Source organism: Bhargavaea cecembensis, from assembly GCF_001619585.1.
Classification (GTDB): domain Bacteria; phylum Bacillota; class Bacilli; order Bacillales_A; family Planococcaceae; genus Bhargavaea; species Bhargavaea cecembensis_A.
The window spans coordinates 805,674-921,016 of record NZ_LQNT01000009.1; the positions used below are offsets into that span (position 1 = coordinate 805,674).

General features: G+C 54.0%; 105 protein-coding genes, 2 pseudogenes and 1 riboswitch (2 of these 108 cut by a window edge). Of the genes and pseudogenes, 21 read left to right on the forward strand and 86 right to left on the reverse strand.

Annotated elements, in window-relative coordinates:
• From AV656_RS07550 to AV656_RS07560, 3 genes are all read left to right on the forward strand, one after another.
• Positions 1–830, forward strand: the 3' portion of a protein-coding gene (locus AV656_RS07550) for an iron-hydroxamate ABC transporter substrate-binding protein (RefSeq protein ID WP_063180471.1). 100 nt of this gene lie to the left of the window's left edge; only the last 830 of its 930 coding nucleotides appear in the window; its start codon lies beyond the left edge, outside the window; its stop codon occupies positions 828–830.
• 81 nt (positions 831–911) lie between these two features.
• Positions 912–1,910, forward strand: a complete 999-nt coding sequence (locus AV656_RS07555) for a FecCD family ABC transporter permease (RefSeq protein ID WP_063180472.1) — start codon at positions 912–914, stop codon at positions 1,908–1,910.
• Positions 1,903–2,907 carry a FecCD family ABC transporter permease gene (locus AV656_RS07560; RefSeq protein ID WP_063180473.1) on the forward strand — a complete coding sequence of 335 codons (1,005 nt, stop codon included), beginning with the start codon at positions 1,903–1,905 and terminating at the stop codon, positions 2,905–2,907. Before AV656_RS07555 ends, AV656_RS07560 begins: the two co-directional genes overlap by 8 nt.
• A gap of 58 nt (positions 2,908–2,965) precedes the next feature.
• Here AV656_RS07560 and AV656_RS07565 read toward each other — a convergent pair whose 3' ends face one another.
• Together AV656_RS07565 and AV656_RS07570 are read right to left on the reverse strand one after the other, a co-directional pair.
• Positions 2,966–3,229 (reverse strand): YciI family protein, encoded by a 264-nt coding sequence (locus tag AV656_RS07565; protein WP_063180475.1) that lies wholly within the window; start codon positions 3,227–3,229, stop codon positions 2,966–2,968.
• 75 nt (positions 3,230–3,304) lie between these two features.
• A complete protein-coding gene (locus tag AV656_RS07570) occupies positions 3,305–4,495 on the reverse strand; it encodes an NAD(P)-dependent malic enzyme (RefSeq protein ID WP_063180477.1) in 1,191 nt (396 codons plus the stop codon).
• A gap of 276 nt (positions 4,496–4,771) precedes the next feature.
• On the opposite strand from AV656_RS07570, the gene AV656_RS07575 reads away from it, so the two are divergent.
• Positions 4,772–5,254 (forward strand): immunity protein YezG family protein, encoded by a 483-nt coding sequence (locus tag AV656_RS07575; protein ID WP_063180479.1) that lies wholly within the window; start codon positions 4,772–4,774, stop codon positions 5,252–5,254.
• Positions 5,255–5,305: 51 nt separating this feature from the next.
• On the opposite strand, the gene AV656_RS07580 is transcribed toward AV656_RS07575, so the two are convergent.
• From AV656_RS07580 to AV656_RS07615, 7 genes are all read right to left on the reverse strand, one after another.
• Positions 5,306–6,220 carry a nucleoside hydrolase gene (locus AV656_RS07580; RefSeq protein ID WP_063180481.1) on the reverse strand — a complete coding sequence of 305 codons (915 nt, stop codon included), beginning with the start codon at positions 6,218–6,220 and terminating at the stop codon, positions 5,306–5,308.
• Positions 6,221–6,308: 88 nt separating this feature from the next.
• Positions 6,309–7,031 (reverse strand): endonuclease V, encoded by a 723-nt coding sequence (locus AV656_RS07585; protein WP_063180483.1) that lies wholly within the window; start codon positions 7,029–7,031, stop codon positions 6,309–6,311.
• Positions 7,032–7,062: 31 nt separating this feature from the next.
• Positions 7,063–7,527, reverse strand: a complete 465-nt coding sequence (locus tag AV656_RS07590) for a toxin-antitoxin system YwqK family antitoxin (RefSeq protein ID WP_063180485.1) — start codon at positions 7,525–7,527, stop codon at positions 7,063–7,065.
• Between the two features lies 1 nt (position 7,528).
• Positions 7,529–8,032, reverse strand: coding sequence for a toxin-antitoxin system YwqK family antitoxin (locus AV656_RS07595; protein ID WP_063180487.1), 504 nt, complete (start codon positions 8,030–8,032; stop codon positions 7,529–7,531).
• Between the two features lie 275 nt (positions 8,033–8,307).
• Positions 8,308–8,508, reverse strand: coding sequence for a hypothetical protein (locus tag AV656_RS07605; RefSeq protein WP_063180491.1), 201 nt, complete (start codon positions 8,506–8,508; stop codon positions 8,308–8,310).
• 151 nt (positions 8,509–8,659) lie between these two features.
• Entirely contained in the window at positions 8,660–10,270 is a 1,611-nt protein-coding gene (locus tag AV656_RS07610; RefSeq protein WP_063180493.1) for a long-chain-fatty-acid--CoA ligase, read from the reverse strand.
• A gap of 279 nt (positions 10,271–10,549) precedes the next feature.
• Positions 10,550–10,936 carry a DUF5362 family protein gene (locus tag AV656_RS07615; protein WP_063180495.1) on the reverse strand — a complete coding sequence of 129 codons (387 nt, stop codon included), beginning with the start codon at positions 10,934–10,936 and terminating at the stop codon, positions 10,550–10,552.
• A 119-nt stretch (positions 10,937–11,055) separates the two neighbouring features.
• On the opposite strand from AV656_RS07615, the gene AV656_RS07620 reads away from it, so the two are divergent.
• A complete protein-coding gene (locus AV656_RS07620) occupies positions 11,056–12,411 on the forward strand; it encodes an amidase (RefSeq protein ID WP_231877271.1) in 1,356 nt (451 codons plus the stop codon).
• A 75-nt stretch (positions 12,412–12,486) separates the two neighbouring features.
• Here AV656_RS07620 and AV656_RS07625 read toward each other — a convergent pair whose 3' ends face one another.
• The 11 genes from AV656_RS07625 to AV656_RS07675 all read right to left on the reverse strand — a co-directional run bounded on the left by AV656_RS07625 (position 12,487) and on the right by AV656_RS07675 (position 21,923).
• Positions 12,487–13,011, reverse strand: a complete 525-nt coding sequence (locus tag AV656_RS07625; protein ID WP_063181310.1) for a divergent PAP2 family protein — start codon at positions 13,009–13,011, stop codon at positions 12,487–12,489.
• A gap of 241 nt (positions 13,012–13,252) precedes the next feature.
• Positions 13,253–14,452, reverse strand: a complete 1,200-nt coding sequence (locus AV656_RS07630; protein WP_063180504.1) for a M20 family metallopeptidase — start codon at positions 14,450–14,452, stop codon at positions 13,253–13,255.
• 236 nt (positions 14,453–14,688) lie between these two features.
• Complete coding sequence (locus AV656_RS07635; RefSeq protein WP_063180506.1) at positions 14,689–15,096, reverse strand: PH domain-containing protein; 408 nt, start codon at positions 15,094–15,096, stop codon at positions 14,689–14,691.
• Complete coding sequence (locus AV656_RS07640; RefSeq protein ID WP_063180508.1) at positions 15,093–15,725, reverse strand: HAD family hydrolase; 633 nt, start codon at positions 15,723–15,725, stop codon at positions 15,093–15,095. Before AV656_RS07640 ends, AV656_RS07635 begins: the two co-directional genes overlap by 4 nt.
• A gap of 5 nt (positions 15,726–15,730) precedes the next feature.
• On the reverse strand, positions 15,731–17,074 hold the full coding sequence (locus AV656_RS07645; RefSeq protein WP_063180510.1) for an MATE family efflux transporter: 1,344 nt from the start codon (positions 17,072–17,074) through the stop codon (positions 15,731–15,733).
• A 121-nt stretch (positions 17,075–17,195) separates the two neighbouring features.
• On the reverse strand, positions 17,196–17,732 hold the full coding sequence (locus AV656_RS07650; RefSeq protein WP_063180511.1) for a hypothetical protein: 537 nt from the start codon (positions 17,730–17,732) through the stop codon (positions 17,196–17,198).
• 163 nt (positions 17,733–17,895) lie between these two features.
• Positions 17,896–19,143 (reverse strand): M20 metallopeptidase family protein, encoded by a 1,248-nt coding sequence (locus AV656_RS07655; protein WP_063180513.1) that lies wholly within the window; start codon positions 19,141–19,143, stop codon positions 17,896–17,898.
• Between the two features lie 18 nt (positions 19,144–19,161).
• Positions 19,162–19,944 (reverse strand): putative hydro-lyase, encoded by a 783-nt coding sequence (locus AV656_RS07660; protein ID WP_063180514.1) that lies wholly within the window; start codon positions 19,942–19,944, stop codon positions 19,162–19,164.
• On the reverse strand, positions 19,941–20,150 hold the full coding sequence (locus AV656_RS07665) for a hypothetical protein (RefSeq protein WP_063180515.1): 210 nt from the start codon (positions 20,148–20,150) through the stop codon (positions 19,941–19,943). The genes AV656_RS07660 and AV656_RS07665 overlap by 4 nt, the downstream gene beginning before the upstream one ends.
• The gene (locus tag AV656_RS07670) at positions 20,147–20,626 is read right to left on the reverse strand and encodes a GNAT family N-acetyltransferase (protein ID WP_063180516.1); all 480 of its coding nucleotides are present in this window, start codon (positions 20,624–20,626) and stop codon (positions 20,147–20,149) included. The genes AV656_RS07665 and AV656_RS07670 overlap by 4 nt, the downstream gene beginning before the upstream one ends.
• On the reverse strand, positions 20,616–21,923 hold the full coding sequence (locus tag AV656_RS07675; RefSeq protein ID WP_063180517.1) for a Zn-dependent hydrolase: 1,308 nt from the start codon (positions 21,921–21,923) through the stop codon (positions 20,616–20,618). The genes AV656_RS07670 and AV656_RS07675 overlap by 11 nt, the downstream gene beginning before the upstream one ends.
• Positions 21,924–22,036: 113 nt before the next feature.
• Here AV656_RS07675 and AV656_RS07680 point away from each other — a divergent pair, with 113 nt between their 5' ends.
• Together AV656_RS07680 and AV656_RS07685 are read left to right on the forward strand one after the other, a co-directional pair.
• The gene (locus AV656_RS07680) at positions 22,037–22,948 is read left to right on the forward strand and encodes a ketopantoate reductase family protein (protein ID WP_063180518.1); all 912 of its coding nucleotides are present in this window, start codon (positions 22,037–22,039) and stop codon (positions 22,946–22,948) included.
• A gap of 1 nt (position 22,949) precedes the next feature.
• Positions 22,950–23,390 (forward strand): NUDIX hydrolase, encoded by a 441-nt coding sequence (locus AV656_RS07685; protein WP_063180520.1) that lies wholly within the window; start codon positions 22,950–22,952, stop codon positions 23,388–23,390.
• A 44-nt stretch (positions 23,391–23,434) separates the two neighbouring features.
• Here the strand turns inward: AV656_RS07685 and AV656_RS07690 are convergent, their stop codons facing one another.
• The gene (locus AV656_RS07690) at positions 23,435–24,109 is read right to left on the reverse strand and encodes a hypothetical protein (RefSeq protein ID WP_063180522.1); all 675 of its coding nucleotides are present in this window, start codon (positions 24,107–24,109) and stop codon (positions 23,435–23,437) included.
• A gap of 265 nt (positions 24,110–24,374) precedes the next feature.
• On the opposite strand from AV656_RS07690, the gene AV656_RS07695 reads away from it, so the two are divergent.
• Positions 24,375–25,355 carry a thermonuclease family protein gene (locus AV656_RS07695; RefSeq protein WP_082818651.1) on the forward strand — a complete coding sequence of 327 codons (981 nt, stop codon included), beginning with the start codon at positions 24,375–24,377 and terminating at the stop codon, positions 25,353–25,355.
• A gap of 145 nt (positions 25,356–25,500) precedes the next feature.
• Here the strand turns inward: AV656_RS07695 and AV656_RS07700 are convergent, their stop codons facing one another.
• Entirely contained in the window at positions 25,501–26,862 is a 1,362-nt protein-coding gene (locus AV656_RS07700) for a YecA family protein (RefSeq protein WP_063180524.1), read from the reverse strand.
• A 129-nt stretch (positions 26,863–26,991) separates the two neighbouring features.
• On the opposite strand from AV656_RS07700, the gene AV656_RS16325 reads away from it, so the two are divergent.
• Entirely contained in the window at positions 26,992–27,156 is a 165-nt protein-coding gene (locus AV656_RS16325; protein ID WP_156484816.1) for a hypothetical protein, read from the forward strand.
• A gap of 221 nt (positions 27,157–27,377) precedes the next feature.
• Here the strand turns inward: AV656_RS16325 and AV656_RS07705 are convergent, their stop codons facing one another.
• The 15 genes from AV656_RS07705 to AV656_RS16330 form a co-directional block, all read right to left on the reverse strand.
• Complete coding sequence (locus AV656_RS07705; protein ID WP_063180526.1) at positions 27,378–28,670, reverse strand: nucleotide sugar dehydrogenase; 1,293 nt, start codon at positions 28,668–28,670, stop codon at positions 27,378–27,380.
• Between the two features lie 15 nt (positions 28,671–28,685).
• Positions 28,686–30,305 (reverse strand): polysaccharide deacetylase family protein, encoded by a 1,620-nt coding sequence (locus AV656_RS07710; protein ID WP_063180528.1) that lies wholly within the window; start codon positions 30,303–30,305, stop codon positions 28,686–28,688.
• Positions 30,292–32,148, reverse strand: a complete 1,857-nt coding sequence (locus tag AV656_RS07715) for a glycosyltransferase family 2 protein (protein WP_063180530.1) — start codon at positions 32,146–32,148, stop codon at positions 30,292–30,294. The genes AV656_RS07710 and AV656_RS07715 overlap by 14 nt, the downstream gene beginning before the upstream one ends.
• 30 nt (positions 32,149–32,178) lie before the next feature.
• Entirely contained in the window at positions 32,179–33,594 is a 1,416-nt protein-coding gene (locus AV656_RS07720; RefSeq protein ID WP_231877249.1) for a polysaccharide deacetylase family protein, read from the reverse strand.
• Between the two features lie 61 nt (positions 33,595–33,655).
• The gene (locus AV656_RS07725) at positions 33,656–34,393 is read right to left on the reverse strand and encodes a polysaccharide deacetylase family protein (protein ID WP_197462220.1); all 738 of its coding nucleotides are present in this window, start codon (positions 34,391–34,393) and stop codon (positions 33,656–33,658) included.
• A gap of 317 nt (positions 34,394–34,710) precedes the next feature.
• Entirely contained in the window at positions 34,711–37,896 is a 3,186-nt protein-coding gene (locus tag AV656_RS07730) for a hypothetical protein (protein ID WP_063180536.1), read from the reverse strand.
• The gene (locus tag AV656_RS07735) at positions 37,893–39,314 is read right to left on the reverse strand and encodes a glycosyltransferase family 2 protein (RefSeq protein WP_063180538.1); all 1,422 of its coding nucleotides are present in this window, start codon (positions 39,312–39,314) and stop codon (positions 37,893–37,895) included. Before AV656_RS07735 ends, AV656_RS07730 begins: the two co-directional genes overlap by 4 nt.
• 54 nt (positions 39,315–39,368) lie before the next feature.
• The gene (locus AV656_RS07740) at positions 39,369–40,346 is read right to left on the reverse strand and encodes a HEAT repeat domain-containing protein (RefSeq protein WP_063180540.1); all 978 of its coding nucleotides are present in this window, start codon (positions 40,344–40,346) and stop codon (positions 39,369–39,371) included.
• On the reverse strand, positions 40,343–41,167 hold the full coding sequence (locus AV656_RS07745) for a response regulator transcription factor (RefSeq protein ID WP_063180543.1): 825 nt from the start codon (positions 41,165–41,167) through the stop codon (positions 40,343–40,345). The genes AV656_RS07740 and AV656_RS07745 overlap by 4 nt, the downstream gene beginning before the upstream one ends.
• 240 nt (positions 41,168–41,407) lie before the next feature.
• Positions 41,408–42,352 (reverse strand): diguanylate cyclase, encoded by a 945-nt coding sequence (locus AV656_RS07750; protein ID WP_063180544.1) that lies wholly within the window; start codon positions 42,350–42,352, stop codon positions 41,408–41,410.
• 50 nt (positions 42,353–42,402) lie between these two features.
• Positions 42,403–43,254, reverse strand: a complete 852-nt coding sequence (locus AV656_RS07755; RefSeq protein WP_063180546.1) for an alpha/beta fold hydrolase — start codon at positions 43,252–43,254, stop codon at positions 42,403–42,405.
• A 232-nt stretch (positions 43,255–43,486) separates the two neighbouring features.
• Entirely contained in the window at positions 43,487–44,677 is a 1,191-nt protein-coding gene (locus AV656_RS07760) for a M20 metallopeptidase family protein (protein ID WP_063180547.1), read from the reverse strand.
• A 274-nt stretch (positions 44,678–44,951) separates the two neighbouring features.
• On the reverse strand, positions 44,952–45,497 hold the full coding sequence (locus AV656_RS07765) for a competence protein ComK (RefSeq protein ID WP_063180548.1): 546 nt from the start codon (positions 45,495–45,497) through the stop codon (positions 44,952–44,954).
• 435 nt (positions 45,498–45,932) lie between these two features.
• A complete protein-coding gene (locus tag AV656_RS07770; protein ID WP_063180549.1) occupies positions 45,933–47,336 on the reverse strand; it encodes a hypothetical protein in 1,404 nt (467 codons plus the stop codon).
• Positions 47,337–47,829: 493 nt separating this feature from the next.
• On the reverse strand, positions 47,830–48,333 hold the full coding sequence (locus tag AV656_RS16330; protein WP_156484817.1) for a hypothetical protein: 504 nt from the start codon (positions 48,331–48,333) through the stop codon (positions 47,830–47,832).
• Between the two features lie 603 nt (positions 48,334–48,936).
• Here AV656_RS16330 and AV656_RS07780 point away from each other — a divergent pair.
• From AV656_RS07780 to AV656_RS07790, 3 genes are read left to right on the forward strand one after another with little or no spacing between them, the layout of a single operon-like run.
• Positions 48,937–49,953 carry a TRAP transporter substrate-binding protein gene (locus tag AV656_RS07780; protein ID WP_063180551.1) on the forward strand — a complete coding sequence of 339 codons (1,017 nt, stop codon included), beginning with the start codon at positions 48,937–48,939 and terminating at the stop codon, positions 49,951–49,953.
• Positions 49,954–49,988: 35 nt separating this feature from the next.
• Positions 49,989–50,477 (forward strand): TRAP transporter small permease, encoded by a 489-nt coding sequence (locus AV656_RS07785; RefSeq protein ID WP_063180552.1) that lies wholly within the window; start codon positions 49,989–49,991, stop codon positions 50,475–50,477.
• Positions 50,474–51,751: a TRAP transporter large permease gene (locus AV656_RS07790; RefSeq protein WP_063180553.1), complete on the forward strand. Its 1,278-nt coding sequence runs from the start codon at positions 50,474–50,476 to the stop codon at positions 51,749–51,751. Before AV656_RS07785 ends, AV656_RS07790 begins: the two co-directional genes overlap by 4 nt.
• 84 nt (positions 51,752–51,835) lie before the next feature.
• Here AV656_RS07790 and AV656_RS07795 read toward each other — a convergent pair whose 3' ends face one another.
• The gene (locus tag AV656_RS07795; RefSeq protein ID WP_063180555.1) at positions 51,836–52,195 is read right to left on the reverse strand and encodes a winged helix-turn-helix transcriptional regulator; all 360 of its coding nucleotides are present in this window, start codon (positions 52,193–52,195) and stop codon (positions 51,836–51,838) included.
• Positions 52,196–52,524: 329 nt separating this feature from the next.
• Between AV656_RS07795 and fdhA the strand changes: the two genes are divergently transcribed.
• Together fdhA and AV656_RS07805 are read left to right on the forward strand one after the other, a co-directional pair.
• Positions 52,525–53,742, forward strand: coding sequence for a formaldehyde dehydrogenase, glutathione-independent (fdhA, locus tag AV656_RS07800; RefSeq protein ID WP_063180556.1), 1,218 nt, complete (start codon positions 52,525–52,527; stop codon positions 53,740–53,742).
• A 30-nt stretch (positions 53,743–53,772) separates the two neighbouring features.
• Positions 53,773–54,198 carry a GlcG/HbpS family heme-binding protein gene (locus AV656_RS07805; protein ID WP_063180559.1) on the forward strand — a complete coding sequence of 142 codons (426 nt, stop codon included), beginning with the start codon at positions 53,773–53,775 and terminating at the stop codon, positions 54,196–54,198.
• A 256-nt stretch (positions 54,199–54,454) separates the two neighbouring features.
• On the opposite strand, the gene AV656_RS07810 is transcribed toward AV656_RS07805, so the two are convergent.
• From AV656_RS07810 to AV656_RS07935, 26 genes are all read right to left on the reverse strand, one after another.
• Positions 54,455–56,749: an arylsulfatase gene (locus AV656_RS07810; RefSeq protein WP_231877250.1), complete on the reverse strand. Its 2,295-nt coding sequence runs from the start codon at positions 56,747–56,749 to the stop codon at positions 54,455–54,457.
• A gap of 49 nt (positions 56,750–56,798) precedes the next feature.
• Positions 56,799–58,097 (reverse strand): MFS transporter, encoded by a 1,299-nt coding sequence (locus AV656_RS07815; RefSeq protein ID WP_063180563.1) that lies wholly within the window; start codon positions 58,095–58,097, stop codon positions 56,799–56,801.
• Between the two features lie 164 nt (positions 58,098–58,261).
• The gene (locus AV656_RS07820; RefSeq protein WP_063180565.1) at positions 58,262–58,810 is read right to left on the reverse strand and encodes a hypothetical protein; all 549 of its coding nucleotides are present in this window, start codon (positions 58,808–58,810) and stop codon (positions 58,262–58,264) included.
• A gap of 31 nt (positions 58,811–58,841) precedes the next feature.
• A complete protein-coding gene (gene tcuA, locus AV656_RS07825; protein WP_082818654.1) occupies positions 58,842–60,356 on the reverse strand; it encodes an FAD-dependent tricarballylate dehydrogenase TcuA in 1,515 nt (504 codons plus the stop codon).
• Between the two features lie 17 nt (positions 60,357–60,373).
• Positions 60,374–61,240 carry an alpha/beta fold hydrolase gene (locus tag AV656_RS07830; protein ID WP_063180567.1) on the reverse strand — a complete coding sequence of 289 codons (867 nt, stop codon included), beginning with the start codon at positions 61,238–61,240 and terminating at the stop codon, positions 60,374–60,376.
• Positions 61,241–61,263: 23 nt separating this feature from the next.
• On the reverse strand, positions 61,264–62,220 hold the full coding sequence (locus tag AV656_RS07835; RefSeq protein WP_063180568.1) for a VOC family protein: 957 nt from the start codon (positions 62,218–62,220) through the stop codon (positions 61,264–61,266).
• A 24-nt stretch (positions 62,221–62,244) separates the two neighbouring features.
• Positions 62,245–63,438 carry an acyl-CoA dehydrogenase family protein gene (locus tag AV656_RS07840; protein WP_063180570.1) on the reverse strand — a complete coding sequence of 398 codons (1,194 nt, stop codon included), beginning with the start codon at positions 63,436–63,438 and terminating at the stop codon, positions 62,245–62,247.
• Between the two features lie 659 nt (positions 63,439–64,097).
• Positions 64,098–65,930, reverse strand: coding sequence for a V4R domain-containing protein (locus tag AV656_RS07845; protein ID WP_063180572.1), 1,833 nt, complete (start codon positions 65,928–65,930; stop codon positions 64,098–64,100).
• A 161-nt stretch (positions 65,931–66,091) separates the two neighbouring features.
• Entirely contained in the window at positions 66,092–66,946 is an 855-nt protein-coding gene (locus tag AV656_RS07850) for an aspartate/glutamate racemase family protein (protein ID WP_063180574.1), read from the reverse strand.
• Positions 66,947–66,959: 13 nt separating this feature from the next.
• Positions 66,960–68,336 carry an FAD-dependent oxidoreductase gene (locus tag AV656_RS07855; RefSeq protein WP_063180576.1) on the reverse strand — a complete coding sequence of 459 codons (1,377 nt, stop codon included), beginning with the start codon at positions 68,334–68,336 and terminating at the stop codon, positions 66,960–66,962.
• A 5-nt stretch (positions 68,337–68,341) separates the two neighbouring features.
• Positions 68,342–68,791, reverse strand: coding sequence for a GlcG/HbpS family heme-binding protein (locus AV656_RS07860; RefSeq protein ID WP_008298065.1), 450 nt, complete (start codon positions 68,789–68,791; stop codon positions 68,342–68,344).
• Positions 68,792–68,837: 46 nt separating this feature from the next.
• Complete coding sequence (locus AV656_RS07865) at positions 68,838–69,563, reverse strand: SDR family NAD(P)-dependent oxidoreductase (RefSeq protein ID WP_063180578.1); 726 nt, start codon at positions 69,561–69,563, stop codon at positions 68,838–68,840.
• An 11-nt stretch (positions 69,564–69,574) separates the two neighbouring features.
• Entirely contained in the window at positions 69,575–70,996 is a 1,422-nt protein-coding gene (locus tag AV656_RS07870; RefSeq protein WP_063180580.1) for an FAD-binding protein, read from the reverse strand.
• A complete protein-coding gene (locus AV656_RS07875) occupies positions 70,993–71,889 on the reverse strand; it encodes an isocitrate lyase/PEP mutase family protein (RefSeq protein ID WP_063180581.1) in 897 nt (298 codons plus the stop codon). Before AV656_RS07875 ends, AV656_RS07870 begins: the two co-directional genes overlap by 4 nt.
• 15 nt (positions 71,890–71,904) lie before the next feature.
• Complete coding sequence (locus tag AV656_RS07880) at positions 71,905–72,702, reverse strand: FAD synthetase family protein (RefSeq protein WP_063180583.1); 798 nt, start codon at positions 72,700–72,702, stop codon at positions 71,905–71,907.
• 35 nt (positions 72,703–72,737) lie between these two features.
• Positions 72,738–73,691 carry a VOC family protein gene (locus AV656_RS07885; RefSeq protein WP_063180585.1) on the reverse strand — a complete coding sequence of 318 codons (954 nt, stop codon included), beginning with the start codon at positions 73,689–73,691 and terminating at the stop codon, positions 72,738–72,740.
• A 311-nt stretch (positions 73,692–74,002) separates the two neighbouring features.
• Positions 74,003–74,794: a 2-keto-4-pentenoate hydratase gene (locus AV656_RS07890; RefSeq protein WP_063180587.1), complete on the reverse strand. Its 792-nt coding sequence runs from the start codon at positions 74,792–74,794 to the stop codon at positions 74,003–74,005.
• Between the two features lie 87 nt (positions 74,795–74,881).
• The gene (locus tag AV656_RS07895; RefSeq protein ID WP_063180589.1) at positions 74,882–75,361 is read right to left on the reverse strand and encodes a flavin reductase family protein; all 480 of its coding nucleotides are present in this window, start codon (positions 75,359–75,361) and stop codon (positions 74,882–74,884) included.
• 24 nt (positions 75,362–75,385) lie between these two features.
• Positions 75,386–76,378 (reverse strand): VOC family protein, encoded by a 993-nt coding sequence (locus AV656_RS07900; RefSeq protein WP_063180591.1) that lies wholly within the window; start codon positions 76,376–76,378, stop codon positions 75,386–75,388.
• Positions 76,379–76,417: 39 nt separating this feature from the next.
• Positions 76,418–77,611: an acyl-CoA dehydrogenase family protein gene (locus AV656_RS07905; protein ID WP_063180596.1), complete on the reverse strand. Its 1,194-nt coding sequence runs from the start codon at positions 77,609–77,611 to the stop codon at positions 76,418–76,420.
• Between the two features lie 23 nt (positions 77,612–77,634).
• Entirely contained in the window at positions 77,635–78,492 is an 858-nt protein-coding gene (locus AV656_RS07910; RefSeq protein WP_063180598.1) for an alpha/beta fold hydrolase, read from the reverse strand.
• A 44-nt stretch (positions 78,493–78,536) separates the two neighbouring features.
• Positions 78,537–79,484 carry a fumarylacetoacetate hydrolase family protein gene (locus AV656_RS07915; RefSeq protein ID WP_063180600.1) on the reverse strand — a complete coding sequence of 316 codons (948 nt, stop codon included), beginning with the start codon at positions 79,482–79,484 and terminating at the stop codon, positions 78,537–78,539.
• 231 nt (positions 79,485–79,715) lie between these two features.
• On the reverse strand, positions 79,716–80,189 hold the full coding sequence (locus AV656_RS07920; protein ID WP_063180602.1) for a flavin reductase family protein: 474 nt from the start codon (positions 80,187–80,189) through the stop codon (positions 79,716–79,718).
• Positions 80,190–80,222: 33 nt separating this feature from the next.
• Positions 80,223–81,224: a VOC family protein gene (locus tag AV656_RS07925; RefSeq protein WP_063180604.1), complete on the reverse strand. Its 1,002-nt coding sequence runs from the start codon at positions 81,222–81,224 to the stop codon at positions 80,223–80,225.
• A 12-nt stretch (positions 81,225–81,236) separates the two neighbouring features.
• Positions 81,237–82,403 carry an acyl-CoA dehydrogenase family protein gene (locus AV656_RS07930; RefSeq protein ID WP_063180606.1) on the reverse strand — a complete coding sequence of 389 codons (1,167 nt, stop codon included), beginning with the start codon at positions 82,401–82,403 and terminating at the stop codon, positions 81,237–81,239.
• 20 nt (positions 82,404–82,423) lie between these two features.
• On the reverse strand, positions 82,424–83,284 hold the full coding sequence (locus AV656_RS07935) for an alpha/beta fold hydrolase (protein ID WP_063180608.1): 861 nt from the start codon (positions 83,282–83,284) through the stop codon (positions 82,424–82,426).
• A gap of 163 nt (positions 83,285–83,447) precedes the next feature.
• Between AV656_RS07935 and AV656_RS07940 the strand changes: the two genes are divergently transcribed.
• Positions 83,448–85,223: a helix-turn-helix domain-containing protein gene (locus AV656_RS07940; protein ID WP_063180610.1), complete on the forward strand. Its 1,776-nt coding sequence runs from the start codon at positions 83,448–83,450 to the stop codon at positions 85,221–85,223.
• Positions 85,224–85,318: 95 nt separating this feature from the next.
• Here AV656_RS07940 and AV656_RS07945 read toward each other — a convergent pair whose 3' ends face one another.
• Together AV656_RS07945 and AV656_RS07950 are read right to left on the reverse strand one after the other, a co-directional pair.
• Positions 85,319–86,515, reverse strand: a complete 1,197-nt coding sequence (locus AV656_RS07945; RefSeq protein ID WP_063180612.1) for an MFS transporter — start codon at positions 86,513–86,515, stop codon at positions 85,319–85,321.
• A 333-nt stretch (positions 86,516–86,848) separates the two neighbouring features.
• The gene (locus AV656_RS07950) at positions 86,849–87,811 is read right to left on the reverse strand and encodes an SMP-30/gluconolactonase/LRE family protein (RefSeq protein WP_063180614.1); all 963 of its coding nucleotides are present in this window, start codon (positions 87,809–87,811) and stop codon (positions 86,849–86,851) included.
• Positions 87,812–88,073: 262 nt separating this feature from the next.
• A riboswitch (TPP riboswitch) is annotated at positions 88,074–88,180 on the forward strand.
• Between the two features lie 95 nt (positions 88,181–88,275).
• On the opposite strand from AV656_RS07950, the gene AV656_RS07955 reads away from it, so the two are divergent.
• Genes AV656_RS07955 through AV656_RS07970 form a run of 4 tightly spaced genes read left to right on the forward strand, consistent with a single transcriptional unit; the run spans position 88,276 to position 91,611 of the window.
• Complete coding sequence (locus AV656_RS07955) at positions 88,276–88,866, forward strand: YkoF family thiamine/hydroxymethylpyrimidine-binding protein (RefSeq protein ID WP_063180616.1); 591 nt, start codon at positions 88,276–88,278, stop codon at positions 88,864–88,866.
• A gap of 1 nt (position 88,867) precedes the next feature.
• A complete protein-coding gene (locus AV656_RS07960; RefSeq protein WP_063180618.1) occupies positions 88,868–89,449 on the forward strand; it encodes an ECF transporter S component in 582 nt (193 codons plus the stop codon).
• A complete protein-coding gene (locus AV656_RS07965) occupies positions 89,442–90,869 on the forward strand; it encodes an ABC transporter ATP-binding protein (RefSeq protein ID WP_063180620.1) in 1,428 nt (475 codons plus the stop codon). The genes AV656_RS07960 and AV656_RS07965 overlap by 8 nt, the downstream gene beginning before the upstream one ends.
• Entirely contained in the window at positions 90,850–91,611 is a 762-nt protein-coding gene (locus tag AV656_RS07970; RefSeq protein ID WP_063180622.1) for an energy-coupling factor transporter transmembrane component T family protein, read from the forward strand. The genes AV656_RS07965 and AV656_RS07970 overlap by 20 nt, the downstream gene beginning before the upstream one ends.
• A 199-nt stretch (positions 91,612–91,810) precedes the next feature.
• Here AV656_RS07970 and AV656_RS07975 read toward each other — a convergent pair whose 3' ends face one another.
• The 13 genes and pseudogenes from AV656_RS07975 to AV656_RS08030 form a co-directional block, all read right to left on the reverse strand.
• A complete protein-coding gene (locus AV656_RS07975; RefSeq protein WP_082818655.1) occupies positions 91,811–94,096 on the reverse strand; it encodes an arylsulfatase in 2,286 nt (761 codons plus the stop codon).
• Between the two features lie 52 nt (positions 94,097–94,148).
• Positions 94,149–94,285, reverse strand: a pseudogene (locus AV656_RS16600) (SUMF1/EgtB/PvdO family nonheme iron enzyme); the annotation flags it as partial.
• A 657-nt stretch (positions 94,286–94,942) separates the two neighbouring features.
• Positions 94,943–95,659 (reverse strand): DUF421 domain-containing protein, encoded by a 717-nt coding sequence (locus tag AV656_RS07980; protein WP_063180624.1) that lies wholly within the window; start codon positions 95,657–95,659, stop codon positions 94,943–94,945.
• Between the two features lie 221 nt (positions 95,660–95,880).
• Positions 95,881–96,495 (reverse strand): PH domain-containing protein, encoded by a 615-nt coding sequence (locus AV656_RS07985; protein WP_063180626.1) that lies wholly within the window; start codon positions 96,493–96,495, stop codon positions 95,881–95,883.
• A gap of 116 nt (positions 96,496–96,611) precedes the next feature.
• Positions 96,612–97,736: an NAD(P)/FAD-dependent oxidoreductase gene (locus AV656_RS07990; RefSeq protein ID WP_063180628.1), complete on the reverse strand. Its 1,125-nt coding sequence runs from the start codon at positions 97,734–97,736 to the stop codon at positions 96,612–96,614.
• Positions 97,737–97,891: 155 nt separating this feature from the next.
• Positions 97,892–99,085, reverse strand: coding sequence for a thiolase family protein (locus AV656_RS07995; RefSeq protein WP_063180629.1), 1,194 nt, complete (start codon positions 99,083–99,085; stop codon positions 97,892–97,894).
• The gene (locus AV656_RS08000) at positions 99,082–100,209 is read right to left on the reverse strand and encodes a muconate cycloisomerase family protein (RefSeq protein WP_063180631.1); all 1,128 of its coding nucleotides are present in this window, start codon (positions 100,207–100,209) and stop codon (positions 99,082–99,084) included. Before AV656_RS08000 ends, AV656_RS07995 begins: the two co-directional genes overlap by 4 nt.
• Before the next feature lie 16 nt (positions 100,210–100,225).
• A complete protein-coding gene (locus AV656_RS08005; protein WP_063180633.1) occupies positions 100,226–100,867 on the reverse strand; it encodes a 3-oxoacid CoA-transferase subunit B in 642 nt (213 codons plus the stop codon).
• Positions 100,864–101,550 (reverse strand): CoA transferase subunit A, encoded by a 687-nt coding sequence (locus AV656_RS08010; protein WP_063180635.1) that lies wholly within the window; start codon positions 101,548–101,550, stop codon positions 100,864–100,866. Before AV656_RS08010 ends, AV656_RS08005 begins: the two co-directional genes overlap by 4 nt.
• A 3-nt stretch (positions 101,551–101,553) precedes the next feature.
• The gene (locus tag AV656_RS08015; protein WP_063180637.1) at positions 101,554–102,285 is read right to left on the reverse strand and encodes a carboxymuconolactone decarboxylase family protein; all 732 of its coding nucleotides are present in this window, start codon (positions 102,283–102,285) and stop codon (positions 101,554–101,556) included.
• Between the two features lie 20 nt (positions 102,286–102,305).
• Positions 102,306–103,988: an SLC13 family permease gene (locus AV656_RS08020; protein ID WP_063180638.1), complete on the reverse strand. Its 1,683-nt coding sequence runs from the start codon at positions 103,986–103,988 to the stop codon at positions 102,306–102,308.
• Between the two features lie 35 nt (positions 103,989–104,023).
• On the reverse strand, positions 104,024–104,857 hold the full coding sequence (locus AV656_RS08025) for an alpha/beta fold hydrolase (RefSeq protein ID WP_063180639.1): 834 nt from the start codon (positions 104,855–104,857) through the stop codon (positions 104,024–104,026).
• Positions 104,858–104,968: 111 nt separating this feature from the next.
• Positions 104,969–105,745 carry a dioxygenase gene (locus AV656_RS08030; protein ID WP_063180640.1) on the reverse strand — a complete coding sequence of 259 codons (777 nt, stop codon included), beginning with the start codon at positions 105,743–105,745 and terminating at the stop codon, positions 104,969–104,971.
• Positions 105,746–105,967: 222 nt separating this feature from the next.
• On the opposite strand from AV656_RS08030, the gene AV656_RS08035 reads away from it, so the two are divergent.
• Positions 105,968–106,762, forward strand: a complete 795-nt coding sequence (locus tag AV656_RS08035; RefSeq protein WP_063180641.1) for an IclR family transcriptional regulator domain-containing protein — start codon at positions 105,968–105,970, stop codon at positions 106,760–106,762.
• Positions 106,763–106,816: 54 nt separating this feature from the next.
• On the opposite strand, the gene AV656_RS08040 is transcribed toward AV656_RS08035, so the two are convergent.
• From AV656_RS08040 to AV656_RS08050, 3 genes and pseudogenes are all read right to left on the reverse strand, one after another.
• Positions 106,817–109,156 carry an arylsulfatase gene (locus tag AV656_RS08040; protein WP_063180643.1) on the reverse strand — a complete coding sequence of 780 codons (2,340 nt, stop codon included), beginning with the start codon at positions 109,154–109,156 and terminating at the stop codon, positions 106,817–106,819.
• Positions 109,157–109,250: 94 nt separating this feature from the next.
• Positions 109,251–110,240: a formylglycine-generating enzyme family protein gene (locus AV656_RS08045; RefSeq protein WP_063180645.1), complete on the reverse strand. Its 990-nt coding sequence runs from the start codon at positions 110,238–110,240 to the stop codon at positions 109,251–109,253.
• Positions 110,241–110,627: 387 nt separating this feature from the next.
• Positions 110,628–111,287, reverse strand: a pseudogene (locus AV656_RS08050) (YczE/YyaS/YitT family protein); the annotation flags it as partial.
• 115 nt (positions 111,288–111,402) lie between these two features.
• Here AV656_RS08050 and AV656_RS08055 point away from each other — a divergent pair.
• Positions 111,403–112,275 carry a LysR family transcriptional regulator gene (locus AV656_RS08055; RefSeq protein ID WP_063180650.1) on the forward strand — a complete coding sequence of 291 codons (873 nt, stop codon included), beginning with the start codon at positions 111,403–111,405 and terminating at the stop codon, positions 112,273–112,275.
• Between the two features lie 139 nt (positions 112,276–112,414).
• Here the strand turns inward: AV656_RS08055 and AV656_RS08060 are convergent, their stop codons facing one another.
• The 4 genes in view from AV656_RS08060 to AV656_RS08075 are tightly spaced (at most 51 nt apart) and all read right to left on the reverse strand, a layout consistent with a single transcriptional unit that may run on beyond the window.
• Positions 112,415–113,317 carry a hydroxymethylglutaryl-CoA lyase gene (locus AV656_RS08060; protein WP_063180652.1) on the reverse strand — a complete coding sequence of 301 codons (903 nt, stop codon included), beginning with the start codon at positions 113,315–113,317 and terminating at the stop codon, positions 112,415–112,417.
• Positions 113,304–113,930 (reverse strand): flavin reductase family protein, encoded by a 627-nt coding sequence (locus AV656_RS08065; protein WP_063180661.1) that lies wholly within the window; start codon positions 113,928–113,930, stop codon positions 113,304–113,306. The genes AV656_RS08060 and AV656_RS08065 overlap by 14 nt, the downstream gene beginning before the upstream one ends.
• Positions 113,920–115,128: an MFS transporter gene (locus AV656_RS08070; protein ID WP_231877251.1), complete on the reverse strand. Its 1,209-nt coding sequence runs from the start codon at positions 115,126–115,128 to the stop codon at positions 113,920–113,922. Before AV656_RS08070 ends, AV656_RS08065 begins: the two co-directional genes overlap by 11 nt.
• Before the next feature lie 51 nt (positions 115,129–115,179).
• A protein-coding gene (locus tag AV656_RS08075) for a sodium:solute symporter family protein (RefSeq protein ID WP_063180665.1) crosses the window boundary here: on the reverse strand, positions 115,180–115,343 show its end. 1,351 nt of this gene lie beyond the right edge of the window; the window shows 164 of its 1,515 coding nt (coding positions 1,352–1,515); the start codon falls outside the window, past its right edge — the gene reads right to left on this strand; the stop codon is at positions 115,180–115,182.

A 115,343-nucleotide genomic window follows, 5' to 3' on the forward strand; every position in this document is an offset into this window, starting at 1 on the left:
AAAAGACTTCCTCTGACACCATCGTCTACGAATCCGAAACGGGTCCGGTCGAAGTCCCGGCCGACCCTCAGCGCGTCGTTGTCCTGTCCTCCTACGCAGGCGATCTGATCAAGCTCGGCGTGCCGATTGTCGGCGTAGACTCCTGGTCGGCAGCCAATCCGAGCTTCGATGAAGCGCTGAAAGACGCTGAAGTTGTCTCCAATGAAGACATCGAGAAAATCATCGAACTGGAGCCCGACCTCATCATCGGCCTGAACAACATCCAGAACGCCGACAAGCTGGAGAAGATCGCACCGACCGTTCTCTTCACCTATGGAAAGAACGACTATCTCCAGCAGCACATCGAAATTGCCAAAGTCGTCAACAAAGAAAAAGAAGCCACTGATTGGGCCGAAGACTTCAAGAAGCGCTCCGAAGAGCTTGGAACACGCATCAAAGAAAAGATCGGTGAAGACGCTACCGTTACCGTCGCAGAGAACTTTGAGAAGCAGCTGTACCTGTTCGGGGACAACTGGGGACGCGGCACCGAAATCCTCTATCAGGCAATGGGCCTGAAGATGCCGGAGAAGGTCGAGGACGTCGCACTTGAGCCCGGCTACTTCGCCATCTCCCAGGAAGTGCTCGGGGACTACACCGGCGATTACCTGGTCTTGAGCCTGACGGAAGAGCAGGACACCTCATTCATGGATACTGCCTGGTTCAAGGAGATCCCGGCTGTGAAAAACGGCAACCTGATCGTGGCTGATGCCCGTTCTGCCTACTTCAATGATGCCCTGACGCTTGATGACCAGCTGGACTTCTTTGAACAGGAATTTCTCGGAAACGAATAACGTAGAAAGGCGGTCCGTCCGGCCGGGTATGGCCCGGTCTGCGGACCGTTTTTCCGATGATTGAGGATAGTGACGATTGATATGAAGACCAAACGACTGATTCCATTTCCGATACAGCTTATGCTCGGCGTCCTGCTTGTGGCCGGTTCATTTGTTGCGGCGCTGACGCTCGGAGCCGCGGATACCGGCATCCGCGATGTCTGGCAGGCGGTGTTTTCAGAGACCGGCGAACATGCCGCCATTCTACGGGAACTGCGCATCCCGCGTGTGATTGCAGCCATCTTCACCGGAGCGGCACTCGGCGTTGCCGGTGCCATCATGCAGGGGGTGACCCGCAACCCGCTCGCGGATCCCGGCCTTCTCGGGCTCACCTCCGGGGCGAATGCCGCACTCGCCCTTTCGCTGGCGCTGATACCGGGCATCCCCTACCTCGGGATCCTTGCGGCCTGCTTTATCGGCGCTGCTGCCGGCATGATCCTCGTATTCGGCATCGGGGCCTCCAGCCGCGGAGGCATGTCCGCGATGCGACTCGTTGTCGCGGGCGCTACGGTATCGGCTTTCCTGCAGGCGGTCGCGGACGGAACGGGAATCGTATTCCAGATCTCCAAGGATGTCTCGCTCTGGACAGCGGGCGGTCTGATGGGCACGACCCCCAAGGCGCTCATCATCGTCCCGTTTATCGCAATCGGACTGATCGGCGCAATTGCCGTCAGCCGCCAGCTGACCATTCTCAGCCTCCAGGAAGACGTGGCGGCCGGTCTTGGCCAGCGCGTCTTCCTGATGAAGGCCATCATGATGGGCATCACCGCCCTTCTCGCAGGCGCTGCGGTCGCCCTCGTCGGCAACCTGGCATTTGTCGGCCTTATCATTCCGCATATCGTGCGGACCTTCAGCGGGTCAGACTATACACGGATCATCCCGATGAGCGCCATTCTCGGCGCCGCGTTCATGATTTTGGCCGACCTTGCGGGCCGGACCCTGAATGCGCCGTTCGAAACGCCTGTCGTTGCAATCACGGCACTGATCGGACTGCCATTCTTCCTCATGATCGTACGGAAGGGAGGGCTCCGTGATGCATGAAGTAAAAAGACGCAATCCGCTCATCCGGACACTTTTGCTTGCAGGACTGTTCCTTGCCGTGCTCATTGTCGCCCTTTCATCCGGAGCATCCGGTGTAGCGGTCGACCGGCTCATTCCCGTCCTATCAGGCAATGGCACATTCAAGGAATCGTTCATCCTGCTTGAAGTGCGGCTTCCAAGGCTGACGGTGCTCGTGCTTGCCGGAGTGGCGCTTGCGGTTTCCGGGTCGATCCTGCAGACGGTCACGAGAAATGACCTGGCGGACCCCGGCATCATCGGAATCCATTCCGGAGCAGGTTTTGCGATCACCGTGTTTTATCTGTTTGCCGGAGGCGGCATTCCATATTACGCCTATGTGCTTCCGCTGGTTGGATTTGCCGGAGCCATTTTGACTGCGGGATTGATTTACCTGTTCTCGACCGAGAAGGGGCGGGGCCTCCGCCCGATGCGCCTCCTTCTGGTCGGAATCGGATTTGCTTCCGCTCTATCCGGCGGAATGATGCTCCTCATCTCCGGCGCCGAGCGGCAGGAGGCCGCCTTTGTCGCGGAGTGGCTGGCAGGAAGCCTCTGGGGCGCCGACTGGCCGTTTGTGCTCGCTCTCCTGCCGTGGGTTATTCTGCTGGTCCCATTCGTCCTGTACCGGTCGAACACACTCAATATCCTGGCGCTCAGTGAACCTTCAGCGATCGGGCTGGGCCTGCGACTGTCCCGAAGCCGGATGATTCTAATTGCGATTGCCGTCGCACTTGCCGCGGCTGCCGTTTCCGTCACCGGCTACATCGCCTTCATTGGTCTGATGGCCCCGCATATCGCACGGGCCATCGCCGGTCCGCGCCACCAGCATTACCTGCCCGCGGCGATGCTGATCGGTGCAGGGCTCCTTGTCGCTTCGGACACGATCGGCCACTCTCTCCCGGCCTTCAGCATCCCCGCGGGTATTATCGCGGCACTCATAGGCGCGCCGTACTTCCTTTATCTGATGAGGAAAAGCGGATAACCTGGGAGCGAAAACAAATAAAAACAGCAGCCGTCCGCCGGCTGCTGTTTTTTCTGACTTACACGAAAGTCCCGATCCATTCTTTGATTTCGATCCCGCGTGCACCTTTTTCGACGTACGGGTCTTGCATGGCGATCTTCTCCGCGGCTTCCAGTGACTCGGCCTGATAGATCACCATGCCGCCGGAACCGTCGGCAAACTTTCCTTTTGCCTTTACATTGCCCTTTTCAATCTGTTCGTCCACGAACGCCAGATGATCCGGACGGTAGGTTTGACTCAGTTCCTCATCCTTCATCGGCAGATAGACCACATAATAAGACATACCGTTTCCCCCATTTCAACTAGTTATCCAATTCATTATATAGCTTTCCTGATAAGGGGGAAATGGGTCAGCGGGTCAGGACTTTACCGGCGCCTTACGGGCGACGCCCGTGCGGACCGCAGCTTCCGCGACCGCTCTCGCTACTGCATCCGCAACCCGTACGTCAAACGGATCCGGGATGATGCGGTCATCGGTAAGGGCAGTCCTACCGATCAGATCCGCAATGGCATTGGCAGCGGCACGCTTCATTTCCTCGTTCACTTCGCTTGCCCTTACACTGAGCGCCCCGCGGAAAATACCGGGGAATGCAAGGATATTATTGACCTGGTTCGGGAAGTCGGAACGTCCGGTGCCAACGATGCGGGCACCCGCAGCTTTCGCCTCATCCGGCATGATTTCCGGGACCGGGTTGGCCATCGCAAAGATGATCGGTTCCTCGGCCATCGAACGGACCATATCCTGGGTGAGCGCTCCTGCCGCGGAAACCCCGATAAAGACATCCGCGCCGATGATGACGTCAGCCAGGCTGCCGCTCCTGCGCTCGGGATTCGTCGCCTGTGCGATAGTTTCCTTCATTGCGTTCATGCGCTCCGGACGGCCTTCGTAGATGGCACCAGCCGTATCGCACATGATGATCTGCTCCACACCGAAACCGATCAGAAGCTTTGCAATCGCCACACCGGCGGCCCCCGCCCCGTTCATGACGACCTTCAGGTCACGGAGCTCGCGGCCCGTCAGCCGGGATGCGTTCAGAAGGCCCGCCGCTACAACGATTGCGGTCCCGTGCTGGTCATCATGGAACACCGGGATGTCCAGTTCTTCTTTAAGACGGTCTTCGATCTCGAAGCATGCAGGTGCCGCGATGTCCTCAAGGTTGATGCCCCCGAACACACCCGCCATCAGCTTGACCGCATTCACAAATTCGTCCGGGTCTTCCGTGTCCAGAACGATAGGGAACGCATCCACTCCGCCAAACCTCTTGAACAGAGCTGCCTTCCCTTCCATTACAGGAATTGAAGCCTCAGCGCCGATATTTCCGAGGCCAAGCACTGCCGTGCCGTTGCTGATCACACCGACCGTGTGGCCCTTGATTGTATAGTCGTAGATTGTATCCGGATCCTGCTCGATTTCCAGGCAGGGACCGGCGACGCCCGGCGAATATACCAGGCTCAGGTCACGCTTCGACTCGATCGGGGACTTCACCGTCACTTCCAATTTTCCTTCCAGCTCCCGATGCAAATCCAGCGCCTCTTCATACTTTTTCACCGGTCTCCACTCCTTTAGCTTGTTACCAAGCAAAAATTTTTAAAAATATACGTTCCATTGTATAGCCAGAATAATTTAGAATCAACTGAATCAGAATAAATTCAGATAAAAGGCCGAAAATCAACGATGAATCGACAATTGATTGATTTTCAGGACATCTGGAAGCTTGCATATTCCTTAGTGTGCGCCCCATCATCAAAAGGATACCAACTCAGCTCCGGATGACGGAGCCTCCCGATTCTGCTAGCATGGAACCAAGACTGGGAGGCGGAGCCCATGGATACAACCAACCTCGAATCCATCACACAGCAGCTGATTGAAACAATCATCGAATCGGTCCCCACGGATTGGGACAAAGTGATGTTTTACGGAGAAAACCGCGGTGATCATGCCGAATACTTCTATTACTTTTTCCGGAAAGACAGCCCGGAATTTCTTCCGGATGCGGAGATGCACTACATCCTAGACATGGACCCGGCCGATTACCACGACCAGACGGATGAGATTAATCTCCTGATTTTAAAGCTTGCCGCCGAGTTCAAATCACTCGGACGGGAGCCGTTCACGACGATGACTCTCATGATCGATGATGCCGGCGGTCTGAGCCTCAATTACGGGTATGATGGATTGCAGTATGAACGCGCAGAAGAATACGAGATGAAGTTCACAAAAAAATATGTGCTGCCGGAATGGAAAGCCCGCGGAGGACGTCCCGAAAAAAGCGCCATGAAAAGGATGTTCGAACTCTTTTTCAAATGACCGAAAAGCCAAAAGCCCGCGATGCCTGATTGGCATCGCGGGCTTTTCCGATTAGCGGACCATACTTTGAATCAGATAGCGGATGAACCGATCTCCCTCGACTCCGAGACAGACGTCCATATTCGGTTCATGGCCAGTCACCCGGTTGAAATCACACACAGTCTGGCCGTCGCACAGTGAACTGTCTGCCTCCACATCGACATAAAGCCGCTCCGTCCGGACAAACGACCGATCGAGCGCCACCCCGACCGCCAGCGGGTCATGCATCGAGCACGCACGGCTGCCGGTCATCTCCTCATAGCGGTTCATGTACTGGACGGTTGCTTCACGGATAAACTCACCTTCCGTGTTCCCGGCCATCTCCCGGACATGCGGCTCATCAAGAAGCGTCTTTTCCGTGACGTCCAGCCCGACGAGCGTGATCGGAAGTCCTGACTGGAAGACGACCTTCGCCGCCTCCGGATCGACAAAGATGTTGAACTCGGCCTTCGGCGTGATGTTCCCCGGTGTATCCACCGCGCCGCCCATGATGATGACTTCCTTCAGCCACTCCTTTAGCCGGGGCTCTTTCCGAACGGCGAGCGCCATGTTCGTGAGCGGGGCGAGCAGGACAAGCGTCAGCTCCCCCTTGTGCTTTTCCGCCTGTTCGATGATGAAGTCCGGGGCAAACCCTTCTGCTGGCATCCCAGGTTCCATGTCTCCGAGCGCACCGCCAATTCCGTCATCCCCATGCACCCTCGCCTCAAAATGCGGTTCACGCAGAAGGGGGCGGTCCGCACCGCGGACGACCGGGATGTCTTCCCGTCCGATCAGCTTAAGGACTTTGAGCGTATTGGCCGTCGCATTGTCCAGTGATGTATTGCCGTTCACTGTCGTCACTCCGACCAGTTCGGATTCCTTGGCAGCAAGCAAAAGCGCGATTGCGTCGTCGATTCCCGTGTCTACGTCCAGCAATAGTTTCTTCATATAATATTCCGCCTTTCTCCATTCCCCTTTTCATTATAGCAATCCGGAAGTGACCCAAACGAATAAACCCGTGACTCCACATACGGAATCACGGGCCTAAACGATGTTCTCCTTCCCAGCTGCGGCGCATCCTGCGCGTCTCAATGTCCGCTTCCCGCACCGGTACGGGCAGTCTGCTTTCGGTCCCGGTAAGTGACAGCACGAGTTCCGTCGAAGAATCCAGGTCAATCCCATTACCCGGCGAAACGAACACCGGTTTTACGCCGGCTGAAGTCCGGACAGCGCGCCCCAACGTCTCACCGCCCACTATGATGTCCGTGTAGCTGCCCTTCTCCCGCTCCGGCACCTCGTACTCCGTCTCTGCTATCTTGAAATAGGTTTTGGCGACACCAACAGCCGGTTTCCCGAGGAAGAACGATGCGTGCGCGGCAATCCCCATCCTGCGGGGATGGAGGATGCCGTTTCCGTCGAACAGGAACAGGTCCGGCACTGTTTCCAGCTTTTCAGCAGCCGCAATGATCAGCGTCAGCTCCCGGAACGTCAGGAACCCGGGGATGTACGGCACGTCTATTTTCCCGACCGCCTCGGCCCGTTCCACCACCTGCATCGTGACTGCATCAAAGACAGCGATATGACAGAAACCGATCTCGGGTTCGCCTTCGCCGGCATAAGCCAGGTCCACACCGGCAACCGCGCGGATGTTTTCACGCAGGAGCGGCCGGCTCACGTCGATCTGTTTGGCCAACTGCTCCTGGATATGGATAAACTCGTCCGGATCCGGCCGGAGGGGATGGATGTCATTTACCTTCACACTTGCCACTTCCTTTGCTCATTCACGGTTCTCATAGTATGTGCGCTGGGACTGCGATCAGCCCGAGCATATCTGGGTCCGGCTCGGTTTGTTTCCCGATGAGGTTGCCGCACGCATCCCATTGTTTATACCGGACAAGGACCCCGTAGACATACTCTCCCTGAAAGACGAGTTGTCCTTCGGGGTCCCATCTCCGGTCTTCCCCATTGATTGCACCATGAAAGATCCGGCAAACCCGTTCCGGTTTCCCATTCCGGTGAAAGTCCACAGAAATCCCATGCGGAAGACCCTGTTCATACTCCCCGTAATAGAGCAGTGTCCCGTCCTCTTCATCCAAATCATAGACCAGACCGGTGATCGGATTGCCTTCCCCGGAGCCTTTAGCCGGAACAAGCAGCCGGTCGCTTGGCGGCTCTTCCATCTCAAGTTCTCCGTAATCAAAGCCCATTTTGACCAGCTCTTCTGCTGAAAGCAGCGCCCCATTCATAACGAACACCTCATTCCTCCGGCCAACCCTTATTTTCAAGGAAATCATAGGACAGCCCGGCCGATTCTTCCGGCCAATGCTGCTTATACATCCGGATTCTTTGGTCGATGATCGCTTTTTCCATGTTACTCGGCTCCATTTTCTCATCGGTCAGCTGTCTCGATTCGTCCCATTCACGGAAACGGGCGGAAATGCCATGAATGTATTCCCCGAGAAAAATCAGGTTGCCCTGTTCATCCCACCTGCGTGACCAGCCATGGCCAGTGCCGTGAAAGATGGTGTCCTTGCTTTTGTAATTCCCGTTTGGATGATAGAAAACGGAGATTCCGTGGGGCAGGCCTTCCAAGTACTCACCATGGTAGAGTAGGCTCTTTCCATCGCCACTCAGCTCGTAGGCCAGGCCGGTAAAAGGTGCATCCCCGTCGGGCCGCAAGACTACATCTTCCATATACTCTTCAACAAGCTCATCATAGGGAACTCCCTGCTGCAGTACTTCTTCAAAAGTTCTTATCATGATTCTTCTCCATAATGCTTCTCATAAAATTCGCGGCTTTGGCCGATCAATGTCAATTGGGCTTCATGCGGCTCTGTTTTCTCCTCAACCAGGTTCCCGGACTCGTCCCATCTTTTATATCTCAACTCATGTCCGTACTCGTATTCTCCCCAGAAAACAAGCCGACCTTCTATGTCCCATTGACGCTGTTCGCCGTGGATCGGCCCGTGAAAATGGGCGTGGATCCGCTTCACTTCTCCGTTTAGGTGGAAGTCCACTGAGATGCCATGAGGAAGTCAGTACGCATACTCTCCGTAGTTCAGGAGCGATCCGTCCTGCTCACTCAGCTCATAAACCAGCCCATTGACCGGAACGAGGTCGTCCCCTTCCTCACCGGTCCGTACAAACAGCTGGCCGCTCGGCTGCTCCATCTCCAGATCTTCGTAGTCATATCCTTTTTCAAGCAGCTCTTCTTTAGTCAGCAGCTCATCGTCCATTCTAAATCACCTCAGGGAAGTTTTCTGTGTGTTAAACGGAACTTTTTCCAATAGTTTACCACAGCCCGTTCCAGAAGAACCTGTGCCGGAAGATTGGGTTGTAGCCGTTCAAAAAAGCAGACCTGCCGATGCAGGTCTGCTGAATTCATCTTTAGTTTACGAAACGTCCGGAAGTGGATGCTCCCTTGTGGGATTCCCAGTAGTCGTTCCGCAGATGGACCTTCTGGATCTTGCCGGAAGCTGTTTTCGGAAGTTCATCGACGAAGGTCACGCTGGTGACGGCCTTGAAGTGTGCGAGCTTAGAGCGTGAGAAGTCGATGACGTCCTGCTCATTCAAGCTTATGCCATCCCGGAGGACGACATAGGCGTGCGGTGTTTCTCCCCATTTCTCGTGAGGGACTGCGATGACAGCAGCTTCCACGATGTCCGGGTGATCATAGAGTACACCTTCCACTTCAATAGAAGAGATGTTTTCTCCCCCGGAGATGATGATGTCCTTTTTCCGGTCGGTGATGTCGATATGTCCGAATTCGTCGATGGTCCCCATGTCCCCGGTATGGAGCCATCCGTCGCGCAGGGCTTCCGCCGTCGCTTCTTCGTTTTTCCAGTAGCCTTTCATGACGCCGTGGCTGCGGACGACGACTTCGCCGACCGACTTGCCGTCATGCGGCACTTCCTCGCCGAAGTCGTTGACGACCCGGACGTCGTTTCCGACCATCGGGTATCCGGCCTTCGCCTTCAGGCGCACTTTCTTTTCATCGGAAAGGTGAGCTTCCGTCGAACGGCTGGAAGAGGTCAGGCTTAGCGGCGATGACTCTGTCATGCCGTACACCTGGATAAACTCCCAGCCGAGCTCGTCCTCGACGCGGCGGATAAAGGCCGGAGGCGGAGCAGATCCCGCAATGACGATGCGGAGGTCGGCTCTTCCGGTCTGCGGTTTCTCGGAATCATAGTACTGCAGCAGCGAGTTGAGGACAGTTGGTGCCATATGCACGGATGTCACTCCGTGGGAATTGATCGCGTCATAGATCGTTTCCGGCCGTGCTTTGCGGAGACAGACATGGGTTGCCCCGTTCGCCGTATAGTAAAACGGTGCCCCCCAGCCATTGACATGGAACATCGGCAGGACGTGCAGATACGTGTCCGTGTCATACACACGGAGATGGTGCATAAGCGATAATGTGTGCAGATAGTTGTTCCGGTGAGTCAGCATGACGCCCTTCGGATTTCCCGTCGTTCCGCTTGTATAAAGCAGGCTTGCGACATCATTCTCGTCTAGCCCTGCCCGGTCAAACGGCTCTTCCGGGAACTGCGCCAGCCACTCGTCATAAGCCGCTTCCTCTGTCCCGCCGTCATGATAGTGAACGATGATCCGTTCGATTGTTTCTAACTTGTCCTTCACCGGTTCGATCAGATGCAGCAGGTCCTGGTCGGCAAACAGCACCTTGGATTCACTATGGTTGAGGATGAACAGATAATCCTCCGGCTTAAGCCGGATGTTAAGCGGCACCATGACGGCCCCTGTCTGATAGATTCCGTAGAACCCTTCCAGCATCTCCAGTGTATTCGGAGCGAGGTAAGCGACACGGTCGCCTTTCTCCACACCGAGTGAGCGGAGTCCGTGGGACAGACGGTTAACCCGCCCGCCCAACTCATGGTAGGTCAGCCTGCGTCCCTCGTCATAGTCGATCACAGCCGTCTTTTCCCCGTACAGACGGACAGCGCGGTCCAGGAATTCAGTCAATATCAGCGGTACATTCATGTCTGCTCACCTCTTGTGGAATAGTGAAGTTTCTGATAAGTAAGATTATATCATCTGTTGTAGATCAAACTTCCTTTAGTTGTCAAGATAGCGTTTTCTTGATTAAGTGACAGCGGGAACTGTATGAATACAGTTTTTCCTTGAAATTCATACTATCCGCCGAAAATTCTACTCTAAAATTAAATATCCGCACTATTTCCCGGGAAATATGTCGGCATGTGCAGTATGAGGCAATAAAAATAGACTTCCCGTAATGGGAAGCCCCTGATGAACCCTACCTTAATAATAGCCATCAAACATGAAGCCGCTGAATATCGCGACACCGAAGAGCACGAGCATGAGGACTGTAATCCCTACACCCACGGCAAACATGATGAATGTGACGAGAAGATATAGGCCGTAGTTATGGAACAGGTCGCTCAGTGCACGGGTATCCCCGCCGTCACGAATCTGCGCCGCAGCCGTACCGGTTTTGTAGATCAGGTACCCCATGAAAAACGTGATGGCTCCCGGGATGGCCCCTACAATAAAGTTGAACAGGCCGAGCACCCCGGTGATCCCGCCGGTGATCATCATGGCAATGCCGGCTACCTTGCCCCATAGCGCTATGCGCTGAAGGCCCTTCTGCGCAACCGCTTCTTCAAATGATTGTGCTTGCATTTCCATTCTCTCCTTCTCCTTTACTCATCTTTATTCTGACTGAAGAAACTGAGCGTGTCACCAGATATTTGCAAAACTTGCGAGGATTCGACTACCCTTTAGGAAAAGGGGGAATTGACTTGAACATGATGGATGCGATCCTCTCAATCCGGGAACGGAAGTCCCCTCCGGCAGAACTGGTCACCGAGACACTCGAAACCATCCGGAAAAAGAATCCTGAACTGAATGCCTTTATCACGGTATGCGAGGAAGAGGCTGTCCGAGAAGCGGAGCAGCTTACAAGTGAGTGGGAGTCGGGTACCCTGCGCGGCCCTCTCCACGGCATTCCAGTGGCGGTGAAGGACCTGGTCTACACAGAGGGGATCCGGACAACGATGGGTTCCGTAATTTATCAGGATTTCATCCCACCTGAAGACGCGACGGTCATCGAGAAACTGAAGGACGCCGGTGCCGTCATCATCGGGAAGACGAATACCCATGAGTTCGCCTACGGGCCGACGGGCGATGTGTCTCATTACGGTCCGGTGCGCAACCCCTATGACCCATCCAGGATTTCCGGTGGGTCGAGCAGCGGTTCGGCAGCTGCGGTGGCGAGTGGCATGGCCTATGCAGGCATTGGGACGGACACCGGCGGATCAGTCCGTATTCCGGCCAGTGCCTGCAACCTTGTCGGGATGAAGCCGACATTTGGACGCATCAGCAAAAACAACATTTTCCCGCTCGCCTATACGCTGGACCATCCGGGGCCCATTACGGCAGGCGTCGAAGAAAACGCAATTCTGCTCAATATTCTCGCAGGCCCGGACCCGGCCGACCGCTATTCCCTTCTGGAGTCCCCGCCTGACTTCACCGCGGAACTCAAGAACAGCATAAAAGGAAAGGTCATCGGACTGCCTGCCCACTATTTCCGGTTGCTCGACCCCGAAGTCCGTACCACGGTGGAACGGGCTGCCCGCAAATTCGAGTCGCTTGGTGCAAAAGTGATTGAAGTCGACATCCCGGTCATGCCTGAAATCAATGACGCACAGATTGTGACCATCCAGTGCGAAGCCGCCGCCATCCACAGGGAGACAATGGACAAGCAGCCAGGCGACTATGCGCCGGAAGTGCTTGCCCGTCTGGAAGCAAGCATCAAGCGGACCGGATGGGAATATGTTCGTGCCCAGCAGGAACGTCCCCGTCTGATTGAAGGATTCAACGAGGTATTTTCAAAGGTCGATGTTCTGCTTACGCCGACGCTTCCGATTCTCCCTACACCAATCGGTGAACGGAAAACCATTGTGGACGGCAATGAAATCGACGTGATTCCGGCCCTTCTCAGCCTCACTTCTCCGACCAATTTCACCGGCAACCCGAGTCTGAGCGTTCCTGCCGGGCTGTCATCAGGCGGCCTTCCTGTCGGGATCCAGCTGATCGGAAACCATGGAGAAGAAGCAAAGTTGTATCGTTTCGGCTATGCGTTCGAGCAGGCCCGACCATAGCGAAGGGTAGGCCATAACGAATATCCAATCAAATTGGGGGCTTCCGGTTTTCCACCGGAAGCCCCCATTCTTTTTTCAGTTGCGCTCGTCCAAGTGGTCGGGATAAATACCCCTTGCGTGTTCCATTTCCCGTTCCTGGTTCTCGATTTTGGCCGAGACCAGGCCGAGGGCACCGCCGAAGATGGCACCGGCCAGAACCTCAAGCGGCTGGTGACCGAGCAATTCCTTCAGCTCATTCTCCCTTTCCTCGTACTTGAGGCTCGGGAATTCACCCGACAGTTTGACGAAGTTGTCTTCAAGGTCATTTACGAGCTTGGCGATTTCGCCTGTATGCCGGCGGATGCCCTGGGCATCATACATGACGATTGTGGCGAGCACAACGGCTACTGCAGTTTCGGTATGGCGGGCGCCCCGGTTTGAAGCCACGTAGGTCGCCAGTGCAGAAACGCCTGCGGAGTGAGAACTCGGCATTCCGCCTGTCGTGAAGAGCGGCCGCCAGTCCCATTTGCCCGTCACCGCCTTATGGGTAAAGATCTTGAGTGCCTGAGCAATTCCGATCGCGCCGAATGCCGTCACGATGCCCCTGTTCATCTTCCTCATCTGTTTCACGGCTGTCGAATCCGCTATCGGCGGCATCCGTTTTTCTGCCATTGGCCGCATGGCCCGGACCGGCATGGCCGGGTTCATTGGGATTACAGAATGTCTGTCCATGATCGCCCTCCTATGTATCATCGTCTTTATCCATACCCAAAGAGCCCGTTAATCATGTCTCAATAAGTGGAACAAAATACCGAAAACAAGAAGGCTTGCTTCCAGACGCGCAAGCCTTCAAGTAAATCGCCTATTCGTTTATGCTTCCATCGCAGTAGGACAGCACGACCGCCGCCATCGACTTTGCACTGATGATCAGGCTTTTCTCATCAATGTTGAACTTTGGATGGTGGTGCGGATAGGCTTCTCCCGACTCCGGTGCGGCTCCGACATAGAAGAAGCACCCCGGCGTCTTTTCGAGATAATAAGCAAAGTCTTCCGAAGGGGGCTGCGGGGGGTTTTCCAGAACCGCCTCCACTTCCGGGATTTGGGCGTCTTCCACCGCCTGCCGGACCTGCTTGGTGACCTCCGGATCGTTATAGAGGACCGGATAGTCGTTTTTGTATTCAAGGTTGCAGGTGACGCCAAATGACCGCTCCAACCCTTCCGTAAACGCACGGACCTGATTTTCAACGGTTTCCCTGGCCTCATTGGACATCGTCCGGACGTCTCCTTCAATCGTTACGGTATCCTTGATGACGTTAAACGTCCCTTTTCCGTCCAGGTTCCCGATGGTGACCGAAGCGACATCAAACGGGCTGATCCGGCGACTCACGATTGTCTGCACATTCATCACGAATGAGCTGGCCGCGACGACTGCATCGTTCGCCAAATGCGGCGAAGACCCGTGCCCGCCTTTGCCCTGTACAACCAATTTGAAATAGGACCGTCCGGTTTGGGTATTCCCGCCCCGGCAGTACACCTTGCCTGTTTCCATATTGGTCATGACATGGATTCCAAGGATGGCATCCACGCCTTCAAGGACACCTGCTTTGATCATGCCGAGGGCACCGCCCGGCGGCATTTCCTCGGCGGGCTGATGAACGACCCGTATCGTTCCCTTCAGCTGATCCTTGAATTCTGCCAGCGTCTCAGCAAGCACAAGCATATAGGCCGTATGGCCATCATGTCCGCAGGCATGCATGACACCCTCGTTTTTTGAGGCAAACGGAAGTCCCGTCTCCTCCTTGATCGGCAGGGCATCAAAATCAGCGCGGATCGCAATGGTTTTCCCGGGCTTCGCACCTTTAATCGTCACCACGATGCCCCGCTCCCCGCCAAAGTTCGTCTCAACATTGTCCACGGGTACATCAGTGTAAAAATCACTTATATACTTGGCCGTTTCATCTTCCTGGAAGGACAGCTCCGGATGTTCGTGCAGATAGCGGCGGATTTCAATAATCCGCTCCTTTTTTTCATCCAGCTTTTTCATCAGTTCATCCAAAAGCATTTGATCGCCTCCGTGCTGTAGGTGTTTTCTTCTTAAGGTGCCGGGCGCTATATTGTCCGGGTTATACCCTAACATCTATCTTCCCCATAAATGTCAGGAAAAAAACGCTGGGCCAGCCATTCCAGACTGATGATCAATTAGTCCAGACCCACTCTGTAAACGATTTGAAATTCCGTTTCCTAAACCATAAATAAAAATAAAGACGCCACCTAAAAGGCGCACGTCTTTCATTCCAGTTATTCTCTGACTTTGATTTCCGGATTCACTTCCCGAAGTGCCTGGATCAGTTCATCCCGGTCTTCCGGTCCTACCGAAACGACGCCATGGGTGCCAAACTGGATCTCCAGCTTTCGGATGGTGAGTGAGGGGGAACTGAACGGGTTCGCCGTCTTGCGGACCGAGGTGATCCGGTCAATCGGAATCGATTTGTAATACGGGCCTGAGGTGATGAACAGGCGCCCATCTTTGATTTCGTAGTAGGTCCGAAACCAGATGGAAAGCAGGAGGAGAGCGATGCCCGAAATGATGATTGCGCCAACCGGGTCCCCATCCGCGATCATCCGGGTGATGCTCCAGACCATCAGGGCGATACTTCCCCAGATCACACCGCCGAGCCACACGTCCCGCCCGGCACGGAATCTCAAAGCTTCTCCACCAGCCCGGGCAGTTCGGCGAGAGCACCGATCCGGTAATCCGGATTCTCCGGCTTTCCGAATCCGTAAGCTGCCCAGATAAATGGCACGCCTGCACCCCTTGCAGCGTCCTCATCGCCCTTCGTATCTCCGACGTAAACGGCGTTCTCCAGGTTATTTCGCTCCATGACCAGCTTAATGTTGCCGCTTTTCGGCAGTCCCGTGCGTCCCGGATTTTCGTAGTCTTTAAAGTAGCTGCCAAGCCCATGGGCTTCGAAAAACGCCTCAATGTAGCCATCCTGGCAGTTGCTGACGATATAAAGCGGATAGGTTTGGGAAAGTTGCTTCAGTACCTCTTCAACCCCCGGGTACAGCACACCGCCTTTTTCAGCTACATAGTCGTTCTCATACACACAACATTCGTCCATCAGTTCTTTCCGCTCGTCCGGATCGAGCTCCGGGAAAAGCCGGTCACCGATTTCGGGAAGCTGCAGCCCCATCAGGCCCGTCAATTCCTCTGCGGTCACCTCGCGCCTCGCGTCATGCCTGTCCTGCACAACTTTTGTCCACGAATCCGCGACTGCCTTGCGTGAATCCCACAGCGTACCGTCCAGGTCGAAAATAATTCCATCCAATGCCATCTCGCTCACTCCTCAGAAATTGCCTTGATTTCTCTCCATTTCCCATACCGGTAGTAAAGAAACGCAAACACACTGCTGATGATGAAGCTCATCCCCATGCCGATCGCAATCCCTTCGCGGCCGAACCAACCGGAAAACAGCCAGACGAGCGGATACCTGAGCACCCAGAACGAAATAATGTTCAGGACCAGGACCTGGAACATGGCACCCGCCGCGCGCACCGTTCCGTTCAGGATGAAGTTGATCCCGAGAAACGGATAAAAGAACGCGATCGTCCTCAGATAATTGGTGCCGAATTCAACCGCCTCCGGCTCCCGGATAAACAGTCTGACTGCCGGTTCGGCAAGCAGGAACAGGACCGCCGCCATCAAGAGCATCGCGCCAAGATTAAATAAGAAACCATACTTCGTGATGCGCCCGACGCGTTCCCATTTGGCCGCTCCGATATTTTGTCCGGCCATCGAGTTCACGGCCGTCCCGAGCGCCTGCGCCGGCAGCATGATCAGGCTGTCAAGCCGCCACGCCGCTCCGTACCCGGCAACGACCGCCGGACCGAACGACGCCACAACACTCATGATCGCCATGACTCCCGCCGAGATGACGCTCATCTGAAGGCCGGCCGGAATGCCGAGCTTCAGGATGTCTTTGACTTCGCGCGACTTGGGCATTGACGGCTTTGTAAACGGCACAAGCCGTTTGCGGAGTATGTAGATGAGCCCCGCCACAAATGACAGCCCCTGCGACAGCACTGTCGCATACGCCGCCCCTTCGATTCCCCACCCAAAGCCCGAAATGAACAGCGGGTCCAGCACCGCGTTCAGCACGACTGCAGCGGCGACGAAATATAGCGGCGTCTTGGAGTCCCCGACCGACCGCAGAACAGTCGTATTGAAGTTATAGCCGAACAAAAACAGGAGCCCAGTGAAGTTGACCTGCAGATAAGCCGTCGCCATCGGAAGCATCACTTCCGGTGTGCCGAGCAGCCGCAGCACCGGTTCGGCGATGAAGATCCCGATGATTCCGAGAGCAACAGACATGATCGACATCAAAACGACAAACGCATTAAGGTAACGCTTCAGGCCCTCCTCGCTTTTTCGGCCCTTTTGCTGGGAGAGGATGGTAAGCGCCGCATTGTTCAGCCCGAGTACGAACGACAGCACCGTGAACAGCACTGTGGACGAGATCGACACCGCACCGAGTGCATCCGCGCCGATCAGGTTCCCCACCCACAAAGTATCAATCAGCTGGTACGACACCTGAAGCAGGTTTGCCAGCAGGATCGGCCAGGCAAAGGCAAACATCTGCCGGGCAAGCGGCCCTTGTGTGAAGTCCTGTTGAGTCGTTGCCATCCCGCAGCCCCCTTTTCTCATGTGGTGATGCTTACCATTATAGCGGAGTCGGAGGAGTGGAGTCAGCGGCCGGACCGAGAGTACACAATGGCCGGTGAAAGTTCATTTTAAACTTGGGAAATTACACTTTCCGGCTGCGCCGGTCCTCCCTGCCGGAGCCCTTTCCGCTTTTCTTCAAAAGCCGGAACAGGGTTTCGATCACCAGCAGCATCACCGCCAGCCCGGCCGCGACCGGAAGCGCAGTCTGTTCCTGCGCACCCACTAGCAGGCCGATTCCGTAAAAGGCGAGCACCCTGGTAAACAGCAGCACCAGTTTTCCCGTCAATGACTTGCCCATCACGGATTTCAGGAACAGTTCGACCAGGCTGTCGATCGTGAACAGGTATACGAGCACGGCGATGACAAAAACACCAACTTTTCCCGGGCTCATCTCCAGATTAAACAGCCAGCCGACCACCTGCACCGAGCCGGCCAGAGCGAACAGGATCCCGCCCATCATCCCCGCGACCGGGAGCGCAAGCAGCACTGAAGTGATGGCGATGATGCCCGCGCCCTTCCCCTGCCCTTCCGGTTCTTGCCTCTCGCTTCCCCGGATAAAGGAGAAGATGGCAAGGGTTGCGATGATCCAGATGCCGAGTGTGGCGAAGATGATATTCATAAGTTCACGTCCAATTCTGATGGGTCTCTAGTGATTTTTACGGAAGAGGGGTGGATGAAGTTTCAATTCAGGCTGAAGGCCTTTCTAATGTGCCGTAGCAAGCTTGTATATACCGTTCTACCCCAAAAAGCCCGCCGCACCAGGCGGCAGGCCTCTTCTTCCTTTATAGCTTATACTCCCCCGGTTCCATCGCCGTCAGCCTGTTCGTCAGTTCAATGAATGTTGCAATCCCGTACAGGAATGCATCCTCATCGACGTCGAAGCGGTTGTTGTGGTTGGCGTAGGCAGTTCGGTCGTCTTCCCCATGGGTTCCGAGGCGGAAAAATACGGATGGGACCTGTTCCGAGAAGAAGGAAAAGTCTTCGCCGCCCATTGCCGGTATGACTTTCTTCAGCGCTTCAGGGCCAAATAGAGAATCCACCGTTTCCTCAAACACCCTCGCCGGCACAGCTGCGTTCTTCACCGAAGGGACGCCGTAATGGTAGGTGAGCGTACAGGTGCCGCCAAGCCCGCCGGCGACGCCTTCCGCGATGGCCCGCATGCGCTCCTCCATCCGGTAGCGTGTTTCCGGCAGCACGGTGCGGACGGTCCCTTCCACCCGGACCGAATCCGGGATGATGTTGTTTTTCGTGCCGCCCTCAATCTTGCCGAAGCTGAGGACGACAGAATCAAGCGGATCAGTCTGTCGGCTGACGATCTGCTGCATGGTGACGAGCGTTTGCGCAGCAATCATAATCGGATCCACCGTTTGATGCGGATAAGCCGCATGACCGCCTTCCCCCTTGAATTCCAGCTCGAAAAAGTCTCCTGCAGCCGTCGCAAATCCGGTCGTGGACAGAGAGAACTCGCCTGTCCGGACACTCGGGTGGACGTGGAGCCCCGCCATGACAACCACTTTCGGATTGTCCAGTGCGCCGTCGCGGACCATCGCTTCCGCGCCCTTCCCGATTTCCTCAGCCGGCTGGAAGACCAGCTTGAGCGTGCCCCGCTGGAGGCCGGTTTCAGAAAACGCCCTGGCAACGCCTAGTAGGATTGCGGTATGCGCATCATGCCCGCAAGTGTGCGCCTTGCCGTCCCGTGTGCTCCGGTACGGCTGATCGATTTCGTCCTGCATCGGCAGGGCGTCCATGTCCGCACGGAGTCCGACGACAGGGCCTGGTTCTGCTCCTTTAAGGACACCGATCACCCCTGTTCCGCCTATACCTTCCCGGACGTCATAGCCCCAAGAACGGAGCTTCCCAGCGACAAATTTTGCCGTTTCCGTTTCTTCGAACGATAGCTCGGGGTGCGCATGAAGATGGCGGCGAGTCGCCACCGCCTCTTCAAACACCCCTCTGACCGTCGCGTACAACTCGGGCCGGCTTTCCTTCAATGCTTCAAAACGTTCGATTCCACCTAAAATCTGTTCCATGTCTACATCTCCTGTCTGTCAAATCACACCAAGCTGTTCACTTTTCAGATCCGTCACGAACATATGGCCCGGCGCATGCGTAATCATGAGCGAGGGTTTTGCATGCATCGCGACGGACTGAGGGGTGACGCCGCACGCCCAGAACACCGGCGTTTCCCCTTCCCGGACTGTGACCGCATCACCAAAGTCCGGGCTGGCAAGATTCCGTATTCCCATTTCCTCCGGATTGCCGATATGTACCGGTGCCCCGTGGACCGATGGGAATCGGCTCGTTACCTGGACGGCACGGACTACGTCGCCCGCCCCCATCGGCCGCATCGACACCACCATTGGGCCCGAGAACTTCCCGGCAGGAACCGTATCCACCGAGGTCCGGTACATCGGGACATTCACGCCTTCCTCATGATGGCGCATCGGGATTCCGTTCCTGATCAGCGCTTCCTCGAATGTAAAGCTGCAGCCGATGAGAAACGCCACCATGTCATTTGTCCAATACTCGTTCAAATCGGTCGGCTCATCCGTCAGTTCCCCATTCCGGTACACCCGGTATTTCGGCAGGTCCGTCCGGAGATCCGCGCCAGGCGCCGCCGCTGCCGGCACCGGTGAACCGATGTCGGTCACGTCGATCAGCGGGCACGACTTCGGATTTCGCTGGCAGAACAGAAGAAATTCGAATGCGTCCTCCTTCGGCAAGATTGCCAGATTCGCCTGCACGAACCCGTCGCTCACCCCCGCGGTCGGCCCCGTATAGGCCCCTCTCCGCACTTGTTCCCGAAACTGTTCCGGTGTCAGATTCCTCATGGGTTCACCCTCTTTCTATTTATTCGATCCATCAAAAGATACACAGCGGTCACGCATAGGGCCGAGATGCCGAGACGTACCCATATGGCCATCTCAAGCGTATTGCCGCCGGGCACATAGGCGGCCGTAAGCAGCAGGCCGTGGATCCATTCAGCCGCAAGAAGCGCGGCGGCCATTCCAACGAAGATCATCAAAAAACGCTTCAACGCCATTCCTCCCCGAGACCCGACTCATACAATTCCCGCTCGAACATCACCATGTCAATCGCCCGGATTCCGTTTTCCCAAATCGGTTCCGGATAGGACAAAAATAAACCCCTTCTGATGCCGTACATGCGGAATCCGCATTTCTGATAGAAGACGAGATTCCCGATGCTAGAGTTGGCCGTGCCGATAATCATTCTTCTGAAGCCCATCTCCGTGTACCGGGATATACCGTCCTCGATTATTGCGCGTCCGATTCCTTTGCCACGTGATACTTCATGAAGAGCGATGTTCTTCAGCTCCACCGTGTCGCGATCGACAGGCACATACAGCGCTGCTCCGAGACTGTCAGCCCCCGACTTCGCCGCGAAGAGCCGGCCGTCATGAAGATATTTCCGGACAGCCGCCTCCCCTTCATCCGCCAGCATCAGCAATGGCAGATAGGCTTCACGCGGACCGGTGACTTCCTCAATCCTCATGGGCGGCCATCTTCTCCATCCGCTGTTCCGCAAACCGCTTCAGCAGGTGGACAGCAGCGATGCAATCTTCGAGATCGGACCATTCCGCCGGGTTGTGGCTGATACCGCCAATACTTTTCACAAAAATCATCGCCATCGGGACATGCCTTCCGAGGATCATGGCGTCGTGACCCGCGCCGCTCATGAATTCCATCGGCCGGACACCCGCTTCTTCGAAGACCTCGCCAAGTTCTTCCCGTACTTCGTCCGTCACGGGAACCGGATCTATTGAAGAAGCAAGCTCAAGCAGGACTTCCACTCCACTGTCTGCCGCGCAGCGTTCCGCGGTCTCACGCACCTTCTGAAGCAAACCGTCACGCGCAGTCTTGTCGAGATCACGGATGTCAACGGTGAGGGCAACCTGTTCGGGGATGACATTGGCGCCGTTCGGCGAGACGTTCAGCTTGCCGACAGTGGCGACCGCAGTGTCGCTGAATCGGGCTGGAAGCGAACTCACTTCATGCACAAAGCGGCCCGCAGCAACGAGCGGATCCCTCCGTCCGGCCATCGGTGTGTTGCCGGCATGTCCTGCGGTACCGCGGAAGACGGCATTTAGCCAGGCAGGTCCTGCAATGCCCTTGACGATGCCTGCCGGAAGACCCGCCTGTTCGAGCAGTTTCCCCTGCTCGATATGGATCTCCGCATAAAATCCGATCTCCTTTGGGTCCCTCGCGGCTTCCAGGAATGCATCCACAGATGTCCCATAGGCGCCGATGACCTCTTCAAACGAGTTGCCGTTTGCATCCGATAGCATCGTCAACGCTTCGCGACTGAGGTCACCCGTCATCGCCTGGCTGCCCATGATTCCCGCGCCAAACCGTGATCCTTCCTCCTCAGAAAAGATAATCACTTCCACCGGTACCGGCGGCTCGTAACCTGTTTCCTTCCATGCCTCGACCACTTCGAGCGCCGACAGCACTCCGAGTGGCCCGTCGAAGTTGCCGCCGTTCGGAACGGAGTCGACATGGGAACCCGCTGCGAACGCGAGCCCGTCCGCCTTTCCTTCAAGTCGCCCGATCACGTTCCCGGCACCGTCCATCCTGACATCCAGCCCCGCTTCACGCATCCATTCGATAACCTGTTCCTTTGCCCGTTTTTCTTCCGCCGAAAAGCCCGGTCGGTTGACGCCGCCGTCCTCCGTCTCTCCGATCGAAGCAAGCGTCGCCAGTCTTTCGGCGAGCCTTTCTCCGCTCACGCCGTCACGGTCTGCCGCCCCATCATATCCGGCGAGCAGCCGGTCCCTCACCGATTCTCTCATCTGCACTTCTCCTTTCCATCTGTCCGAAAAGGCGGACAACCTAGAATTTTACGTCATCCGTCCGCTTCTTCTATGATAAACTCTTGAATATATGAAAGAAAGGGGACGACATCATGAGTGACATCCGGACATCGGCGCTGATCGGCCTCGGGGCCATCGGGGCGGCCTACGCCGAGCAACTGCAGACACATTTGAAAGAGAATTTTCATGTACTGGCCGATGAAGGCCGCATCACGCGATACAAGGACCACGGCATCCGCATCAACGGTCGCGAGACTCGATTCCGCTACAAATCGCTGACCGGGGATGCAGAACCTGTCGGGCTGATTGTGTTCGGCGTGAAAAACGATCAGCTGGATGAAGCGATTGACTGCGTCCGCCCGTTTGTCGGACCGGAAACGATTCTTCTTCCGCTCCTGAACGGCATCTCGAGCGAGGAAGACCTGAAGACGGCATTCCCGGACAATCCGGTCCTCTACGCCATGTGCGTCGGAATCGACGCACAGCGAAAAGACCGAGATATCCGCTACTCCAGCCTCGGCCAGATCACATTCGGTACACGTGCCGGAGAGTATCCGGAAGCGGAAGCCGCAGTCGAACAGCTCTTCCTTGAGGCAGACGTTCCCTACGAGATCCCGGATGATATCTGGCGTGAGATGTGGTGGAAGTTCATGATCAATGTCGGGGTCAACCAGACCTCCTCGGTGCTCCGTGCCCCGTACGGAATTTTCCAGACCATCCACAGCGCAAGAGGTTGGATGGAAGAGGTCATGAAAGAAGTTGTCTTGGTGTCCCAGGCGGCTGGCGTGGGCCTGAACGACCGCGACATCGCCCGTTTCCGTCCAATTTTGGACAAACTTTCTCCGGAAGGCAGGACGAGTATGCTGCAGGACATTGAAAACGGCCGCAAGACCGAAGTTGAATACCTGGCCGGCAAGATGGTCGAACTCGGGAAAAAGTACGGCGTGTCCGTTCCGGAGAACGAGCATCTACTGAAAGTCATCCGGATTATGGAGAAGATGTAACATGACCAAACCGGGACCAGTCCAATCCTCGTCACCTCCAAAACACATCGTCTCCGCTGCCGCCATCGTTGTGAATGACCGGAATGAACTGCTCCTGATCCGGGGGCCGCGCCGAGGGTGGGAAATGCCCGGCGGCCAGGTGGAGGAAGGTGAATCGATCCGGGATGCCGCTATCCGGGAAACCCTCGAGGAATCCGGCATCGAGATTGAGATTACCGGCTTTTGCGGCATCTACCAGAATGTGTCCCGCGGCATCTGCAACACGCTCTTTACCGGTAAACCGATCGGCGGTACGCCCACTCCGTGCGAGGAAGCACTCGAAGTCGGCTTTTACCCGCTGCCGGATGCGCTCGACATGGTCACCAAAGGGAACTTCCGGGAACGGATCGAGAAGTGTCTGGATCCGGATGCGCAGCCGTTTTATGTGGAGTTTAATACGTGATAAAGCAAAGACGCGCTCCGTATGGGGCGCGTCTTTCCAAATTCTTAACTGTAATTCCATTTCACCGTGACATTGTCTACTTTTTCAGCTCCTGCCGGTAATTCAAAGAACAATTCGTAATCATCTTTGCTGTACCAGAGATAGTCAAAATCCATCCCTTCTTCCACCTCAGCAGATCCCATATACTGACGGACTTCCTCTACCGTCGGCTTTTCTTTAAAATGATAGGTCACTGTTGTTACAGGTTTTTCTTCCTGTTCATCTGCCACGTATGGAACACCATAGTGATATTTCCCGTAGACATGCCGGATGCCGCCTTCAAAGTCAAACTCGGCTTCAGGTTCCCCTGCTCTTGCTTTCAGTTCGGACAGGTCGGAACCGATCTGAACCGCAGCGCCCTGAACCTTACCCTGTTGCAGATCCGAATAGAAAGAGGCCGGCATGACAGACTCTTTCTTATTCACATTTTGATCCGCCTTGTCGAGGGATGACTCAGGCTGATGATCATGCTTTATGGCAAGCATATTGTAAGACTCGCTAAACATCTCATCCTCTTGCCCTATTATGCCAAGTTCATGTACCTCGTTGAGTTCATTGAGTTTAAGCTCGTCTAACTCTGTATCAGAACCGTCGGCCGCTGAAGCCGGTATGGCAACTCCAAAGATAATTCCCAATGCTGCGGCTGACAGGGGCAGCTTCCTGAATCGCTTTTGCTTCATCATGCAAACCTCCTTTAAGGACTTTACCGGGATGAGCCTATGTCGTTTTTACATGAAAAGTCTTGATGAAGCGTATCCGTTTGATAGGATTAAATTTTATAAAACCCAAAGGATTGTAGCTGCTTCATTATTACGTGCATTCCTCTTTATAAAGAAAATAAACTCACTAATGGTTTGGTGAAATCCACTTCCACCCCTTTACTTTTCTCCATTCTTCATCTATAAATAGTCTTGGAATATTTACCAAGAGAGAAGGAACACCTCTATGAATTTATGCATCAAGAAGGTCAAAGCCACTCCGGCCATTCTCCTCATCGTCCTCTTCCTCTTCCTCACCGGTTGTGGAACGGCCGTGGACGAGGAAACTGTGGAAGAAGATACGGAACAGGTCCAACCGGAAAAACCGTCTGAACCGGAGAAGAATACTGAAGACTCTACTCCTGAAAAACCTGTTGAAGAAAAGGCGGAAAACAAACCGGAAGAGCCCAAACAAAATCAGGCTGAGCAACCTGCGGCCAAGGAAACCAAGCCCGCCAAGAAACCGACCGAAACCGGCGGCACCACCGCCCATATCCCGGTCGAACTCGTCAAGACGATCGACGGCGACACGATCAAGGTCCTCTACAACGGGCAGGAAGAAAATGTACGCTATCTCCTGATTGATACGCCAGAAACGAACCACCCGCGACTCGGAAAGCAGCCGTTCGGCGATCAAGCCAAAGAGCGCAACCGCGAACTCGTAAACAGCGGCGAGCTGTCGATTGAATTTGACATCGGCGGCCGGACCGACAAGTACGGCCGGCTGCTTGCCTATGTGTATGTAGACGGCAAGAGCGTGCAGGAAACGCTGCTCCGGGAAGGCCTCGCCCGCGTCGGCTACGTCTACCCGCCGAGCACCCGTCACCTCACACCGTTTGAGGCCGCCGAAGCAGAAGCCAAGGCGAAGAAAATCGGCATCTGGTCGATCGAAGACTACGCGACCGACTCCGGTTTTGATACGGAAGCCTCCGGACAGCAAAGTGCAGCTGCAAGTGCGCCCGCCTCATCAGGCGGATCCTCTTCCGGCGGAGGCGGCACATCTGGCACGAAATACGACGGTGACCCGAACGCTCAAAGCGGCACCACCACTGAGTGGTTCAAAAACTGCACCGAGCTTCGCACGAAATACCCGGATGGCGTCCCCGCCGGCCACCCTGCCTACCAGTCGAAGATGGACAGGGACAAAGACAATTATGCTTGTGAATAAGGCAATTCAAAATCCCCCGGCAGCGCATGCCGGGGGATTTTCTGTGAATACCGCGAATGATTAAATTAAGCGGTCGAGTGACGAATTTACGCCTGTGAATGACGAAACTGGATGCATGAATGACGAGATTGTTTCCTATCCTCACTCATTTCCCGCAGCACTTCTTATATTTCTTCCCGCTCCCGCATGGACACGGGTCGTTCCGTCCGGCCTTCTCCGTGACAGCCTGCTGTCCGGCGCCAGCTGTGCCTGACGCTCCGCCCGACAGTACCTTCAGCTCCCCGCTTCCTCTTAGCTCGTTCGGCGTGTGGCCACGGTTTTCCCACATCCGGGTCGCGTTCACCATGTCGAAGTACAGGCCGATGAGTTCGTTCGCCTGCTGATCATCATCAAATACGATACCTTCGTCATCCAGCAGCAGACCCATCGCCTGTGCCGGCGTCGTATTGGAAGCGGCGAGATATTGTGCGTAGTCGACCCAGTTGATGGCACGAGCCTCCTCGCCCCTAAACAGCTTCCGTTCAGCAAACTTGCGGAATGCAGTAAGCTCAGCTGTTACCTCGTAGTGGTCCGCATCGACATACAGCATCAGTTTTTCTTTATCCGGCACGTAATACGGCTTGCCGTTCGCCTGCTTTGAGTAATAATCGAACTGCTCTGGGTCCAACAGCTCTTCGTGGATAAACCGGTCGCCCTTCACGTGGACGAATCCGCGGTCCAGCCACTCCGCCGCGGACGGATCTTTCAGCACCGCAGCGAAGTCAGAGTCCGCATGTGCGGTGCCGTTTTGCTGATTGTAGATCTCCCGGACCTTCGTGACCGGAGCAATTCCCCAAAGGTGGGTCAGTGCCAGGATGTAGTCGACTTTTTCCTGCACATCCTCCTCCAGCTCCGGCCGCGGCATTCCGAGAAGAATTTCTTCTCCCATCTCATACGGCGTGTGGCCACGGTGTGCCCAGCTCCGGATGTGATTGTACATATGGGCGGCATAGCGCATCAGGTTTTCGAAGTCGTCCGGATCCAGCTTCTCTGTATCATTCCCGGTCCTCAGTGCGGCGATCAGGTTCTGGAACGCATCTCCTGCAGGTTCATTTGCGGCAGACCGAATCCATCCAAGAAGATCCGAGACTTCCCCTTTACTATATCCAAGCCGATCCTTCGCGAATTTCCCCAGCGCCTGAGACTGTGCCGTCATCTCTACATAGTTGCCATCCCGGTACTGCAGCAGTTCCTCCGCCTCCGGCACATAAAACGCCTTTCCTTTCGTCACTCCAAAATACAGATCAGCTTCGTTGTCCTGCATGACCGTATCGTGTGCCAGGAACTCGGATTCCGCACGAACGAGACCCATTTCTTCTTCAGAATCCCGAGCAAGCATCCGCACCTGTTCCGCGCTTACCCTGTCGCCCGTCTGTTCCGTATAGATTTCGGCCACTTTTTCGTAAGGTACCACGCCATATAAATTAGTTGCCGATACGATATAGTCCATCAACAGTTGCCTGTCCATCCGGCACACCCCTTCCGTCCATTCCAAGTCTCTTCATTATAACGTGAATAACCCGGGCGACTTCAATCATTCACTCTGCGCTGCTTCTATGAGAAAATGGAAGAAACCCTGTACGAAAGGAGAGGCCCCATGGACAAGCTTAAGAAAACCAACTCCCGCGGGTTTTTCCTCGGTGCCCTGATCGGCCTCGTGATCGGCACCGCTTTGGATAGCTTCGCCGTCGGTCTCGGAGTCGCGATCATTTTTGCCATCGTATTCGGGAGTAATGGAGACGAACAGGACGAAGACGATTGAATCGCGGCGCCCCCTTTCATTGTCCACGCCGAGTAGGAACGCAGCCTTCTTCCTATTACGAATCACTGACAGTTCATAGGAACTCCTTCACGCCTCGGCAACTCACTCGCCATCACATTTTACATCGTCCCCAGCGTCTCCTTTTACACGCTAAAATGTGAATCAATCAGAAAAGCCGGCCCTCCTGGCCGGCTTCCTGTTTGTTCTCAAAATCCCCACCCTTACAGCGACCACACCTCGAGCCCGATCTTCCTGAATGCCTCCTTGGGATAGAGAGTCTTCAGGTCAAAGACCATCCTGCGTCCGTCCTTCAGCATCGAGCGGATCTCCGGTACAAATCCTGTTCCGCGGAAAGCGTCGTGACCGACGGCGATGACCACGGCATCCAGGTTCCGCAGGGAATCTTTCTCGGCAAGTTCAAAACCATACTCCCGCCTGACCGCTTCCGGATCGGCGATCGGATCATGAATGACCACCTCAAACCCGTATCGCTTGAGCTCCCGGACGAGGTCGGCGACTTTCGTGTTGCGGCTGTCCGGACTGTTCTCCTTGAATGTAAATCCCAATATGCCGACCCGTGTATCCGTACCGATGCTGCCGTGCACGCGGAGAAGTTCCCGAACCATCTGGTCCGCCACGAACTTGGCAACCCCCTCATTAACCGCCCGGCCGGCAGGAACGACTAGCGGTGCAAGGCCGAGCAGCTCAGCTTTATAGATGAGGTAATGCGGGTCGACGCCGATGCAGTGTCCGCCGACAAGTCCGGGACTAAAGTGGAGAAAATTCCACTTTGTACCGGCAGCCTTCAGCACCTCGGCTGTGTCGATCCCCATCCGGTTGAAGATCACCGAAAGCTCGTTCATGAACGCGATGTTCACGTCACGCTGTGCATTTTCAATTACCTTGGCGGCTTCGGCCACCCTGATAGACGGTGCTTCGTAAACGCCCGCTTTGACAACCGAACGGTATACATCGCCCACTCTCTTCAGTCCTGCCTTATCGGAAGCAGAAACGATCTTTATGATAGTGGATAACGTATGGACCTTGTCACCCGGGTTGATCCGTTCCGGGGAATAGCCGACTTTAAAGCCGTCTCCAAGGGTGAGCCCGGAGGTCTCTTCCAGTATCGGAACACCGATTTCCTCCGTCGTCCCTGGATAGACCGTCGACTCCAGGACTACGATCGCCCCTTTGGACAGATGTTTTCCCACCGTCCGGAAGGCGGATTTGACCGGCTCCAGATTGGGGGTACGATCCGGATGCAGGGGCGTCGGAACGGTCACGATAAAGAAATTGCATCCCTTCAGTGCTTTTTCATCAGATGTGAGTCGTGCACGGGTTTCCTTTAATGCAGTTCCGCCTACTTCTCCAGTGACATCGATCCCGTCCCGGTATGCTTTGATTTTTTCCTGGTTCAAATCGAAACCGACAACCTCATAGTGTTTGGCCAATTCAACCGCAAGCGGAAGGCCGACATAACCCAGCCCGATTACCGCAATCTTGTTTTCTTCCATTTATCCCCCCTCCTTTCAAAACCGGTCCGTCAGGGAATCAATTATGTGACTGAACCATTCGGTCACTTTGTCTTTCATCTTGTCAAATCCCGAGGGAGCATCCGAATAAAGGACACTGTCACCGCTTGTAATCAGGAGATTCGTGAAGACCGCATCCACGATCGTCATTTCCTCATCTTCCGGGACAGGCCCCTCGGGTACTCCTGCCAACTGCAGCCGGTAGCCTTTCTCGAGATCCAGGTCCTTTGTTTGAATCGTGAAGTCCATCCCTTCATTGACCCGGACATGCAGCACGTTCTCACGTACCTCAAGCCGGACCCGGATGACGTCTTTACCTGACAACTGATGCTTGGAAATGAATTTTTCTTCCTGCCTGGCGACAAGTTGCCCCTCTTCAACTGTCAGTTGGACCGTCTCTCCTGTTCTGTCCGCGACACCCAGGGCAGCGCCTTTGCCCAATGTAGCCTGCACAATGGCATCCGCCGGGAGCGGTTCCTTCAAAAGTGCAGTGACTTCCGCTCCGGGCTCAGACGTCAGGACGGCCTGCTCCCCGCGAAATTCCGCGACACCACCCCGGATCGTCCACCGGTCCGCTTTCCCCGGATCACCCGTTTCGAACGACACCGGCACCCCGGCTTCCTCCCTGATTGTCATCAGCAAGTGGTTTACCGGCCAGTCCGATCCGACTCGGAGCCGGGTAAGGTCCGTGACACTGTCGTCCGAACCGTTAAATAATTCTCCGCTCCTGTTGAAATGGAGCTTGAAGTAGGTCCGGATCATCTGGTCATTCACCTCTTCGACTGCAGGGTGCATACCATGATACAGAGCGTCCGGGCGCGAGATTGCATACACATCCGGCAACTCTCCGAACTCCCGGGTATACATCGCCTTCATATGCGCATATTCACCGCTGATCCGTTCCTTCATCTGATCAGCATTTTCCTTCGGAATCCCGTTTTCATCCCGCTGAAAATCCATCAGCGAATGGTTGGACCTTACAATGTCCATGTCAGCCGACACATCCTCGGCATTCAGTTCACCGATGTAGCCCCCTTCACTGTTGAACACATTGATATAGGCAAGGCGGTACCCGTTTGTCCCCATCTCCCAGTAACCGCTATTGATCATTGTTTTTAAATGGCTTGGCTTTAGATAGCTCCGGTCATCAGAGACCAGATGATTGGCATAGGTGAACAGGGTAGCCTTGTAATTAAGGGCCTCAAGAGCCGGCTGGGCATAGACCACAGTGTCTCTCTGGCCGTCCTCGAATGACAGGTACAATGCTTTTTCCGGCAAAGGAGAGCCGGACCTGTAAAACTCCTGAACTTGCCTCTGAGATACCGTTTCGAACCCGAGGCGTTTGAGGGCTGACAGATGGGTGCTCAGCTCATCTTTTGAGACGCTGCTCTCATCGCCTTTCCGGGAGGCTCCCGGATAGCTGATTGCGATAAACCCTTCATCATTGACCATAGGTGCGTTCGGCTGCTCGTAAGTCTTCATGAGGAACACTTCCTGCACGAGGACATAGGAGAGCAGGGCGATGATGGCTGCCTGGATCACCGAACGGATTTTCTTCCTCCGGTTTTCCCGGTCGGGATCGAGCACGGCGAACCTGTGGTTCTTACTCATCTCCATCCCCTGCCTTCCCGTTCCGCGGCCATCGTTTCCCGCGCTTTTTCCCGGCGGCAACATCCTGCGGCGTATCTCTCGTCCCCCACGTCGACTTATAGAACGTCACCCAGGCGACTGGCATCTGCCAGAGCAGGATAAACGTGTAGTAGAGGACGAAGACGAATCCGTAGGCCCAGAGCCTGCTTTTCCTGAAGAATAAGTAAGCGAAGCTCATCAGCATCGCCATCAGAGCGAGGCCGACAATGAAAGTGGACGGGAAGAACCCGTGGAAGATTGGAATGTAAACGAAGTTGTAGAGCACAACGATTGGAGCCGCAATCGGAACGATGAGCCCGACCAGGAAGAACAGGAACATCAGCGGCTCTTTTTTCCACATGAACGTCAGTGCCCGGAGCGATTCCCTGAGCCATGATCGTTTCCAACGCATCTGCTGGCGAAGGAACATCTTCCCCGTTGACGGCACTATGGTCGAGCAGACCGCACTGTCCTGGTAACCGGTCCGATGCGTCTTCAGAATATAGTTCGTCATACTCCTGTCGTCTCCAAATGTTGCCGGATGCCCGAGGAAACGCTGATTCAGCCATGCGTCGGCATACTGGAGGACCAGGTCCTTCCGGTAGCATGACAGCGGTCCTGACAGGCAAGTCACCGCGTCGAAGTATGCTTCTGCCGCTTTCATGATCCGGAATGCAATGTAGTAGCGGACCGTCTGCAGCTTTGACAGGTAGTTGGTGAACTTATTGGCCACTTCGGTACGGCCGGCCACTCCGCCCATATCAGGGTCCTGGAACGGCTGGACAAGGTTTCGGATGGCATTCGGCTCCAGGAAGCTGTCGGAGTCGACGAACACAACGAGGTCATGCTTTGCATGTCTCACGCCGCGGATCAGCGCCTCACGTTTACCCGAGTTCTTCTTTAAAGACATGAAGGTGACCCGATTCCTCGTCCCGAACCGCTCGCCGTACCGGTGGATCTCGCGAAGTGTCTTTCGGATCTCCGCTGCCGTTCCGTCCGTCGAGCAGTCGTCGACGATGATAAGCTCCAATTTCCCAGCCGGATACGACTGGTCCAGACAGCTTGCAATGGTCCGGCTTATCCACTGTTCCTCATTAAACACCGGGATGATGATTGAAACTCCCGGCTCATACCTGGGATTCAGCGGGACATTCCGATACAGGCTGCCGAACAAATACCTGCTCAAAAGGAATGTTGCGGCGATGATACTATACAAGTATAGGAACTGATGGAACCTGAAATAGACGAAGCTCTCGGTACGCATCAGAACAACGAGTGACACAACCAGCATCAGGAGGAATCCGGCTGCAGGCACGGCGAACCGCCAGCGGTGCCGATCATGATGTTTTTTCAGCGGCCGTTCAAACCGGATGGCGACGTAGAAATCCTCTCCGCCTTCCCCCCTCTTCCTGAATGTCCTTGCAACTTCCGCTCCGATGTTCACTCTGGACTCGCAGCCTTCCGGCATGACCCCTCCCGGCACTGAAAACCTGAACTTTCCTTTTGTCAGTTTGGCGAGGTCCCTGCCTTGATCACGGGGAATTCTCATGAGCATCCCCGTATTTGATATTTCCACACATCTAGCATTCATGAACCGGTCCTGATGATCATCTGTGCTGAACCTGGCCCGAACCGGAAAGTCCGCCTCATAGCGCTGTCCGCTGTCCTTCCATTCCTGAACGGCATTCGGGTGGAGCTCCGCCGGCATTTCCTCCCCCATAGGGAATCCCCGCCTGTCCACAGCAATCAGGTTCCCGGGCGGTTCCGGGACATTGGGCAGGAGACTCCTGTCCTCCCTCGGGCGGGCCAGTATTTCTTGGCCGGTAGCCATTTCTATCTCCCCACATTTCTTTTTGGTCCCTTAAAGCCCGGTCTCGGAGAGAAGCTCTCCGATTGTCTTGAATTCATAACCCCTTTCCTTCAACTCCTCCAGTATCTTTGGAAGTACCGAAATCGTGTGCGACTCATCCTGGATATGCATCGTAATGATGCTGCCGGGCTGCACATGGTCCACGACCCGGTGGTAAACCTCCTGTTCCTTGAGGTTCATGTTCCAGTCAAATGACGTGACATCATACAGCAGGATATAATCCACGCCGGTGGCAGTGATTTTCATGGCAGCTTCGTCGTCGAGTTTTCCCTGTGCCGGACGCATATAGTTGGACGGCGTCTCCCGGATCGCTTCCGCAATCACTTCATCTGCCCTGATCAGGTCTTCCTGCAGATCCCGCAGCGGCATTTCCGTGACCAATTGGTGCGAATATGTGTGACTCGCAATCTCATGCCCTTCCTCCAAGATCAGCCTGGCAAGCTGCGGATTCGCCTCCACGCCCCTGCCGATCAGGAAGAACGTTGATTTGATGTCGTTCTCCTTCAAAATTTCAAGCACCTTGGAGATTGTCCGGTCACTCGCCCAGTCATCAAATGTCAGTGCTACGACTTTCTCATCAACAGGGAAGCTTCGGATCACTTTTGGTTTAGACCCTTCGAAGTTTTTGTTGAAAACCAGCCCGTTTGATTTGTAGTAATCTTCTCTGTAAGAAGTCTCCGCCAGCTCTCCCAGGGCCGTCAGACCGTAACCTTCCTCCTCTGCCATCCGGGCAATCATCGGAACGGCATCAACTACTGCAGGGTTTGCCGCATTCAGTTGGATGATTGCGCCCCTCACCATGAACCTGTCGATATAGCCGGTGATTTCCACCGCTGTTTTCATCTCACTGTCCTTAGGGCCGATTGTGTTCATCACCAATTCCAATCCCGCTTCGGCAGCCGCCTGTTCAAAGGTGTCGGAGGTGTCACCGTTCCGCGTCCTCACATATTTCGGAGTAATTCCCAAGCGTTCGTTGAAAACCTGATTCGCCAATTCCACTTCCCTGTAGGCCTCTTCAAAGTCAAGCCCATTCGGCAGGACATTGTTCAGGGTGCCGTTTTCAACCTCATGTCCCCGTTCAAGGATTTCCTTTGCCAATTCGGGATCTTCTGCAACCCTAACTGCCGGAACGAAAAAGGTGGCCTTCGCGCTTTCCAAATCCAGCGCATCAAGCAACCGCTCCATTGTCTCCCGGTCCGCCATTCCGTTGAAGGTTAGCGCCATCGACTTTTCCGTCGTCAGGATGATGCGGAGCGGAGGCTTTGTCTCTGCGCTCGGCTCGGGGACTACAACGGCCGGCGGCAAATTCTCTTCTTCCGGCTGCTCCACATCAGCCGGCTTTTCCTGGCAGCCGGCGAACACCAAGACTGCAAGGAGGCTGATTACAGTACCCACTCTCCATCTCATGTTTTCGTCACCTCCCAAAATTTGATCATTTAATTGGCGGTTACCTTCCATAGTCCAATGCCTATAAACCCGTCTCCGAAATCATTTCCCCGACCGTGCTGAACTCATATCCCTGGCCAATCAGCCAATCCAAGATGCCCGGCAAGACCCTGACGGTATGAGCATTGTCCAGGATATGCATCGTAATGATGCTGCCCGGTTGAACGCCGTCCATCACCCGTTCGCATACTTCCTGGTCAGTCAATGCCGGATTCCAGTCATCTGAAGAGACGCCGACCTGGATGATATAATCCACTCCGGCTGCAGTGACTTTCTGTGCCGTTTCGTGGTCCAGCTTCCCCCGCGGCGGCCTGACATAGTTGGCTGGCGCCTCACCGATTGCCTCTGTAAGCACCTCATCCGTCCTGATTACCTGCTCTTGAATCTCCCGCAGCGAAAGCCCTGGAAGCTCAGGATGGGAATACGAATGATTGGCAATCTCGTGCCCGTCTTCCAGAATGGTCCTGGCCAACCCTGGATTTCGTTCAACACCCTCCCCAATCAGAAAGAAAGTGCAACGGATCCCATGCTCCCTGAGAATGGACAGCACCTCGTTCACCGTCTCATCGCTCGCCCAGTCATCAAAGGTAAGCACAACCTTTTTGTCTTCAATCGGGAACCTATCAATAATCTTCGGTTCCGCTTCCTGAAAGTCATCGTTGAATGCCAACTGATTGAATTCGACGGCAATTGGTTCATCGTGCTCGACCACGACCTCAGGTTCTGCCTGGTCAGGACTGTCTTTGTGGCAGCATGCCACCAGCAGAACTCCGGAGATGGCGGTGACCCAAATGAGCTTACGTATACCATCACAACCTTTCTCTCTCGGATGCAGAAGCACCACTGTCTTATCTATATTCGGGACCATCTTCCCAGGCATGGACCAACGCATAGACCGGGACTGGTTCCTTCGCGGAGTAAAACCTCCTGAATGGACAAGCGCCCACCAAAATGAGGCCGCCCGAAGGCAGCCTCATTTACCGGAATTGCGGTTAACTACGTCATTATTCTGGCATCTTGGTCTGCTATGACTTTCTGAAAGAAAAAAAACGGCCCGCCGGCCGGTTTTCTTCTATCTTATTCTTCTTTAAACGCATTTTTCATGATCTCATAAGACTGCTTGAGTCGTTCCTCCGCCTCCGGGAGATCCCAGTTATCCCAGGTGTATCCCTTGAGCGGTCCCATTTTTCCTTCCTCGGCCTCCGGCAGGGAATCAATAACCTTGCCGTCTTCTCCGACCACCAGTACCCCGAGGCCAATCTGTTCGATGATGACACTGGCCGATTCCCCGTCTTCCGCGAGATTTCCCATGAACTCTTTCATGCTCGGGTCCTTCGACTGAAGAAGAAGCCATGGAAGACGCAATTCAATCACGCCCTCCCCTGCATAGTAGTCAGCCAGGGAATCGTAGTCCTTCGATTCCGGGTTGCCGTTCCCTTCACGCAGTTCCCCTGTTTCATAAGCTGCGAACGGTATCGTCCGATCCTCGTTAGCAACATGATATTCCTTATTGAGGGTATATTCGATCGGAATGAATCGGCCGCTGTCATTCACCCGTTCGACGTCCGGAATCAGGCCGAGCTTCTTTCCATACAGATAATGGTGTAAATCATAGTACGGATCGATCAGGAGACGTGATTTTTCGCCGTTTAGTTGCGCGATAAACTCCAGGCCATCCGAAAGTGCCGGGCCGCCCTTTATCCCCTCGATCGTCGTATTGCCCTGACCGGGCACCGTATCCAAGAGAACAACCGGATGCCCTTCCGCTTCGGATTCCATATCCAGCCGCACATACAGATACCGCTCATCATGATCGGCATACACGGCCCGGATCGGTCCGTCCTCTTTTCGATACAACGGTTCCAGGCTCCAGTCGGATACATCCCCGTCAACCTTCACTTTCAGCCGGTCAAAACTCAGGAGGCCGAACTGTTGCTCATTTGTCTGGGCATTTGACCAGAACGGCCGTCTGTCAGGATTATCGTAGTCCGTCGTGTTCCATGTCCGTTTGAACCATTCGTCCTGCCAGGTAAAGACAAGGCCGCCGAGCATCCCCTCATACAGGATATCTTCATACAATCGCTTCAAAACTTCTCCCTGCTCCTGTTCGGACATGAAGCCCTGATTCCAGCCGAACGGGTTTTCGTGAGTCTTCCCGCGGGAGGCCGGAATCCCGAACTCCGCAATCAGGACCGGCATCCGGTGCGCCTCGTGCAATTCCTTCAGGTAGGCGGCATAGTTGTTCGGCTCACCGCGATGGTCACGGAATTCCAGGTAGCGGCGCTCGTAGTTCAGGAAGTCCGGATAGTACGGATAAACGTGGTAGGACGCGAATATGCCGGCCCGATCCATCTCTCCCTTCGGATAAATCAGGTTCGGATCGACCGGGACCAGGTCTTCCTGCTCGGCGGATTCGGCCGGGTGATCCAGAAGATCGGTCGTCACCCAGTTTGTGAAGCTCATCGCACGGAGCGTTCCATATTCTCCGTGTTCATAGGCCGTCAGCCATTCCATCTGCTCCGCGAGCCAGTATTCAAACGGCCGGGCACCTTCCGTCCGGTAAAACTTCCCGTCAAAGTCACCGATTCCGGCGTGTTTCTCGTTTGTCCCCTGCACCGTATACGGGTACCATTCGATTCCGAGCATCCATGCACTCACCCACTGTGAAATGTCGGCATCATAATAGCCCGATGCGTGGCCCGGACGCTTTGGAAGATCCGCGTTTCCATGGACGACATCCACAATCCGAAGCATCTCCTCACGGAAATCCTGAAGATTCTCCTCCTCGAACGCATCCAGGGACTCTTCAAGCTTTTCCTCGTTGATCCAGACGCCATGCATGACATATAAGGGATCATCGTGCGATTCGTTATATGCCTTTAGTGCCCGGTAAAAGCCCGGCGGATGGAGTGTGTAGACCCGGATGGTATTGGCATTCATTTCCCCGATCATCTCGAACCAGCGTGCGTACTCTTCCTCGGTGATGGCCGCCTCGCCCGGGAAGTGGCCCGGATTGCCCATACCGATATTTACACCCTTCACCGTAATCGGCTTCCATTCCCCGTCTTCAAACACTTCCAGCCGGTCATCAGTTATTCTTGAATACACCCCGCCGTCCCCCTCCGCTTTCGCGCCGTGCACGGCTCCCGTTTCCTCTTTTCCGAATTCGTCCAGCAACCCACGGATCATCGGCACATAGGCCGACCAATAAAATGATTGGTCGGAGAAGGTATTCAGCACACGGTAAACTTGAGGAAGTCCTTGCATCTGGTAAAACTTCGGAACCGATGGCACATCATTATAGTCCCCGGCAAAATAAATGCTTTCAGTTGCTCCCGACCTTTTCGAGACGACTGCAGCGAACTCCGTGGGGATTCCATTTTCACCGAGAAGGCGGCGCCCCTCGTCAGTCAGCCCCCAGTCATATCCCGCAAGTACCTGACCGCCATCGGCAGGCGTTACAATATCAAACCAATAGTCATACCGCGGGTTGCCGCCGATGCCAAACCGATCCTCTCCCTGTTCAGTGAAAGACAGCCGGATACCTTCTCCCGTAAGGTGCAAGTCACGTTCCAGGACCACCACCTCACCGGTCAGATCATTGACCAGCAGGAAGCCCGGCCCTTCATATGACCAATCCTCCCCGAACTGCTCCACCAGCCATAATGGGATTTCGTTGTTCTCCCGAAAGTCCAGTTCCTCAAAAAAGCGGCCTGTCCAGCCATCCCAATCAACGCCGAGACGTGACATCACCTGGTCCCGCACTTCTTTTCCGGTCGGCGAGGCGAATGTGTTGTATTCGGCGATCAGAAGCAGCGGATCACCGGACTGAATCCTCTGTTCCACTGCATCCCACTCCTCAAGGGAAAGGCCGCCATCAATCTTCTCTGACCGGGCACCTGACCGTTCCGATTCCTCCCAAGGGAGGTCTTCCCGGTAAACGCCATAGGTATCCGCTATGTAAAGAACATCCGTATCCTTGTAATCCGCGGCGGGAGTCCGCACCTCATAAGTCTGGCTCTCCTCGTCCGGGACGAAGCCTGCATAATCCCGGGCCGCTTTATACGGCTTGCCATCCGGCCTTACAACTTTCAAATGGTTCATCGCCCACATCAGGCCAAGATGCTCCCGGTACGTTTCATCAGGTACCGTCTTGTCGATCACGGTGACCGAAAGCGTCCGGCTGTCTTTTGCAAACCAGAGGATGACCGGCAGGATCAGGACAATCAGTGCCAAAGCGACAATCAGATAGAACTTTTTCATTCAGACATCCCCTTTGTTGCACCGACCCGCTCCATGTCCCCCCAGGAACGGATGCGGAACATGGACCGGACAAGCCCTTCGACCCGCCAAAACAGGGTCAGCGGCTTGTACCAGACAACCTCCGTGAGCGACAGTGCCATCATGCGCAGCACATCGCGCCTTTTCGGAAAGGCATTCAGGCTCCAGGACTCCAGCAGCACCGATCCAATGGAAAATACGGTTCCATACAAGATGAATAGCAGCATGAGCAGCACGGCGTATTCATAATAAATGCCGCCCATGAAGAATGCGGCGATCACATACAGATAACCGCCCAACTCGATCAGCGGCCCGAGGCATTCGACCAGCCAAAAATAAGGGATCGACAGCATTCCGACCGTGCCGTACTTCGGATTTAGGGTCATAGCCCTGTGCCGCCAAAGGCTCTCAAGCAGCCCCTGATGCCACCGCCTCCTCTGTCTTCGCAGAACGGCGAGTGACTGCGGTGCTTCTGTCCAGCAGACCGGATCAGGCACAAACTCCACCCTCGCATCCATTTTCTTATCCTTGATGAGCCGCTGGATCTTTACGACCATTTCCATGTCTTCGCCGATCGTTTCCGTGTTATAGCCGCCGGCTTCAAAGGCATATTTCTTCGAAAACACGCTGAAAGCACCCGATATGATCAGCACCATATTCAGCCTGCTCAGGGCGATCCGCCCCATAAGAAAGGCCCTCAGGTATTCGACGACCTGCATCACGACGAGCGGCCGTCCCGAAAGCCGGATGTCCGACACGACACCATGGTCGACGGCCATTCCATTGACAATCCGGACATTTCCTCCTGCAGCAACGACTTTACCGCCCGAAGTCATAATCGGCTTCATGACCCGCAGAAGTGAATTCCCGTCCAGGATCGAGTCCCCGTCTATCGTACAGAAATACGGATAACGCGCAAAATTGATCCCTACATTGAGCGCGTCCCCTTTGCCTCCGTTTTCCTTTTTGATCAGCCAAAGATTCGGATGGATACGGGATCGGTACACATCCAATACCCGCCTCGTATCCAGCCTGGATTCGGACGGCTTATCCGCACGCACCATGTCGAACCGCCGGATGACCATCTCAGCCGTTCTGTCGGTGGAGCCGTCATCGATCACGAGCAACTCAGTTTGGGGGTAGTTCAGATTGAGGAGCGAATGAATGCTCCCCACCACGCCTGCTTCCTCGTTATAGGCCGGCACCAGAATCGTGACCGGCTTGGAATAGAAGGCATCGATGAAACGGTCATCGAGTTCACGGCGGTCAAGGCGGCGCTGGCGCTTCAGGTCAAGAAAAGCGAACAGGAACATTCCGCTGTAGGCCAGGATGACAACGGCCATATAAATGAAAATGACCCCTCCAAAAAACTTCATCAACCACTCTATTGTGTTCTCCATCCTGTCCTCTCCCTCTCACCGGCTGTTCATTTGTTCCATCCATATGCGGCACCCTTAACGCAGGACCGCCGATTTCTCCTCCGGGGAACGCTGCCTGACCAACACTGCGCGGATTTCTTCCCGGACCAGCCAAGACGGATCATTGCGCAGGCGAGAGGCATATCGGGCGGCCTCATCCGCGGGAACCCTCCGGAGCATCCGTGCCACGAGGAACCGCTCCTCCCAGACGGGTGAATCGAATGCACGCTCAAGGATCTGATCTGGCGTCCGGATGCCGAATGCATCGATTGCCCTGAGCGCACGGATCCTGATCTCCGGATCCGGACTGTCCAGCAGCCCCTCAAGGAACGGCAGCCTCATAAGATCCTGCTGCATTCCCAGCACTTCAATCAGTCCGAATTTCAGGACGGGATCGAGTTCGCCGAACTGTGCGGCAGCCTCTTCAAACACATTTTCCGGCATCAGAAAAAACAGCTGGCGGGACTCATATTCAGAAAGATATCCGAGACGACCGGCAGTCCGATCCATGAAGCCGTCCGGACGGAATTGCAGTTCGATCAAATACAGTTGAAACCGCTCTTCCTCAGACAGCTTCTTGCGATCGAGCTTGCGAACATCGCCCAGGAGGCTCTCCATTCCAAAGTCCTCAATCCGGTAAAGGGCATTCATCCGTTCACTCCAGTTGCGGCTCTTCAGCTTCTTCCGGTAAAACGGCGCCAGGTGAACATCCGCAAATGCCCGGACCCGCTCTCTTATTCCGTTGCCCGTGACGTTCGTCAGGTAAGCACGGAAAATCTCTTCCACAGCGGCAAGTTCCGCTTCATCATTCGGCACCAGTTCTTGCGGGGCCGGCTCAAATCCACGAAGAACGCGATACCAGATTTCACCGTTTCGGGACAGATAGGCTTCCGCCCTTTTCGATTTTCTATCTTGCAAAGCACGGGCGGCGAACAGGTAGACAGTCAGTACCGCCAGCACCAGGAACAGCAGCAGAACCCCAATGAATATGGCGGTAACCGGTACCCCAATCATGACCATAACCTCGTCAGCAGCCGCTTGACCTGCGCCTCAAACAACCTCAAGTTGAACGGTTTGATCAGATAGCCGTCTGCACCGCTCTCATAGGCATAGGTCATGTCTTCTTCAGAGTTCCTGCGGGTCATCATCAGAATCGTGAACTTCCCGTCATTCGGAAGGGAACGGAGCGCATGCAGCACATCGAGTCCGTTCTGCCTCGGCAGCAGGTCATTCATGACAATCAGATGGGGATGGGCTGACGCTGTCCAGCCCGATTCGAGAAACGACCGGCCGTCTCCGAAAGTCTTGACCACGAGCCGTGCACCTGGTGTATCCAGATGGCTGAGCGCCTTGCCGAGTACATCCCGGAACAGCGGATCAGGATCGAGGACGCTTACTTTTACTTCTTCATCCGGACGCTGACCAAAGGGGTCCAAAACCGTAACCTGTTCCTCTTCACTATCGATTGCCGATTGCATTCGCATCAGTGAAGTCGAAAGTTCCGTATCAGGGTGGATGATTTCGAGGACAGCCGCCTTCATTTCCCCAGCTTCCCGGAACAGACGGTTCAGAAAGCCTCTTGCTTCATCCGTTCCGCTCATCGGCAACAGCACCCCACGCTCGTCGGGACGGTCCGTTTCAAATAGCACGTCAGTCGAGCGGACCAGGCTCTGGAGACGGGAAGCCGTTTCGGCAGCCGTTTCACTTTCCGCGCGGATCAGGACCATCACCATGACACGGCGGCCCCGCAGGGCATTTGCTTTTAGCAGGTCAAAGACATATTGGATGTGAGGCTCTTTCAGAACTGCCTGTGTCCCCGTTTTGTTCGGCACCATCCGTCACCCTCCCTTTCCCTATTACTCCACTACCCTGCCGGGCAGGAAATCTATCTTTCATACGGAATAAAATTCCTGTTCATTCCCAATATCATATAAAAGCATGTCGACAATGGGCAAGTTTTTTCGACAAGTATCATTTCATCCCGGGCACTTCCCTCTCTAAAGTGTGTCAGGCCAAAAAAAAACAGGCCGGTTGTCCGGCCATCATAATCATGATTCACTTATTATCCTTTCCGGTCAGGACACGACCGTTACCCGGTTTCTGCCCTCCCGCTTCGACCGGTACAGCGCTTCGTCTGCGCGCTTAAGAAGCACAGTTGTGTTCTCTCCATTCAGTCTGAGGGCGACGCCCGCGGACAGGGTCACCGGCACCGGCTCCCCGGCACCGGCGGTTCGTTTCCGGATGGATTCGGCCACTGATTCCGCAGTCTTCTCTGAAGCGGTCTCTGCAATGATTGAAAATTCTTCGCCGCCGATTCTCGCTGGAAACAGACGGATGCCTTCCGTACTTCCCGTCTCAACCATGACATCCTCAAGCACGGCCGCAACACGTCTGAGCACTTGATCCCCGATATCATGCCCAAATGTATCATTGACCTGTTTAAAATGGTCTATATCCAGTGCGATTACTGCAAACGTGATGTCATTTAAGGCTTCCATATGCTTCTCGAACGCACGACGGTTTGCAAGACCCGTGAGCGGGTCAGTTGAGGCCATCTCACGAAACTGTTCCGTCAGTTCAATGAGTTCAGCCTGCTTATTCTCGATTTTCTGCACCAAGCCCACAAGGTGAGTATTCGCCTGTTCTGTTTCGAGCCGAACGCGTTCGGCTTCACGTTTTGCCTGCAAAATCTCCTCTTCGTATTGCCCCCGGACAGGCATCGGCAGGATTGCACATTCATAACAGCCGCCCGCTTCCGCAGCACTGAGGAGAGCCGGCATTCTTCCATCTGAAGAGCGCATAGAAATTTCCATCTCCTTCACTCGGCCGTGAAGCTCAATGGCCGGCATGAAAAAGGTCTGGAAATAGACCCAGCCCGACACCGTCAGCATTTCCCTCACTTTCCCCGGAGGTGATCTGAAACCCGTCATTTCCAGGAAAGTCCGGTTAACCTCGAGAACATTCCATTCTTTATCCAAGACGACATAGCCGACCGGTGCCCGGTCCAACTGAGCATCCATCGAAACAGCCCCTGCCTTTCCGGCTGTTCCCAGCCATCTTTCCGATCATCTTACCAACTGGCGCCGCGGTTCCGGCCGGATACGCTTGTCCCGATTTCAGATTCTTGATTGAGGTATCGCTGTATTTCACTGATGGTCTCCTCCGGATCACTGATATGAGGATTGTGCCCTTTAGCCGACAGCACTCTGAACGTACTGCCCGGAATCTGTTCATGCACAAACTTCCCGACTTCGATCGGGGCCACAGAATCTTCCTGTGCCTGAAGAATCAGTGTCGGTATGCTTATCTCAGCCAGCTTATCCCTCACATCCGACATAAAAGTCACTTCCGCAAACTGGCGGATGATGACCGGGTCATTTGAAATGAACCGTTCTTCCAGTTCATCTGCAAGAAATGGCCGGTCTGTGTTCTTCATTGAAGCAGGCGCCATATATTTCGCCCACTCCTTGTAGTTCCGCTCCATCAGCTCAAGCAGCTCCTCAACATCTTCCCGCTCATAGCCGCCGGGATATCCGGGTGCATTGAGGTAGCGCGGCGACGGACCGATCATAATGAGCTTGCCGATCGCTTCAGGCCGTTTGATTGATGCCAGTGTGCCGATCATGGCACTGACGGAATGGCCTATAAACACCGCATCTTTGAGATCAAGTGCATCAATGATCTCGATCACGTCGCGTGCGTAGCCTTCAAGAGAGTTGTAATCGGAGGGACGGTACTGTGAACGGTCACTCCTGCCGGATCCTACATAATCAAACAGCACGACCCGCCAACCATTTTCAAAAGCCGGAGCCACCCGCTCCCAAACCGTCTGATCACAGCCCAGCCCATGGCCAAATACAAGAGTCCGTTCCCCGGAGCCGCTAATTGTCACGTGGTTCCGCTCCATCACTTTGTTTTTCATGTTCTCACCTACTTAAATGATTGTTCATCAACTCTACCTAACAGTATCACTGGCCTTAGTCTTCTTGAAAGTGTCTTTCGGGGTCCGGGTTACGAACTCCTGCGCTTTTTACTTATTTTTTGACAGCCTCGCACTCGGAATCTCATTTCTTGCGGCATTTCCCGTCATCTCCGGCTCGGAAAATGACGATTAAAAAATGAGGAAAGCCGGGCCCTTCCGCCGGCTTTCCTCATTATTGAACCCCGTTCAGATAATCCATGGCAAATCCGCTCATGGCGATGATTCCTGTCGGAATGGCCCGCTCATCGAAGACGATACCCGGATTGTGAAGTGAGAGATGCGTGCGGCTGTCTTCATCATTTCTTGTGCCAAGCCGGAACAGCATGCCGGGAATCTGCTCAAGATAATAGGCAAAGTCCTCGCTGCCCGTCGACGGTTCTTTGAGAAAGTCAATATTCTCCTTGCCTAGATGCTTTTTAAGCGATTGCTCAAGTTGGCCGGTCAAGTGGGGATCATTGATCACCGGCGGACAGCCCGCCCCCTTAAATTCAACCTCGGCTTCAGCATTCGAGGCAGCTGCGACATGGTGGGCGATTTCCTTCATCCGCTTTTTGATGTAGTCCCTGGTCACGTGGCTCAATGTGCGCACGGTACCCGACACCTTTACATCCGTTGCAATGACATTATTGGCCGTGCCCCCGTCGATCTGTCCTGCCGTGATGACGGCAGGATCGAACGGCGACAGATTCCGAGAGATGATGCGCTGGAACAGGTCCACGACATCACCCGCGACTGGGACGGGGTCGACGGCTTTCTCCGGATGAGCGCCGTGGCCGCCCGTGCCTTTCACCTTCACCTCGAATGTATCGTTTGCCGCAGTCATCGGACCTGGCCGAATCCCAATTTTTCCGGCATCGGTCGATGGCCAGGTATGCAGGCACACCGCATGATCCGGCTTCGGATTCTCAAGTACCCCCGCCTCGATCAGTTCCGTTGCGCCTCCGGCTTTTTCTTCGGAAGGCTGGAAGACGAACTTGATCGTTCCTTTCCATTCGTCCCGTGTCCGCTCGAGCACCTTTGCCGCTCCGATCAGCACGGTCGTGTGGATGTCATGGCCGCATGCGTGCATGACATTCGGCTTCTCAGATGCAAAATCGACACCGGATTCTTCCATGAGCGGCAGCGCGTCCAGGTCCGCCCTCAGCATCAGGACCGGTCCTTCACCAGCCTTTCCATGCATCAATCCGATCGCCCCTGTATCAAGACCAAGCTCCTGCCATTCGATCGACGTATCTTTCAGCTGTTCCTTCACGAATTTGGTGGTCTCGTATTCCTCATGGCTCAGCTCCGGATGCGTGTGGATATGCCTCCGGATTCCGATCATTTCCTCTTGGATCTCTTCAACGATTGCCTGGATCTCCATCAAATCCTCCGTTCTTTTTGAGTTTGGATTTTATCTCCCGATATCTTTCCATTACCCCAACCTCCCGGAGATATGTATGAGTTCCCACTCTCCGCTCCTGCCTTTGAATTCTTCCGCCCATTTCAGCACCGTCTCACCCGACCTCCGCTCAGAAGTGGTCGGTTGGGCCAACCCGCTCCCCAAAGATCTTTTCCATTTAAAAAGGTCCCTTAGGGCTGAATGCGACAGATACGAATAAAAATAGCCCCTGCTCTCCGTTGAGCAGGGGCATGGTTCAGTTGTCTTCGAAGTTTCGCTGTCCTTCCCGCTTGACGAGATGGTAACGTTTTTTCGGCTCCCGGACGAGCAACATCCGGGCCAGCCGCCGTTCAACAAGCTGGTATTTGAACCGGAGGGCTTTTTGGAACTGATTGTGGAAGCTAAACTTGCTGATGGGCAGCGTGACGGTATGGCCGTTTGTCAGCGTCACGCAAATCTTCCCCTTCTCCACCGCTTCATAGCGATCGATATGGTGCAGGGCGAACCAGGTACAGTCTTCTCGCGAAGGTGAAGTGGTCGGGAAGAGTATGATTGTCTCCTCCCCCTCGATACGGACGGGCGTGTTATGTGTTCTCGACAGGATGTAATTGGCGCCGTCCCGCGCACCGCGGAAACTGGTTCCCTGAGTCCGTAGTGTGCGGTCAATCAGTTGCGTCGGGCTTTCCCCGACCGTGACATACTCATCCAGCAGCAGCACCTTGGCGTGCAGGTCCCCAAAAGCATCATACTCCGGAACAATTCCCATCGTCTCCTGTCCAATGATGAACATGGCATTACTCATGCCCCCATCCCCTTTGATCTGTTTTTTCCCCACTTTCTGTTCTGAAAATGTTCATTCGCCATTGGTGCAAAAGAACAATATACAGACCGCGGTTCCCCGCTTCATCCCCCTCACCTCACACTCCTCGACTAAGAAAAAGGAACCGGACTGACAAGGAAGCGAACGACCTACAAAAATCCAAATCATTGGAATAAATGAGTGATGATTCCTTTTCTGATTTCATTATAGATAAATCGAATGATAAAAGTCTATCTATTTTGACAATTAAAGTTGATAATTGCTAAATTTTGCCGCCGGAAAATTAAAAAGCAAACGCCAGGAATCTGGTCGCTTGCCTCAGGCTGGTGTCTCTGGTGTCTCTGGTGTCTCCGGCGTCTTGGCCGTTTGCCGTCCAAGTTATGTCATTACTGCATCAGCGGAAAGCCCCTTAAATTCTCAGCTGTATCCTTTGAGACTGTCCGCCCGCTTTGTCCAAGGAACAGGTTCCAATCTTCCCGCGTGCACGCCGCCAACCAGCAGGTTATTGTACAGTCCGCTGTATCCAAACAAGTGGAGAAGCGCGAGTTCGAGATATTGAATCCCGAGCTGAAGGATGGCTTCCTTGTCCCGCTCGCTGAGGGCCTGGAGGTTGCGCTGATTTGCATGGATGGTTTCCCTGTAGTAGGCGGCAATCAGCTGCGGTCCGTCCACGTAGCCTCCGACCCTGATGGTGTGCCGTGGGATGGCGGCCGGGATGGAACAAAACTGAAGAAGCCGGCGGATCTGCATATCGACCGTGTAGCTTTCGAACTCCTGGGCCGATATGGCCTGCTCTTCTTCGACAAGCACTTTCCATGCGAGTTTCACTAACGCGGCGTGTACAGATACGAGACGATTCTCCGTGAAGCCGGACGATTTGGAGCTGAGGTACCACTGCAACAGCCGGGGCAACGTCTGCTGCCAATGTGGAATCATGAATTTATCCATCACGCTTTCCACCAGGCGGCCCAGCTTGTCCTCAGGATCATTTTCCACGCCAGGACACCAGTTGGCCTGGTTCCTCCAGCTGTCAACAGCCGGTACCCGATACTGCTTGAAAATACCTCCGGATGCATCACTGCCGTGGATGCTGCAGATGCCGACAGACCGTCCCGCATTAAAGGACAAAGCCCAATTCAGTGCGTCAATCAGCAAGTTGATTGTCTTCGGATCAGCCGGTTGCCTGTCAGTCCGTTCGATCAGACCCGCATGCGTCACCCCGTACCCGCCCAATTCGTCGAGGCTGCGATACGTCTCATCGTAGTTATGAACCTGGTCGAATGTGAGCCGGTATATCCCGTGGCGGACCCGCATTCTTCCCCTGTAGATCAGGTTCAGGTGGCGGATCGGTTCACCGGCTGTCCCATAAAAGTTCACGACCGAGAAATGGACGCGTTCAGCCGGCCTGAGCGGCTGGCTGAACGCATTCTTGACCGAGCCGGCCAATTCGGCTCTCTCCATGTTAAACCGATTGATGAACGCCTCTCCCCGGAAACCGGTAGGCGTCTTGAGCCGATACGTACGGAAAACGGATTCTTCCAACAGGTTTTCCGCTTTCTCCGCGGGGATTCCGAGACCGGTGATGGTACCGACCCACTCAATCTTTAATTCCGGATACCACTTAAGCGTGACCTGGCCATTCAGCTGAAAGACCTCTCCCCCGTCTTCCAGCGAAAACTCGCCTGAATACAGATGCACTGCCTGATTGACAAAATTCATCCTTAAAGGGGAGACCAATGCTTCCTCCACACCCGCCGGATTCCTTCCCTCTTCCCCGGATGACCGAAACGCCTGCTTCCGACGAGCCGATTCCACATTCATTACCGGTTGTCTCCTCTCCATTCCCATTCCTGTGATCAACGTTTTATGACTCGGTGCAGCAATCAAGAAAACTTTGCAGGCATTGTCGAAATGACCTTGTTCCCGACGGCTCTGGTCCTTCGGAAAATCCCATCTTGTGACTCCGTCCGACCTTCTCGGGCAATCCCTTTCCTGTCTCCTATTCCCCATGAGAAAACTCCTGATATTTTTCTATCATAACATTCGAATAACGTTGAAAATATAGAACAATAGACCGAACATTTCGTATTTTTTCTACATGAAATTCAGCGAATCGACAGCTTGCCCCTTATCTCGCAAGAGTGGACCGATTTCTATAAAAAATGCCATCAGTCAACCGTCCTTCCAGGAAGTTAAAATCCATCTGGACAAGCATCCAAATTACTCTTCATCCCAAAGTTTAAAACTATATTGAACTATATAAAACCGTCACCTTCCTCCAAGAGCCCATATGAGAAATAACTGTGCGCTTAACCTATCCCCCCTTTAAACCTAAATGACGGCCTATTTCCAGGCTCACCCAGCTGAATACAATGGGGTTGGAAAGGGGGGAAAACCAATGAGCAGAAATTTCAATGATGATCGAATCCGGCACAGGAAAAAAAGGTGCAAGTGCAAAAACCGGGAATGCTCCTGCTTTAAGGATGACAAACGAAACCGGGAAAGTTCGAGCTTTGAACAGGATCAGGACCGTAAAAAACGCTGTAAATGCGATAATGATAAAAACAGGGAAAGCTCCAGCTTCAACGATAACCATCGGAACCGGGAAAGCTCCTGTTTTGAACAGGATCAGGACCGGCGCAGAAAGCGTCGCAAAAAACGCGACGATGATAAAAACAGAGAAAGCTCCAGCTTCAACGATAACCATCGGAACCGGGAAAGCTCCTGTTTTGAACAGAATCAGGACCGGCGCAGAAAGCGTCGCAAAAAACGCAAGGATGATAAGAACAGAGAGAGCTCCAGCTTCAACGATAACCATCGGAACCGGGAAAGCTCGTTCTTCGAGGATCGGGACCGGCGCCGTAATCGTTTTAACAGAAACAACAATGATGTAGACGTTGACATCGACTTCGACAACAACGCGCGCTCCCGTTCCCGGGCAGATGCGGACAATGATACCGATGTCCGTCTGAGCGACCGGAACACCAGCGTCACAAGGGCTCGTGTCACGAACAGCGGCAATTCCAGAATCGATGTCGATCTTGATGTCGACACCGACTCGAGGTCAAGGGTACGTTCCCGTGCCAATTCTGATGCCGACGTCGATTCCGACCTGGATCAGCGCATCGATTTCTAATAGCAAGCCTGCCGGTACTACTGATCTTAGTACCCCAGAAAGAATAAACGAAGGAGGACGCCCTGGCGGCGTCCTCCTTTACGTCTTATATCATTCGCCATTGGCAGACTAGCCGATGCGTTGCCCAAGTACAGAAAGCGCTCCTGATTCCGTTAGAATTTATTAGAAAATACGATGTTTTAAGAAGTCTTTTGTGGTAGATTCCATTAGTTCCCCCCTATACGATGAGATTACATTAGTTGAAGTGTTTTTTGTAAGCGCTTCAAATAGGAGGGGGATATTGGATTGAAAACAAAATGGCTATCGATTGTGGGATGTTTCATGCTGCTGACGCTTACGGCGTGCGGCCAGGGAGAGAGTGCAGACGGAGAAGCGGAAGCTTCAGGTGAAACAGCAGAGCTCCGCTTTGGCCATGCGGCGCCGGCCACTGACCCTGGCGGCCTGTTTGCAGACAAGATTGCCGCAGATGCAAAGGAACAGACCGATGGAGCTCTGACCATCAATGTATTCCCTGGAAGTCAGCTTGGCGGTGAGGTGGAAATGGTCGAGCAGGTCCGTGCGGGTACAATTGATATCGCACTTGTTACCTCCGGTGCACTATCCAACTTTGTGAGTGACCTTGCCGTACTGGACTTGCCCTTCCTGTTTGATGACCTCGACCATGCACAAGCCGTACTGAACGGCGAAGTCGGCGAGGAGTTCAAGAAGCAGGCAGGCGAACAGGGACTCAAGATTCTCACCTTCTTCGACTACGGGGTGGCCAATATCGCCAACAACAAAGTCGATGTCACTTCCGCAGCCGACATGGATGGATTAAAAATGCGGACACTCGAGAACGAGATTTTCATCGACACGTTTAAAGCACTTGGCTCCGACGCAGTTCCGATTCCTTATCCTGAGTTATACACGTCCATCCAGCAGGGTGTCGTCAACGGAACGGATGCACTCAATGTCACGATGACGGGCGGCAAGCTTTATGAAGTTACGAAACACTTTTCCAAAGTCAACCTAAGCTACCGTGCCGGTGTCATTGTCATGAACCAGTCGAAATACGACAGCCTGCCTGATGATGTCAAAGAAAAGCTAGATCAGGCAGTAGCAGACGGTACAGCTCACTATCACGAAACCATTTACCCTGAATATGAAGCTTCTGCTGATAAGCTCATGGAAGATAACGGAGTCAAGATCATTGAGAAAGAGGACATCGATGTTGAATCCTTCAAGAAAGCCGTGGAACCGGTCTACGAAAAGCATGAATCTGAGTTCGGCGATATCGTGGAACGGATCCGGAACGCGCAATAAAATCAGAAAGGCGTTCGGTTAAGGAGGAGATCAACATGTATTCCAACGTCATCCGTGTCCTCAATAGAATCACGGAATATCTGACCATGGGGTTTCTGTCCCTCATGGTCATCATTATCTTTATACAGATCATCTCAAGGGAGCTTCTCGGCTCCTCCTTCCCCTGGGTGGAGGAAGCCGCCAGGTATCTGATGGTATGGACCGCCTTCCTGGCGGCGGGGTTCACCTACCAATATGCGGCTCACATGAGTATCGACGTCATTGCAAAGCGGCTGACCGGAACAGCCGATCGAATCATCAAGACCATTGTATTCCTGCTCTGTCTCGCGTTTCTCTGGATTCTTTTCACGAAAGGGATGGATCTGGTGAACAGCTCGGCAGGCATCAGGTCGACTGCACTGGAGCTGCCGATGTCCTTCGTGTATGCGGCACTGCCGATCAGCGCGATTCTGCAGGCCCTCAATCTGTTTGATCTTTACTTTTTCAAAAGGGAACCGGTGAAGACTGCAGAGGTGATGGAATGAGCATCTTGCTTCTTATCATTCTCTCCGTCCTGTTCTTCCTGAACGTCCCGATTGCCATCGCGCTTGGGCTGTCCACGACATTGATTGTGCTGATGACGGGTACGCTCGATCTCAGTACGCTGCCCCACAGGATGTTCACGACACTCGATTCCTTTCCGCTTTTGGCTGCACCGTTCTTTATCCTGGCGGGTAAAATCATGGAGCACGGTGGCATCTCGGAAAAGATTGTAAATTTCGCAAACAGCCTGGTCGGGCATTTCCGGGGCGGTCTTGGACATGTCTCGGTCGTCGCGTGCATGTTCTTTGCCGCCCTATCCGGATCGGCGGTTGCGACAACAGCGGCTGTCGGGGGGCTTCTCGTCCCTGCAATGGTCAAGGCTGGCTATGACCGCGGATTTTCTGCTTCTGTGCAGGCTGCGGGCGGCACGACCGGAGTCATGATCCCTCCGAGCGTTCCGATGGTCATGTTCGCAGTCAGTGCCGGTGTCTCTGTCGGTGACTTGTTTATTGCCGGAATCGTTCCCGGGATTTTTGTCGGGCTTACGCTCATGATCTGGACATATATCTATTCGGTTCGTGCCAAAATAGAGATCAAACAGCGGGCCAGTATGAAAGAAATCTTTACTGCGCTTGGCCAGTCGGTTCTGGCCATCCTTATGCCGATTATCATCTTGGGCGGCATCTACGGCGGTTATTTCACGCCCACAGAAGCATCCGTCATTGCTGTTGTCTACGGGCTTCTGGTCGGAGCACTTGTCTACCGCCAGATCACTTGGAAAGTGTTGAAAAAAATCCTTCTGGAAACTGTCACTGTCGTCTCTGCCCTTTCATTCATTATTGCTACCGCATCATTTTTTGGGTTTTACCTGACGATCGAACAGGTCCCGCAGCAAATCGGCGGAATGATCACAAATGCTGACATCGCACCAATTGTAGTCGTGTTGCTGATTGTGGCGCTTCTCCTGGTCGTCGGCATGTTCATGGATGAGATCTCGGCCATCATTATTTTGACCCCTATTCTCCTTCCGGTGGTCGTTGCCATCGGCATGGATCCGATTCACTTTGGAGTCATCATGGTCATTAATCTGGCCATCGGACTGCTCACCCCACCTGTTGGCCTCAGCATGTTTGTTGCTGCGAAAGTGGCGAATATTGAGCACGATAAACTGATCAAACCGCTCCTGCCGTTCATCTTCATCCTCGTGATCGACGTGCTGATTTTGTACCTGATCCCGGAGATTTCACTTGGGCTGCTGGAATTGCAAAAAGACTGACGCTCTTCCCCGTTCCGGGCCTTAAATCATTTCAAAGCATTAAAAAGATGACTCCGTATTGGCGGGGTCATCTTTTTTAATGGATTATTTAACGAAGGATTTCAGATTCTGCTTACCCCAGTCGTACATCATAAACACCACCGGCATCAAGCTTTCGCCTAGTTCCGTTAATGAATATTCCACTCTCGGGGGGACCTCCGGATAGACTTCGCGATGTACAATGCCATCTTCCTCCAACTCTCTGACCTGTGTGGTCAATACCTTATGGGAGATCTTTGGAAATAACCGTTTGATTTCACTAAATCGCAGTGTTCCATTCGTCCCTAAATAATAGATAATGGTAATCTTCCACTTCCCGCTGATGATGGAAAGGGTCAGTTCCTTTTCGCAGTTGAATTCCCCATTCTCAATTTTCTTTCTGACTTCGCTCCGTAAATCATCCATATACCCTTTTCCCCCTGTCTCATCAGATTCACCTCGGCGAATTCAATTCCGGATGATCCGCCGGATACGCTCGCTCAATGAATGGATTCCAGACTTAGCCGGAAAGGTCATGTTTTTCACCTTATCAAATTGCGTTTCGTGCATGCTGCAACTTTTCTTATTAATAAAAGTATCCTTTTGGTAACCTTCTCACAAAAAAGTGCGTTCTTCCAAAGAAAAGGATTATTTTTTAGAATTGATCAAAGATAGAGAATGTTAATTCGAGGCATTGCAGACAATTGGGTACATCCAAGATCTCTATCAGAAATTTAGGGAATGGAGGAAGAGAATTGGCAGAAAACAGAGCCGTTGTCTACAAAGGACCAGGGCACGTGGCGATTGAGGATATTCGGTACCCGGACCTGATCCTCCGGGACGGACCGGGCGTAAATCCATTGAATGTCGGCCGTAAATGCGAGCATGGCGTCATTCTGAAGGTCATCACGACCAATATTTGCGGAAGTGATCAGCATATGGTCAGGGGCCGGACGACCGCTCCGTCCGGACTCGTTCTCGGCCATGAAATTACAGGTGAAGTCATTGAAGTAGGCAGAGACGTTGAATTTATCAAAAAGGGAGATCTTGTCTCCGTCCCATTCAACATTGCATGTGGCCGTTGCCGCAGCTGTAAGGAGCAGAACACCCACATTTGCGAAAATGTGAACCCGGATCGTCCCGGTTCCGCATACGGTTATGTCGACATGGGCGGCTGGGTTGGCGGACAATCCGATTACGTCATGGTCCCTTATGCCGATTTCCAGTTGCTGAAATTCCCCGACAAAGATCAGGCGATGGATAAAATTCTTGACCTGACAATGCTTTCCGACATTTTCCCGACCGGTTATCACGGCGCGGTCAGTGCCGGCGTAAAGCCAGGTTCCACTGTTTATGTTGCCGGAGCAGGCCCTGTCGGTTTGGCTGCGGCCCACTCTGCCCAACTCCTGGGCGCATCAGTTGTCATTGTGGGTGACCTGATTGAAGAGCGGCTTGCCCAAGCCCGGAGCTTTGGCTGTGAAACAGTGAACCTGAAAGATCATGACGATCTTGGAGAGCAGATCGAACAGATTCTGGGCGTTCCGGAAGTGGATTGCGCCATTGACTGTGTCGGTTTCGAGGCCCACGGACATGGCGCCGGGGCCGGTGAAGCACCGGCTGCGGTATTGAATGCCATTATGGACGTAACCCGTGCAGGTGGCCGTCTGGGCATTCCTGGTCTCTATGTGACCGGTGACCCGGGTGCCGTTGATGAGGATGCGAAAATCGGGACTTTGAAGGTTCGCCTGGGACTCGGATGGGCCAAAGCCCATACCTTCGTAACAGGCCAGACGCCGGCCATGAAATATCACCGTGATCTGATGATGGCGATCCTGAGCGGCAAAGCACAAATTGCAAAAGCCGTAAATGCGACCCTGATCTCCCTGGATCAGGCTCCGGAAGCCTATGCCGAATTCGACCAGGGCGCTTCGAAGAAATTCGTCATCGACCCGCATGGGCTTGTCAGTAAATAAAGCAAACCAACAATAAGGAGGCTCATTAACATGACTAAACTTACATTGGACGTAGCGAAGAAACTGATTGCGGGTGCTGAAGAAGAAGCAAATAAGATTGGTGTTGCCATGGTCATCTCGGTGGTGGATGAAGGCGGAAACCTGATCGCCACCCATCGGATGGATGATGCTTGGCTCGCAAGCATCGATATTGCCCAAAACAAGGCCTGGACATCTGTTGCATTGAAAATGCCATCTGCAAACCTGGCCGATGCGACAGTTCCTGCTTCCGAACTGTATGGCCTGAATACGACAAACAATGGACGTCTTGTCGTTTTCGGCGGCGGAATCCCTCTGATCAGTGAAGGGAAAGTCATCGGAGCGGTAGGCGTGAGCGGCAGTACGGTCCCTCACGACGTTCAAGTTGCAGAGGCTGCTGTGAACACATTTGAACAGTTGCATCAATACTCAAAGTAAAATCAGCAACGTCCCAATATAAAGGTGACCCCGATAAAAATCGGGGTCACCTTTTTACTTCACGATACCGTCTCCCACAAGTCAATCATGGTCAATTTGCAGCGTGGAGCGATCATTTCTATCGCTGCACAATCAGAGGATCTTTAATGACATTCTTAATCTCTGATACAGGCAGATCGTTCTCGATCAGCTGGACCATGACTTTCATATAGCGCTGGCGGCAAATGTATCTTCCTCGATGCTCCCTTTCATCAAATTATTTCTGGATCTGATACACAACCTTTTTGATTTCACCGGAGAACGAGAATTCATCTGTTCCCTCGTAATCCTTACTCACCGGATAGTTGGAATCATGTCCCACGTCGAGACCCTCGAACGAGACTTTAAATCGGTGCGTCTGTTCGATATCAACCGATCCCGACGGCTTGCCGTCGATCAGCAAGTTTGCAGTACCACTGTTTTCTCCCGTCAGCTCAAAGTCCAGCTTCACTTCCGCTTTGCCGTCCGGGAGCGGCTGTGAGGATTCGATCCGGTAAACGGAATCTCCCCTGTTGTATTCATACACGGCCTTGTCGTCTCTTACGTAGAGCGTATAGCCGCTTTCGGTGCTGCCGAGTGCCAGAAGCACGCCTTCTTCGTCCCCGGCCGGGCGGTCGATCGGCACTGTGATGGAATACGACTTATTCAGGATAAACGGCGTCGCCCCTTCAGGCAGACGGGACATGCCATCATAGAAGACAAACTTGGACTTTGCCCGAAGCGAATCCTCCGGCGTGAACAAAAAGCCATCCCCGGCGATGTCCGTCATCGGATAAACGCCGTATTCTTTCGCCTCTTTCTCGAACAGCTTCTGCAGCTTTTTCAGCTGTTTTGGATTTTCCTCTGCCAGATTCACCTGTTCGGTCGGGTCCTCGGTGATATGATACAGCTCCCATACGTCTTCTTCATACGGCGTTTTCGGCACATGACGGGCAATAGCCTTCCAGCCATCATGGTAGATCGCACGCTGGCCATTATTCTCGAAGTACTGTGTTTTGCGGACTTCCGCTGCAGCGTCACTGAATGTCGGGATCAAGCTCTTCCCGTGGAGCTTCATCTGCTTGACACCGTCGATTTCCTTCGGCAAGTCGATGCCCATCAGTTCGTAGACAGTCGGTGTAATGTCGGAGACATGGACATACTGGTCGCGGATTTCTCCCTTGGCTTGGATTCCTTTCGGATATGAAATGATGAGAGGTGTCCGGATTCCGGCCTCATACATCGTGGACTTGTACAGCTTGAACGGCGTGTTGCTCGCCTGAGCCCACCCTTGCGGGAATTCCGATTTCGTCTGGTCGGATCCGATCAGGTCTTTACTTTCGTAAATTGTGCCGAACGGTTCTGCGATGTCGTTATACGCCAGCGTGTGGTTAATGGACCCCGTCGCCTTGCCCATCGGACTTGCTCCGTTGTCGGACAGGAAGACAAACATCGTGTCCTCCAGCTCGCCGGTTCGCTCGAGTGTATGAATAAGCTTTCCAATCTGTTCATCCGTATGGGTCAGAAAGCCCGCATACGCCTGCTGGAACTGGGCGAAGGCCTCCTTCTCCTCTGCCGACAGGCTCTCCCATCCCGGAACACCTGGATTCCGCGGCGCGAGCTTTGCATCTTCTTGGATGATTCCCATCTCTTTCTGTTTCTCGAACCGCTCTTTGCGGATCTGATCCCAGCCTTTGTCATACACCCCATCATACTGGTCAATGTATTTCTGAGGGACCTGGACGGGCTGATGCTGGGCACCAAACGCCAGATAAAGGAAGAACGGCGTATCCGGGTCGAAAGAAGCCTGGTCGGTGACGTACTGGCTAGCCTGCCTGACGATATCCTCAGAGAAATGGTAGTCCGGATCATCCGGCGTCCCGATAAACGAATTGTCTTGGACCAGCTCGGGTTTATACTGATCAGTAGAGTCTTCCAGGAAACCATAGAAGCGGTCGAATCCTTTCTGGAGCGGCCAGTTCTCATACGGGCCGGCGGCGGTCGCCTGATGCGAAGGGGCAAGGTGCCATTTCCCAAGTGCGTAGGTGTTATAGTCCTGCTTCTTCAATACTTCGGCAATCGTACCAGCCGACGGATCAATCCGTCCCCGCTTGTTCGGGTTATCCGGCCCCATATCGAAGTTGGCCACGGTTGCCATGCCGAACGAATGGGAATTTCGTCCCGTCAAAAGTGAAGCCCTTGTCGGAGAACAGACCGGCGCCACATGGGCGTTGCTGTATCTGAGGCCATTGTCGGCCAGTTTGTCCAGGTTCGGCGTCTTGATCTCCGAGCCGTAGGAACCCAGATCGGAAAAGCCGGAGTCGTCAAGCACAATGTAGACAACGTTGGGATCATCCGCAGACTGAGCCGTTTCCTGGCCTTCATCGTTTTTCGGCGATTTTACGGGTGCAGCCCCCTGGTCCGGAGCTGCCGCATTCGTTCCGCAACCCGCCAGCATCAGAGCGAGCGCAGAAGTGAATGCTGCCGCTTTCGCCCACGGCGGCATCCGCAAGACATTATAATGAGACTTCAATAAATCCCCCTCCAATTAAATGAATCGTAATTCGATGAAGACTGGTAAATCAGTTCAATGGGACGCTTTCCGGTTTTTCAAGGGCCGCATCAGGGGCCTGCTCGTCCACTTCGACCAAACGGATATTCTTTGTCTCCGGGAACACCCATGCCCACAGCGCCAGTGCCAGGAACAGCATCGCACCGCCAAGGATGATCGGCTGGTATCCGTAGACCGGGAACACGGCAGCCGTAATCAGAGGGGGGATTGCAGAGAGCCCTCGCCCGATCTGCAGTGCCCATGAAATGCCGGTGACCCGTACATCAGTCGGGAAAATTTCACTGAACAGCGACCCGAATACAGAAGCTCCGTTCGACCCGAAATACAGGAAGAAGATCGGCACGAGAATCCATAGGGAATGAATCAGGCTTGTCCATGTGAAATACAGCGCCAATCCTCCGAGCGCAGCGACGACTCCCAGATAGGACAGGGTGATTCTTCTCCCCCATTTGTCGGTTGTATAGCCGGCAACCACCGAGCCGACCAGCCCTCCAAACGCCGTAAAGAACAGCCACCATCCGGTTGCTCCCATCTCAAAACCTTCGAACTGAACCAGATAAGTCGGCAGGAAGTTCGTGATTCCGTAGTAGGCGAAATATTGGAGGACCGCTGCGATCAGTGCGATGGTGAACGGCTTCCAGAATCGTTTCAGTCCGTATTTTTCAGTCCATTTTACTCTGACGATAGCTTCATTTTCTTTGACCTCTTTTTCCCATACCTCGGATTCTTCAACGTCTTTCCGCAGATATAAAGCAAATAAGATCGGTAGAGCAGACAGAATGAATGTCCAGCGCCAGCCGATGATCGGCAGGATGAATCCGCCCACCGTGGCACCCAGGAAGATTCCGATATAGGCGCCGCTGTAAAGCATGCTGCTCCAGAACCCCCGTTGTCTGGAAGGAACCGTTTCACTGACTAATGCCTGCGCTGCCCCGTATTCCCCGCCAAGACCAAACCCTGCAATGGCAGTCCAGAGAATCAGCCATTCATAATTGAAGGTGAACCCCCGCATCAGCGTAGCGAGCGTGAAGATCACAAGCGTGGCGATCAGGATCTTCTTCCTGCCGACTTTGTCGCCCAAGTATCCGAAGACGACGCCGCCGACCGCAAGGAACGCCAGCTGGACTGAAAACACGGAAGCGACTTGTACGGTCGTAAGGGACAAGGCGGCCGCCATGGGAATGACAAGAAAGCTCAGCAGGAAAATCTCGTAATAGTCGAAGATCCAACCGATATAGGCCCCGAAAAACGCCTTATATTTTGGTTTATCCATTTTCTCCTCTTGCACCGGCAAACTATTGGTCGTCATCAAATCCCCCCTTGTTATTTGGTTGAGCAGGCTATTAACCGGCTCTGCCAAGGCCTCCTTCTGTGGATAAAGAGAAGTCCGGTGGTGTCGATGACGCAGGTTCCCATCGTTTAGGTTTCCTGCGTCCACCATCGGACTGACTCCTATCCTTCCGCCAACCCAGTCTACACCGGCTGACGGATCTTCAATTCTTTGGCGCCCACCGGTTCGATCAGGCCCGGATATTCAGGGTCCTGATCAGGAACCCGAAACCGGCCGGGCTGGATGGTAGCGATCAGTTTTTCTTCCTCGTCTCCATATAGCGTGTGCCAGTTCTCCTCCTGGAGAAGAATAAGGCTGCCCAGATATCGGGTTATCCCGATGACTTCTGTGACGAGAGGCAAATCAAGGCTTTCAGCCAGCCGGAAGGCCAGTTCTTCCCCGTATCCGGCATGGCCGGCAATCACCAGGTCGGGGTTTTCCCGCATAAACTCCGAACGCACGGCCCTGACAAAACGGTTCGGATTCACCGCTTCGTTGTCTTGCAAGGTCACCACACGATCTACCCCATACCGAATCCATTCCTCGGCAACGCGGTCCGGATAAGAACCGCATAGCCCCCCGGTCACTTCTCCGCCTTCCGCAATCTGTACGGCGGCAGCGGTCGCTTCCAGGGCCTCGCCTATGATGGAGCCATCCCGGATCTCCCCGATAATGAATACATCTCTGGCCATTCAGCATCCCTCTTTACCGTTTGGTTCCGGGTCAGGTGATGACAGCCTTTGCCCCTGCCCGTTCATTCGCGTGCTCTGCCGCATTGGCTCCGGCGATCTTTCCGAACACCGAGCCTGCCATCAGTCCCGCTCCGCCCGGATAATTCGAGTAGAACAGGCCGCCGGCCGCCTCTCCTGCCGCATACAGGCCCGGAATGGATTCGTACATCGTATCCTGAACTTCTGATTCTTCATTGATTTTCAGCCCGCCGAATGTGAATGTGATGCCGCAGGTGACGGCATACGCTTCAAACGGCCCTTCCTCGATCGGAGTCGCCCAGTTCGTTTTCGGGACGTCCAGCCCGATTGTGCTGCGGCCGTCTTTTACGTTCGGATTAAACGGTACAGAACGGTCGACCGATTTATTGAAGCGTTTGACTTCTGCGAGGAATCGTTCTTTGTCCACGTCCATTTTGTCCGCCAGTTCCTCGAGCGTGTTAGCCCTCACCTTCGTGACTTTCCTGCCCTTGTATTCCTCGCGGAGCTGGGCTGCCGTCTGGGCGTCGAACACCTGGTAGCCGTAGCCGCCAGGCTGCTTGAGCAGTTCACGGCCGTATTTGGCATACGTGTAGTTCCGGAAATCCGCGCCCTCATCAAGGAAACGCTCGCCGTTGGCATTCACGAGGATCCCGAACGGATAGCTGAGCCGCTGGAAGCCCTCTTCGAAGTCCGGCAGGTAGCGGTCTCCCATGACGGCGTGCGAAAGCGTCCAGTTGCCTTCCGGCAGCGCACCGATATCCAGCGCCATCCTGATGCCGTCGCCGGTGTTGTACCGGGAGCCCCGCACGTGGACGGCATCCCACTGGGTGCCGAGGTACTTGGACCGCATCTCGGTGTTTGCATGGAATCCGCCCGATGCGATGATCACCGCAGCCGCGGAAATCCGCTTCGTCTTTCCGTTCTCTCGGATGACGACGCCGTACACCCCGTCATCATTCCGGAGCAGGCTGACCGCCATCGTCTTGTAGAGGATCCGCACTCCTTGAGAAGCTGCCTCATCATGCAGCGCTTCGACCAGTCCATGGCCTCCGCCGACCGACTCCAGCACCATGCCGCCCCAGAACTTGAACACGCCATCGACCTTGAACGCCTGCCGCCCGTAGATCGGAATCCACTTCACGTTGTGTCGGGTCATCCATTTCATCGTCTCGTAGCTTTCGTCTGTGAGGATCGAGGCCAGCACCGGATCGGTCTTGTAGTCCGTCATCCTGCACATGTCGTCATAAAACTGCTCTTCCGTATAGGTCCCGAAGTCGGTCATCGCCATCTCGGCGTCATCAAGGTCCGGCACCAGTTCCCGGATTTCTTCTGACCCGCTATAGGCAAAACGGATGGACCCGTGGGTATAGGTCGTGTTGCCGCCCTTTTCCGCTTCCGGCGACTTCTCGAGCACCATGACCCGGGCCCCCTGCTCGCGGGCGGATATCGCCGCACACATCGCGGCATTCCCTGCGCCGATGACGACAACATCCGTCTCATAATCGAAATTCAGCTCTTGTTCCTGCACACTGCCACCCCTTCCGGTTACAGACGGTCCCTGAAGAATTCCTGGATGAGGAAGTTGAACTCATCTTTCTTCTCGAGCTGCGTCCAGTGACCACATTGGCCGAAAATATGGAGTTGCGGATTTCCGAGGTGTTCGGCGAGATAATAGCTGGACTCGACCGAACACACTTTATCGTTCAGACCATGGACGAGAAGCACCGGATGCTTGATGCGGTTCAGCGCGACTGTGGGAACCGGAACGGCCGCCGTGGCAAAGATTGAGTTGTTGGAGCGCTTGACTTCAGGACGCATTGCGTTCTCGAAACGGTCATCCGTAACGGCTTCGATTACCGGCCACATCTTCTCGGAATCGTACACGAACCAGCTCATGATCTGCTGCAGCTTTTTCTTCGACGGGTTGTCGTAGAAGCTCTTCGCTCGTGCCAACTCAAAACTCATCTTCGTGTTCGGTGTTCCGCCAGGACCCATGAGGACGACTTTGCCGATACGCTCCGGATGCTCGATAAGAAGCTCAAGCGCAATCGAGCAGCCGAGCGAGTTCCCGACAAGGTTGACTTTGTCGAGCTTGTAATGGTCGATCAGCTCGATCGTCTGCCTGACCCACTCGTCCATCCAGGCCTGCCGGTTTTTCAGCGGCTCATCCGGATGGCTGCTGTTGCTGAAGCCATAAAGATCCGGCGCCAGGCAGTGGAAGTTCTGGCCCGCCTCTTCAAGAGCGGGTTTCCAGTTGGCGATGGCCGTAACCCCCGGCCCTGATCCGTGCAGGAACAGGATTGTCTCCGTGTTTCCTTCGCCGGACCGGTTGACGTACGTCTCAAAGTTCTCCGTCTTCACCACACTGCTCGTCACCTGTGCTTTTGTTTCCTGAGTCGCTTTTACCGTCATGACTTGCCATCCCCTTTCATTATTCAGCGTGCTTCAATTGTCGTTTTGACCAATTCTTTCGCGTTGATGCTGTCGCCCCAATAGGTATTTCCGAAGGCGCGTTCGCTTTCATGCCATCTGACCGGCTCCCAGTCCGGCTCGAAGATCAGGTAGCCTCCGGTGAATAGTTCCACCCGGCACCCGCTGCCCGGGTCCGTGACATAGAGGTACATCGCCTGGGAGATTGAATGCTTGCCCGGCCCCACAAAGTCGAAGCCGTGCTCCTTCAGGATGTCCGCCGCACGCAGGATATCCTGCGAATCATCGGACCAGTAAGAGATGTGATGCACCCGTGCAGGTGTATCCGTTTCCGGCCGCGCAACGAAGGCGACGTCATGAACGAGCTGCGTTACGCTCATCCAGCCCGCCAGGATATCCTGGTTGTCGTTCTCGAGCAGTTCCCTCATCTTGAACCCGAGTACATTCTGCAGGAACTCGAATGTTTCCGGCGCCTGCTGGGACGTGTGCAGGTTGACGTGGTCGAACCTTCGCGGCGAAATCCCTTTAGCCCATGCCTTATAGGTCTGGTTTTTCAGGACGGAGCGGCGGTGTTCTTCCACTTCCGGCTTTTCAACATCGTAGTAAAGCTCGAATGTATGGCCGGATGGAAGAGAAAAGCGAATCGCTTCCCCGATGCCCGGTGTCTCCCATGCCGGGACGGTCCTGACACTGAGGTCCTGTTCTTCGAGCAGTGCCCTGAAGCCCTCTACATCCTCTCTTCTTTTCGTGCGCCAGCCGATATGCTTCACATAGCCGGATTCCCCCTGCTCGACCGACAGCGTATGATGCTGGAAGTCCCCCCACGCACGCAGGTAGTGGACGCCGTCGATCTCCGCCGTTTCCTCAAGCCCGATCACATCCCGGAAGAATGTCAGGGACTTTTCCAAGTCCGAGCTGACAAGAGCCACATAGCCCAGTTTCGCAATTTCTGGTCTTTCCATTTCTCCCCCACCTTTTTTCTGGTCTCAGTAACGGATCGCATTTGACTCGAGCCCGACAAGGACACGGCCGTAGTTTTCCTTCGTGATGATCGGCGACAGCGAACGGTGCGAATGGAGTACGAGGAAGTCGCGAATGATCCGCTGCATCGGGTGACCGTTATACGCAAATCCGGATCCGCTGCCCGCCAGGAGTGCATCGAGGGCTTCCTTCAGAAGTTTGTTCGCATGACCGATGTCGGCAAGCGCCTTCACCCGTGCTTCGCGTTCCATGTATTGTCCGGACTCGGCCCAGCGGTCGATATCGTCCGCCACCTTGAAGAAGAAGTACTCAGCGGATTCGATTTTCAATGCAGCATCCGCGATGATGGCATGTGTGCTGGCGGCATCCTTGATAAAGTCCACACCCATGTGGGCCGCGCGACGCATCGGCAGGCTCTGCTGGAAGAATTCCAGCGCGTACTTGAGCAGTCCGAGTCCCGGCAGGCCGAGTGACAGGATCAGTCCCGGGAACAGTGCCGAATTATATAGCGGGATATGGCGCAAATGGGCAGAATTGAACTCTCCGTCCAGCGCTTTCGAGAACGATACACAGCGGTGGTCCGGCACGAAGACATTGTGCATCTTGACGCTGTTGGAACCCGTGCCCTTCAGGCCCATGACATCCCAGTCATCCATGATTTCCAGTTCGCCGAATGGGAGGGTCATGAGGAGCTGGTCCGTGACATTTCCTTCTTCGTCGCGGATGATTGTGCCGAAGTACCCCCATGTCGCGTGTTGGGAACCCGAGCAGAACATCCAGTGTCCTTCCTCTATTAGATAGCCGCCGTCCACTTTTTTCGCCGTGCAGGAACGCGGTTCGTAAACACCTGCAAAGAGAACGCTTTCAGGATCTTCCCCGAAGATTTCATCGTGCGCTTCTTCAGTGAAGGATTCCGCGACCATGAGCTCACGAATGGCGCACAGTGCCACGATCCACCCGGTGGACGCGCAGCCTTTCGAAATTTCGACGACGGCTTCACTGTACGTCCGCATATTGGTTTCCAGGCCGCCGTACTGCTTTGGACGGAGCATCTTGAACAGCCCTGCTTCTTTGAGTTCCTTCATTGTGCTTTCGGGAATCTTGCGGATTTCCTCCGTCTCCTTCGCGCGTTCGCGGAGCCGCGGAATCATCGCTTTTGCGGATTCCACGACGTCCTTATATTCAACCGTGGATGTCATAGGGAACACTCCTTTTTAATGTGTGGCGTTATATCAAATGTAAAGAAGATTCAGTCGTAAAATAAGACGAAAAAGCATTTGAATGTAAGCGCTTTTCCGTAAATTTTTATCAGATTCCCCTGCGCGCAGCCGATACGGGCATCTCTTTTTAGATGGTTTCTGCGGATAAGGGGGATTTCGTCTCGATAGTGTGCTGTTGATTTCCGTTACGGGCGGACGCTTTCCGCGGGGAAGGCATCGAGCCCCTTCCAGGGTCTCTCCGCGCTTCCTTTTCCGCAGGAGTCGCCTCCCTTCACTCCAATCAACAAACTGAAGACATTCACATATATAAACAGATTTAAATACAAGGAAAACAGCTGAATTCGTCTCACTCCCTGACTAATGGCAAAGTAACGATATACCAAGGTGTTTACTGTTCTATTGCCAGCTCCAGTTAGCGGATTGAAGCGTAGGACCCGAGACACCTGCGGGAAAAGCGTTAGCCGAAGACCCCGCAGAGCGCAGCTCGAGGAGGCTAAGGCAACGCCCGCGGTAAGCGAGGGTCCGCAGCGGAAATCCGGAGGATTTATAGCAAAAGAAAAAACTGCAGACAAAGGAGTTATATACTCACTCTGTCTACAGTCCGAAGCATGTAATGATAAGCTTTCAGGGTAACCACCTTATTCAAATTTAATGTCTCCAAGTATTTTCAGTGAGTCGAGCATGAGCAGGAGTTCATAGGCGGTGATCGGGTTTCGGAGGTCTTTGTCCAGCAATTCTTCCAGTCTGGAGATGCGGTACATCAGTCCGCTCATGGAAAGCGAGAGGTCCGCGGTGGATTGTTGGAGGTTCCCGCCGTTCACCAGGAAGATATAAAGCGTTTTCAAAAGTTCGTCCCGCTTTTGTTCTTTCAGTTCGAAAATCGGCTTCAGCTCTTTTTTGGCCAGCCGGCGGATTGCCGACATGTTTTTGGAGTTGATCAGGGAGCCGACGATGCTCGTTTCCTCAAAAGCCGCTATCGGTCCGTCCCCGATACGCAGGGCGATCTGTGATTCTTCCACACTTTCATCGATTGTGCATACGTCCGTGTTTTCGCTGCTCAGCCCGAGTCTGAATTCCACGAACTGATGATGCAGCCTGAGATGCTTGAGGATATGTTTCAGCTTGTCCCGCATCTCATCGGTTTTCGGCAGCAATAGCAGGATGGCCCCCTCATGGACCGTCGTGAGGATGCGGTAATTCTGCATCTCGAGGAATCTGGCAACCGCTTGGGTAACATTGCCGAGAAATTCGATGCTCTCCGTGTCCTGGCTGTCTGAGGTGCACTTTAGTGTGGCAATATAAAACGGCTCGTTCAGGTCCACGCCCATGTAATAACCGCGGTAGATCACGTCAGATGGCGAATCATACTGCTTCAGCAGCAACTGCTGGAAAAAGTACCCCTTCATATTCTCCAGTGCTTCAAATGAACTCTTCTCATTCAGGAAACAAAGGGCGATTGCTCCGGCAGCCCGCTGGATGAACATCCGCTCCGCACCGATGTCCGCTTCCTCATCCGGGAAAATGAACGAGACATAGCCGATCACCTGGCCCTGGACGCTAATTGGAGAAACAAGCCTACGGTGGTGCTTGCCCTTGATTGAGAAGGTTTTCGTGAAGGAAGCGTACCGCTTCTTCCCGCTTTTCGTCTGCAAAACGGTCTTCCTGAAATCTTCCTGGTATAGCTGATGCTCTTCCTTACTTAACCCGACGACCTTCGTTCCGTAGAAGTTGAGGTCTTCCAAGGTGACCGGCACTTCAAGCGCCTCGTAGATCGTCTGCAGGATCGACTCGAGCGTTGCCCCGTCCGCCACTTTAATTGTCAGGTTATCGTGGAAGCTGGAGACCCGCTCGATATAGTTTTTCTGTTCAAGCAGTTGCTCGTACGTATAGTTCAGTTCATCGATCAGCCGGCTTTCCTTGTACATCGCAATCTCTTCGAGCATCTCGGGATCTTTCCAGTCTTCCTCCATCTTCATTTCAAACGTGCATTCGGCATCCCCCATGCCTCTGCACGTGACTTCCTTCAGATAAACCGGTCGGCCGAGGATGGTGGAGACATAGCCGCTGCTGAACCCGACCAGGGTATGACAGACGGGCTGCGGCGACCGGCCGTGATGCTTGAGGTGCTCGTCCACTTCGAAGGAGCCTTCCCATTTCCCGACGGCGTAGATTTCCTGGATGTTCCCCTCGTCATCGAGCTTGACCGACCGCTCGGAAACGAGTTTTCGGATCTGGCCGGACTGAAGATGCAGGTTGCCCGCCTTTTCCAGCATCTCCTTGACCGGTCCCGGGTTTTTCAGTACTTCCCTTGCATTTTCCGCCCCCGTGTTCCAGCCGTATCGCAGCAGGAAGGCCTTCGCCCGCTTTACGCCAAGGTTTTCAATCAACTCTTTTCGGAGCATTCCAAACGTAGCAGATGTGGTGGACAACTTTTTCTCGGTGTGCGGATGTGCTGTACCGGTTTCCATCATATTCGTTCCCCCTATATCCCCCCGTGCTTAATTAACAGTATAATTGTTTTCGGAAATTTGTATATATTAAAAATATATGTCGATTCTTGTCGCTTATTAAATGCCAAAATAGGGGTGAATCAGCGAAAGAAGACTCATTCTTTCCTGTCACCCCTTGATCATTATGACTGGACGGCGTCTTCCTCCGTCACTGAAATTCCGTAATCCATGTCCGCGTCGAGTTCGCTTTCGTGGTTATAAAACGCCCGAAGTTTCTTTACTGCATCTTCCGGCGGCTTCGCATTGTAGAAACCTTTGCGGGTCACCGTCACACCCGAGTACTCTTTCAGGTCGACGAGTGACTCGGCCATCTTCAGGCCAGCCGCGAACGAGTCGACAACCGGTACATCCCCGATCCGTGAAACGCCGTGCGTGGCAAGGAAGACGTTCAGCGGGCCTTCTCCCGGCACGATGACGTCAGCCCCCTGCCCAATCGCTTCTTCCGCGGAAGCAACAAAGCGGTCGATGACCGGCTGGGGATCCTTGAAACCTTCAAGCACATCGTAGAATCCGATGTCCGCCTGGATGATCGGGCCGAGCTTGCCGCCGAGACCGTATCGCTCGGCATTCGATCGGAGCTGATCCTGGAGCGGTCCAAGGAAGTTCACGATGCCGATCCTGTCACCGAGCATCGATGCGATGTGAAACGATGCCTGGCCGTAGCCGATTACCGGAATATCCACGAGCGTTCGCGCTTCGAGCAGGCCGACGTCGGGTATCGTCCCGATGAACACGGCATCGTATCCCGCCTTCTCCGCGATGATGGCGTTTCGGATAAACTGTTCCCGGTGCAGGTTCTGCAAATAGGAATAAGTAATAAAGTGGCCCGGATACTGCTCGGGATAAGTTTTATTGGACATGCCGTGAAGCACGACCTCAACGCCCGGTCTCGCGACTTTGCGGATATGCGCGGTCACGGCATCACGGTAGGCCGGCACTTCCTCAATAGATGTCAGGCTCTGATGCCAGATTTTCATGGTCCTTCCCCCTTTAAGAGACGACTGCTGATTTTAGGGCCGTTCTGACGGCAATCCGGCCGAAAATGGCCGCCTTGCCGAGCGAGCTGCCCGTCATATAGCCCGCTCCGTGGAATCCGCCGACCATCTCGCCCGCAGCAAAGAGGCCTTCGATCGTTTCGCCGAACGGATTCAGCACCTGTGCCTGCTCATTGACCGCAACACCTGCGTAAGTGGCCAGCATCGCCACCCTGGTGCGCATGGCATAAAAAGGCGCCCTGTCGAGAACGACAGGTTTACCGAAGTGATGGGTCAGCGTCCTGCGGCCGAACACGTCGTTGTCATTCCGGACCGCCGCATTGTAGCCCGAGACGGTCTTTTTCAGAGCATCCGCCGGTAGGTTCATGCGTGCGGCAAGAGCCTCAAGTGACGGTGCCGACTCGATCAGTCCCAGATCCAGCAGCTTGCGGAAGTCATAGAGTGCATCCCCTTCGACCCCGGCATCCATCACGTCCTGATCCCAGATCTGATACGTTTCCCCTTTTTCCTGGCGGAGGGCTTCCGTGCCGATCAGCTTGTAGGAGATGGACTCATTGACGAACCGCTTCGCCTCTTTGTTGACGATGATGGCACCTTTATAAAAGGCGAGTGCCTGGGATTTCCGAGGCCCGTCTGCTGTCGGATGAAAGCCGTATGTCCCTTTCAGGTAAGCGTAGTCCCGTGTCCAGGCCCCCTGTTCGACGGCCATGCGGATTCCGTCTCCGACATTGCCTTTTCCGCCGATCCGGATGGCGCCGTCCAGCTGGGGCGCGACGTCCGAAAGCAGTTGTTGGCTCCGTGAAAATCCACCCGCAGTCAGCAAAATTCCGTGCGTGGCTTCTGCCTCGAATACCGCACCTTCCTGTTCATAAACGACGGTCGTCACACGGCCTTCCGCATTCTTTTTCAGACGCTTTACCGGCGCCTCGGTTAAAACCTCGACTTTACCCGATGCTATAGCGGATTGCTTCAAGGTCTCAATCGCCTGTGCGGGTGTGATCTGGTGGCCACGAGGGATGCTGTGCCCGCTGACCGCCTGAACAGCATGGAACTGGACCCCTTTGGCCTTCAGCCACCGGTAAGTCTCCAGCTGGTGCCTGCCGTAGGCCCCGACCAGGGCGGGTTCGTTTTTCCCTTCGCCCACCGCGAGCATGTCCGCTACCAGGCTTTCCGATGTGTCATCGAAACCGGCCGCCTCCTGAAGATCGGTCCCGGCAAACGCCATGTACCGTCCGCTCAGCAGCGAGCTCCCACCGCATTCGGCTTCTTTTTCAAGCACGAGAACGGAAGCGCCGTGATCCGCCGCTTCCGCTGCCGCACTCAGTCCGGCCATGCCGGCGCCAACGATGATGAGATCCACCCGTTGGACCATGCCGGTCAAGCCTCCGTGACTTTAAGTTCTTCCAGGACGGCAAGGCCCGCTTCGCATACTTTCATGTCGTGCGTATAGTGCCCGCCGCTTACGCCGATTCCGCCGATGCATTCGCCGTCCAGATGAATCGGGTAGCCGCCGCCGAAGATCACGAGGCGCTCCGTGTGGACGATGCCGTGAAGAAGCGGCGGATCATCCTTGAGACGGTCATACCATTCGTGTGTGGCGCGGTTGTAGGCCGCTGCCGAGAACGCCTTGTTCTGTGCGATGTCGATGCTCAGGATCGGTGCCCCGTCCTGCGCCGTGAAGGCTTTCAGGTTGCCAGCTTTGTCGACGATCGCGATGCTGAATGGCATGCCGAGTTCCTTTCCTTTCGCTTCTGCCGCTTCCAGCATTTTTTTCGCCAATGTAATGCTCACGCTCTTGGATTCTACTGCCGTTACAAATTCAGACATGTCTATTCCTCCTGTAATTTATCTTATTTTGTGGTGAGATTTTAACTTACAACCCGACCGGGCTTCCCGCTCCGAATGCATGGACCGAGGATGCCGTTACCGCCCTTGACTTCGGAAGGCACAGGTCCGTGATCACGTGGGCGATATCGATCGGCTGGAGCCACCCTTCCTTGTTCAGATCAGGGCCCAGCTCACTCGTCATCTTCGTGTCGACAGGACCCGGGCAGACCGCATTCACACGGATGCCATGTCCTTTGAGTTCCTCTCCGAGTGCCTTTGAGAATCCGATCACTGCATGCTTGGATGAGATATAGGCACTGCGGTCCGGCCCGCCTTTTGTGCCCCAGATGGAGGAGACGTTGATGATCACGCCATCCTTCCGGGCGATCATGTCGTCGACGAATGCTTTCGTCACATAGAACGGGGCATCCGTATTGACCGCGTGGACCCACCGCCATTCTTCCGACGTCGTCTCCGACAGCGGCTTCTTGAGCATCACGCCGGCATTGTTGATGACGATGTCAATCTTGCCGAGCGCCTCTTTCGCCTTGGCCGCGGCAACTTCCACATCTGCCTCATTGCTCACATCGCACGGTATGGCGATCGCCTTAACTCCGTACAGGCGCTCCGCTTCTTCCGCCACTTCCTGGCATTCGGCCACATTGCGCGCGCTGACCGCGATGTCCGCGCCATGGGAAGCCAGCAGCAGGCAGGTCTCACGGCCGATTCCCCGGCCGCCCCCCGTTACAAACGCCGCTTTTCCTCTCAGCATATCCCCACTCCTCATGTCAGCATTTTAGTTGCCTGTGCAACATATTCGACTGCGTTCTCACCGGCGCGCTTCCCGAACACGAGGCCGCGCAGGACCGAGGTGCCGCCCGGATATTTGCCGTAGTAGAGCCCGGTCATCTCGCCGGCCGCGTACAGCCCCGGGATCGGCTGGTTGTCATTCGAAACGACGCGGCCTTCCGTATCCGTCGCAATACCGCCGTTCGTGAACACGTTGCAGCAAATGACCGGATAGGCGATGAACGGCCCCTGGTCGATCGTGATCGCCCAGTTTGACTTTGGCGGGTTGATGCCGATCGCTTTCTTGCCGTCTTTTTTGTTGTGGATAAACTCGCCCGGCTGGACGGCAGCGTTAAATTCCGCGACGGTCTTCGCTAATGCTTCCGGCCGGATCGAAAGCTTCTCGGCCAATTCTTCGATCGTGTCCGCCGTGATCGGCGGCTGTTCCGTCTGCAGCGCCTCTTCATAGTCGGGAATGTCGTACAGCTTCTGGTCGGTGATCATATACACGATATGGTTCGGGCATTCATAGAAGATCTTCCGCGCGACCGCCTCGTACTGCTCATCGATCGTCGTTTCCCCTTCATCGGTGAAGCGCTCCCCGTTCTGGTTGACGAGGATGGCATACGGATAGGTCATGACGCCCGCCTCTTCGCGGTTGCTCCGTGGATCGACCGGCTCCGCGTGGAAAGAATCCCACTGCCCGCCACCCTTTGCGCCCACACGGAGCATCATGCTGATCGCTTCTCCCTTGTTGTACAGGCCGCCTTCCGCGACAGTCGGGATCTTATGGGCGTCGCGCCCGATGTACTTGGCCATCATCTCGTGGCTGCCCTGGAATCCGCCGGATGCAAAGATGACGGAATTGACGTTGAGCCTGATCGATTCACCGCCCTCGATGCGGACACGGAGATGGTCGACTGCGCCGTCATCGTTCAGGCCGAGATCCCAGACCGTTGCCTCATAGATGATTTCCACACCGAGCGCACGTGCCCGGAGCGACAGCGTATCGATCAGCGCACGGCCGCCCCCGACCGGCAGCAACCGGGGCTTTGAAGCGGTCAGGAACATCGTCGGAAGGTAGTCGAACTCCACGCCTTTCGACTCCACCCAGCGGAGTGTCGGTCCCGCATTTTCATGCAAGGTCTCGATATACGCACGGTCCGCAAAGTTTTCCGAGAACGACAGCATGTCCTCCACGAAATTGGGCGCCGGCGTGTCGATGTCCTCCATTCGCATGTAGGAAGCAGTCCAGCGTGAGTTGCCGCCCCGGTTATCGAAATCGGCGCGCTCCAAAATGACGATTTTCAGGTCCTCGTTTCCTTCTTTCGCTTTCTCGGCTGCTGCGAGTGCTGCTGCCGTCCCGGCAGAACCGCAGCCGACGATGGCAATATCAAAATCCACTTCACGGCTCATGATTGACCGACCTCCTCGAACGTTTCTTCCTGCACGTATTTGTCTTCCAATGCCTTGATCTCTTTCAGCTTCACGAGCTCCTGACGCTCCTGCCACGTGCAGATCAGGGAGTGGACATTCGCCTGAGACTCATCGCGCCGGAGCACTTCCAGGCTGTCACGGACCCCCTTGATGGCAGACCTCAGCACCGTATTGGCGCACAGCATGATGTGGAAGCCCATCGCTTCTGCGTCCTTCAGGGAAACGAGCGGGGTTTTCCCGCCTTCCACCATATTGATCAGATGCGGAACGCCCGGGACCGCTTTCGGGATTTCCTTCAGCGCGTCAAGCGATGTCGGTGCTTCAACGAAGATCACGTCCGCCCCGGCTTCCCGGTACGCGTTCGCGCGGTCAAGCGCATCTTCCAGGCCATTCATGGCCGCCGCATCGGTCCGTGCGATGATCGCAAGATTTTCGTCGCTCCGCGTGTCGACGGCGGCTTTGATCTTGTTGACCATCTCCCCTTTGGAGATGACCGCCTTCCCGCTGAAGTGGCCGCATTTCTTTGGAGACACCTGGTCCTCGAACTGGATCGCCGATGCCCCGGCGCGCTCGAACTGGCGGACCGTCCGCATGAGATTCAGCGCGTTGCCGAATCCGGTATCCCCGTCGACGACGATCGGAATCGTCGTGACATCCGACATCCGGCTGACGACATCCGCAATCTCCGTCGATGTCGTCAGACCGACGTCCGCCCAGCCCAGCTGGGCATTCGAAATGCCCGCGCCTGTCGCGTACACAGCCGGGAAGCCGAACTCTTCCACCAGGCGTGCCGTCATCGCGTCATAAGCCCCCGGCATCAAAAACGCTTCGGGTTGTTCCAACAGCTTTCGGAATTGCTTATTCCGAGTCATTCCATCTCCCCCTATTTAGATGGCCGAGTAGGCCGGTTCTTTCAGTTCATGGTGCCAGGTGATGATTGTCCTGGCGTTTTCCGGCAAGGTCATCCGGCGGAAATCGATCTTCTTCCTGCAAAGCACGTTGATCATTCCCGTTTTCTCCTCGCCTCCGGATGTGATGGTTACCCGGTAAGCACCGGGTGCCGGGAGCGTGTAATACGGCAGCAATCCGTTTTGCGGGCACCATTCCACCCGGTACGGTTCGCCTAGAAGGCGGTTTGCCATGCCGATATCTCCAGCGGAAAGCGCCTCACGGATCCGGGTCGAGCTGACCTTGTCCCCGTACAGATCGACCTTCTCGACGACTGTCACGCTGTACGCCCCTTTGCCGTCGGCTTCAAGGGTCGCGACGTTTCCTGCGCCCATCTTGCCATACGTGTAATCAAACCCGCAGACGACATGGACCGCATTGAGGCCGGCCAAGTAGTCGGCGGCGAACTGCTGCGGCGATAGGCCTGCGAACTCGAGGCTGAATTCGACGATGAGAAAGTAGTCGACGCCGAGCTTTTTCAGTTTCTGTTTCTTCGTTTCAATCGGCATCAGGTAGTCCACCTGTTTTTTTCCGCCCGACAGCACACTTTTCGGATGAGGGAAAAAGCTCATCACGGACAGCGGCAGCCCCCTGCGGTCCGCTTCCCGCTTTGCTGTCCGGATGACTTCCTGATGGCCGGAATGCAGGCCATCGAAGAAACCGAGCGCAATCACATGGTCGGGAAGACTCAGCTGCCAATGATTCAGATTGTCATGGTTGATTTCGATGGTTTTCATTCCGCATCACCTCTTCAGTGTGGTCAGTCCGTGGCTCAGGCCATGATCGTGATGTTGTTGTCTTCCTTGTCGGACACCGAGTCGCCCCAGTACGTGTTACCGAGATCGCGTTCCTCGAGTGTCCATTCGACCGGCTCCCAGTCCGGCTCGAAGATCAGGTAGCCGCCCGTGAACAGCTCCACCCGGCAGCCGCTACCGGGATCCATGACATACAGGTACAGTGCCTGGGAAATTCCGTGTTTGCCCGGCCCGATGAACCGCAGGCCGTTTTCCTTCAGGATGTCCGCCGCCCGCAGAATGTCCTGCGAGTCGTCCGACCAGTAGGAGATATGGTGGAGGCGTGCCGGTGACGGGAGCGACGGTTTCTGGATAAAGGCCAGGTCATGCACCAGCGACGTGACGCTCATCCAGCCCGCCAGAACATTGCCGTCATTGTCACGGACATACTCCCGCATCTTGAATCCGAGCTGCTCCCGGAGGAAATCGTACGTTAGTGCCGCATCCGTATCGGTATGGATGTTGACATGGTCGAACCGGCGCGGGGAGACCCCCTTGGCCCACGCCTTGTATGTCTGGTTCTTCAGCACTGAGCGGCGGTGCTCATCCGCCTTCGGCTTTTCCACATCGTAGTAGAGTTCGAATTGGTGGCCGCTCGGCAGTGGAAAGCGGATCGCTTCCCCGATCCCCGGCGTTGTGCCGGCAGGAACCGCTTCCACTTCGACTCCGTCCTGTTCCAGGAGTTTACGGAACGCCTGCACGTCTTCCGGACGCTTTGTCCTCCAGCCGATATGACGGACCTGGCCGCTTTCTCCCGCCTCAAGTGAGAGCGTATGATGCTGGAAGTCTCCCCACGCCCTGAGGTAGTGGACGCCGTTTCTTGCTTCCGTCTCCTCCAGGCCGATGACTTCCTTAAAGAACCAAAGCGACTTTTCCAGATCTGATGAGACCAGCGCGACATGACCCAGCTTCGCAATTTCCGGATGTGCCATTTTTCATCCCCCCGACGCATGATGTATGCGGTTTCATTTCTGTTGTGTTTATTGTATCTAAGGAAGTTTTACAGTTGTACAACAGAAAACAACGAGATTCCGATGCTTTTCCGGTATTTTTTATTAGTTTTTTCGGAATATTGGCGAGACTGAGCGTACAGCGAGTATAAGTCCGCAATTTAATGCGGTTTCGTCATTCGGGTCGGCAGTTTCGTCATTCACAGCCGATATATCGTCATTCACCGGGAGAATTTCGTCACTCGCCCCGCCCCAAATCAAAAAAGGACCGGCACAATGCCGATCCTCTCTCCTCAATTCATCACTTCTTCAGTTGCAAACGAGACTGAGACTTCACCGAGATCTCCAAAGTCAGCCTTAAATTCATCCCCCGGTTCGAATGGGACGGCTGCTGCCAGCGCGCCGGACAGGATGAATTGTCCCGCTTTCAGTTCGATTCCGTATTCAGCTACGGCATTGGCGAGCCATGCCACCGCGTTTGCCGGGTTACCCATGACGGCCGCTCCGGTTGCTTCATCGAGGAGTTCGCCGTTTTTATAAGCCTTCATTTCAACACCGGCCAGGTCGATGCCATCCGGACCTGTCTGCTTGTCCCCAAGTACCGCTCCAGCCGATGACCCGTTGTCTGCAACGGTATCCTCGAATTTGAACTTCCAGTCCCGGATCCGGCTGTCGATGATTTCAACTGCCGGCACTACGTAATCGGTTGCGGCAAGGACATCCTCCGCCGTCACGTCCGGGCCTTTCAGGTCCTTTTTCAGGAAAAACGCAATCTCGAATTCCACTTTCGGCTGGATGAACGCACCTGCTGCTACAGGTTGATCGCTTCCGTAGACCATGTCATCCAGGATATGTCCGTAGTCCGGTGTGTCGACACCAAACATGTCCTGCATCGGCTTGCTCGTCAAGCCGATCTTGAGCCCCTTCACTTCCGCCCCCTGCGCAATCCGCTCATGGATATTCAGCAGCTGGATCTGGTAGGCATCTTCTACCGTGATTTCCTCTTCGCCTGATGTAAACGGCGGAATCGGCTTTCCGCTCCGTTCCGCTTCTCTCAATCGCTGTGCGGCTTTTACTCTGTCCATCACTTCTCTCCCCCATCCATTAAACATACAGGAGGCGGCCGTACTCCCTGAGGGGCAGCCGCCTTCTGCTATAGGTCCAATCTTCGCTTATACGACGCTGAGTTCCTGCTCTTCAAGGGCGCGATACTTGCCTGAGTAGAAGATGAGCGGGTCTTTTTCTTCCAGCTTGATATCCGTCACTTCTCCGATAAAGAGCGTGTGGTCGCCTTCAACATGCTCGTTGACCACATTGCAGCTGATCTGGGCGACGGCGTCCGGAACGACAGGAAGGCCATCCAGATCTTCGAACTCACATTTTTCACCGTCTTTTAGCTGGCCGGCGAACATCATCGAGAAGTGCTGCTGATCGTCGGCGAGCACGTTGACGGCAAAGCGGCCGGACTCTCTGACCCGCTCAAGGAACTTCGCCCGTTCCCCGATCGAAATGACCACCAGTTTAGGGGTAAGGGACACGGACATGAAGGCATTGGCTGTCATGCCGAACGGCTCATCGCCCACCTTGGTCGTCAGCACATTGACCCCTGTGGCAAACTTGCCCATCGCATTGCGGAATAAACGGTCATCCATTAGGGATTCCTCCTTTAATAGTCATCAGGCCTTGATCGTCGGGTTGTTCTCGGGCTTGTTGTCCATCTGGTCGCCCCAGTAGGTAAAGCCGATATCCATCTCATCGACCGTCCAGACGATCGGCTCCCAGTCCGGCTCGAAGATGAGGTAGCCGTTCGTGAAGATCTCGATGCGGACACCGCTGCCCGGGTCGATGGCGTAAATGTACATCGCCTGAGAGATGCCGTGCTTGCCCGGCCCCTTGAAGTAGATGCCGTTTTCCTTCAGGATGTCCGCCGCGCGGAGAAGATCCTGTGCATTGTCCAGCCAGTACGAGATGTGGTGGACACGGTTCGGAGTCTCTGCATGCGGGTCGAAGCTCAGTGCGATGTCATGCACGAGCGGCGTGACGCTCATCCACGAACCGGCCAGTTCCCCGTCCGGCATCTCGACGCACTCACGCATCTTGAAGCCGAACTTATCCATCATGAACTGGGACAGCTCCTTGACCGAGTAATTCGTCAGCAGGTTCACGTGGTCGATCCGGCGCGGCGATACCCCACGGGACCAGGAGCGGTGTGCCTGGTTTTTCAGGACCGAACGGGTTTCAGGGGAAGCAAGCGTCTTTTCCATCTCGAAGTATATTTCAAAAGTGTGCTCACTTGGCGTCTTGAAGCGGAACGCCTTGCCCTGGCCCGCTTCCGTTCCCTCTTCCACCCATTCCACTTTGATGCCGTCGTTTTCAAGCACTTCCGCGAATGCATCGACGTCTTCCGGTCGCTTTGTGCGCCAGGCGACATGGTCGAGACAGGACTCTTCGCCTGCGCGGATAGAGAGCGTATGATGCTCGAAGTCGCCCCATGCGCGGAGGTAGTGGACACCGTCTTTTTCTTCGGTTTCCTCAAGCCCGATGACTTCCTTGAAGAACCAGAGCGACTTTTCGAGGTCGGTCGACACGAGGCCGAAGTGGCCAAGCTTTGCGATTTCCGGCTGGACTTTGATGCGCTGCTGTTCCTGGACAGTTTCGAGTTTCGTCATGTTGAATTGCCCCCTTATATAAATGAAAGATTTCGTTGATCAGGCGAAGTACGTATTCGGTTCCAGCCCGCAAATCGTGCGCCCGTAGGTCTCGATCAGGCTCGACGGAGTGATGAACCCGTGAAGGTGCATCGCAAGGAAGTCCCGGTACACCAGTTGGAACGTGTTCCGGTTATAGGCAAAGACGGAGCCTGCGCCCGCGACCATCAGATCGATCGCTTCCTTGCAGAGCTGGTTGGCGTAGCCGAAGTCGGCCTTGATTTTGATGCTTTCCGCCTGGGTGAGCTCCTTGCCGTTCTTGGAATACTCATCGAGCATGTCAACTGCGCGATACAAATGCATTTCAGCAGAGTCGATCTTTAATTGTGCAGTCGCGACCTGCTGGTGCGTGATCGGCGCCTCGCTCATCTTGTCATAGAACGTGTTTCCAATGCCTGCTTTCATGACGCGCTCCATATGGAGATCCATCGCGGCTTTTGTAATGCCCAAGGCCGATGCGACAATCGATAGCGTCAGGGACGGCACGAACGGTGTCCGGTAAAGTGGGATGTCCTGGAGCGGCTCGATCATGTAATGGCCCTTGGTTGCCAGCCGGTCGAGGGACACCCGGTGTTCCGGCAGGAAGACATCCTTGACTTCGACGCTGTTGGAGCCGGAGCCGCGGAGGCCGACGACATTCCAGTCATCGAGCACTGTAACGTCTTTTCGCGGAAGGACCATGATCGCCATCTCCATACCGCCGTTTCCGTCATCGACCGGGAAGCCGAAGTAGAACCAGTCCGCATGCGGGCTGCCGGAGACGAACGGCCATTTCGCCTCATGGATCTGATAGCCGCCCTCCACCTTGTCAATCTTGCAGACGATCGGCTTGAAGTTCCCCGCAAGCACCACATCTTCGCCCGGGCCGAAAATATCATCCAGACAATGCTGGCCGAATGCATAGGAGATCATGTAATCCCGGATGTTCGACAGCGCCACGAACCAGCCTGCCGACCCGTTGCCGCGCGCAATTCCGGTGACGACATCGAGATAGGTGCGCATGTCGGTCTGGTGGCCGCCGAAGATTTCCGGGCGGAGAACCTTCAGAAGGCCCGCGTCCTGAAGCTTTTTGACGACTTCATCAGGCAGTGCGCTTTCCTGATCAATTTTCAGGTTCAGTTCGCGCAGTTCCGGGACGAAGCTTTCCGCCCGCTCTTTGAGTTCCGTGCGGATATCCGTTGCTACTTGTGTCATCTATAATCGCTCCTTATCGTGGTTTAGACAGGCTCGGCAACTTTACCGCGGCTGAAGAATTCTTTTGTAAGATCAAGGAAACGGTCTTTCTGCTCAATTTGCGCCCAATGGCCGCAACGCTTGAACACATGCAGTTCCGCGTTTTCCAGGTAATCCATGACATACAGGCTGCTCTGGAGAGGAACCAATCGGTCCTGGTGGCCGTGGATCAGCAGGAATTCCTGCTTCATCCGCTTCAGCGCGGACGGTGGCACCAGCATGTCGGACAAATGGGAATTCGTGAAGTTCTCCCTGTACGAACGGCGGACATCCTCACGGTTGAAGATCTCGAAACGCTCGTCAACAATTGCCTGCAGCTTGTCTTCCATCCCCTCCAGGTCATACAGGAACCAGCTGAGCAGATTGTACATGGACTTTTTCGTAGGATCCTTATGGAAATTCGCCAGCTTTGCGAGTTCCGGTGTCGGCTCGGTGAGGCCGCCGCCTGCTCCCATCAGGACGATCCGGTCGAACCGGTCCGGCGCTTCCATCGCGAGGAATAGGGAAATTACGCCGCCGAGGGAGTTTCCGACAAGGTGCGCCTTGTCGATGTTCAGCGAATCCATCAGATCCAGCACCTGCTTCAGTCGCAGGTTCATCCACTGCACCCCGTTTTCCGGGTATTCCGTCGGGTGGTCGGTGTCGCCGAAGCCGACCAGATCCGGGGCAATGACATGGAACCGGTCTTCGTATTCCGGAAGGATCGCTTTCCAGTTGGCAGCCGCACTCGCTCCCGGGCCGCTTCCGTGGAGGAGGATCACCGTTTCGGAATTTCCGACGCCGCCTTCGTGGATATACGTTTCATAATCGCCTGTTTTAACTTTTCGCTGTTTGATTACCATTTGTATCAAGTCCTTTCTGTTTCTGAAGTTTTATGTGACGTGACTCAGCGTACTTCAACTAGACTGCGCACCGGGTTACGCTGCGTGCCAAGATCAATGGCACCGTCGTCCGTTGCGATCGTCGCTTCGATGACATCACCGTCGTTCAGGTACCGATCCTGTTTGAGCTGCCTATCAATCACCTGTTGCTTTTCCTCCGGCGAGGCGGTGAGGCTCGTCATCGTTGCCAATTCCTCAGGCTTCAGGTTCATCGCGACCCCGCCCGGCGTGCCGGTCATGAGCAATGCGCCCGGCTTGAGGTCCATGACCTGTGCGAGTTCCTGCAGGGTCTCGAGCGGATTGTAGAGCATCTGGCTGACCAGCGCCTGCTGGCGGACTTCACCGTTGACCTTGAGAGTGAGCCTGAGGTCGTCAAGCCGGCCGAACTCTTCTTCAGTGAGGACCGTGAAGTACGGCCCGACCGGACAAAACGTACGGTAGCTCTTGCCCTTATGCCACTGCAGCTGGGTCAGCTGCACATCCCTCGCCGATACGTCGTTCGTGATGACCAGGCCCGCGATGTACTCGTGGAGATTTTCTGCCGTGATGACGGAGTTGGCGTTCACTTCCTTGGCAAGGACCAGCCCGAGTTCAATCTCATAGTCGAGCAGCCGGACATGTTCCGGACGGAGAATGGCATCCTCCGGGCCGCAGACCGAGCTTTCCGCCTTCGTGAAGATCATGTTGAACGCCGGCCGTTTAGGCGCCATCCCTGTTTCAGCGCGGTGCTCGCCATAGTTCACCCCCTGGCAGATGATCTGCTGCGGCGCAACGACCGGGCTGAGCAGTTTCACGTCTTTTATCTCGACCAGTGGACCTTCTTCTTGGAGTCCTTCCTCCAACAGCCCGACAGCATTCGCTGCTGTTGTCTTCAGCGGCGCAATCGCCCCTTCGCGAAGTACACCCCAACGAACTTTCTCTTCCTGTTCATAACGAACAATTTGGATAGCCATGAACCTTTGACCCCCTCATATTCAACACCCGGCAAAACAAGACAATTTTTGATAACGCTTTCATAACTCTTGATGAAATATTACGACAACGGGTAAATAACAATCAATGACTATTGGAAACTCCGTGAGCGCTTCATAGTTTCCTCTATGATTACTGATAAAAACTTACGGAAAACCGGATCCTACGTACAACCAAAAAAAAACAGCCCGCAGGCTGCTTTTGCAATTCTTCTATACGAGGCTCATTGCCTCTAGTGCACGATACTTGCCCCGGTAAAAAATGAGCGGCTCCTTTTCTTCAAGCCTGATATCCGTCACCTCGCCGATAAAGAGCGTGTGATCGCCTTCGATGTGGTCGTTTACCACGTTGCAGCTGATCTGTGCAATTGAGCCCGGGACGACCGGAAGCCCATCCAGGTAGTCGAAGACACATTTCTCTCCGTCATTCAGTTGGCCGGCAAACATCATGGAATAATGCTGCTGTTCATCTGCCAGTACATTCACAGCAAATCTGCCGGATTCTTTGACACGCTCCAGAAACTTGGCGCGTTCACCGATGGAGATGACGATCAGCTTGGGTGATAGAGAGACAGACATGAAGGCATTCGCGGTCATGCCATATGACTCACCGTCCACTTCCGTCGTCAGGACATTGACACCCGTGGCGAACTTCCCCATCGCATCACGGAACATCCGGTCTTCCATGCAGATCCTCCTCTCCTAAAATGGGCATTGCCGTCAGTTCGGATCCTTGACAACCAACTCTTCAAGCGCCCCCGCAAACAAAGTCGATTGGTCGCTATTTGGCCGGTTGGCCTGGTCTCCCCAATAAGTGAAGGCAAAGTCCATTTCATCCATCGTCCATTCGACCGGTTCCCAATCCGGATCAAAAATGAGATAACCGTTGGAGAACAGCTCAACACGCACTCCGCTGCCCGGATCCACTACATACAGATAAAGAGCCTGCGAGATGCCGTGTTTCCCCGGACCCACGAATTTGATATCCGCTTCAGACAAGATATCGGCCGCACGCAGGATATCCTGGGCGTTATCAGACCAGTAGGCGAGATGGTGGAGCTGCTGAGTAGACGCCAATGCCGGATCACCCATTACGGCAATATCGTGGACAAGCGGCGTGACACTCATCCATGCAGCGACAACCGCATCATTGGGTGCTTTAATATATTCTCTGATTTTGAAGCCCAGCTTCTCGGCCAGGAAGTTAATAATGGCTGACGGATCCCCATTCGTTCCGATATTGACATGGTCAATCCGACGTGGCGATACCCCCTTCGCCCACGATTTGTATACCTGGTTCTTCAGCTTCGCACGGCGCTTTTCACCAGCGAGAGGCTTTTCGATATTGTAATAGATTTCAAACGGATGGCCCGAAGGCAGCTGGAATCTGATGGCTTCGCCTTGCCCCGCTTCCTCACCAGCGGCAACTCTCTTCACCTTGACACCCGCTTCCTCCAGGAGTACGGCAAAGCTTTCCACGTCTTCTTCCCGCTTAGTCCGCCAGGCGATGTGGTCGATCCGGGATTCTTCTCCGGCAGCAACTGATAGCGTGTGATGCTCAAAGTCGCCCCATGCCCTCAGGTAATGGACCCCGTCAACGACTTCTGTCTCTTCAAGGCCGATCACATCTTTAAAGAACACCAATGATTTTTCCAAGTCCTTTGACGCCAGAGCCACATGGCCCAACTTTGCAATTTCAGGAAGTTGCTCAAATTTCCTCATCTTATTTCCCCCTTATCCCCTTGAGAATGATTCAAAGCCAAACAGATGCTTGCCGTAGGATTCTAGCCCATCTTCATACAGCGATGTGATGTGAGTCGCAATCGCCGTTAGGTCGCGCAGCATGACCTCGAGCGGGTTTCCTTTTGCAAGCGACCCTGCACCAAATGCGAGTGTCGCCCGGACCGCGATGTCCATGCAGTTCTGGATGATCTGTACACGGATTCCGTTGTAGACCGCATGATCATACTGGCCTTCATCGCTGTTCAGCATCTCGATGTATTCCCTCATCATGCCGGATGCCGCCTGGTATTTCAGTGTCATTTCGGCCAGCACGCGCTGCGCGGTTGGCGATTCACTCGCAGCCCTGCCGCCGATCCGGATTCTTTTCTTTGTCCGTTCCCGGTACTCATCAATGATCCGTTCCGCCGCACCAAGCGCCATGGCAGGGAATCCGACAAAGAATGCCGGGAAGAACGGTACATTGTAGTACAGGTAGTCCTCATCCACTTCGAGCGGCTCCGGTTTTCGTCTTTGAATGATCTCATTGAAGTTGAGAACCATATCGTCCGGCACGAAAAGGTCTTCGATGATAATCGTATTGCTGCCCGATCCCCTCAACCCGAGAGAGTCCCATTCCTTGATCAGCTTGAAGTCATTCCTGTGGACACAGAAAGCGATGTGTGCCGGTGGTTCCCCTTCCTTGGAAAAGTACAACGCACCGACGCCTACCCATTCCGAATAGTTGATTCCGCTGACAAACTTCCAGTGGCCGGAGATTCTGAAGCCCCCCTCCACCTTCGTTGCCTTTCCGATCGGCGGGAAGATGTCGGCAATCAGGCCGCCCGTGCCGTAGACCTCGTCCATCCGGTGTTTCGGCAAGTAGGCAACCCAGGAATTGTGCAGAGAATAAAAGTAGGTGAGCCAGGCGGCGGATAAGTTGTAGTACCCGACTTTCCTGATCATATCCGTGTATGTGTTAAACGAAATCTGAGGATGGCCGTACTCCTTTGGCTTAATCAGATGATGGATGCCTTCTGCTTTGATCTGGTCCACCACTGCCTGGGAGATCGTCGAATTCTCTTCCGCCGAACGGTTTTCCGATTCGGCCAGCTTCCCGATCCGTTCGGCGCTTTCCATGAGCTGCGTGTAGATATCAACTTCCTGGATGATTGTTTTCATTGGAACCCTCCTCCGATTCGTCAGACGTTCACTTTTTCACGGGCACCGATAAACTGGTCGACGTACTCGACAAACCGATCTTCCTTTTCAATCTGGAACCAGTGTCCGCACTCCTTGACCATGACCAGCTCCGCCTTCGGGATATGTTCCATCAGGAACAGCGAAGCCTCTTTCGGAACGAATTGGTCCTCGTACCCGTGCAGGATCAGCACATCCTGTTTGATCCGCCTCAGCGCACTGACCGGGATGGCGAGCTCCAGAGGCGACTGCGGGAACAGCTTCGGATAAAGCTCGCGGACCTCAGGCTTCATGATGTTCTGGTAGCGGAGCCGGACGATTTCTTCCAGGCTGTCACCAATCACGCTCTCATCATAAAGGAACCATGTCACCAGATTCCGGAACGCTTCGATGGTCGGATCCTTGAAGAAGTTCGTCATCCGCACAATTTCAATCGGCGGGCTCGTGCTGATCGGGCCCGCACCGCCGCTGCCCATCAGCGTAATCTTGTCGAACCGGTCGCCGGAGTGCATGAGTGCACTGAGGGCAATAAACCCACCCATTGAATTTCCGACAAGATGGGCTTTTTCAATTCCGTGATGATCCATCAACTGAAGGATCTGTTTTACCCGCAATGTCGTCCATTGCCAGAATGTCAGGTTCGTATCCTCAGGCAACTCTGTTTTGCCGAATCCGACGAAATCCGGCGCAATCACCTGATACTTCAAGGAAAATCGCGGGAGGATATACCTCCAGTTGGATTCCCCATTGGCTCCCGGGCCCGAGCCGTGGAGGAAGATAATCGTTTCATCGTGCTCCTCACCGGCGTGGCAATAAGATGTTGTGAACCCTTCTGTCTTCAATTCCTTGATGGAGTATGACAATTCCATCTCCCCTTTCGCTTATCTGCTGCTGTGCAATTACAGATTACTTGTAAACGCTTTCTCAATCTATCTGCCTTTTTATTTATATTTTCTGTTTTTTCAATAAACGATATTGTATAGTTGTCTCAAACTCTTTAATCAGCATGCATAGGGGGAATGAGGGGTGAGCCGGTCATCGACTGTACAACCTTCCGACTTGGTGGTTACTTCCGAAGCTTTCGGCCTTCTGAGAAAAGCGCTTATCGAGAACCTGGGGGCCGAAAAGTCGGGGAAGCTGCTTCTTCAATTCGGGAAAAGACTTGGAGAAAACAAGGCCCTGGAGTTAAGGGACCACAATACGGACATGGCCACACTGATCAAAGAAGCAACAAATGCTCATATCGAGCTTGGACACATATCAGATGTCCTTTATCCGGAGATCGAGCCTGGTCTCGATGGGCATGTCGCATTCACACAGGGGTGCGGTACCTGGAAAGATTCATTTGAAGTCACTCTTCATCTGCAACATTTCGGCCATTCGGATGAGTGCTCCTGTTACACACTGAGTGGTTTTGCGAGCGGGATGATGAGCACAATTTTCAGACGGGAGATTTTCGTAAAAGAGATCACTTGCCGCAGCAAGGGAGATCCGGACTGTTCATTTGATGCGAGAACCCGTGACGATTGGGAAAGCATGGGTGTGAACCTTGAAATATACGACTCCACCACTTTCATTGATGAACTCGAAGCCACCTATGATGAGCTGTTTGAATACCGGAGACTGCTCAATAAAGTCACCGCTTACCATAACCGGCTGACGACCGCACTCACCGAAGGAAAGAGCATCCAGGAAATTGTGAATATCGCACAGGAAATTCTTCAGCAGACCATTATCCTCTACCATCCTTCCGGCAGCGTGGCCCACCGTTCCCGTTCCGCCGGCGCACCAGGCCCGGATTTATCCGAACAGTTACTCTCCGAAGTTGAGAAATCAACCATGATGAAACACGGTTCTTCCTATTACCTCGTCAGTCCGATTTACCTCCAAAACAGGCGGCATGGATATATCTCTTTTCAATATGAAACAAGCGAAATCAGTGAAGAAGATCGGCTTTTCATCGAACGGCTTGTCAGCGTTCTAAGCCTCTCGCTGCTGAACAGCCAAGTGGCATTTGAAGCTGCGGAACGTCTGAAGATCTCACTTCTCGACCAGCTCATCAACGAGCAATGGGAAGAAGACGTGCAATTCATCTCCCGCCTAAAATACAGCCAGCCCGACCTTGAAGGTCCTTTTAAAACTGTCGCAATTCAGTACAAAGGGAACTTCAATGCACAGATCGACCGGATTGAGCTGCTGATGCAGTTCGCCATGCTGATTGACAAATATCGATTGAAGGCTCTGATCACAGCCAAACACGATTACTTGATCGTTGTGGGCTATAGCGTGCAAGATACAGAATTGTTTATGAAAGCGGTTTGTGCAATCATGGATCAATTTCAGAAGAACCAGCCGGAACTCAGTCTGACTGCAGGATTCAGCGTCCCGTTTGATGACTTGACCAGCATCAAACCGTCACTCTCCCAGGCGGTACAGGCGATGAATTTTCCAAATGGCGAACGCTTCACCCACTTCCAGGACCTCGGCTTCCTTGGGATTCTTCTGGAGGACAGCAACCCGGAAAAGATTCTTCAGCTTGCCCGCCAGCAGTTTAAGGAGCTGCTCGATACTCAGGATGATAAAAACAAGGAGCTGCTTCAGACGTTTTATGCTTACTTGAAACACGGCGGGAGATTCGAAAAAGTCGCAAGGGAACTTTCCCTTTCTGTCGGGGGCATCCAATACCGGATGAAAAAGATCGAAGAGACCATGGGGATCAACTTAAAAGATCCTTCTGTTACGGCCTATTGCCTGGTTCTGCTGGAATCGCTGATCTTGATGAATCAAATATCGCTGTTATGACAAAATCAGAGAGTCTCGGGTAAAATCCCGGGACTCTCTTAAATTTTGCCCAATAAAAAAACCTCCCGGCAAAAGCGGGAGGTTAACGTCAACCGTTATTCAACAGATACCTGCGGAGCACCGGTTTTTGCCCGCGGCATTTTCACCGCAACATACCAGACCAGCGCCAATGCAAACAGGCCGACGGTGCTGATCAGGAGCGGGAAGCGCCCGATGTCCTGGTTGAACAACTGCAGGATCGCTCCAAAGGCAAACGGTCCGAGAATACCGCCAAGCCCCTGTGCCACGACGACCAGTCCGACATAGGAAGTGCCGGAATTCGGAGGCGTCGCCTCCGTGACGCGCGCGAATACACCCGGAAGTCCGATGCCCATCCCTGCCCCTCCGATGATGCTTCCTACGAAAATCATTGTCAGGCTATGGGAGAAATAACAGATCATCATGCCAACGCCCGTCATCAGGACGGCGACCGGCAGGTAGGAGACCGGAAGCAGATGCTTGACCTTCCCGAATACGAAACCGGCAAGGAGCGTCCCGAACGTGAAGACGGAAATTGCCGCTCCCGCTTCGGTTGCAGTGCCGAGCTGGTCATTCTGGATGACAACCGAAATGTTGGTCACGTAACCGAAAATCAAAGCGGAATAAACCATCTGTCCGAGGGTGACCGAATAAATGACTTTCGGCGTCTTGATCTTGATCTTTCTGGCTTCCTGTCCAATCTTCTTTTCAGGTTCCGGCAGGTAGAGGAATGTCAGCGCAAGGATGAAGATCGGAAGCAGATACGTAAGGAAGCCGTACTGCCAGCCAAACGCATCGGCAAGCATACCGCCCGCCAGCTGGTAAAAGATCGCCCCGATGCAGGCAACGGTGGATGTGCCGAAGCCGATCATGAAATCCTTCTCGCGTCCTTCGAAGAAGTCGGTGATAATGTCGATCGACAGCGGCATCGTGATACCGACACCAAGTCCGAGCATCCCGCGGAAGGCAATGATGAGCGGCAGGTTATCCGCCAGGAAGAACGGCATTGTACCGCCAATGACGAAGAGCGTCAGACCGGTGAACAGGAGATGCCGCTTGTTGAACCTGGCAGACAGTTTTCCATAAAAGAGTGCGGGAAGAATCTGCAGCAGGCCCGGGAACGTCGCCACCATCATGACGATGGTCGGGTTGTAGTCCGGAAACGCCGCGATGATATCGGCCATGATCGACCCGGCGACCCCCGCCGCCACGTCCTGGAACGCGATCAGCACAATGAGGAACTTCAGGAAATTGCGGTTGATATTTCGCTTCATAGGATCCCCCTTAATGAATTGAACCTCACAACAATCCGACAGGAACCGTATTGATCTATTTTTAATCGGACCAGCAGATCGTCCCCCTTTCTCTCCCCCTGGAGATGCTGTTATTGAATTGAGAAAGCGCAAGACCAGAAATTAAAGCGCTTACATCACTTCGCTCATTCATTGTATTTTAAATTTTCTGTTTCTTAAATACAGGAGGATAAAGTCCATAGCCGGTTGCCGGATTACCTAGAGAATGGTGGTAAATAGTTGCGGAAAGCAGGACGCAGACATGAGAAAAGTCCCGTCCGATTTAATCAGACGGGACTTTTCTGAAGTGGTTTTTTACTTTGAGCCGTAGAGCGGCAGTCCTTCTTTCTTCACCTTGATGCGCCACACTTCGTTCTTGGATGATTCGGTGACATAAAGGTACCCGTCCTTGAACGCAAGGTTTGTGGTGAAAGTTCCGGCGCCTTCCGGCATGCGGATCGTTCCGTATTTAAACCCGCTTGCATCGACAATGGCGATCTCGCCGGCCTGGAAGTGAGCGACGTACAGATTCCCTTCCCGGTCTACAGCCACGCCGTCCGGCCCGATGCCGCCTTCAAACTGCGCAAAGACAAACGGAGTTTCAGGGGAAGCCGCAGCAGCCTTGGACGGAGCGGAAACAATCCGGTTCTTGCCGAACTCGGAAATGTAGACACGGTTGCCGTCCGCGGAAATGGCTACACCGTTCGGATAGGCAATGCCGTCCGCAAACACTTCGACTTCACCCGTTTTCGGGTCGAGGTAATAAACGGTCCCTGTCGGATTCAGGGCATCCGACCCGATCGGATCGGTGAAGTAAAGTCCGCCCTTCTCATCAAATACCAGGTCGTTCAGCCCTTTGTATCCGCTAAGTACGGTTTCCGTCGTCCCCGTTTTCGGGTCATAGGCAAACAGATTGCCTGTGATGCTCGTGATAAACAGGCGTCCGTCCTTATGGAACTTTGCCCCTACGGCGCCCGGAATCTCTTTCACTGCCTTCACCTTGTTCTGCTCCACCTTCAGCAGCTCACTGGACATCGGACTCACCATCCACATCGACCCGCTCCGGTCAAAGTTGATCCCTTCCATGAAGCGGCTTTCCGCCGCTCCGTCGACAACCTTTTCCCACTTCGCGCTCGGATGAATGATTTCGGAGATGCTGTGACGCTCCCCCTTCGGCACCTGCTTCGTTTCGTACAGCGACTTGGCTCCGACAAACGTGACTGTGGCCAGGCAGAGTGCAATCAACACAGCAATCGTAACACCCAACTTCTTCTTCAAATGAACTAGCCCCCTCTTTCCGGATTACGGCTTCCCCTGCAGCACTCATGAAACCGTTATCCTTAACTATAGAAGCTGGAAGAAAGGGCGGACAATATGAAGAATTATCGGAGATTGGGGGATTGTTCGTAGGTAATTGTTGCATTGTAAGTTACGGTAAGCCCGACATCCCCACGAAATGGCAATGCCCTTTACTTTCTCTTCCCCATCCCCTACACTGGGGGCATCGGGGCAACCCGGGACACATCAAACTGCATACCGTCATTTGCACTGGGGGTGCCCGTTTTGGGCTGAGACGGGAGCGATTGCTCCGATCCCTTAGGACTCGATCAGGTTAGGACCTGCGTGAGGAAGTGCGGCGAGTTTCATGGCGCCCTCATCAATTCTGGGCATGTTCTGAAATCACGGCTGCATCTTCACGGGTGCAGCTTTTTTGTGTTCATTTTCAGAAGGGGGTTTTTAGAATGGTAGAATTGAAATGTGGAGTCAGTCCGATTGTGGGGTTCCGGTTTACGTTAAATCCGATGACAGATAACTTCATTGACGTCATCAAGGGAGCGCTTGAGGAGGTCGATACATCTGCAGTGTGGATGCATACGGATGATGTGTCGACGGTCTTCCGCGGCAAGCAGGTACATGTGTTCAACGTGGCGAAGGCACTGGCGCTCCATGCGGCGAAAACCGGCGTGCATGTCGCGCTGAACGGAACGTTTTCCGCAGGCTGCCCGGGAGACACCGCGGGAGATGCGTACCTGGACAAGCCGGACGAAACGCTGAATAACGACCAAACCAAACAATATGTCTCATCGCAGTTTGCGCTGTACCCGATGAACAATCCGGATTATATGTCGGTCATCTACCGCGAAGTGGAGCGCGCGAAGGAGCGCGGCGTGTTCAATGAGTCGATGCATTATGCAAGCGGGATCCACGGGGATATCCACGATGTATTCGACTTCTATGAGGAGACATTCACCCACTCCCGCTCCGAGGAGCACCGCCACCTCGTCATGACCGTCTCGATGAGCATCAACAGCCCGTCCCACGGAGGGAAATAACATGAGACAGCCCTGGAAACTGAAAGAAGTCGTGCTCGCCTCGCTGTTTGGCGTCGTCTTCGGCATCGTGTATCTGGTCGCGATCCACTTCGGCAACATCTGGGCAGGGCTGATCGGGCCGATCGCCTATGAATGGATGTTCGGAATCTGGTTCATCGTCTCCATCCTTGCGATGGCGATCATCCGGAAGCCGGGAGCTGCCGTGCTTCCCGAGACACTTGCCGCAATCATTGAAGTCATGCTCGGCAACGCCGTCGGCCCCCGCCTGATTTTGTCCGGTATGATTCAGGGGCTCGGCGCGGAAGCGGCATTTGCCGCCACCCGCTACCGCCACTTTAATCTGGCGGTCATGATGCTCGCGGGAGCGGGTGCTGCCGTATTCAGCTTCGTGTACGGTTACTTCGTCTCCGGCTATGCGGCACTGGACCCATCGTTCGTGCTCCTCATGTTCACGCTGCGCGTCCTGAGCGGCGCCATCATTGCCGGGATCGGCGGCAAATACCTCGCCGACGGCCTGCTGGCAACAGGTGCGCTCCGCGGTTACGCCATCTCGCGGACGAAACAGGGTGGGGCCAGTGCATGAACCGATTTTCTCTCTTAACGATGTTTCCTTCCGCTTTCCGGATGACCGGGACAACACACTGAACAACCTCACGTTTGAGATCCGCCGCGGCGAGCGGGTCGTCATCAGCGGGCCGAGCGGTTGCGGAAAAAGCACACTGCTTTACCTGCTGAACCGGCTGTATCCGCTCAACTGTGACGGCATCGTGGAAGGCAGCGTCCGGCTGTTCGGAAAAGATGCGGACGATTACCGGCCCGGGGAAATCAACCGGCTGATTGCGACCGTCTTCCAGGACCCTGATTCGCAGTTCTGTATGACAACTGTCGAAGAGGAACTTGCCTTCACGCTGGAGAACCTGAGGGTCCCCCGCTCCGACATGGACCGCCGGATCGTTGACGTTCTCGATCAGACCGGACTCACGGATTTCCGCCATTCGGTCATCCAGTCTCTGTCCGGCGGCCAGAAACAGCGGGTCGCGACCGCCTGCGCATTGGCTGCGGAGCCGGAAGTGCTCCTGCTCGACGAACCGCTTGCCCACCTCGACCCGCTGACCGCACGGAATTTTGTCCTGTGGCTGGACAGGCTCCAGCAGCAGACCGGCCTGACTGTTGTCGCCGTGGAACACCGGCTTGATTTGTGGGAGGGCTTCTTTGAAAGGGAGATCTCGTTCGGAACGGGAGGCTGTATTCTCGAGGACAAGCCGGCTGCTCCGAAGCCCCCTGTCGAATACCCCGGTCGTCCGACCGGCATGACCGGCAAGCCTGCCCTTTCCGTTACGGACCTGTCGGTTGAAACCAGCGGAAAACAGCTTCTCGCTCCTCTTTCATTTGATGTAGATGAAGGCGAAATCTCCGTCATCGCGGGACCGAACGGAGCCGGAAAGTCGACACTCGCCAAGGCGCTCTGCAGCATCTACAAACATTCCGGCACCGTCCAGTCACCCGGCACCGGCTACGTGCCTCAATCACCGGAATTTCTGTTTCTGACGAATTCGATCGGGGACGAACTTGCCTTCTCGGGCCTGGCCACCGCGGAAACGCTGGATGATCTCTCCGGCCGGCTGATGCTCAGGCCGATTTGGGAAGCGCATCCGTTCTCGGTCAGCCACGGCCAAAAGCGCCGCGTTGCAATCGGCGCCATGCTCGCCGACAACCGCCCGGTCATCATTATGGACGAGCCGACTTCGGGCCAGGACGCGGCGGGCCTGCAGGAACTGTTTGCACTCATCGACGAACGCTCCCGGGAAGGCATCACGTTTCTGATCATCACCCATGACATGGAATTCGCCGCAGCCGTTGCCGACTCGGTCCTTCTGGTCAAAGACGGCCGGATGACCGGGAAATTCAGGGCGGAGGATGTATGGGCCAATCCCGTACTGCTGGATGCACACCGCCTCCTCCCGCCGAAAGGAGCGGACCGCCGTGAGACGGCTTTTGCATGACATGAACCCGTCGGTGAAGTTCATCATCGTGACCGTCTCGATGCTCACGATGGCTTTCTTCTTCAATCCATGGACACCGCTTTTGTTCTGGATCGGAATCCTGGCCCTGCAGGTGACGATGAGCCGGATCAACTGGAAGCTATGGGCACTCATGATGCTGCCTTTCACGCTCGGCGCGATCGGCTACCTTTGGACGACACTCGTATTCGGTGCGGACACCGGCGGTGAAGTGATCGGCTCGTTTGCCGGCATCGAGGTCACCGACCAGCAATGGGCCCACGCCTGGTCACTGACGTTCAGGGTCATGGCCTTCTCGACCCTGTCGCTGCTGTTCGCCTTCACCACGAACCCGGTCACCTTCGTCATGAGCCTGATGCAGCAGCTGAAAGTTCCGCCGAAAATCGCCTACGGCACGATGGTCGGCTACCAGTTCCTCCCCGTTCTGAAAGACGAACTCACCCAGATCCGACAGGCCCAGCGTCTGAGGGGCATCAGCCGGGACCGTCACTGGTGGCAGCGGGTCGCCGGCACAAGACGGCTTCTGATCCCGATGCTTGCCGGAGCCGTCCGGAAAGCCGAACGCGCGGCATTCGCGATGGAAGCGAGAGGCTTCACCGGGGAACGGAGAGCCGAATTTTATAAGCCGATCGAAGTCTCAGGACGAGACTACGTTCTTGGAGGCGTGTTCCTGATCGTTTTGACGGTGAGCTGCGTCGGAGGAATTTGGTTGGGAGGATCATAGATATTGGAAAAGCATCCGGCGAGAGCGGCCGGATGCTTTTTGGCTTAGGGGGAGCTGAATGCATTGCAGCAAGCGGCCAGTGCGAGACTGCCGCCATCAACTGATCTCCATCAGCCAAACTCAAGCATTGAAAACGGCCCGGTTCCCTCGTCTAACACGAGGGTCCGGGCCGTTAATTCAGATTGTTAATCAGATTCCATTAATAACCGGAGGGCGAAGGATACTCCGCGTCATCCCCTAGCAGATATTCCACATGCAAGAGTTCTCCCTTAAATTCAAACTCACCCTGGTCGGCATATTCCCGGCTAACCGGATGGGCGGTATCTTTTCCGACATCCAGCCCCTCAAATGCAATTTTATAGGGCTGTGTTCCTTTCAGCTGGGTTTCCCCCACTTTTTTATCATCGATATATAGAGTGCCTGTCCCCTCGTAGGAACCGGTTTTTTCAAATCGGTAACTGATTACAGACTGTCCAACCGGCACCTCAATGTCCGAGGTGATCCGGTTAATTTGGTCACCTACCTTATACTCGTAGAAAAGCCGGTTATTCCGGATATAAAGGGTATACCCGGCTTCGACGCCGCCGTGCGCCAATAGTACGCCGTCATCGTCCCCGGTCTTGCGCTCAATCGGAATGTTCACGTCGTAGGAACGGTCAAGGATCGGCGGGGCTGCCGAGTCGGTTAAAGTACTCATCCCGCTGTAGTAGACAAAATGATCCTTCGCCCTGACCGTGTCATCCGGTATAGACAAGAGACCCTCGACAAAGAAATCCGTTAGCGGATAGACATTATACTTCTCGGCTTCCTCATGCCAAAGCTCTTTTAATTCCGCCAGTTTCTCTGGATATTCCCCGGAGAGGTCCGTTGTTTCAGAGAAATCTTCTTCCACATTAAACAGGATCCACTCGTCCTCTTCAAAAGGAGCCCCTTTTTCATGAAGAGCGACTGCTTTCCAGCCATCATGATAGATGGCTCTCTGCCCGGACACTTCGAAATGCTGTGTTTTTCTTCCTTCAGCGTCAGGATTGCCGAAGGTGTCCATAAAGCTTTCTCCGGAGATCGGCATTTGCCCGATCCCATTGATTTCTTCCGGAGGCGAAATGCCCAAAACCTGAAGAACCGTCGGAGTAATATCATGGACATGCACATACTGGTTTCTGATGGCTCCCGGGTCTTGAATCAGGTCTGGGTAATGAATGAGCATCGGGATGTGACTGCCGCCTTCATAGGCAGTGTTTTTATAGAAGTTGAAGGGGGTATTGCTGACTTGTCCCCAGCCTTTCGGATAATCCGTTCCGGCCTGGTCACTGCCGAAGTGGTCATATCTGCTTCCGATGGATTCAATCGTCTGACTCATCCCGTTATAGGACAATGCCCTGCCGGATGAACCGTGGTCATATCCCCCGGCACTTGCCCCGTTATCCGATAATAAGACAATCATCGTATTGTCGTATCGATCCAAGCGCTTCAGGTTGTCGATCAGTTTCCCGATTTGTTCGTCGGTATGCGTCAGGAATCCGGCATAGGTTTGCTGAAGTCGGACATACGTCTTCTTCTCTTCATCGCTCAGCTCCTCCCAGGGTTTCACCCCTTCGTCTCTGGGCGCCAACTGTGTATTTTCGGGAATGATCCCCAACCTCTTTTGCTTTTCAAAACGCGCCTCCCGGATTGCATCCCATCCCTGATCATAGACACCGTCATAGGCGTCGATATATTCCTTTGGCACCTGATGGGGAGCATGCTGTGCGCCGAACGCCAAGTAAAGGAAGAAGTTTTTGTCCGGATGGATGCTGGCGTGATTGCTGATATATTGATTTGCATTTTCGACGATGGCTTCTGAGAAGTGATAATCTTCATTTTCCGGAGATGGGATATGGGTATTGTCGACGGTCAGCTCAGGCTTGTACTGATCCGAAGAATCCTCAAGGAAGCCGTAATATTGGTCAAAACCCTTTTGGAGCGGCCAATTATTATAAGGGCCTGCGGGATTGGTTTCATCTGTTGGTGCCAGATGCCATTTCCCTGTCGCATAAGTACTGTAATCATTCTCCTTTAGCACTTCCGCAATGGTTCCGGCTTCAGGGTTGATCTCCCCCCGTTTGTTGGGGAATTCCGGACCCATATCAAAGTTGGTCACCGTGCCGACTCCGACTTCATGCGGGTTTCTCCCCGTCAGCAGGGCTGCCCTGGAAGGAGAACAAAGGGGTGATGCGTGTGCGTTATTGAATCTAAGTCCATTTTCGGCGAGTTCATCCATCGCCGGTGTCCGTATTTCCGATCCGAAACTTCCCAAATCCGAAAAGCCGGTATCGTCGAGCATGATATAAATCACGTTAGCCTCTTCTGAGGAAGCAGCGTTGCGGTTTGACGCTTCAATCTCATCGTCCGGAGAACAGGCGCTCAAGGCGAAAGCCGACGCCATCAGGGCGGTTGTTCCAAATACACTTAGCTTGCTTATGGAGCTTGAAAAAAGATTTCCCATGTTCTTTATTCCTCCCCCTTTTGGATATACATTGTTGACAGATGTTGTTTCTCTATTTAGCTGGAACCGTGGTTCTACACCGGAAACCGATGTTTCCCATCGAGCTGTCCGGTGTGTTTGCCGTCCACGCCGCCACCCGGTAACGGTTGAGTAGCAGGAGCTATGACACAGATAAGATCCGCCCTTCACTTTCATCGTTCCGGGTCACTTTTGCGGTGGTTTTTGGACTCATGAGTTGATAAAAGACAAATAACCACCTCAAATTTTTCTGCATCCGCTATGTAACCGGTTTCATCAGTGAACGCCTTAAATGCTCCATTGCTGACGGCTTGCGGATCCATATAAAGAGGTTTAATCAACCGGCTTTTCCTGAAACAGTTCCCGATTTCTCTCCCTTTTGGCCCTTCATGGTCCCGAAGCTGTCATGAAGCTGTCACGAGCAGCAGTACAGCATGGCCGACGCTCTTTTTGGAACAACTCCCCACCCCCCTAAGAAAAATAAACACTTCTACAATATTCTTACATTAATGTACGCAATGCGTACAAATAACGAATATCGTACATGTGTCTATTATTACACCATGTCAGAATGTTTGGTCAATTCTATTTATGGATTTTCCTAATAATTAATCCAAAAATAACAAGCTCACTCGTTATCCCTCAGCCATTAGGCGGGTGACGAGTAAGCAATGTAGGTGATTATACATATTTTTATTTTCCCTGTGCTCAGCCCTAAAATAAATCTAAGTTCCTTCTTTTAAAAATCCTTTATTTACGTTTTTCTTTCGTTACCTTCTTTTTGCCTATGATTTCAATAAATCACCACTTATAGAAAAAGGAAGGCAATCACTTCCTTCCCTTTCCATAGACAAACACCTTCACCTTCCCGCTGCGATCCAATGTCGCCAGCAAGACGTTCTGCAGTTGGATATAGTGCTCCTCTTTGAGCACTGATAGCAGCCACGCTTCGTTCTTTCCTGTCTGCATGAGCCCCTTGCGGTCGATTTTCCCTTCCCTCACAACTACCATCGGCAGATCAAATGGCCCGGGCACCATGTCAAAGTCACTCCGGGTCGGCCCCTGGTATTGCGGACTTTCAAAGAAGGAGATGGTGCCGTCGGGCTCCCAAAGTGCCAGCGAAAGTCTCTGGAGGTCTTCAATCTTCGATTTTCTCGCTTCAGAAAGCAGATAGTCGACCGTGATGCGTGCTTTTTTCAGGTTCGGATAAACGAGCTGCCCCCTGTCCACGAGCGGAAGCGGACGGGGAAGGACAAAGTTCCGGACACGTCCGGATTTCAGCACAGCGAATACACTGGCCGAGTAGAGGACAACTAGCGCGACCATCGTGATCATTGATCCTTTAAGGCCGACCCCTGCATCAGACAGCGGGTGGGCGATGATATTTCCGATTACGATGGCGACAGCAAAATCAAGCAGGTTCAGCTGCGAAATCGACCGCTGCCCCATAGCCTTGACTACGAATAGCAAAAAGATATATGTGACCACTACCCGCAGGATCCACTGTAGGGCGGTCAGTGTTTCCTGGGCATGAAAGAATTCCACCGGCTTCGCCCCTCTTGGCTGTTTTGAGCAAGTGTGCCCAAGAGTGACGGCGGTTTACACCTCCAGACCAACCGCGCATAGGTTCCTATGCGCGGTTTGAGAGCTTCTATGCGCGCTTCCGGAACTTCTATGCGCGCTATTGGCGGATCTATGTGCGCTTCTCGCCTGTCTATGCGGTCTCCCAACAAAAAGAGAAGGCGCTCATACGCCTTCTCCACCAATCAGTTATTAATATACTTCTCAAACACCGCTCCAAAGTCTTTCTCATGATACTTGGTACGTGCCTGTTGCATCCAGTTAAAGCTGAACTCAGTCAGTTTCTCATATTGCTCGGCGAGCTGGATATCGGACGGACGTGCGTTGTGCAGCACCTGGACAGCCCGGTCGAGGCTCTGTGTGGCCATGTCCATTTGGATGCTGTTTTCGTGTGTCACTTCTGCGATATAGCCAAGCGCCTTGTACAGGTCTTTCAGCTGATCCAGCTGCTTTTTGTCGACGTCAATGCTGTACGCCTGATTGCCCAGCGTAAACTTGATTTCAACATCAAGGTCGACTTTCCCGGCAGTTTCAAGCGCCACATCAGAGAACTTGTATTGGGAGTACGCATAGCGCTTCAGCGTCCGCTTGGAAGACACGGCGGTGTCCCCATCCACATGGATGAATGCGATATTCGTGAAGCAGTACTCGTCCGCTTTCGTCTTGATCAGAAAATAGATTTTCTCGTTGTCTTCATGGCGGATATAATCATCGGCATCCGTCTTGTCATAATCCGCAGGTCCGATGATTTTTCCGATATCCGACAGCCCGAGTGCGTCGGAAGCGATTTTCTTAAGCATGATGCAGCCCCTCTTCCTCTATATCAATTCACTTTCAGTATATCATTACAAGGGTTGCACCCCGAGCGAAAAATAGGAGCAACCGGTTTCATCTACCGGCACGCTCCACGAATTCATTATCTATTCACTGTTGCCCCGCGCAACGGATGGTAGACACCAAGATCCATTCCGGTCTCCTCACCCGTCGCGAGACAGGCGGAAAGATAGCCGACGTAAGGTCCCATCGTAAGACCCGACGGCCCCAGCCCCGTCGCGACAGTGACAGATCCGAGTTCCTCCAGCTTTCCTAGCAGCGGAAGTGAATTGTCGCCCATCGGCCGGAAACCGATCCGGACTTCTTTGAGCGTTCCATGCGAGAGTCCCGGTGCAATTCGCAGCGCCTCACCCGCAACTTCATGCACCCCGCCGACCGTCTGCCGATAATCGAATCCGGAGCCGGTCTCCCTGGTGGCACCGGCCACCACCCGTGAATCGTCAAACGCCAGCATGTAGTGAGTGCTCTGCGGCAGGATGACCGGCCAGTCGGAAGTGTCCTCACCCGGCATTTCTATATGAAGAATCTGACCCCGCTGCGGCTGCACGTTTACCTGGACACCGAACGGCTCCAGAAGATCCGGCACCCAGGCGCCTGCGGTCACGATCACTTGGTCAGCATCGTAGGTCTCTTCATCGACCGCAACACCCGTCACCTTTTGCCCGTCCGAGAATAGATTCGCTTCCCCTTCCACAATACGAGCACCGTTTTTCACGGCTGCCCGGACCATCGCCTCGCGCAGAAGCCTGCCATCTATCCTGGCAGCACCCGATACATAGACGGATTCCAGTTCTTCATTTAATGGAGGGAACCTGCGCCGGGTCTCCTCTGCGTCCAGCCTCAGGATTTCGCCCAATTCAGGTGCATCAACCTGCTTGGCCCGCAACGCCTCTTCGATCCGGTCCAGCTCCTCGGCCCGGTCACTGACACAAAGCGCACCGACCTGCTTATAGCTGGTTTCGTGCTCCCCGTCCTCTTGCAGTCGGCCAATCAGATTCGGATAAAACTTTGCCCCTTCTTTCGCCAAGCGGTACCAGTCCGGGTCATCCGCATGGGACACCCAAGGACAGATGATACCCGCTCCGGCCAGTGTCGCTTTCCCCTTCTGTTCCTTATCGATCAGAATCACTTCGACGTCCGCCTGCCTGCTCAGGTGATAGGCGGCACTTGCTCCGACAATGCCCGCTCCGATGACCGCAACTTTCATCGCTTCCCTCCTAATCTATCGTTACAATTTTCAGTATATTTTAGTTGAGCCGGTTCATCAACCATACAGGAGAAATACGCAGTTGCACCCGAGTGATGACCCAGTACCCGAAGCATAATGAAAAGCCACCGCTGTAATAGCGGTGGCTTCCTAACTTAAGCTCTCAGATTTTCCACAATCGTTGCAATGCCCATGCCGCCTGCGATGCAGAGCGTGACGAGGCCGTAGCGGCCGCCGGTACGCTCGAGTTCATGAAGCAGCTTGGTCATGAGGATTGCGCCGGTCGCTCCGATCGGGTGGCCGAGTGCGATGGCGCCCCCGTTCGGGTTGACCTTGTCGATATCCAGGCCGAGTTCATTGATGCAGGCGACCGCCTGGGCGGCGAATGCCTCGTTCAGTTCGATGACGTCAAGATCATTCACCGTGAGCCCTGCCTGGCGGAGCGCTTTTTGCGTCGCGCCGACCGGTCCCATGCCCATGATGTCAGGCGAGCATCCGGAAGATGCCTGCGCTACAATGCGGGCTTTCGGGGTGAGTCCATAGCGCTCGGCTGCTTCTTCGCTCGTGACGAGCAGAGCAGCCGCACCGTCGTTCCGGCCGCTTGCGTTGCCCGCGGTGACCGTGCCGCCTTCCTTGAAGACCGGCTTCAGCTTGGCAAGCTTCTCGAGGCTTGTTTCCCTCGGGTGCTCGTCCGTCTTGAAGTCGATGGTCTGCCGGCGTTCCTGGACGGCATACGGGATGATCTGCTCTTCAAAGCGGCCTTCCCGGATTGCCGCCGCGGTTCGCTCCTGGCTGAGCAGGGCGAACTCGTCCTGCTGTTCCCGGGAGATGCCGTATTTCTCTGCCACGTTTTCGGCAGTCGTGCCCATGTTCAGGTTCCCGAATTCCTCGAAAGGCTGGGAGCCCGGCTGGCTTTCCGTGTTCGGATCCTTCAGCACCGTGTTTCCCGCTTTTACGCCAAAGCGAACGCCGCTCACATAATACGGTGCGGTGCTCATCGACTCCGCACCGCCTGCGATAATGACATCGCTCAGGCCCATGCCGATCTGCTGGGCGGCGGAGTTGACCGCCTGGACGCCCGAACCGCACTGGCGGTGCACCGTATAGCCCGGAACGCTTGACGGAATGCCCGCGCGGAGCAAGGCAAGGCGCGCAAGGTTCGACTCATCTGCGCTCTGTTTGGCCTGCCCAAGAATGACTTCTTCCACAAGATCTTTTTCAATGCCCGTCCGGTCGATCAGCGCCTCCATGACGTGAGCCGCCAGGTAGTTCGCCGGCACGTTGCCGAGCGAGCCGCCCAGTTTGCCGATCGCTGTACGGACCGAATCAATGATGACTGCGTTTTTCATGCAAGCACTCCTTTTTCACGTGAGTAATGCTCCACTTTTTCCTGGTCGACATCGACGCCGAAGCCCGGCCCGTCCGGAACGATCACTTCGAAGTCTTTGAACTCGACCCTGTTTGTCGTGATGGAATCCTTGAACAATAGGGGCCCGAACAGTTCAGTGCCGAACTTCATCGGGGGCATCGTCGAGTACAGCTGGACCGTCATTGCCGTACCGAGGTCCGATTCGATCATGGTGCCGCCGTACAGGCCGAGGCCTGCCGCTTCCGCGATGCCGGCCGCCTGTTTGACCGCCGTAAGCCCGCCTGTCTTTCCGACCTTGAGCGCGATGGAATTTCCAGCGCGGTGCTTGGCGATATGGAAGATTTCCTGGATCGACGTCGCGCCTTCATCGGCGAGGATGGGGACCCGGTAACGGTCGGCAAGACGCGCCATCCCTTCATGGTTCCAGCCCGGGAGCGGCTGCTCGATCATCGAAATGCCGCCGTCCTGGAGAAGCGGGATGCACTGGTTGGCCGTGTCTTCGTCCCACGCCTGGTTCACATCAACCGTAAGCCTCGCCCGGTCGCCGACCGCCTTCTGGATTTCAAGCACATGCTCGACGTTTTTCATCGGGTCGCCCTTGCCGATCTTCAGCTTGAAGATGTTATGCCGCTTCTGATGAAGATACTCTTTGGCTTCCTCGATGTCCTTGCCCGTGTCGCCGCTTGCCAGTGTCCACGCGACCGGCAGGCCGTCATGAATCTTGCCGCCGAACAGCTCGTACGCCGGGATGTTCCGCTGGCGCGCAGCCAGATCGACAATCGCACTTTCTACCAGCGCCTTGGCGTGCAGGTTGCCGCGGACATGTATGGAAATGTCGTGCATGATCTTGCCGAAGCGGATCGGGTCCTGCCCGATCACATGCGGTGTGATGTACGTATCGATGTTCGCCTTGATCGCTTCCGGTGTGGACTCGCCGTATGAAGCCCCGCCGATTGTCGCGATCTCCGACCAGCCTTCACGGCCGTCCTCGTCCCTCACCCGTGCCACGACGACCGCCTGTTCGGTGATCGTATGCATCGCAAGCTGATGGGGCCGGATCGTCGGAAGATCCAGAATGGCCACATGAACGGATTGGATGTTCATCTCAACTGCCCCCTCTTCACTCGATAAATGCTGCTTCCGTCTTTTCGCGTACTTCTTCGATTGTCGCACCCGGCATCAGTTCGACCAGGCGGAGCTGTTTGTCTTCTGTCACTTCAAAGACGGCAAGTTCCGTGAAAATCATGTCTACGCTGCGCGTCGAGGTGATCGGGTACGTGCATTCTTTCAGCAGTTTCGGCGAGCCGTCTTTGGACGTGTGGGTCATCGTGACGTAGACCTTCTTCGCCCCGACGAGGAGGTCCATCGCGCCTCCGACACCCATGATGTTCTTCCCGGGAACCGCCCAGTTGGCGATCACGCCTCGCTCATCCACCTGCAGTGCGCCGAGGATTGCCGCGTCAACATGACCGCCTCGGATCATCGCGAATGATTCGGAGCTGTTGAAGTACGCGGCCCCAACCGCCTCTCCGACCGGCAGCTTGCCTGCATTCACAAGGTTCGGATCGATGTCCTCTTCCTCCACATCGGTGACGCCGAGCAGGCCGTTCTCCGTGTGCAGGTAAATATCATCGTCTTCCATATACTCCGCGACAAGCGTCGGGATGCCGATGCCGAGGTTGACGCTCATTGGCCCTTTCAGTTCCTTGGCTACGCGCTCAGCGATCATATGCTGCATTTCCTGCTTAGTCATGGTCGTCATACGCTCACCACTCCTTCCTTCGTCAGTACTTGCTTCGCCTCGATGATGGCATCGACGAACAGATGGGGTGTGACGACTTCTTCAGGATTCAGTTCGCCCGGTTCGACGATTTCGTCCACTTCCACGATGACCGTTTTGGCAGCCGTCGCCATGAGCGGGTTGAAGTTCCGCGCCGTCTTGTAATAGACGAGGTTGCCGAGCGTGTCTGCCTTGTGAGCGCGGATCAGCGCGACATCTGCGCGGATCGCCTTTTCGAGAATGTACGGCACGCCGTCAATCTCGCGCTCTTCCTTGCCCTCGGCCAGAGCCGTCCCGACTCCGGTCGTCGTATAATAGCCGCCGAGTCCCGCACCGCCTGCACGGATCGATTCGGCAAGCGTTCCCTGCGGCAGCAGCTCCAGCTCGATCTCACCCGCCTGGTACTTGTCGCCGACATCCCGGTTGCTCGTAAAATACGAGCCGATGCCTTTTTTGATCTTGCCCTGATTCAGCAAGATCCCAAGACCCTTGCCGGATTCGCCAAGGTTGTTGGAGACAATCGTCAGACCGGCGACATCCTTTTTCGTCAGTTCATCAATTAGTGTCAGCGGCGCGCCGATCAGGCCAAATCCGCCGACGAGGATCGTATCCCCGGACTTTACCAGTTCAAGCGCTTCTGCCGCGCTCTGTTTTCGTTTCGTCATCGTTTATCCCTCCGACTTCATTTCTGCGGCTGCCTTCAGCGAGTCACTCAACTCAAACCAAGCCGGGATTCCCGCCGTCAGGATGCAGATATAGCCGACGTCCGCGAGCTCGGCCTCCGATGCGCCCGCCTGCCGCGCGAGTTCCATCCAAGGCACCGCGCCTTTTCCGTCCAACTCGACGATATGGTTTCCGACCATGTTGAGGAGCTTCAGCCTTTCCGGCACGAGTCCGCTATCCAGGACCTTCCGCTCAACCGCATCCTGGTCTCCGGACTCCACAAGGGAGAGTACGTCTTCCAGATAAGCCGTGTCTTCCCCGTCCAGCCAGCCGATGATTTCACGAAGAATCTCCGCAGCATCCTTGCCCTTAGCTTCCGGCACGGTATTTCCGTTCAGCTCCAGTGCATAGCGGACCGCTTCCACTGCCGTCTGAAGCGCCGGAACGCCCTTATACAGGTAAGCCGTCAGGAAATACTCCACGATTTCCGGAACCGAGCTGCCGAAATCGACGGCTCCCTTTGTGTGGTACACCATGCTCCGGGCATAGAGCCGCGCCGCATTCATACCTGCAATCAGGACGTCCTTCTCCTTGCGGGAAAGCGCTCCGTCCTGCATAATCTCCCCGCGGATGCCGGTGTATGTATCCAGCACCTCAGGACTGTAGTCGTGCATCTTCTGCACCCAGCCCGGTACGATGTCATAAACTTTTCTGAAATACTCCAGTGCTTCGCTCATTTAATTCCTACACTCCTTTATTACTTAAGGGCTTCCGGGTACTCGTACTGATTGATGCCGAATATAAGCGGAAGAACAAAGTAAACGAATAGAATGATCAGCATAAATGCCAGTACCGTCAGCCATGACCCTTTTTTCAGCATATCGACCATGGTGATTTTTCCGGTGGCAAAGATAATTGCGTTTGAAGGCGTCCCGATCGGAAGCATAAATGCAAAGCCTGCGCCCATCGCCACTGCAGTCATGACAGGAAGCGGGTGGACATCAATGGCAAGAGCCAGGGAGGCAACGATTGGCAGCAAGATTGTGACCGTTGCGGTGTTCGGGGCCACTTGAGTCATCCCAATAGCCAGCAACGTCGGAATCGCCAAAATCAGCAGATAGGAAGCACCCTCGAGTGACAGCAGTTGCCCGCCGATCCAGCCGGCAAGGTCTGTTCCATTAAATCCTGCAGCCAGTGCCAGCCCACCACCAACAAGCAACAGAACGCCCCAAGGCATGTTCTTGAGCGAGTCCGCTTCCAAGATACGTCCTCCGCTTTCTTTGGAAGCCGGAATCGCGTGAAGCATGACCGCACTTACCATCGCAATCATCGTATCGCTCAGGCCGGGAATGATGTCCTGCCAGAGGAATGTCCGGGTAAGCCACATAAACGCCGTAAAAGCGAAAATGGACAGGACGATTTTCTCTTCGTAAGACATTTTCCCAAGTTCCTTTTTGCGCTCTTGGACAAAGGACCGTCCGTTTGTGATTTTCTTGACGTTCATCGGATAAGCGACTTTCGTAATGTAAAACACACCGAAAATCATGAGCAGAACAATTAGCGGGAAGGCAAAAGCGAAGAACATCGCAAACGAAATATCAATGCCCAACAGTTCTTTCGCCAGTCCGGCAAGCACCAGGTTTGTCGGTGTTCCGATCAGCGTGGCACTGCCCCCGATCGTTCCGCCGAATCCGATGGCAAAGATAATCGCCTTCGTGAATTTTGTCTCTTCCTCTTGAGAATACACGTTGTCTTCCTTCATTAGAGTAACGACTTTGGCGATGATCGCTGTTCCGATCGGAATCATGAGCATGACGGTTGCCATATTCGATACCCACATGGAAATGAACCCTGTCGCCAGCATAAAACCAAGAACCAGGCCCGAAGTACTCGTGCCAACCGCACTGATGACTGTCAGGGCAATCCGTTCATGAAGATTCCATTTTTCCAGAGCCAGCGCAAGTGCAAATCCGCCGATAAACAGGAAAATCAGGGAGTCGCCATAGGCCGATGCTGCGGTCCCCCCATCCACAGCCCCCATTAGCGGCAATAAAATCAGCGGCATCAGTGATGCAATTCCGAGCGGGACCGCTTCGCTGATCCACCACGCGGCAATCCATGCCGTGATCGCCAATACTGCGCGACCCTCAGGCGACAGTCCCGGCAGCGGCATCAAGAAGATGATGCTGAAGAAAAGTACGGGGCCTAAAAGAAGACCGATCAGTTGTGTCAGGCTATACGCATCCTGCTGCCCCTTGCCCTCGCTGTTCCCGGTTCTGGCTTTTCCGGCTTTTCTTTGAACCGCCTTTTCTTTCGGCAAATCCGAAACGGCCTCTGCCGCGCTTAATTCGTTTCTTACATTTGCAAAGGTTACCGTATCCTTTGTTCGCTTATGTGAGTTCCACAGCATTCGGCTAATTGCCGCCAATGGATTCCCCATGGGTGTTCCCCCTATCCCCTATTAGATGATCAAGTTTAGATTTTCCCCAAAAACTCTCCGATTGCCTGGTTCACTTCCGGACGGTCTTCAAAAACGAGCGTGTAATGGTTTGCATCAGTCTCGATCACGTCCAGATCGCGGATGGCCGCTTTCGTCTTGTCGTAATGCTCTTCCAGGAATAGCGGCGGCATCTGGCCGATCGCGCCGGAAGCGTAGACAAGCAGCACCGGGCAGCTGACCTTCGAACCGATTTCCTCCGGATTGAATGTGTAGAAGCTGTCAAAATCGGCACGGATGCCGGCTTCGTCGGATTTGTTTTCCCAGTGATCGCCTTTTTCACCGACTTCGTAAGCAGCCGTCTTGGCAATCTCATCCGACCAGGTGATGCCGAGATTTCCGTAGATTCTCTGGATTTCAGACACATACGCTTCCTGCGAATCATACGCCTTGCTGATCCTGCCGAGGGAAGGTTCCACGATGCCCCGCTGGTGTTCGGACATTTCCGCAGCACCATCGAGCAGGATGACACCTTTCACGGAGTCCAGGCGGCTCGCCACGATTGCAGAGATGAATGCCCCCATTGAGTAGCCCATGAGAATCGGGTTCTCAATCTCCAATTCCTTAATCAGCCCAAGAATGTCTTCCGCATGATTAAAGATCGATGGCTCCTGATCCAGCTGAGCGGAGTTGCCGCGTCCCCTGAGGTCGACCGCCACAATGCGGTAGTCCCCTTTGAACTGCTCAATATAATAATGAAGATTTCGGTGGTTACCCGTAAGGCCGTGAATGGCGATGATCGTCCCTTTTTCTCCCGGGTGGTCCGCCACCTGGATGGCATTTCCGTTTACATTGACCTGATAGAATTCCATTCCGTCACTCCTTCTTGGTTGTACGTATATTGTACACTAAATCGCATAGCGTACCACCGAGCCTAAAAAGAAAGAGGGCATCCGGCTGAATGTCCCCCTTCCTATTTTGATTTAGTTATCGAAGCGGAGTACGAAATCAAGCTCGGCTTCTTTGTAATCGCCTTTATCAACGAGTTTCGTCATGAGGGACTGGCGGACGCCTTTGGCGACGTCTGTTTCAAGCCACTCGTCGCCTTCGAAGAAGACTTGCGTGATGAGTGTTTCATATCCTTCTTGCTCGAACTTCATGTGGATGTGCGCCGGGCGGTAAGAATGGTAGCCTGCTGCACGAGTGAACTCACCTGTCGGTCCGTCAGTCGGAATCGAGTAAGGAATCGGCAGGATCGATTCAACTTCGAAGTCGCCGTTTTCATCTGTGTAGAAATGGCTGCGGAGGTTGAAGTCCGGCGCGTCCGAGTCAAAGTTGGAGTAGTAACCGCTTGCATCATCCTGCCACCACTCAACCTTCGTGTTGGCCAATTTCTTGCCGTTTACGTCAGAGACATTCCCCTTAAAGCGAAGCTTTTCGCCCGGCTCGTCTTCGCGCATGTTGATTTTCGCCGGCTTGCCTTCGACCAGCGGCGAACCATCTGTCCAGTAAGGCCCGAGGAGGGAAGGTTCCGTGCCAGGAAGATCTTTGTACTTCGCCTGAAGAACATAGGTCTCAACGAAAACATCCAGGTAGAGCGGAATTTCGCCGGAGCGTCCGAGGCGGTCTGCCCAGTTGACGAAGTTCGTATACTCTTCGTGGTTCAGGTTGGCTTCCGCCAGAAACTCTTGCATGTGCTTTACAAAAAGATCGTATACCTCGACCACACGGTTGTTGACTGCAGTTGTTGTTTCTGTCATTTTCAATCTCTCCTTTGATGTTTACTGGTACGATGCTTATTGACTATAGAAGACTTGCAGAAAATTACCTACCAGGTAATAAAAGCGTTTGCAAGAGCATGCCTGACTTATTACCGGCAAGGTAATAAAAGCGCTTGCAAGAGCAAGCCTAAAGTTGTACGATATTCGTACAATGGAACGTTAAACGTACAACTGTTTTTAGTATAGGAAGGAGTAACTAATTTGTCAACGAAAAATTCAAATTTCAGAGAAAGTAATGATTTCATCCAATCACTTGAGCGTGGGCTAATTGTCATACAGGCCTTCTCCGAGGAGACACCTCAACTGACCGTAAGTGAGGCCTCAAAGAAAACCGGTCTGTCGCGTCCGGCAGTAAGAAGGATTCTCCTGACGCTGGAAGCATTGGGTTTTGCGGAATCGTTGAACGGAATTTATTCTCTGACCGCACGCACGCTAAGCCTGGGCTATGCCTATCTTTCTTCCAAAAGTATTTGGAGCCTGGCCCAGCCGTTTATGCGCAAGTTTGCAGATCAAGCCGGTGAATCTTGTTCCATTTCGGTACTCGACGGAGCCGACATCGTTTATGTTGCCCGGGTCCAGGCAAACCGCATCATGCGACTTAACCTTGATGTTGGTTCCCGGCTGCCGGCCCATGCTACGTCCATGGGCCATATTCTATTGGCACATCTTCCTGAAGAGAAGTTAGAAGCCGTCCTTGAAACAATAGAGTTTAATGATTTCACGTCCCATACAATAACTGATCATTCCGCCCTATTGGCCGAGCTCCGGAATGTCAGAGAACGCGGATGGGCCGGTGTCGATCAGCAACTGGAAGAAGGTCTCCGATCCGTTGCAGTACCGTTAATCGTCAACGGCAGAGTGATTGCTGCCATTAACTGTTCTGCACATGCCGGCCGGGTCACCAAAGAAGAGTTGAGGGGGACATACCTCGACATGCTGCAGAAAACAGCTGAAGACATTGGCAACGCCATTTCCGGTTCGGGGAGAATACTATAAAGAATGTCCGGCATTTCACGTTATGAAATGCCGGACACCTTTTTATGCCTCTAATTACTGATTATTTGTTGGTGTAATAAACTCCTCGTCATCCCCAAGGATATATTCAACCTTCGGGACTTCTCCCATAAATTCAAACTCACCCAGATCTGCATACTCCTCGCTAACCGGATAGGCAGAATCTTTACCGACATCCAGACCTTCGAATGTCACTTTATAAGGCTGCGTTTCCTTCAAATGAACGTCTCCAACCTTTTTATCGTCAATATACAGGGTTCCGGTTCCTTCATGAGAACCTGTCTTGTCGAACTGATACGTGACGACAGACTGACCAACGGGAACATCTTGATCCGAGGCGATTTGATACACTTGGTCTCCCAATTTGTACTCATAATTTAATTTACCATCTTTAATATAGAAGGTATATCCGCCTTCAATGCCTCCGTGAGCCAACAGAACACCGTCTTCACCGCTCTCACGTTCAATAGGGATCTTAATCTCGTAGGACCGGTTAATGATCGGCGCTGCCGCAGAATCGGTCAGTCTGCTCATGCCTCTATAATAAACAAAATGATCTTTTGCCCTGACCGTGTCTTCCGGAACTGACAGGAAGCCTTCGATAAAGAGGTCCGTAAGCGGGAATACATCATATTTCTCCGCTTCCTCATGCCATAATTCCTTCATTTCCTCGAGCTTGTCAGGATGTTTCTCGGCAAGGTCCGTTAATTCCGAGAAATCTTCTTCCACATGGTACAGAGCCCATTCATCATCTTCAAATGGCGCTCCTTTTTCATGAAGTGCAATCGCCTTCCAGCCATCATGATAGATGGCTCTCTGTCCCGAAACTTCAAAATGCTGTGTTTTCCTCCCCGGAGCTTCCGGATCACTAAATGTTGCCATGAAACTTTCTCCGGAAATCGGCATTTGTTCGACTCCGTTTAATTCCTCAGGAGGCGTGATTCCCAGCACCTCAAGAACAGTCGCCGTGATATCGTGGACGTGCACATATTGCGTCCTGACCGCACCTGCATCCTCGATCAGTTCAGGGTAATGGATGATTAACGGAGTACGGCTGCCGCCTTCGTATGCACTGTTCTTATATGATCCGAATGGTGTGTTGCTGACTTGTCCCCATCCCTTCGGATAATCCATTCCGGTCTGATCATTGCCGAAATTATCGTAATGCTGTTCAACCTGATCAATGGTTTCCCCTATGCCATTAAAGGCCAGCGTCCTGCTGGATGAACCATGATCATTCCCGCCGGAACTGGCTCCATTGTCGGATAAGAGGACAATCATCGTATTGTCGAGCTGATCGAGACGTTTCAGATTCTCGACGAGTTTACCGATTTGCTCATCGGTGTGTGTCAGGAACCCTGCGTAGGTTTCCTGGAATCTGATGTAATTCTTTTTTTCCTGATCGGTTAATTCATCCCACGCCCTTACCCCTTCATTTCTGGGTGCCAGTCGTGTGTCTTCGGGAATGGTCCCCAACGGATCTTCATCCCTGGGTGCCAGTTTTGTGTCTTCGGGAATGATGCCCAACTCTTTTTGTTTCTCGAATCGCTCTTTCCTGATTTCGTCCCAGCCTTTATCATAGACGCCATCATACATATCGATATACTCTTCGGGAACCTGGTGAGGAGAATGCTGTGCACCAAAACTCAGGTATAGGAAGAAGTTTTCATCAGGGTGGATACTCGTATGATTGGTGATGTACCGGTTCGCATTTTCAACAATGGCCTCTGAAAAATGGTATTCCTCGTCGATAGGCGAAGGGATTTGAGTATTATCAATGGTTAAATCCGGTCTGTACTGGTCTGATGAATCCTCGATGAACCCATAGTATTGATCAAACCCTTTTTGAAGCGGCCAATTATCATATGGACCGGCAGGAGTTGTTTCATCGGTTGGTGCGAGATGCCATTTACCGACTGCAAAAGTGTTGTAATCATTCTCCTGCAGTACTTCTGCGATTGTACCGGCTTCAGGATTGATCACTCCACGTTTATTTGGAAATTCAGGCCCCATATCAAAGTTCGTGACGGTGCCCACTCCCACTTCGTGCGCGTTTCTCCCGGTCAGCAGCGAGGCTCTGGAAGGAGAGCAAAGCGGAGGTACATGAGCGTTGTTATACCTTAATCCATTTTCGGCAAGTTCATCCATAACCGGTGTTTGGATTTCAGACCCATAACTCCCCAAGTCCGCAAATCCCGTATCATCCAGCATGATATAGATGACATTTGCATCACGTTCTGCCGCTGATTTCTGCTCGGATGCCTCTATCTGTTCCTCTGATGAACAGGCGCTCAATACAAATGAAGATGCCATCAGAGCAGCTGTCCCAAACACGCTCAACTTGCTTATGTAGTTAGAAAAAAATCTTCTTTCCAATTTATATCCCCCTTCTTCTTAGTTCACGCAGATGTGTGGATCTCAGTCTTAAAATCAGCTCACCACCTCTCTCCATAGAGTAAAGTTCCGGGCTTTATGCATCAGCCACACACCGAAACCCTATATTTCCGGTAGAGCTGTCGGGAGTATTTGCCGTGCGGGCTGCCACCCGATATCGGTTGCAATAAGACCGGTGACACAGGTAGGACCCTCCCCGCATCACTTTCGCAGTGCCGGCTTTCGGCCCTTTCGGATTGTTCCGGCCTCCGCGCTGATGAATATTGGTGCTGAACCAGTCCGAACACCATTCCCAGACATTCCCTGCCACGTTGTACAAGCCGTAACCGTTCGGCGGGAATGAGTGTACCGGAGCAGTGCCTGCATAGCCGTCCTCCTTTTTATTGAGACTCGGGAATTTCCCCTGCCAAATATTGCACAGGTGAATTCCTCCAGGAGTTAATTCATCACCCCAGGGATACTTTTTTTGCTCAAGTCCTCCCCGGGCAGCAAATTCCCATTCCGCTTCAGTCGGCAAGCGCTTCCCCGCCCATGTGCAGTAGGCTTGGGCATCATTCCAGGAAACATGGATGACCGGGTGATCCATGCGGTGATCAATCTTGGAATCCGGACCTTCAGGATTTTTCCAGGAAGCTCCCTCGACAACCATCCACCAAGGCGTCTGTTGGACTTGCTGGGTCACCTTGGCGGCCGTCTTTTTGCTTAGGAACTGATAAAAAACAAATGAGTTGCCGAACTTCTCAGCCTCCGTTATGTATCCGGTTTCATCAGTGAAAGCTTTAAATTCCTTATTTGTGACGGCATACGGATCCATGTAAAAGGGATTGACGGTTACTTTCCGGATGGGTCCTTCGCCGTCCGCCGGGAAGCCTTCTTTATCATCCGTGCCCATGAGAAAACTTCCGCCCGGGATATAAACCATCTTCTCTTTTGATAACTCCTGGGCTCCATCCGCGAGTGGCCCTGCGGTGTTTGCTTCAAGGTGATCAGCTTTCTGTTCATTCTCCGGAGCATGAACACTTTCCCGACTTGCTGCACAGCATTCCGACCGTTCGTTTTTCACCATTTGCTACCTCCCCGTATGTAAGTGCTTACAACATTGTACGTAATTCGTACAAATATTCGTACATCGTACATTCAGAGGTAATATTATCGCATGGAATTGAGCCTGTCAATGAAGATTAAAAAATCTATAATTGTATAAAGCAGAAAATAATCGTGATCATTTTTATCTCTTAAAAGGACGCTGGATCCTTATTTTCAGTATCAGTCAGCCGGTCCCAGCTGTATATAAAAAGAACGCACGGCATATTTCGCATGCCGTGCGCTCTTATAATAATGAATGGACATCTTCTGAAGAAGATACTTTTTTCTGCATCGGATTTTTATGACCCGCTGACTCATCAAGAACCGCTTTTTCCGCTTGCAGCGCGATCAGGTCTTTTTTCAAATCTTCCCGGTTCCGGTAAACCCACCGCAGCAGCGGTTCCCTGAAGTGCCGGATCAGGGAGCCAAGAATTTTGCCGATAAAATAAGCCGCGACAACCGTTCCGATGCCGATTGCCCCGAGTGAGCCGATGGAGATGACGCAAACCAGTCCGGCTGCCACTACGTTCAGCAGATCACTTGTGATCTTGGCCTTGCCGACAGACCATTTGGTTTTCTCTGCAATCACAGCCGTCAGCTCATCATAGGGCATGAGCGGAAATTTCACGCTCGTGTATCCAAGCAGCCCGACGGCAACCACAAACAAACTGACAACCAAAAATAGCAGGCTGATCGACATGGTTTCCGGTGCAGGGAAAGCTTGGAGAAGATAAAGGGTGAAGTCCATAAAGAAACCAAATAAAAAGGCAACGATCAGCTGAACGGTGGCTTCCCTCACATTAAACCGTTTGCTGAGCACAACCTGAAGTACAATAAACAACACATTCGCTGCGACAGTCATCATACCGACCGACAGTCCGGACGCCAGTGAAAATGCATAGGCCAGCGACGAGACCGGCGATACCCCGAGATTTGCCTGGATAGAAAAACTGACACCGAGCGAAAGGAAAAACAGGCCGACTACGTATAAAGCCAACCGTTTCATTGTTACATTAAAGTGTTGCATGACATCCCTCACTGTTTTAGAACTCTATTCCTTATGCTAACATGGAGGATGTTATATGAAAAATATATATTATTATTTGTTATGATACTCATTTGCATATATCGGAGTTGTTGAAATGGATATTCGCCAACTGCAATATTATAGAGAAATCGTCAGACAGGGGAACATTTCCAAGGCCGCGGAAGCTTTGAATATTGCCCAGCCCCCGCTTAGCCAGCTGCTGAAAAAGCTTGAGTGCGAACTCGGGGCCGTCCTGATCCACCGCTACCGTCAAAAATGGGAAGTGACGGAGTCCGGCCGGCTGCTCTACGAATATGCGGAACAGATGCTGAGTGAGATGGACGACGTAAAAAGGAAAATTACCGAAATCGAGGGAGGCACTGCCGGAACCATCCGGATTGGGGTCTCCTCTGCCTGTTCCAACCTGCTGATCGGTTACATCGCCGAATTCGGACAAGACTATCCGGACAACAAGCTTGATATCATTACAGGAGACTCGGAAGGACTGCTGAAACAGCTGAAACAGCGGGAAATCGATCTCGCGCTGCTCCTCATGCCCGCCGATACCGAGGGCTATGAAACAAAAAGCCTGAAACCCGAGCCGGCCATTCTGGTCACACCAAAACGTTGGGCCGATGAGCTTTCGGAAAACCCGACATTCCATGAGATTGCCCGTCTGCCGTTCATCATGCTCGGCCCGATGGAAGGCTACTCCTTCCATAGCAAGATCATGAACACCTTCGACGTCCTCGGCCTGGAGCCGGATATTATCGCGGAATGCAAAGACATCCCGCTGATCGTCTCCCTCGTCAATCGTGGGATCGGCATCTCAATTATTCCGAGGATGCACTATACCTCACCATCCTTTGAGAATCTGAACATTTTCGAACTCCCGCAAATCGAATTCCAGGTAAAACCGGTTCTGATGAAAATGAAAGCCGCCCCCATATCCATGGCGGCAGAGCGGTTCTGGGGGATGGTGGAATAGGAATACGCAAAGGTTTCTTCAAGCATGCAGTATTAAAAAAACTCCCCGAATGCGCTTCGTGTCATGAAACACAAAGCATTTTCGAGGAGTTTTTCTCTCTGTAACTCTGTATAGTCATCCAAATGGTCAGGATCTCTAATCAAACCGGATGCAGCGTCTTTGCCGTTCCTGCCTTCATGACTTGCCCAGGGAGTTCATAGCCAAGGATCTCCTGCATGCGTCTGGCAGTTCCGATCAATGACTCCATATCGATGCCCGTCTTCACACCCATCAATTCAAACATATGGGCGACATCGTCAAGCGTGACATTTCCGCTTGCTCCCGGGGCAAACGGGCAGCCGCCTATTCCCCCAAGCGCTGCATCAAAGTGCCGGATTCCTTCCTGATAGCCCGCGATCGCATTGGCCAGGCCCATACCGCGCGTATTGTGGAGATGGAGGGCAAAGCGCTGTTCCGGTAAGTCGGCGGACAGTCTCCGGACAAATTCCGTTACTTGCTTTGGATTGGCCATGCCCGTCGTATCACAAAGCGTGATCTGAGACAGACCCATATCTGCGACATTCCCGATGACCGCGTGAACTTTATCAACGGCATACAGCCCTTCGAACGGACAACCGAAAGTTGTCCCCAGGCTCAGAATGATTTGGTCAGGCGGGAACACTTCAGTGATGTCCCGAAGTTGTTCGAGTGATTCGTCCACTGACCGACGGACATTTTTCCGGTTATGTGTTTCACTGATAGAAAGAACAAAATTGATTTTGTCCGCGCCTGCTTCCCTGGCAAACTCTGCGCCCCTCAGATTGGGGACGAGGGCAATGATTTCCGCATCCTGGCGGTCAATGCGAGCCAATACTTCCTTGGCATCCTTTAGTTGAGGAACTGCCTTCGGTGAAACGAATGAGGTCGCTTCCAGACGCTTGACCCCGGAGGCCAGGATTCCATTCAGGACCTCTGCTTTCCTGTCGGTCGGAATCCATTCCTTTTCCATCTGGAAACCGTCCCTTCCCGTCACATCCGTCAATACCACATCAAGATCTGGCATTTGCCACATCTCCCTTCACTTTCGGCAGTGTATAGAACTCTTTCAGTTCAGCGTACCCTCCCGCAAGCCTCCCAAGCGGGTTCAGCCGTTCCAGATCCACTTTGTAAGGCTCCACATAGTACTCTTCATGGATATGGTAATTCACGACATTCCCCAGAATCAGATGATCGGTCCCGAGTTCGAGGATCCGGTCGAGTTCAAGTTCAAAGGAGATCGGTGCCTCGCCAACCCTGGGCACTCCGGTCACCGTATCAAGCACACCGGTCAGCCCGGCCGTTTCAAATTCATCCACTTCGGATGCATGGTTCAGAGACGTCTCATGCATCGCCTCTCCAAGATCAGCGCGGAGAATATTGATCACATACTTGGACGTGTCCCGGATATTCTGAAGTGTATCCTTCACCGTTCCTTTTCTCTCCCCCACCCCTGGTCCGATTGAAATACAGAGCATCGGCGGTTGCCTTGATGCGACCGTGAAGAAGCTGAAAGGAGCCAGATTCCGGTTCCCGTCCGCATCAATGGTCGAAACCCAGGCGATGGGTCTCGGCACAACTGCACCTGTCATCAGTTTATAAGCGTCTTTTGTCTGAAGCTTTCGCAAATCAATCTGCATGGGCTGCCTCCTTAGGTCTTCGTTGCTTTTCTACTTCAGATGCCAGTTTCAGAGAAACCAGCACCAACATCAACAGAGCGAGCAGGAACCACCAGGCGTACTGAAAAGAGTGACTCACATCAACCATCATGCCGAACAGAGGCGGAACAAAGAGGACGCCACAAGACCCGATGGTCAGCGTAAAACCCGTCGACAATCCGACCCGTTCTTTCGGTACCACTTCTGTGGCACTGTTCATCCAGATCCCGTTATACCCGGCGATACAGAAACCGAGCACTGCGGCAACTGCGGCCAGAACATAGTAAGGTGTTCCCGCCGGCAGGAAGCTGATCAGGGCAATGAATACCGCTGAAATGAGTGTCACCAGAATCAGGACGATGATCCGCCTGGACTTGAACAGGGTGTCACTGATGATGCCCCACCCGATCCGGCCGAGTGATCCTGCCACCTCTGAAATAACGAGCAGACCGGCCGCAGCAGTCAGACTGATCCCGATGAACTCATGACTATAAATAACCAGATACGTGTTGAATGTCATCTGGATACCGGTCAGCCCCATCGCGGCAAGGCTGATCAGGAAAAGAGGGCGATTTTTGGCGACATCCGACAAACCGGAAAAGAGGCTCTTCCAGCCGCGGTCTTTCGCTGCTGTCTTTCCGGCCCCCTCCGGGTCCTTGTAAAAACGCGAAGCCAGCAGGCCTCCGGTGATGAGCAGGACCGCTGAAGTCAGGATGGAAGCTTTCCATCCATATGCCTCGCCGAGCGGCAGGAGGATGATCGCCGCTAGCGCCGAACCGAAAGTAACTCCCATCTGCTTGATTCCCATGGCGATTCCCCGCTTCTCCGGAAACCAGAAGAAAATCCCCTTGTTCGCGGTCGGATGCATGGCCCCGTACCCCAGGCCCGCCACGGTGATGCACAACAGCACAAAACCGAAATATGGTAGAAGAGTCATGGAAACAAACGCACCGGTTACAAAGGTTGCCACAAGGATCAGCATCTGTCTGGAAGAAATCACGTCTGACAGATAGCCAGACGGAATCGCGATCAGCGCCTGCCCCAGAAATAGAGCAGCCGTCAGCATGCCGATCTGTGAATTGGTGAGGTTCAGGTCATATCCGATCAAAATACTGAGGGGCGCAATGCTACGCCCCGCAAATGCCACTAATATCTGCACCATCAGCAACCATAGCAACATTGTCCACGATTGCCTTAAAACAATTGAATGGGATCCCATCCCTTCATCTCCTTAGTTCTGGGTCGGCACCCTCGTGAGTGCCGGAGCCGCCACTTCCTCATCATCCTTTTCTGTTGAAGGGACAAGGATGGAACCGACAACTGCGACCAGGAAGTTCAGCGCAAGCCCGATGACTCCGCCATGGATGCCCATGACCGTTTTATGGCCTGTCCATG

Coding starts and splice junctions, on each gene's coding strand:
- AV656_RS16325 (WP_156484816.1), top strand. CDS start 26,992: ATGGACAAGCTTAAGAAAACCAACTCCCGCGGGTTTTTCCTCGGTGCC.
- AV656_RS07740 (WP_063180540.1), bottom strand. CDS start 40,346: ATGATTGGGGTACCGGTTACCGCCATATTCATTGGGGTTCTGCTGCTG.
- AV656_RS08030 (WP_063180640.1), bottom strand. CDS start 105,745: ATGACAGAAACAACAACTGCAGTCAACAACCGTGTGGTCGAGGTATAC.
- AV656_RS08025 (WP_063180639.1), bottom strand. CDS start 104,857: ATGGAATTCTATCAGGTCAATGTAAACGGAAATGCCATCCAGGTGGCG.
- AV656_RS07745 (WP_063180543.1), bottom strand. CDS start 41,167: ATGGTGCCGAACAAAACGGGGACACAGGCAGTTCTGAAAGAGCCTCAC.
- AV656_RS07660 (WP_063180514.1), bottom strand. CDS start 19,944: ATGAGGAATCTGACACCGGAACAGTTTCGGGAACAAGTGCGGAGAGGG.
- AV656_RS07785 (WP_063180552.1), top strand. CDS start 49,989: ATGTATTCCAACGTCATCCGTGTCCTCAATAGAATCACGGAATATCTG.
- AV656_RS07930 (WP_063180606.1), bottom strand. CDS start 82,403: ATGAAAACAATCATCCAGGAAGTTGATATCTACACGCAGCTCATGGAA.
- AV656_RS07670 (WP_063180516.1), bottom strand. CDS start 20,626: ATGAGGATTGAGGAAGTCACCGGTCCGCGTGAAGCCTATCTGCCATTG.
- AV656_RS07770 (WP_063180549.1), bottom strand. CDS start 47,336: ATGAATGTGGAATCGGCTCGTCGGAAGCAGGCGTTTCGGTCATCCGGG.
- AV656_RS08065 (WP_063180661.1), bottom strand. CDS start 113,930: ATGCAGATTGATTTGCGAAAGCTTCAGACAAAAGACGCTTATAAACTG.
- AV656_RS07840 (WP_063180570.1), bottom strand. CDS start 63,438: ATGACATCCACGGTTGAATATAAGGACGTCGTGGAATCCGCAAAAGCG.
- AV656_RS07845 (WP_063180572.1), bottom strand. CDS start 65,930: ATGATGGAAACCGGTACAGCACATCCGCACACCGAGAAAAAGTTGTCC.
- AV656_RS07905 (WP_063180596.1), bottom strand. CDS start 77,611: ATGACACAAGTAGCAACGGATATCCGCACGGAACTCAAAGAGCGGGCG.
- AV656_RS07715 (WP_063180530.1), bottom strand. CDS start 32,148: ATGGCTACCGGCCAAGAAATACTGGCCCGCCCGAGGGAGGACAGGAGT.
- AV656_RS07720 (WP_231877249.1), bottom strand. CDS start 33,594: ATGAGATGGAGAGTGGGTACTGTAATCAGCCTCCTTGCAGTCTTGGTG.
- AV656_RS08070 (WP_231877251.1), bottom strand. CDS start 115,128: ATGTTGCTATGGTTGCTGATGGTGCAGATATTAGTGGCATTTGCGGGG.
- AV656_RS07925 (WP_063180604.1), bottom strand. CDS start 81,224: ATGAGGAAATTTGAGCAACTTCCTGAAATTGCAAAGTTGGGCCATGTG.
- AV656_RS07955 (WP_063180616.1), top strand. CDS start 88,276: ATGGTAGAATTGAAATGTGGAGTCAGTCCGATTGTGGGGTTCCGGTTT.
- AV656_RS07695 (WP_082818651.1), top strand. CDS start 24,375: ATGAATTTATGCATCAAGAAGGTCAAAGCCACTCCGGCCATTCTCCTC.
- AV656_RS07900 (WP_063180591.1), bottom strand. CDS start 76,378: ATGACGAAACTCGAAACTGTCCAGGAACAGCAGCGCATCAAAGTCCAG.
- AV656_RS07645 (WP_063180510.1), bottom strand. CDS start 17,074: ATGGCAACGACTCAACAGGACTTCACACAAGGGCCGCTTGCCCGGCAG.
- AV656_RS07860 (WP_008298065.1), bottom strand. CDS start 68,791: ATGTCTGAATTTGTAACGGCAGTAGAATCCAAGAGCGTGAGCATTACA.
- AV656_RS07575 (WP_063180479.1), top strand. CDS start 4,772: ATGGATACAACCAACCTCGAATCCATCACACAGCAGCTGATTGAAACA.
- AV656_RS07690 (WP_063180522.1), bottom strand. CDS start 24,109: ATGAAGCAAAAGCGATTCAGGAAGCTGCCCCTGTCAGCCGCAGCATTG.
- AV656_RS07870 (WP_063180580.1), bottom strand. CDS start 70,996: ATGAGCCGTGAAGTGGATTTTGATATTGCCATCGTCGGCTGCGGTTCT.
- AV656_RS08055 (WP_063180650.1), top strand. CDS start 111,403: ATGGATATTCGCCAACTGCAATATTATAGAGAAATCGTCAGACAGGGG.
- AV656_RS07630 (WP_063180504.1), bottom strand. CDS start 14,452: ATGCTTTTGGATGAACTGATGAAAAAGCTGGATGAAAAAAAGGAGCGG.
- AV656_RS07995 (WP_063180629.1), bottom strand. CDS start 99,085: ATGAAAAACGCAGTCATCATTGATTCGGTCCGTACAGCGATCGGCAAA.
- AV656_RS07820 (WP_063180565.1), bottom strand. CDS start 58,810: ATGGCCAGAGATGTATTCATTATCGGGGAGATCCGGGATGGCTCCATC.
- AV656_RS07915 (WP_063180600.1), bottom strand. CDS start 79,484: ATGGCTATCCAAATTGTTCGTTATGAACAGGAAGAGAAAGTTCGTTGG.
- AV656_RS07875 (WP_063180581.1), bottom strand. CDS start 71,889: ATGACTCGGAATAAGCAATTCCGAAAGCTGTTGGAACAACCCGAAGCG.
- AV656_RS07675 (WP_063180517.1), bottom strand. CDS start 21,923: ATGAGAGAATCGGTGAGGGACCGGCTGCTCGCCGGATATGATGGGGCG.
- AV656_RS07580 (WP_063180481.1), bottom strand. CDS start 6,220: ATGAAGAAACTATTGCTGGACGTAGACACGGGAATCGACGACGCAATC.
- AV656_RS07750 (WP_063180544.1), bottom strand. CDS start 42,352: ATGGATGCTCAGTTGGACCGGGCACCGGTCGGCTATGTCGTCTTGGAT.
- AV656_RS07850 (WP_063180574.1), bottom strand. CDS start 66,946: ATGAAAATCTGGCATCAGAGCCTGACATCTATTGAGGAAGTGCCGGCC.
- AV656_RS07640 (WP_063180508.1), bottom strand. CDS start 15,725: ATGGCATTGGATGGAATTATTTTCGACCTGGACGGTACGCTGTGGGAT.
- AV656_RS07710 (WP_063180528.1), bottom strand. CDS start 30,305: ATGGAGATGAGTAAGAACCACAGGTTCGCCGTGCTCGATCCCGACCGG.
- AV656_RS07610 (WP_063180493.1), bottom strand. CDS start 10,270: ATGAATGTACCGCTGATATTGACTGAATTCCTGGACCGCGCTGTCCGT.
- AV656_RS07985 (WP_063180626.1), bottom strand. CDS start 96,495: ATGCTTAAGAAAATCGCTTCCGACGCACTCGGGCTGTCGGATATCGGA.
- AV656_RS07730 (WP_063180536.1), bottom strand. CDS start 37,896: ATGAAAAAGTTCTATCTGATTGTCGCTTTGGCACTGATTGTCCTGATC.
- AV656_RS07890 (WP_063180587.1), bottom strand. CDS start 74,794: ATGGACAGAGTAAAAGCCGCACAGCGATTGAGAGAAGCGGAACGGAGC.
- AV656_RS07885 (WP_063180585.1), bottom strand. CDS start 73,691: ATGGCACATCCGGAAATTGCGAAGCTGGGTCATGTCGCGCTGGTCTCA.
- AV656_RS07830 (WP_063180567.1), bottom strand. CDS start 61,240: ATGACGGTAAAAGCGACTCAGGAAACAAAAGCACAGGTGACGAGCAGT.
- AV656_RS07705 (WP_063180526.1), bottom strand. CDS start 28,670: ATGGAAGAAAACAAGATTGCGGTAATCGGGCTGGGTTATGTCGGCCTT.
- AV656_RS07615 (WP_063180495.1), bottom strand. CDS start 10,936: ATGGAAATGCAAGCACAATCATTTGAAGAAGCGGTTGCGCAGAAGGGC.
- AV656_RS16330 (WP_156484817.1), bottom strand. CDS start 48,333: ATGGTTATCGTTGAAGCTGGAGCTCTCTCTGTTCTTATCATCCTTGCG.
- AV656_RS07560 (WP_063180473.1), top strand. CDS start 1,903: ATGCATGAAGTAAAAAGACGCAATCCGCTCATCCGGACACTTTTGCTT.
- AV656_RS08000 (WP_063180631.1), bottom strand. CDS start 100,209: ATGAACATCCAATCCGTTCATGTGGCCATTCTGGATCTTCCGACGATC.
- AV656_RS07565 (WP_063180475.1), bottom strand. CDS start 3,229: ATGTCTTATTATGTGGTCTATCTGCCGATGAAGGATGAGGAACTGAGT.
- AV656_RS07945 (WP_063180612.1), bottom strand. CDS start 86,515: ATGAAGCGAAATATCAACCGCAATTTCCTGAAGTTCCTCATTGTGCTG.
- AV656_RS07765 (WP_063180548.1), bottom strand. CDS start 45,497: ATGAGTAATGCCATGTTCATCATTGGACAGGAGACGATGGGAATTGTT.
- AV656_RS07805 (WP_063180559.1), top strand. CDS start 53,773: ATGACTAAACTTACATTGGACGTAGCGAAGAAACTGATTGCGGGTGCT.
- AV656_RS07795 (WP_063180555.1), bottom strand. CDS start 52,195: ATGGATGATTTACGGAGCGAAGTCAGAAAGAAAATTGAGAATGGGGAA.
- AV656_RS07620 (WP_231877271.1), top strand. CDS start 11,056: ATGATGGATGCGATCCTCTCAATCCGGGAACGGAAGTCCCCTCCGGCA.
- AV656_RS07755 (WP_063180546.1), bottom strand. CDS start 43,254: ATGAAAAACAAAGTGATGGAGCGGAACCACGTGACAATTAGCGGCTCC.
- AV656_RS07680 (WP_063180518.1), top strand. CDS start 22,037: ATGAGTGACATCCGGACATCGGCGCTGATCGGCCTCGGGGCCATCGGG.
- AV656_RS07655 (WP_063180513.1), bottom strand. CDS start 19,143: ATGGAACAGATTTTAGGTGGAATCGAACGTTTTGAAGCATTGAAGGAA.
- AV656_RS07880 (WP_063180583.1), bottom strand. CDS start 72,702: ATGAAAACCATCGAAATCAACCATGACAATCTGAATCATTGGCAGCTG.
- AV656_RS07835 (WP_063180568.1), bottom strand. CDS start 62,220: ATGGAAAGACCAGAAATTGCGAAACTGGGCTATGTGGCTCTTGTCAGC.
- AV656_RS07855 (WP_063180576.1), bottom strand. CDS start 68,336: ATGGTCCAACGGGTGGATCTCATCATCGTTGGCGCCGGCATGGCCGGA.
- AV656_RS07910 (WP_063180598.1), bottom strand. CDS start 78,492: ATGGTAATCAAACAGCGAAAAGTTAAAACAGGCGATTATGAAACGTAT.
- AV656_RS07895 (WP_063180589.1), bottom strand. CDS start 75,361: ATGGATGACCGTTTATTCCGCAATGCGATGGGCAAGTTTGCCACAGGG.
- AV656_RS07555 (WP_063180472.1), top strand. CDS start 912: ATGAAGACCAAACGACTGATTCCATTTCCGATACAGCTTATGCTCGGC.
- AV656_RS07605 (WP_063180491.1), bottom strand. CDS start 8,508: ATGGACGATGAGCTGCTGACTAAAGAAGAGCTGCTTGAAAAAGGATAT.
- AV656_RS07865 (WP_063180578.1), bottom strand. CDS start 69,563: ATGCTGAGAGGAAAAGCGGCGTTTGTAACGGGGGGCGGCCGGGGAATC.
- AV656_RS07815 (WP_063180563.1), bottom strand. CDS start 58,097: ATGACGACCAATAGTTTGCCGGTGCAAGAGGAGAAAATGGATAAACCA.
- AV656_RS08045 (WP_063180645.1), bottom strand. CDS start 110,240: ATGGTGAAAAACGAACGGTCGGAATGCTGTGCAGCAAGTCGGGAAAGT.
- AV656_RS07700 (WP_063180524.1), bottom strand. CDS start 26,862: ATGGACAGGCAACTGTTGATGGACTATATCGTATCGGCAACTAATTTA.
- AV656_RS07975 (WP_082818655.1), bottom strand. CDS start 94,096: ATGGGAAATCTTTTTTCAAGCTCCATAAGCAAGCTAAGTGTATTTGGA.
- AV656_RS07990 (WP_063180628.1), bottom strand. CDS start 97,736: ATGAAAGTTGCGGTCATCGGAGCGGGCATTGTCGGAGCAAGTGCCGCC.
- AV656_RS07735 (WP_063180538.1), bottom strand. CDS start 39,314: ATGGAGAACACAATAGAGTGGTTGATGAAGTTTTTTGGAGGGGTCATT.
- AV656_RS08020 (WP_063180638.1), bottom strand. CDS start 103,988: ATGGGGAATCCATTGGCGGCAATTAGCCGAATGCTGTGGAACTCACAT.
- AV656_RS07960 (WP_063180618.1), top strand. CDS start 88,868: ATGAGACAGCCCTGGAAACTGAAAGAAGTCGTGCTCGCCTCGCTGTTT.
- AV656_RS07625 (WP_063181310.1), bottom strand. CDS start 13,011: ATGAGGAAGATGAACAGGGGCATCGTGACGGCATTCGGCGCGATCGGA.
- AV656_RS07650 (WP_063180511.1), bottom strand. CDS start 17,732: ATGAATATCATCTTCGCCACACTCGGCATCTGGATCATCGCAACCCTT.
- AV656_RS07790 (WP_063180553.1), top strand. CDS start 50,474: ATGAGCATCTTGCTTCTTATCATTCTCTCCGTCCTGTTCTTCCTGAAC.
- AV656_RS07685 (WP_063180520.1), top strand. CDS start 22,950: ATGACCAAACCGGGACCAGTCCAATCCTCGTCACCTCCAAAACACATC.
- AV656_RS07595 (WP_063180487.1), bottom strand. CDS start 8,032: ATGATAAGAACTTTTGAAGAAGTACTGCAGCAGGGAGTTCCCTATGAT.
- AV656_RS08015 (WP_063180637.1), bottom strand. CDS start 102,285: ATGAGCGAAGCACTGGAGTATTTCAGAAAAGTTTATGACATCGTACCG.
- AV656_RS07760 (WP_063180547.1), bottom strand. CDS start 44,677: ATGGAGATCCAGGCAATCGTTGAAGAGATCCAAGAGGAAATGATCGGA.
- AV656_RS08060 (WP_063180652.1), bottom strand. CDS start 113,317: ATGCCAGATCTTGATGTGGTATTGACGGATGTGACGGGAAGGGACGGT.
- AV656_RS08010 (WP_063180635.1), bottom strand. CDS start 101,550: ATGACGAAACGAAAACAGAGCGCGGCAGAAGCGCTTGAACTGGTAAAG.
- AV656_RS08005 (WP_063180633.1), bottom strand. CDS start 100,867: ATGACGACCATGACTAAGCAGGAAATGCAGCATATGATCGCTGAGCGC.
- AV656_RS07920 (WP_063180602.1), bottom strand. CDS start 80,189: ATGGAAGACCGGATGTTCCGTGATGCGATGGGGAAGTTCGCCACGGGT.